This is a genomic window from Sutcliffiella horikoshii (assembly GCF_019931755.1).
Taxonomy (GTDB): domain Bacteria; phylum Bacillota; class Bacilli; order Bacillales; family Bacillaceae_I; genus Sutcliffiella_A; species Sutcliffiella_A horikoshii_E.
Window position 1 is genome coordinate 1,609,390 of record NZ_CP082918.1, and the last position, 115,343, is coordinate 1,724,732.

Annotated in this window: 110 protein-coding genes (2 of these 110 only partly in view); 89 read left to right on the forward strand and 21 right to left on the reverse strand. The window is 40.8% G+C overall.

Features of this window, described 5'->3' with window-relative positions; genetic code table 11:
• On the forward strand, positions 1-1,542 hold the 3' portion of the coding sequence (locus K7887_RS08240) for a sigma-54-dependent Fis family transcriptional regulator (protein ID WP_223493070.1). Its footprint begins 201 nt before the window's first position; 1,542 of the gene's 1,743 nt are visible here — the last part of the coding sequence; the start codon falls outside the window, past its left edge; it ends in the stop codon at positions 1,540-1,542.
• Between the two features lie 53 nt (positions 1,543-1,595).
• On the opposite strand, the gene K7887_RS08245 is transcribed toward K7887_RS08240, so the two are convergent.
• Positions 1,596-2,060 carry a hypothetical protein gene (locus tag K7887_RS08245; protein ID WP_223493071.1) on the reverse strand — a complete coding sequence of 155 codons (465 nt, stop codon included), beginning with the start codon at positions 2,058-2,060 and terminating at the stop codon, positions 1,596-1,598.
• A gap of 195 nt (positions 2,061-2,255) precedes the next feature.
• Here K7887_RS08245 and K7887_RS08250 point away from each other — a divergent pair, with 195 nt between their 5' ends.
• The 13 genes from K7887_RS08250 to K7887_RS08310 all read left to right on the forward strand — a co-directional run bounded on the left by K7887_RS08250 (position 2,256) and on the right by K7887_RS08310 (position 15,563).
• Positions 2,256-3,779, forward strand: a complete 1,524-nt coding sequence (locus tag K7887_RS08250; protein ID WP_223493072.1) for a long-chain-fatty-acid--CoA ligase — start codon at positions 2,256-2,258, stop codon at positions 3,777-3,779.
• A gap of 12 nt (positions 3,780-3,791) precedes the next feature.
• Positions 3,792-4,967: an acyl-CoA dehydrogenase family protein gene (locus K7887_RS08255; RefSeq protein WP_223493073.1), complete on the forward strand. Its 1,176-nt coding sequence runs from the start codon at positions 3,792-3,794 to the stop codon at positions 4,965-4,967.
• Positions 4,968-4,985: 18 nt separating this feature from the next.
• Positions 4,986-6,137, forward strand: a complete 1,152-nt coding sequence (locus tag K7887_RS08260; protein WP_223493074.1) for a thiolase family protein — start codon at positions 4,986-4,988, stop codon at positions 6,135-6,137.
• Between the two features lie 27 nt (positions 6,138-6,164).
• Positions 6,165-7,739 carry a fatty acid--CoA ligase gene (locus K7887_RS08265; protein WP_223493077.1) on the forward strand — a complete coding sequence of 525 codons (1,575 nt, stop codon included), beginning with the start codon at positions 6,165-6,167 and terminating at the stop codon, positions 7,737-7,739.
• Positions 7,736-8,833, forward strand: coding sequence for a CaiB/BaiF CoA transferase family protein (locus K7887_RS08270; protein WP_223493079.1), 1,098 nt, complete (start codon positions 7,736-7,738; stop codon positions 8,831-8,833). Before K7887_RS08265 ends, K7887_RS08270 begins: the two co-directional genes overlap by 4 nt.
• A gap of 39 nt (positions 8,834-8,872) precedes the next feature.
• Positions 8,873-10,495: a long-chain fatty acid--CoA ligase gene (locus K7887_RS08275; RefSeq protein ID WP_223493080.1), complete on the forward strand. Its 1,623-nt coding sequence runs from the start codon at positions 8,873-8,875 to the stop codon at positions 10,493-10,495.
• Positions 10,496-11,096: 601 nt separating this feature from the next.
• A complete protein-coding gene (locus K7887_RS08280; RefSeq protein ID WP_223493081.1) occupies positions 11,097-11,717 on the forward strand; it encodes an NAD(P)-dependent oxidoreductase in 621 nt (206 codons plus the stop codon).
• Between the two features lie 52 nt (positions 11,718-11,769).
• Entirely contained in the window at positions 11,770-12,219 is a 450-nt protein-coding gene (locus tag K7887_RS08285; RefSeq protein WP_223493083.1) for a GNAT family N-acetyltransferase, read from the forward strand.
• Positions 12,220-12,311: 92 nt separating this feature from the next.
• Positions 12,312-12,734, forward strand: a complete 423-nt coding sequence (locus tag K7887_RS08290) for a hypothetical protein (protein WP_223493084.1) — start codon at positions 12,312-12,314, stop codon at positions 12,732-12,734.
• A 120-nt stretch (positions 12,735-12,854) separates the two neighbouring features.
• Positions 12,855-13,367 carry a GNAT family N-acetyltransferase gene (locus K7887_RS08295; protein WP_223493085.1) on the forward strand — a complete coding sequence of 171 codons (513 nt, stop codon included), beginning with the start codon at positions 12,855-12,857 and terminating at the stop codon, positions 13,365-13,367.
• A gap of 45 nt (positions 13,368-13,412) precedes the next feature.
• Positions 13,413-14,297: a TIGR01777 family oxidoreductase gene (locus K7887_RS08300; RefSeq protein ID WP_223493089.1), complete on the forward strand. Its 885-nt coding sequence runs from the start codon at positions 13,413-13,415 to the stop codon at positions 14,295-14,297.
• Positions 14,298-14,364: 67 nt separating this feature from the next.
• On the forward strand, positions 14,365-14,739 hold the full coding sequence (locus tag K7887_RS08305) for a TraR/DksA family transcriptional regulator (RefSeq protein WP_223493090.1): 375 nt from the start codon (positions 14,365-14,367) through the stop codon (positions 14,737-14,739).
• 110 nt (positions 14,740-14,849) lie between these two features.
• On the forward strand, positions 14,850-15,563 hold the full coding sequence (locus tag K7887_RS08310; protein ID WP_223493091.1) for a hypothetical protein: 714 nt from the start codon (positions 14,850-14,852) through the stop codon (positions 15,561-15,563).
• Between the two features lie 54 nt (positions 15,564-15,617).
• On the opposite strand, the gene K7887_RS08315 is transcribed toward K7887_RS08310, so the two are convergent.
• The 3 genes from K7887_RS08315 to K7887_RS08325 form a co-directional block, all read right to left on the reverse strand.
• Positions 15,618-16,892, reverse strand: coding sequence for an ATP-binding protein (locus K7887_RS08315; protein ID WP_223493093.1), 1,275 nt, complete (start codon positions 16,890-16,892; stop codon positions 15,618-15,620).
• 423 nt (positions 16,893-17,315) lie between these two features.
• Positions 17,316-18,677 (reverse strand): MFS transporter, encoded by a 1,362-nt coding sequence (locus tag K7887_RS08320; protein ID WP_223493094.1) that lies wholly within the window; start codon positions 18,675-18,677, stop codon positions 17,316-17,318.
• 20 nt (positions 18,678-18,697) lie between these two features.
• The gene (locus K7887_RS08325) at positions 18,698-19,543 is read right to left on the reverse strand and encodes a patatin-like phospholipase family protein (protein ID WP_223493095.1); all 846 of its coding nucleotides are present in this window, start codon (positions 19,541-19,543) and stop codon (positions 18,698-18,700) included.
• 233 nt (positions 19,544-19,776) lie between these two features.
• Here K7887_RS08325 and K7887_RS08330 point away from each other — a divergent pair, with 233 nt between their 5' ends.
• The 13 genes from K7887_RS08330 (at position 19,777) to K7887_RS08390 (ending at position 35,980) form a co-directional block, all read left to right on the forward strand.
• Entirely contained in the window at positions 19,777-20,769 is a 993-nt protein-coding gene (locus K7887_RS08330; protein WP_223493097.1) for an ABC transporter substrate-binding protein, read from the forward strand.
• A 61-nt stretch (positions 20,770-20,830) separates the two neighbouring features.
• Positions 20,831-21,625 (forward strand): (2Fe-2S)-binding protein, encoded by a 795-nt coding sequence (locus K7887_RS08335; RefSeq protein ID WP_223493098.1) that lies wholly within the window; start codon positions 20,831-20,833, stop codon positions 21,623-21,625.
• 118 nt (positions 21,626-21,743) lie between these two features.
• The gene (ilvA, locus tag K7887_RS08340; RefSeq protein ID WP_223493100.1) at positions 21,744-23,006 is read left to right on the forward strand and encodes a threonine ammonia-lyase IlvA; all 1,263 of its coding nucleotides are present in this window, start codon (positions 21,744-21,746) and stop codon (positions 23,004-23,006) included.
• A gap of 528 nt (positions 23,007-23,534) precedes the next feature.
• Positions 23,535-24,479 (forward strand): branched-chain-amino-acid transaminase, encoded by a 945-nt coding sequence (ilvE, locus tag K7887_RS08345; RefSeq protein WP_010192582.1) that lies wholly within the window; start codon positions 23,535-23,537, stop codon positions 24,477-24,479.
• Positions 24,480-24,611: 132 nt separating this feature from the next.
• Positions 24,612-26,279 (forward strand): dihydroxy-acid dehydratase, encoded by a 1,668-nt coding sequence (ilvD, locus tag K7887_RS08350; RefSeq protein WP_223493101.1) that lies wholly within the window; start codon positions 24,612-24,614, stop codon positions 26,277-26,279.
• Positions 26,280-26,306: 27 nt separating this feature from the next.
• Positions 26,307-28,022, forward strand: coding sequence for a biosynthetic-type acetolactate synthase large subunit (ilvB, locus tag K7887_RS08355; protein WP_223493102.1), 1,716 nt, complete (start codon positions 26,307-26,309; stop codon positions 28,020-28,022).
• Entirely contained in the window at positions 28,019-28,276 is a 258-nt protein-coding gene (ilvN, locus tag K7887_RS08360) for an acetolactate synthase small subunit (protein ID WP_010192589.1), read from the forward strand. Before ilvB ends, ilvN begins: the two co-directional genes overlap by 4 nt.
• 33 nt (positions 28,277-28,309) lie before the next feature.
• Entirely contained in the window at positions 28,310-29,335 is a 1,026-nt protein-coding gene (gene ilvC, locus K7887_RS08365; RefSeq protein ID WP_223493104.1) for a ketol-acid reductoisomerase, read from the forward strand.
• Positions 29,322-30,872: a 2-isopropylmalate synthase gene (locus tag K7887_RS08370; RefSeq protein WP_223493105.1), complete on the forward strand. Its 1,551-nt coding sequence runs from the start codon at positions 29,322-29,324 to the stop codon at positions 30,870-30,872. The genes ilvC and K7887_RS08370 overlap by 14 nt, the downstream gene beginning before the upstream one ends.
• Positions 30,869-31,960 carry a 3-isopropylmalate dehydrogenase gene (gene leuB / locus K7887_RS08375; RefSeq protein ID WP_223493106.1) on the forward strand — a complete coding sequence of 364 codons (1,092 nt, stop codon included), beginning with the start codon at positions 30,869-30,871 and terminating at the stop codon, positions 31,958-31,960. The genes K7887_RS08370 and leuB overlap by 4 nt, the downstream gene beginning before the upstream one ends.
• Positions 31,961-32,155: 195 nt before the next feature.
• The gene (gene leuC, locus K7887_RS08380) at positions 32,156-33,577 is read left to right on the forward strand and encodes a 3-isopropylmalate dehydratase large subunit (protein WP_223493107.1); all 1,422 of its coding nucleotides are present in this window, start codon (positions 32,156-32,158) and stop codon (positions 33,575-33,577) included.
• The gene (leuD, locus tag K7887_RS08385; RefSeq protein ID WP_223493108.1) at positions 33,577-34,167 is read left to right on the forward strand and encodes a 3-isopropylmalate dehydratase small subunit; all 591 of its coding nucleotides are present in this window, start codon (positions 33,577-33,579) and stop codon (positions 34,165-34,167) included. The genes leuC and leuD overlap by 1 nt, the downstream gene beginning before the upstream one ends.
• Before the next feature lie 841 nt (positions 34,168-35,008).
• Positions 35,009-35,980 carry a DUF6612 family protein gene (locus tag K7887_RS08390; protein ID WP_223493109.1) on the forward strand — a complete coding sequence of 324 codons (972 nt, stop codon included), beginning with the start codon at positions 35,009-35,011 and terminating at the stop codon, positions 35,978-35,980.
• A 40-nt stretch (positions 35,981-36,020) separates the two neighbouring features.
• On the opposite strand, the gene K7887_RS08395 is transcribed toward K7887_RS08390, so the two are convergent.
• On the reverse strand, positions 36,021-36,572 hold the full coding sequence (locus K7887_RS08395; RefSeq protein ID WP_223493110.1) for a C40 family peptidase: 552 nt from the start codon (positions 36,570-36,572) through the stop codon (positions 36,021-36,023).
• A 108-nt stretch (positions 36,573-36,680) separates the two neighbouring features.
• On the opposite strand from K7887_RS08395, the gene K7887_RS08400 reads away from it, so the two are divergent.
• The 4 genes from K7887_RS08400 (at position 36,681) to K7887_RS08415 (ending at position 39,750) form a co-directional block, all read left to right on the forward strand.
• Entirely contained in the window at positions 36,681-37,607 is a 927-nt protein-coding gene (locus K7887_RS08400; protein WP_223493112.1) for a phosphatidate cytidylyltransferase, read from the forward strand.
• An 85-nt stretch (positions 37,608-37,692) separates the two neighbouring features.
• Positions 37,693-38,625: a nucleoside hydrolase gene (locus tag K7887_RS08405; RefSeq protein WP_223493116.1), complete on the forward strand. Its 933-nt coding sequence runs from the start codon at positions 37,693-37,695 to the stop codon at positions 38,623-38,625.
• Between the two features lie 35 nt (positions 38,626-38,660).
• On the forward strand, positions 38,661-39,224 hold the full coding sequence (locus K7887_RS08410) for a sugar O-acetyltransferase (protein ID WP_223493117.1): 564 nt from the start codon (positions 38,661-38,663) through the stop codon (positions 39,222-39,224).
• A 133-nt stretch (positions 39,225-39,357) separates the two neighbouring features.
• Entirely contained in the window at positions 39,358-39,750 is a 393-nt protein-coding gene (locus K7887_RS08415) for a hypothetical protein (protein WP_223493119.1), read from the forward strand.
• Positions 39,751-39,765: 15 nt separating this feature from the next.
• On the opposite strand, the gene K7887_RS08420 is transcribed toward K7887_RS08415, so the two are convergent.
• Together K7887_RS08420 and K7887_RS08425 are read right to left on the reverse strand one after the other, a co-directional pair.
• Positions 39,766-40,911, reverse strand: coding sequence for a glycosyltransferase family 2 protein (locus K7887_RS08420; RefSeq protein ID WP_223493120.1), 1,146 nt, complete (start codon positions 40,909-40,911; stop codon positions 39,766-39,768).
• A gap of 76 nt (positions 40,912-40,987) precedes the next feature.
• Complete coding sequence (locus tag K7887_RS08425; protein ID WP_223493610.1) at positions 40,988-42,190, reverse strand: GTP-binding protein; 1,203 nt, start codon at positions 42,188-42,190, stop codon at positions 40,988-40,990.
• A gap of 362 nt (positions 42,191-42,552) precedes the next feature.
• Between K7887_RS08425 and spoIIP the strand changes: the two genes are divergently transcribed.
• From spoIIP to safA, 7 genes are all read left to right on the forward strand, one after another.
• A complete protein-coding gene (gene spoIIP / locus K7887_RS08430; RefSeq protein WP_223493121.1) occupies positions 42,553-43,782 on the forward strand; it encodes a stage II sporulation protein P in 1,230 nt (409 codons plus the stop codon).
• 447 nt (positions 43,783-44,229) lie between these two features.
• The gene (locus tag K7887_RS08435; protein ID WP_223493122.1) at positions 44,230-45,066 is read left to right on the forward strand and encodes a hypothetical protein; all 837 of its coding nucleotides are present in this window, start codon (positions 44,230-44,232) and stop codon (positions 45,064-45,066) included.
• A gap of 131 nt (positions 45,067-45,197) precedes the next feature.
• On the forward strand, positions 45,198-45,842 hold the full coding sequence (locus tag K7887_RS08440) for an SDR family oxidoreductase (protein ID WP_223493123.1): 645 nt from the start codon (positions 45,198-45,200) through the stop codon (positions 45,840-45,842).
• A gap of 342 nt (positions 45,843-46,184) precedes the next feature.
• A complete protein-coding gene (locus tag K7887_RS08445) occupies positions 46,185-46,763 on the forward strand; it encodes a YdcF family protein (protein WP_223493125.1) in 579 nt (192 codons plus the stop codon).
• 286 nt (positions 46,764-47,049) lie between these two features.
• A complete protein-coding gene (locus K7887_RS08450) occupies positions 47,050-47,517 on the forward strand; it encodes a threonine/serine exporter family protein (RefSeq protein WP_223493126.1) in 468 nt (155 codons plus the stop codon).
• Positions 47,518-47,529: 12 nt separating this feature from the next.
• The gene (locus K7887_RS08455) at positions 47,530-48,273 is read left to right on the forward strand and encodes a threonine/serine exporter family protein (RefSeq protein WP_223493127.1); all 744 of its coding nucleotides are present in this window, start codon (positions 47,530-47,532) and stop codon (positions 48,271-48,273) included.
• 136 nt (positions 48,274-48,409) lie between these two features.
• Positions 48,410-49,030, forward strand: a complete 621-nt coding sequence (safA, locus tag K7887_RS08460) for a SafA/ExsA family spore coat assembly protein (protein WP_223493128.1) — start codon at positions 48,410-48,412, stop codon at positions 49,028-49,030.
• Positions 49,031-49,081: 51 nt separating this feature from the next.
• Here safA and K7887_RS08465 read toward each other — a convergent pair whose 3' ends face one another.
• From K7887_RS08465 to nagA, 3 genes are read right to left on the reverse strand one after another with little or no spacing between them, the layout of a single operon-like run.
• Positions 49,082-49,807 (reverse strand): GntR family transcriptional regulator, encoded by a 726-nt coding sequence (locus tag K7887_RS08465; RefSeq protein WP_223493130.1) that lies wholly within the window; start codon positions 49,805-49,807, stop codon positions 49,082-49,084.
• A gap of 19 nt (positions 49,808-49,826) precedes the next feature.
• Positions 49,827-50,564, reverse strand: coding sequence for a glucosamine-6-phosphate deaminase (gene nagB, locus K7887_RS08470; RefSeq protein WP_223493131.1), 738 nt, complete (start codon positions 50,562-50,564; stop codon positions 49,827-49,829).
• A 4-nt stretch (positions 50,565-50,568) separates the two neighbouring features.
• Positions 50,569-51,759 (reverse strand): N-acetylglucosamine-6-phosphate deacetylase, encoded by a 1,191-nt coding sequence (gene nagA / locus K7887_RS08475; RefSeq protein WP_223493132.1) that lies wholly within the window; start codon positions 51,757-51,759, stop codon positions 50,569-50,571.
• Between the two features lie 191 nt (positions 51,760-51,950).
• On the opposite strand from nagA, the gene K7887_RS08480 reads away from it, so the two are divergent.
• The 22 genes from K7887_RS08480 to K7887_RS08585 all read left to right on the forward strand — a co-directional run bounded on the left by K7887_RS08480 (position 51,951) and on the right by K7887_RS08585 (position 77,601).
• A complete protein-coding gene (locus K7887_RS08480) occupies positions 51,951-52,457 on the forward strand; it encodes a GNAT family N-acetyltransferase (RefSeq protein ID WP_223493134.1) in 507 nt (168 codons plus the stop codon).
• Between the two features lie 11 nt (positions 52,458-52,468).
• Positions 52,469-52,807, forward strand: a complete 339-nt coding sequence (locus K7887_RS08485; RefSeq protein ID WP_223493135.1) for a carboxylesterase family protein — start codon at positions 52,469-52,471, stop codon at positions 52,805-52,807.
• Positions 52,808-52,814: 7 nt separating this feature from the next.
• Positions 52,815-53,357 carry a GNAT family N-acetyltransferase gene (locus tag K7887_RS08490; protein ID WP_223493136.1) on the forward strand — a complete coding sequence of 181 codons (543 nt, stop codon included), beginning with the start codon at positions 52,815-52,817 and terminating at the stop codon, positions 53,355-53,357.
• A gap of 550 nt (positions 53,358-53,907) precedes the next feature.
• Positions 53,908-54,804 carry a GNAT family N-acetyltransferase gene (locus K7887_RS08495; RefSeq protein WP_223493138.1) on the forward strand — a complete coding sequence of 299 codons (897 nt, stop codon included), beginning with the start codon at positions 53,908-53,910 and terminating at the stop codon, positions 54,802-54,804.
• Positions 54,805-54,855: 51 nt separating this feature from the next.
• A complete protein-coding gene (locus K7887_RS08500; RefSeq protein WP_223493140.1) occupies positions 54,856-56,448 on the forward strand; it encodes a M2 family metallopeptidase in 1,593 nt (530 codons plus the stop codon).
• Between the two features lie 197 nt (positions 56,449-56,645).
• Positions 56,646-57,890 carry a D-alanyl-D-alanine carboxypeptidase family protein gene (locus tag K7887_RS08505; protein WP_223493141.1) on the forward strand — a complete coding sequence of 415 codons (1,245 nt, stop codon included), beginning with the start codon at positions 56,646-56,648 and terminating at the stop codon, positions 57,888-57,890.
• Between the two features lie 144 nt (positions 57,891-58,034).
• Positions 58,035-58,481 carry a pyridoxamine 5'-phosphate oxidase family protein gene (locus tag K7887_RS08510; protein ID WP_223493142.1) on the forward strand — a complete coding sequence of 149 codons (447 nt, stop codon included), beginning with the start codon at positions 58,035-58,037 and terminating at the stop codon, positions 58,479-58,481.
• A 150-nt stretch (positions 58,482-58,631) separates the two neighbouring features.
• Positions 58,632-59,168 (forward strand): DUF6241 domain-containing protein, encoded by a 537-nt coding sequence (locus K7887_RS08515; RefSeq protein WP_223493143.1) that lies wholly within the window; start codon positions 58,632-58,634, stop codon positions 59,166-59,168.
• 67 nt (positions 59,169-59,235) lie between these two features.
• Positions 59,236-60,402 carry an acyl-CoA dehydrogenase family protein gene (locus tag K7887_RS08520; protein WP_223493144.1) on the forward strand — a complete coding sequence of 389 codons (1,167 nt, stop codon included), beginning with the start codon at positions 59,236-59,238 and terminating at the stop codon, positions 60,400-60,402.
• A gap of 434 nt (positions 60,403-60,836) precedes the next feature.
• Complete coding sequence (locus K7887_RS08525; RefSeq protein ID WP_223493145.1) at positions 60,837-61,130, forward strand: YhdT family protein; 294 nt, start codon at positions 60,837-60,839, stop codon at positions 61,128-61,130.
• Positions 61,127-62,590 carry a sodium/pantothenate symporter gene (gene panF, locus K7887_RS08530; protein ID WP_223493147.1) on the forward strand — a complete coding sequence of 488 codons (1,464 nt, stop codon included), beginning with the start codon at positions 61,127-61,129 and terminating at the stop codon, positions 62,588-62,590. The genes K7887_RS08525 and panF overlap by 4 nt, the downstream gene beginning before the upstream one ends.
• 18 nt (positions 62,591-62,608) lie before the next feature.
• Positions 62,609-64,819 carry an alpha/beta hydrolase family protein gene (locus K7887_RS08535; RefSeq protein ID WP_223493149.1) on the forward strand — a complete coding sequence of 737 codons (2,211 nt, stop codon included), beginning with the start codon at positions 62,609-62,611 and terminating at the stop codon, positions 64,817-64,819.
• A 74-nt stretch (positions 64,820-64,893) separates the two neighbouring features.
• Positions 64,894-66,156, forward strand: a complete 1,263-nt coding sequence (locus tag K7887_RS08540; protein ID WP_223493611.1) for an MBL fold metallo-hydrolase — start codon at positions 64,894-64,896, stop codon at positions 66,154-66,156.
• 78 nt (positions 66,157-66,234) lie between these two features.
• Positions 66,235-66,717, forward strand: a complete 483-nt coding sequence (locus tag K7887_RS08545; protein ID WP_223493150.1) for a hypothetical protein — start codon at positions 66,235-66,237, stop codon at positions 66,715-66,717.
• A gap of 510 nt (positions 66,718-67,227) precedes the next feature.
• Positions 67,228-67,743, forward strand: coding sequence for a CBO0543 family protein (locus tag K7887_RS08550; protein ID WP_223493152.1), 516 nt, complete (start codon positions 67,228-67,230; stop codon positions 67,741-67,743).
• Between the two features lie 140 nt (positions 67,744-67,883).
• Complete coding sequence (locus tag K7887_RS08555; protein WP_223493154.1) at positions 67,884-68,393, forward strand: PTS sugar transporter subunit IIA; 510 nt, start codon at positions 67,884-67,886, stop codon at positions 68,391-68,393.
• A 58-nt stretch (positions 68,394-68,451) separates the two neighbouring features.
• Positions 68,452-69,867 (forward strand): PTS system trehalose-specific EIIBC component, encoded by a 1,416-nt coding sequence (treP, locus tag K7887_RS08560; protein ID WP_223493155.1) that lies wholly within the window; start codon positions 68,452-68,454, stop codon positions 69,865-69,867.
• A gap of 64 nt (positions 69,868-69,931) precedes the next feature.
• On the forward strand, positions 69,932-71,614 hold the full coding sequence (locus K7887_RS08565; RefSeq protein ID WP_223493156.1) for a glycoside hydrolase family 13 protein: 1,683 nt from the start codon (positions 69,932-69,934) through the stop codon (positions 71,612-71,614).
• Between the two features lie 38 nt (positions 71,615-71,652).
• Positions 71,653-73,353, forward strand: a complete 1,701-nt coding sequence (treC, locus tag K7887_RS08570) for an alpha,alpha-phosphotrehalase (RefSeq protein ID WP_223493157.1) — start codon at positions 71,653-71,655, stop codon at positions 73,351-73,353.
• Positions 73,354-73,380: 27 nt separating this feature from the next.
• Positions 73,381-74,088, forward strand: a complete 708-nt coding sequence (gene treR, locus K7887_RS08575; protein WP_223493158.1) for a trehalose operon repressor — start codon at positions 73,381-73,383, stop codon at positions 74,086-74,088.
• 653 nt (positions 74,089-74,741) lie between these two features.
• Positions 74,742-76,553: an oligoendopeptidase F gene (gene pepF / locus K7887_RS08580; RefSeq protein ID WP_223493159.1), complete on the forward strand. Its 1,812-nt coding sequence runs from the start codon at positions 74,742-74,744 to the stop codon at positions 76,551-76,553.
• Positions 76,554-76,698: 145 nt separating this feature from the next.
• Positions 76,699-77,601, forward strand: a complete 903-nt coding sequence (locus K7887_RS08585; RefSeq protein ID WP_223493160.1) for a chemotaxis protein — start codon at positions 76,699-76,701, stop codon at positions 77,599-77,601.
• Between the two features lie 68 nt (positions 77,602-77,669).
• Here the strand turns inward: K7887_RS08585 and K7887_RS08590 are convergent, their stop codons facing one another.
• The 4 genes from K7887_RS08590 to K7887_RS08605 all read right to left on the reverse strand — a co-directional run bounded on the left by K7887_RS08590 (position 77,670) and on the right by K7887_RS08605 (position 81,715).
• Positions 77,670-78,152, reverse strand: coding sequence for a YkyB family protein (locus K7887_RS08590; protein ID WP_223493161.1), 483 nt, complete (start codon positions 78,150-78,152; stop codon positions 77,670-77,672).
• A gap of 73 nt (positions 78,153-78,225) precedes the next feature.
• Complete coding sequence (locus tag K7887_RS08595) at positions 78,226-79,737, reverse strand: HD domain-containing phosphohydrolase (RefSeq protein WP_223493162.1); 1,512 nt, start codon at positions 79,735-79,737, stop codon at positions 78,226-78,228.
• Between the two features lie 95 nt (positions 79,738-79,832).
• Positions 79,833-80,333 (reverse strand): L,D-transpeptidase family protein, encoded by a 501-nt coding sequence (locus tag K7887_RS08600; RefSeq protein WP_223493164.1) that lies wholly within the window; start codon positions 80,331-80,333, stop codon positions 79,833-79,835.
• Positions 80,334-80,854: 521 nt separating this feature from the next.
• Positions 80,855-81,715 (reverse strand): metallophosphoesterase, encoded by an 861-nt coding sequence (locus K7887_RS08605; RefSeq protein WP_223493165.1) that lies wholly within the window; start codon positions 81,713-81,715, stop codon positions 80,855-80,857.
• A gap of 178 nt (positions 81,716-81,893) precedes the next feature.
• On the opposite strand from K7887_RS08605, the gene fadH reads away from it, so the two are divergent.
• The 5 genes from fadH to K7887_RS08630 all read left to right on the forward strand — a co-directional run bounded on the left by fadH (position 81,894) and on the right by K7887_RS08630 (position 85,970).
• Positions 81,894-82,661, forward strand: a complete 768-nt coding sequence (gene fadH, locus K7887_RS08610; protein ID WP_223493166.1) for a 2,4-dienoyl-CoA reductase — start codon at positions 81,894-81,896, stop codon at positions 82,659-82,661.
• Between the two features lie 264 nt (positions 82,662-82,925).
• Positions 82,926-83,498: a LysM peptidoglycan-binding domain-containing protein gene (locus K7887_RS08615; RefSeq protein ID WP_223493167.1), complete on the forward strand. Its 573-nt coding sequence runs from the start codon at positions 82,926-82,928 to the stop codon at positions 83,496-83,498.
• Positions 83,499-83,583: 85 nt separating this feature from the next.
• Positions 83,584-84,801, forward strand: coding sequence for an EAL domain-containing protein (locus K7887_RS08620; RefSeq protein ID WP_223493169.1), 1,218 nt, complete (start codon positions 83,584-83,586; stop codon positions 84,799-84,801).
• A gap of 44 nt (positions 84,802-84,845) precedes the next feature.
• Entirely contained in the window at positions 84,846-85,103 is a 258-nt protein-coding gene (locus K7887_RS08625; protein ID WP_223493170.1) for a hypothetical protein, read from the forward strand.
• 186 nt (positions 85,104-85,289) lie between these two features.
• Complete coding sequence (locus K7887_RS08630; RefSeq protein WP_223493171.1) at positions 85,290-85,970, forward strand: DUF3993 domain-containing protein; 681 nt, start codon at positions 85,290-85,292, stop codon at positions 85,968-85,970.
• Between the two features lie 120 nt (positions 85,971-86,090).
• Here the strand turns inward: K7887_RS08630 and K7887_RS08635 are convergent, their stop codons facing one another.
• On the reverse strand, positions 86,091-86,327 hold the full coding sequence (locus K7887_RS08635; protein ID WP_010192709.1) for a glutaredoxin domain-containing protein: 237 nt from the start codon (positions 86,325-86,327) through the stop codon (positions 86,091-86,093).
• Between the two features lie 217 nt (positions 86,328-86,544).
• Here K7887_RS08635 and K7887_RS08640 point away from each other — a divergent pair, with 217 nt between their 5' ends.
• From K7887_RS08640 to K7887_RS08670, 7 genes are all read left to right on the forward strand, one after another.
• Entirely contained in the window at positions 86,545-86,784 is a 240-nt protein-coding gene (locus tag K7887_RS08640) for a YkuJ family protein (RefSeq protein WP_010192712.1), read from the forward strand.
• A gap of 43 nt (positions 86,785-86,827) precedes the next feature.
• Positions 86,828-87,214: a YueI family protein gene (locus K7887_RS08645; protein ID WP_223493172.1), complete on the forward strand. Its 387-nt coding sequence runs from the start codon at positions 86,828-86,830 to the stop codon at positions 87,212-87,214.
• Positions 87,215-87,228: 14 nt separating this feature from the next.
• Positions 87,229-87,372 (forward strand): hypothetical protein, encoded by a 144-nt coding sequence (locus K7887_RS08650; RefSeq protein WP_168864073.1) that lies wholly within the window; start codon positions 87,229-87,231, stop codon positions 87,370-87,372.
• A gap of 596 nt (positions 87,373-87,968) precedes the next feature.
• Positions 87,969-88,487: a ribonuclease H-like YkuK family protein gene (locus tag K7887_RS08655; protein ID WP_223493173.1), complete on the forward strand. Its 519-nt coding sequence runs from the start codon at positions 87,969-87,971 to the stop codon at positions 88,485-88,487.
• 32 nt (positions 88,488-88,519) lie between these two features.
• Positions 88,520-88,690, forward strand: a complete 171-nt coding sequence (gene abbA, locus K7887_RS08660) for an antirepressor AbbA (protein ID WP_010192724.1) — start codon at positions 88,520-88,522, stop codon at positions 88,688-88,690.
• A gap of 543 nt (positions 88,691-89,233) precedes the next feature.
• Complete coding sequence (cbpB, locus tag K7887_RS08665) at positions 89,234-89,695, forward strand: cyclic-di-AMP-binding protein CbpB (RefSeq protein ID WP_223493174.1); 462 nt, start codon at positions 89,234-89,236, stop codon at positions 89,693-89,695.
• A gap of 387 nt (positions 89,696-90,082) precedes the next feature.
• The gene (locus K7887_RS08670) at positions 90,083-91,609 is read left to right on the forward strand and encodes an MDR family MFS transporter (RefSeq protein ID WP_223493175.1); all 1,527 of its coding nucleotides are present in this window, start codon (positions 90,083-90,085) and stop codon (positions 91,607-91,609) included.
• 35 nt (positions 91,610-91,644) lie between these two features.
• On the opposite strand, the gene K7887_RS08675 is transcribed toward K7887_RS08670, so the two are convergent.
• On the reverse strand, positions 91,645-92,385 hold the full coding sequence (locus K7887_RS08675) for a sulfite exporter TauE/SafE family protein (protein ID WP_223493176.1): 741 nt from the start codon (positions 92,383-92,385) through the stop codon (positions 91,645-91,647).
• Positions 92,386-92,507: 122 nt separating this feature from the next.
• Here K7887_RS08675 and K7887_RS08680 point away from each other — a divergent pair, with 122 nt between their 5' ends.
• The 5 genes from K7887_RS08680 to K7887_RS08700 all read left to right on the forward strand — a co-directional run bounded on the left by K7887_RS08680 (position 92,508) and on the right by K7887_RS08700 (position 96,654).
• Positions 92,508-93,386 carry a transcriptional regulator CcpC gene (locus K7887_RS08680; RefSeq protein ID WP_223493178.1) on the forward strand — a complete coding sequence of 293 codons (879 nt, stop codon included), beginning with the start codon at positions 92,508-92,510 and terminating at the stop codon, positions 93,384-93,386.
• 95 nt (positions 93,387-93,481) lie between these two features.
• Complete coding sequence (locus K7887_RS08685) at positions 93,482-94,318, forward strand: DUF368 domain-containing protein (protein ID WP_223493179.1); 837 nt, start codon at positions 93,482-93,484, stop codon at positions 94,316-94,318.
• Positions 94,319-94,427: 109 nt separating this feature from the next.
• Positions 94,428-95,138 carry a 2,3,4,5-tetrahydropyridine-2,6-dicarboxylate N-acetyltransferase gene (gene dapD, locus K7887_RS08690; RefSeq protein ID WP_223493180.1) on the forward strand — a complete coding sequence of 237 codons (711 nt, stop codon included), beginning with the start codon at positions 94,428-94,430 and terminating at the stop codon, positions 95,136-95,138.
• Positions 95,139-95,206: 68 nt separating this feature from the next.
• Positions 95,207-96,337, forward strand: coding sequence for an N-acetyldiaminopimelate deacetylase (locus K7887_RS08695; protein ID WP_223493181.1), 1,131 nt, complete (start codon positions 95,207-95,209; stop codon positions 96,335-96,337).
• Positions 96,338-96,408: 71 nt separating this feature from the next.
• The gene (locus K7887_RS08700; protein WP_010192741.1) at positions 96,409-96,654 is read left to right on the forward strand and encodes a YkuS family protein; all 246 of its coding nucleotides are present in this window, start codon (positions 96,409-96,411) and stop codon (positions 96,652-96,654) included.
• Between the two features lie 59 nt (positions 96,655-96,713).
• Here the strand turns inward: K7887_RS08700 and K7887_RS08705 are convergent, their stop codons facing one another.
• A complete protein-coding gene (locus K7887_RS08705) occupies positions 96,714-97,553 on the reverse strand; it encodes a mechanosensitive ion channel family protein (protein WP_223493182.1) in 840 nt (279 codons plus the stop codon).
• 369 nt (positions 97,554-97,922) lie between these two features.
• Between K7887_RS08705 and K7887_RS08710 the strand changes: the two genes are divergently transcribed.
• The 4 genes from K7887_RS08710 (at position 97,923) to K7887_RS08725 (ending at position 102,904) form a co-directional block, all read left to right on the forward strand.
• Positions 97,923-98,465: a peroxiredoxin gene (locus tag K7887_RS08710; RefSeq protein ID WP_010192747.1), complete on the forward strand. Its 543-nt coding sequence runs from the start codon at positions 97,923-97,925 to the stop codon at positions 98,463-98,465.
• An 83-nt stretch (positions 98,466-98,548) separates the two neighbouring features.
• A complete protein-coding gene (locus K7887_RS08715) occupies positions 98,549-98,998 on the forward strand; it encodes a redoxin domain-containing protein (RefSeq protein ID WP_223493183.1) in 450 nt (149 codons plus the stop codon).
• Between the two features lie 287 nt (positions 98,999-99,285).
• Positions 99,286-101,040 (forward strand): ABC transporter ATP-binding protein, encoded by a 1,755-nt coding sequence (locus K7887_RS08720; RefSeq protein WP_223493184.1) that lies wholly within the window; start codon positions 99,286-99,288, stop codon positions 101,038-101,040.
• A gap of 16 nt (positions 101,041-101,056) precedes the next feature.
• Positions 101,057-102,904: an ABC transporter ATP-binding protein gene (locus K7887_RS08725; RefSeq protein ID WP_223493186.1), complete on the forward strand. Its 1,848-nt coding sequence runs from the start codon at positions 101,057-101,059 to the stop codon at positions 102,902-102,904.
• Between the two features lie 398 nt (positions 102,905-103,302).
• On the opposite strand, the gene K7887_RS08730 is transcribed toward K7887_RS08725, so the two are convergent.
• Complete coding sequence (locus K7887_RS08730; RefSeq protein ID WP_223493612.1) at positions 103,303-103,767, reverse strand: helix-turn-helix transcriptional regulator; 465 nt, start codon at positions 103,765-103,767, stop codon at positions 103,303-103,305.
• A gap of 160 nt (positions 103,768-103,927) precedes the next feature.
• On the opposite strand from K7887_RS08730, the gene K7887_RS08735 reads away from it, so the two are divergent.
• Complete coding sequence (locus K7887_RS08735; protein ID WP_087942033.1) at positions 103,928-104,608, forward strand: potassium channel family protein; 681 nt, start codon at positions 103,928-103,930, stop codon at positions 104,606-104,608.
• A gap of 329 nt (positions 104,609-104,937) precedes the next feature.
• Here the strand turns inward: K7887_RS08735 and rnjA are convergent, their stop codons facing one another.
• Both rnjA and K7887_RS08745 read right to left on the reverse strand, forming a co-directional pair.
• Positions 104,938-106,605 (reverse strand): ribonuclease J1, encoded by a 1,668-nt coding sequence (rnjA, locus tag K7887_RS08740; RefSeq protein ID WP_223493187.1) that lies wholly within the window; start codon positions 106,603-106,605, stop codon positions 104,938-104,940.
• 6 nt (positions 106,606-106,611) lie between these two features.
• Positions 106,612-106,821: a DNA-dependent RNA polymerase subunit epsilon gene (locus tag K7887_RS08745; protein WP_063561280.1), complete on the reverse strand. Its 210-nt coding sequence runs from the start codon at positions 106,819-106,821 to the stop codon at positions 106,612-106,614.
• A 792-nt stretch (positions 106,822-107,613) separates the two neighbouring features.
• Between K7887_RS08745 and K7887_RS08750 the strand changes: the two genes are divergently transcribed.
• Positions 107,614-108,519: a DMT family transporter gene (locus K7887_RS08750; protein WP_223493188.1), complete on the forward strand. Its 906-nt coding sequence runs from the start codon at positions 107,614-107,616 to the stop codon at positions 108,517-108,519.
• A gap of 19 nt (positions 108,520-108,538) precedes the next feature.
• Complete coding sequence (locus K7887_RS08755; protein ID WP_223493189.1) at positions 108,539-109,327, forward strand: Cof-type HAD-IIB family hydrolase; 789 nt, start codon at positions 108,539-108,541, stop codon at positions 109,325-109,327.
• 233 nt (positions 109,328-109,560) lie between these two features.
• On the opposite strand, the gene def is transcribed toward K7887_RS08755, so the two are convergent.
• Positions 109,561-110,115, reverse strand: a complete 555-nt coding sequence (gene def / locus K7887_RS08760) for a peptide deformylase (RefSeq protein WP_223493190.1) — start codon at positions 110,113-110,115, stop codon at positions 109,561-109,563.
• 217 nt (positions 110,116-110,332) lie between these two features.
• Here def and K7887_RS08765 point away from each other — a divergent pair, with 217 nt between their 5' ends.
• The 5 genes from K7887_RS08765 to lpdA form a co-directional block, all read left to right on the forward strand.
• The gene (locus K7887_RS08765; protein WP_223493191.1) at positions 110,333-110,998 is read left to right on the forward strand and encodes a YkyA family protein; all 666 of its coding nucleotides are present in this window, start codon (positions 110,333-110,335) and stop codon (positions 110,996-110,998) included.
• A gap of 525 nt (positions 110,999-111,523) precedes the next feature.
• Positions 111,524-112,639: a pyruvate dehydrogenase (acetyl-transferring) E1 component subunit alpha gene (gene pdhA, locus K7887_RS08770; protein WP_223493192.1), complete on the forward strand. Its 1,116-nt coding sequence runs from the start codon at positions 111,524-111,526 to the stop codon at positions 112,637-112,639.
• Positions 112,640-112,642: 3 nt separating this feature from the next.
• A complete protein-coding gene (locus tag K7887_RS08775; protein ID WP_088017971.1) occupies positions 112,643-113,620 on the forward strand; it encodes an alpha-ketoacid dehydrogenase subunit beta in 978 nt (325 codons plus the stop codon).
• 122 nt (positions 113,621-113,742) lie between these two features.
• On the forward strand, positions 113,743-115,110 hold the full coding sequence (locus K7887_RS08780) for a dihydrolipoamide acetyltransferase family protein (protein WP_223493193.1): 1,368 nt from the start codon (positions 113,743-113,745) through the stop codon (positions 115,108-115,110).
• Positions 115,111-115,113: 3 nt separating this feature from the next.
• A protein-coding gene (lpdA, locus tag K7887_RS08785; protein WP_223493194.1) for a dihydrolipoyl dehydrogenase crosses the window boundary here: on the forward strand, positions 115,114-115,343 show its 5' end (the start). The gene runs 1,183 nt beyond the window's last position; 230 of the gene's 1,413 nt are visible here — the first part of the coding sequence; the start codon lies at positions 115,114-115,116; its stop codon lies off the right edge, out of view.

The window sequence follows — 115,343 nt, forward strand, 5'->3', positions numbered from 1 at the left end:
ATTAAGGAGTTTGTCAAAAAAGAGGTGTATTCCTTAAAGGAAGACACTCCATTTAAAGAATTGCAGGAAATTGTTCGAAACAGTTCAGTAGGGACGGGTGTCGTTGTTGACGCTGAAAACAGAGTAATTGGTTTGTTTACGAAAGCGGATATGGTGATGGGTCTACTGAATGTAACGAAAACATTAAATCTGAAGCAATCGCTGCAGACCGCAATGGATCATGCTTATGATGGGATTTTGTTGGCAGATGAAACACAAACGATTCAAATGGTTAGCCCCTCCTTATTGGAATTGTTTAACATGGATTATCAAGATGTTCTACATAAAAAAACGAATCAGGTATTTCCGCATTTTCAAATAGCAAAGATTTATGAATCCGAAGAGGCGGATATTAGTGATTTCCATGAAATAAATGGAATCAAGTATATCATTCACCGAATCCCGGTCATACAAGAAGGTCGGGTGGTCGGAGCGATTGTGAAAATAATGTACAGGCAGTTGAATGAAGTCAATGAACTTTTCAAAAGACTGCAGAAGGCAGAAAATAAAGCAAGTTTTTATCATACAGAACTGAAAAAATCCGAAAATGCAAGATTTACTTGGGATCATATCATAACCGAACATCCAGTGATGGAAAAAATAAAAAAGAGTGCTGCGAAAGCGGCAAAAGGACGTTCTACCATATTAATCCGAGGGGAGAGCGGGACTGGCAAGGAACTGTTTGCACATGCCGCTCATAACAGCTCGGCTAGGAAAGATGGGAAGTTCGTTGTAGTAAATTGTGCGGCGATACCAGAAGACCTGTTAGAATCAGAGTTTTTCGGATATGAGGATGGTGCTTTTACAGGTGCCAGATCACGAGGGAAAATCGGAAAGTTCGACCTAGCAAATGGAGGATCCTTATTTTTAGATGAAATAGGGGACATGTCATTGAACCTTCAGGCCAAGCTATTAAGGGTGTTGCAAGAGAGAGAATTCTATCGTGTGGGCGGCACGAAAAGAATTCATGTGGACGTAAGGATAATCGCAGCTACCAATCGCAACTTGGAAGAAATGGTGAAGGAAGGGACATTCCGTGAAGACCTTTACTACCGGTTGAATGTCATTTCTTTATTCATACCGCCTCTTCGTGAAAGAATGATGGACATACAAATCCTTTCCGAAAAAATAATGAGCGAGCTTAACCGCGTTATTGGAACAAGCATTACCGGCTTCGAGCCAAGGGCAAAACAAATACTTATGACCTATCATTGGCCAGGAAATGTCCGTGAATTACGAAATGTGATGGAGCGGGCGATGACTTTTGCAGAACACGGGAAAATTAAAGTGGAGGATCTGCCGGACTATATGCTTGGAAGCGCTCACGTGTTAGTGGAGGAAACGGCGGTAACGCAAGAGGAGTCGATGGTCGAGAGTGCAGAGCGTCATGCGATTGAGGCAGCTTTAACGAGAACAAAAGGCAATAAAGCAAAGGCTGCGAAGATGCTGGGAATAAGCAGGTCGAGTCTTTATGATAAATTGAGGAAATACCAGTTGAATTAGGAGTGAATGGTAAAAGGCGAATTCTTTGAAGAATTCGCCTTTATCATTAATTATCAAGAAAATTCCTCTTTGATCATCGCGCCATCCTGCCATTTTTGATAAAGGTAAATGAGGAGAGCAATGACGGTAGTGAGAAGTAGTACCCCAAATTCATTCATATTTATAAGTTCATAAATGCCAAGGTATTCATACCATTTGCTTAATCCAAAGGAAAGAAAACTATCCACGATTAAGTTTGTTACAAAATATACAATGAATCGCTCATATGTAAAGTAGAGGATGATGACGGTACCCACCAAAAAGACACCATAGACAAATGGTGTAATGTTATCTAAAAGAACGATATTTTGTTTTATCTCCCACCAGTCAAATTTTTCTGCCATTTGAAAGACAAAGGTTAACACTAAAGCCCCAAATAAGCCTGCCGGAAAATAACGTTTAACTTTTGGCTTATCCAGAGGAATCAGCAAGAGCCAGGGAAGTAATAAAAAGGACCACATTACAAGTTGTACGAACACAATAATCACCTTCTAGGTCGACATGAATTTAGTTTGTGCAATCCTACCTACTATATACAGTGTATACATAGAAGTGTCCGAATATTGGACGCTTTTTTTGAACTTTTAAAAGATAGCCCTATATAGGTTGTTTATGTAGTCTTGGCACAGTTCTTGCATAAATATGGATGAATCAAATAAAAGGGAGGAAAGTGTATGAACATTGGAATGTATCTGTCGCAAAATGCCAGAAAGGTGCCGGAAAAGCTTGCCATCGATTGTGAAGGGAGACAGTATAATTACGACCAGTTCAACAGGGAAGTAAATAAACTTGCTCACGGCTTGTTAGACTTAGGTGTCTCGAAGGGTGATAAAGTGGCTTTCATGATGAAAAACTCGGATAGCTTTGTTTTCTCTTATTTTGCAGGTGCGAAGATTGGTGCTGTTATCGTACCGATGAACTTCCGTTTAACCTCCACTGAAATTCAGTATATTTTAGAGCAGTCAGAAGCGAAAGTAATCATCTGTGACGAAGAATTTGAAGGAACTATTGCTAAGGCAACCCCAGGCAGCGATGTAGAAAAAGTGATAGTGGTTGGAACGCCAACCATTGCAGAAAACAGATCATACCAGGAAGTACTATCATCTAACGAAGAGGATCCAAACGTGGAAGTCTTCGAAACCGACGATTTGGAGATCTTATACACTTCCGGAACGACCGGTCGTCCGAAAGGTGCTTTGTTCGATCACAAACGAATCTTCAATGTCGGCCTTTCCATGATGATCAGTATGGGAATCAATCAGCAAGAGCGCTTCCTACATATCGCACCGTTGTTCCATTCTGCACAGCTGAACTTATTCCTTGTATCAGGGACGGTACTTGGAGCGACACATTTCATTCATCGTGATTTTCATCCAGTTCATACACTTCAAGCGATACAGGAACATAAGATTACTCATTTCTTCGGAGTGCCCGCTATGTTCAATTTCCTTTTACAGGTACCGAATGCAGATAGCTACGATCTATCCTCCATTAAGCGCTGTGGTTACGGTGCAGCACCAATGGCACCAGAGCTTGTCAAAAAGAGCATGAACTTATTTAAAAACGACCAATTTTTCAATCTATGCGGTTTAACAGAGGCTGGTCCGAACGGGATTTTATTAGACCCTGAAGGACACAAAAAACACCTCGGAAAAAATGGGAAGCCTTCGTTTTTAACGGAAGCAAGAGTGGTCGATGAAACAGGTCAGGATATTGAAGTCGGCGCGGTGGGGGAATTTGTCTTAAAAGGTGAATCCATCATGAAAGAATATTATAAAAAGCCTGAAGAAACAAAAGCTGCTTTAAAAAATGGCTGGTTATATACAGGAGATTTGGCCACCGTTGACGAAGAAGGTAATATCACCTTGGTGGACCGCAAAAAAGATATGATTATCTCAGGAGGAGAAAATGTCTATTCCATTGAGGTAGAGGAAGTGTTGTACGAGCACCATCAAGTTCTCGAGGCAGCTATTATCGGACTGCCAGATGAGGTATGGGGAGAAGCGGTATGTGCAGTGGTTGTTCCTCACAAAGATCAGGTGGTCAATGAAGAGGAACTAAAACAGTTCTGCCGTCAAAAGCTTGCAGGCTACAAGGTTCCACGAAGAATTTTTGTGGAAGAGATGCTGCCGAGAAATGCATCCGGAAAAATACTAAAATATCAACTGAGACAGCAATTAAATCAAGTAAAAGCATAGGGGTGGAATGATTTGAAATCGCTTTCAACAAAAAGAGAACCAAGAAAACATCCATACTTAACAGAGGACCATCAACAATTCAGGAAGTCTTTGCGCAAGTTTTTGGAAAGGGAAGCAGTTCCATATTATGATGAGTGGGAAAGTGATCGCATCATTCCTCGTTCGTTTTGGACGAAGATGGGAGAACAGGGCTATCTATGTCCCGATATTGATGAAAAATACGGTGGAAGTGAAACGGATTGGGGTTATTCCGTCGTCATTAACGAAGAACTCGAGCGTGTCGGAACAGGCATGATTGGCGTTGCCCTTCACAATGATATAGTCGTTCCATATATTACAAGCTTCGGGACAGAGGAGCAAAAGCAAAGATGGCTGCCTGCTTGTGTGACTGGTAGAACGATTACTGCCATTGCGATGACGGAACCTGGGACAGGTTCGGATCTTGCGAATATCAAAACAACTGCAAGACTTGAAGGGGACCATTACATTGTTAATGGAGCAAAAACGTTCATTACGAATGGAATCCACGCAGATTTAGTGATCGTGGCAGTAAAGACAGATACTGAAATTCGTCCTCAGCATAAAGGAGTCAGCCTGCTTGTTATTGAACGTGGACATCAAGGCTTTTCTAGAGGACGTAAACTGGACAAAGTGGGGTTACACTCACAAGATACTGCCGAGTTATTTTTTGAGGATTGTAGGGTTCCTAAGGAAAACCTACTGGGTGAAGAAGGTAGCGGGTTCTTATACTTAATGGATAAACTGCAGCAGGAAAGGCTGTTGGTTGGAATAGGAGCGCAAATTGCCTCAGAAGAAATGCTGCAATCCACGATTGACTATGTGAAAAGCAGGGAAGCGTTCGGAAGGCCTATTAGTCAATTTCAGAATACTCAGTTTAAGATAGCGGAAATGGCAACAGAAGTAGAGATGGGAAGAGCTTTTCTTGACCAACTGATCGCCGATCATATTGCCGGAGAAGATGTCGTGACAAAGGTATCGATGGCAAAATGGAAGCTAACGGAGATTGCAAGAAACATTGCGACTCAGTGCATGCAGCTTCATGGCGGTTACGGTTATATGGAAGAATACAAGATTGCAAGAAGATATCGTGACATTCCAGTAGCTAGTATCTATGCAGGAACGAATGACATTATGAAAACGATCATTGCCAAAAATTTAGGATTGTAGGAAGGGAGATTTTTCACCATGAGAGAAGTCGTCATTGTTGAAGGAGTACGAACTCCTGTCGGGAGAAGAAAAGGGTTACTGAAGGATTACAGACCGGATGATTTGGCCGGGGAAGTATTGAAGGAGCTTGTAAAGCGTGCCGGGATTGAGGCGGGACTTGTGGAAGACGTCATCCTTGGTTGTGTGACACAGTCAGGAGAACAGGCAGGGGACATTGCAAGGGTGGCTGCTTTGATTGCAGGTTTTCCGATAGAAGTGCCAGGTACTACCCTTGACCGTCAATGCGGCTCCAGTCAACAGGCTGTCCATTTTGCGGCGCAGGCTATCCTTTCAGGTGACATGGATGTTGTCATTGCCGGCGGAGTAGAGAATATGACGAGAGTACCAATGGGATCCAACTATCAAAAGGCGCCATTCAGTGACAGGCTGCAAGAAAAACATGAAATCATCAATCAGGGGCTTTCCGCGGAAAGAATTGCGGAAAAGTTTGGATTTACACGCGAGGAGTTAGACACCTTCTCTTATGAAAGCCATCAAAAAGCATTAAGAGCGCAAGCCGAGGGTTATTTTACAAAAGAAATCATGCCCATTGAAGTGACATTGGAAGATGGCTCAACATTTTTGATGAAGGAAGATTCCGGTCCTCGCAAGGAAACGTCGGTGGAGGCGCTTGGTGGATTAAAAACCGTGTTCAAAGAAGATGGCTTCATCCACGCAGGAAATGCAAGCCAGATCAGTGATGGAGCTGCGGCACTTCTTTTAATGACGAAGGAAAAGGCGTTGGAGCTTGGATTAAAGCCCCGTTTCAAAGTTCATACAAGAGTGGTGGTAGGGTCCGATCCAACCTTGATGCTGACAGGACCGATTCCGGCCACGGAAAAAGTGCTGCAAAAATCAGGCCTCTCCATTGATGACATCGATGTGTTTGAAGTCAATGAAGCCTTTGCTTCGGTTCCGATGGCATGGTTGAAGGAAACAGGGGCTGATCCGGCAAAACTCAATCCGAACGGAGGAGCAATTGCGTTAGGCCATCCACTAGGGGCAAGTGGAGCTAGATTAATGATCAGTATGATGCATGAACTCGAACGTACTGGAGGAAGATACGGCCTCCAAACGATGTGTGAGGGTCATGGAATGGCGAACGCGACCATCATTGAAAGGCTTGACTGATACTTAAACATTAGTAGGAGGATGAAGATGTCAATAACAATTGGAAAAATCTTTGATCTTACAGTACAAAAGTTTCCGGATAAAGAAGCGCTTTATGATGTGAAGAAAAATGTACGGTATACCTACAAAGAATGGAATGTGGAAGTGAACCGGTTAGCCAATGCCCTTATGAAAGAAGGAGTAAAGAAAGGGGACAGGGTCTCCACGCTACTTTTTAACACAGAGGAACTTGCAACGACAATGCTTGCTTGTGCAAAAATCGGAGCCGTCTTCAATCCAATCAATTTCCGCCTGCAGCCTGAAGAAGTGGCGTTCATTCTAAACGACGCAAAGCCGAAAGTCGTGATGTATGAAAAAGCATTGGAGCCTGTAGTTGGTTCCATTGCGGCGCGCTTTGAAGAAACAGGATTCTGGATTATAGATGGGGAAGAAACTAATTATTCTTCTTCCTATCATGAAAAATTGAAGTCTGCTTCAACAGGTGAAGCATCCATTAATGTCCTGGAAAACGACACATATGCCATTATGTACACAAGCGGAACGACAGGAAGGCCAAAAGGAGTCGTTCATCGCCATAGAGACATGGCTGAGCAGAGTTTAATCGTTATTTCCGCCACGAAGCTTGAAGAGGAGGATATTGGACTCGTAACGGCCCCAATGTTTCATTGCGCGGAACTGCACTGTGCTGTCATCCCTAGGATTCATATTGGTGGGAAAAATGTCATCCTTCATCACTTTGAACCAAAAAAGGTACTTCAGCTGATCCAAGAGGAAAAGGTGACAAAGTTTTTTGCCGCACCAACCATGTGGAATATGCTCTTGCAAGAAAACTTTAATGAGTATGACTTGAGCAGCCTGAATCTTGGGTTATACGGAGCTGCCCCAATGGCACCGGCACTTGTCAGGGCGTGTCATGACATGTTAGGAATTTCTCTTGTCCAAGCATATGGTATGACCGAAATGGGACCAGCGATCACCTTTCTATCTGAAAAAGAGCAGCTCAGGAAAGCTGGTTCTGCGGGACAGGCCTGCTTGAATCATGAGATTCGGATTGTGCGTCCGAACGAAGATGGACCAAGTGATCCGGATGATATATTGCCTGCAGGAGAAGCGGGAGAAATACTCGTCCAAGGCCCATGTATCATGAGCGCTTATTTTAACAGGGAAGAAGCGACGGCGGCAGCGATGTATAAAGGCTGGTACCATTCAGGGGACATTGGTTATCTGGATGAAGAAGGCTTTTTATATGTTAAAGACCGGGTGGATGACATGATCATCAGCGGCGGAGAGAACATTTATCCACGGGAAGTCGAGGATGTTCTTTATGAACACCCTGCTGTGTTGGATGTAGCCATTGTCGGTCTGCCTGATGACCGCTGGGGAGAGACGGTAACAGCGTTTGTGGTGAAAAAGAATGATAGTTTGACAGAGGAAGAACTGGATGCTTTCTGTTTGAACAGTTCTGAGCTTGCTCGCTATAAACGCCCTAGAAAGTACATGTTTGTGGATGCTCTGCCTCGAAATGCGAGCGGGAAAATTCAAAAGTTTGTCTTGAGGAAGCAGATGGAAGAGCTGGTGACAGGGGAAACACCATCCCGATGATGGAAAAACTGTTAGAAGGCATCAGAATTCTTGATTTCACTAACTACCTACCAGGTCCATATGCCACGCAACGGCTCGCGGATCTTGGAGCAGAGATTATTAAAGTGGAACCATTGGCAGGAGATCCCGCCCGTCACACTGGGGTGAAACGTGATGGTACGGGTGTGGTGTATCTCGCAAATAATCATGGGAAGATGAGTGTATCCCTCGATTTGAAAAATGAGGGTGACAGGGATAAAGTCATGCGTTTGGTTGAAGGTTGCGATGTAATTATCGAAAGCTTCAGACCAGGTGTCATGTCTAAGTTCGCCCTTGATTATGAAACTGTTAAACTCTATAAACCAGACATCATCTATTGTTCCATTACAGGGTACGGAAACAATGGCAGATGGAGTAAGCTTGGAAGCCATGACATCAACTATATGGCGTTGAGTGGGATGTTGGCACAATTAAAGGATACCTCCGGCCGACCCATTCACCCTTCCATCACCATAGCCGACTACTTTGGCAGTATGGCTGCTTGTGAAATGGTGCTTGCACTTTTATTGAAAAAGGAGCGGTCAGGTCTTGGAGGCTACCATTCTATCAGTCTGACTGACGTTGCAGCTTCTTTTATGGGGACACATCTCATGATTCATCAAGAAAGTGGGGAGGAGCAAGGCATCACGTTACTGAATGGGGAACTTATCAGCTATGGAATCTATGAAACGAAGGATGGGCGTTTTATGGCGCTAGGGGCACTGGAATATAAGTTTTGGCAGAATTTCTGTGAAGCGGTGGACCGGGAAGAATGGCTTGGAGCACACTTTTCCGTTAGAAGAGACAGTAATCCTGTTTCAATGGAGATAGAAAAGTTGTTTACGGGTCGGACTTTTGAAGAGTGGACAACCTTTAGCCAAGAGATCGATTGCTGCTTAACACCGGTGTTGGAAGTAGGGGAACTTTCGAGATATCCATATTTTCAAGAGATTAATAGTATTTTTCATGATGATAAAGGAAATGTGAAGGTTGCCATGCACAGTGGGAGTAACAACGAGTTTAAGCCTGCACCATCTGTGGGGGAACATACAGTGAGATTGCTGGACAAGCTTTAATGTTAGCTAAATTCATTTAATCGAGAGGGGTAATGTCAGATGATGAATGTACCAATGACCGTCAGTTCCATGCTGGAAAGAGCGGAAAGATTTTTCCCGAATAAAGAGGTTGTGTCAAGAACGCTATCAGGCGTGCAGCGTTTGTCCTATCGAAAAATTGGAGAGCGGACACGACGTTTATCAAGTGCACTAGAAAAGCTGGGGGTACAAAAAGGGGATAGAGTTGGAACGTTCGCATGGAATCATCACCGCCATTTAGAAACCTATTTTGGAATTCCAGGAATGGGTGCAGTGCTTCATACGATTAATATCAGGCTTGCTCCCGAGCATGTAACTTATATTGTTAATCATGCTGAAGATGTGGTGCTTTTTGTGGATGAAGACCTGCTGCCTTTAGTGGAACGGGTAAAGGACCAATTGGGAACAGTGAAAGCATTCATCATCATGACAGATAAAGAAGAGCTCCCGTCGACTACCTTACATCCTGTATTCTCCTATGAAGACTTACTTGAAGAAGGGGACCCAAACTTCTCTTTTGTAAAAGATATCGATGAAAACGACGCGGCCGGAATTTGTTACACTTCTGCTACAACGGGTAATCCGAAAGGTGTCGTCTACTCTCACCGTTCATTGGTGCTTCATAGCTATGCGCTAGGCTTGGCGGATACGGCAGGGTTATCGGAATATGATACATGCATGCCGGTAGTGCCGATGTTTCATGCAAATGCCTGGGGATTGCCATTTGCTGCAACCTGGTTCGGTACCACACAGGTGTTGCCTGGACCTCAGTTCACTCCGCAACTTTTGGCAGAATTGATAGAGAGCGAGAACATTACATTGACTGCCGGGGTTCCGACCATCTGGCTTGGTTTGTTAAATGAATTGGAAAAAGGATCATATGACACTTCAAGCCTCCGGGCAATATTGTGTGGTGGATCCGCTGCACCTCGTGGGATGATCAAGGCCTTTGAAACAAAGTACGGCATACCTTTCTTACATGCGTACGGCATGACGGAAACAACGCCACTTGCCACAGTTTCCAGGTTGAAAAGTCATCAAACAGATTTAGATGAAGAAAAAATGCTGGATATCCGTTCGATGCAAGGATTGTTGGTTCCAGGCCTTGAGATGAAAATTGTGGGTGCAGAAGGGGAAGTTGCTTGGAACGGCGTTGAAATGGGAGAGTTATGCTTGCGCGGCCCTTGGATTGCAGACGAGTATTTCAAGGACGAGCGTTCCGCAGATGCCTTCATCGATGGCTGGCTTCACACAGGTGATGTGGTTACAGTGGATGAAGAAGGTGTCGTCAAAATCGTTGACCGTACAAAAGATTTAATAAAAAGCGGTGGTGAATGGATATCCTCTGTTGACCTGGAAAATGCGATCATGGCACATGAGGCAGTTTTCGAAGCAAGCGTAGTGGCCATCCCGCATGACGAGTGGCAGGAAAGACCAGTTGCATGTGTCGTACTGAAAGAAGCCTATGTAGGCAAAGTTTCTAAGCAAGAGATCCTTGATTTCATCACACCTCAGTTCGCCAAATGGTGGCTGCCGGACGAAGTGATTTTTATGGAAGAAATCCCGAAGACATCGGTAGGGAAATTCTTGAAAAGGGCTTTAAGGGATATTGTGGAGAAAGAGATGAAAAGTACGGTGGAGTAAAGGATATTGAGATTGGAGCAGGCCTGACGTATTGCGTGGGCCTGTTTTTTTATGGTTAGAAGATTATAAGATTATCAAATTGTGGAGAAGTGTCTTTATCGCGGTTATGAAGACCTTAGTGACGAGAAAAAAGGATTAGAGGTGTCTTCATCGCGGTTATGAAGACCTCAGTGACGAGAAAAAAGGATTAGAGGTGTCTTCATCGCGGTTATGAAGACCTTGGTGACGAGAAAAAAGGTGGAGAAGTGTCTTCATCGCGGTCGTGAAGACCTTAGTGACGACAAAAAAGGAGGAAAGATGTCTTCATCGCAAATATCAAGACCTTGGTGACAATAAAATTTCATTGAAATGTCATAGATGAGGCGAAAAGTACGATCCGGCCAAGGCCACTATTTTAAAGCTCTGTGAAAAGCGGGAAACGTCCAAAGCAAGATTAGAACCTTCCTTTGGACGTGGAATGGTTTTAGATTGTTCTTGGACTTAATTGTAAAGGGAATGACGACATCCAAATGCTTAAAGTAACCTTATTCATTGGAAAAAAGATATAATAACATTAATAGTATAGCGGATTACTTGTATTTACAAAGGAGGTTCTCAATTCATGAACATTTTAATTTTAGGTGCGACTGGACGAGTTGGAAATCAAATACTTTCACATGCCATTACCGACAATCATCATGTCACTGTATTAGTTCGTAATCCAGATAAGATTCAAATTAATCATGCAAATCTAACTATTATCCAAGGTGATGTTCTAAATAAAGATGATATCGCACGTGTAATGCCTGGAAATAACCTAGTGATTAGTGCACTAAATACTGATGGAACAACCACTTTATCAGAGAGTATGCCACTTATCATCAAGGCAATGGAAAATGAGGGCATACAAAGGATTATCACTATAGGAACTGCAGGCATCCTCCAAAGTAGAATTACCCCAAATTTATTGCGTTATCAATCAAGTGAATCAAAGCGTAAGTCAACCCGTGCAGCAAAAGAACACCATAAGGTTTTTGAAATGCTCAAACAAACAACACTCAAATGGACTATTGTCTGTCCAACGTACTTGCCTGATGGAGAGAGGATAGGTAAATATCGGGTAGAACAAAATTTTCTCCCTGAGGGTGGAGTTGAAATATCTGTGCCGGATACAGCTGAATTTGCATTTAATCAGATAAGAAGTAGCGATTATATAAGATCGCGAGTAGGTATTGCTTATTAATCCACAATTTTAGATAAGTATAGGACCGGAACATTTAAATAGGGGGATACATTTGGAAAAATACGAAGTGCATCAAATTCATAACGTGTTGAATTTTGATTTGAATAAATTAGTAGAACAAAGCAAAGAAGATGGATTTCGGTTTGTTGAAAGATTAATGACGGATTACAAAAGTGGAACTAATACATTTAATCAATCAGGAGAATATTTATTTGGCGTGTTCAATGATGAAGGCGTGCTAATTGCCATTGGTGGTTTAAATAATGACCCATATACTATAGACCAATGCATTGGTAGGATGAGAAGGTTTTATGTTAGTAAAGAGTATAGAAGACATGGAGTGGGTAGCCTCTTGGCTCAAAAGTTAATAGCCGAAGCAAAGAAACATTATAAAATTTTAGTGCTTCATACTGACACGGAACAAGGTAACGATTTTTATACTTCTTTAGGATTCTCAAAGGACAGTTGTTTTCCAAAATCAAGCCACTATATGAAGTTATAAATTATAAATTGTAAAATGAACCAAATAAAAAAAGCATGAATATTTTTATACCTGAAACTAAATATTAAACTAAAAACTAGGAGCAAATGAAGATGAAATTAAAATTGTTATCTTTAGTTATATTAGTCTTAATTTCAGGGACCACCTATGCAAGTGCAGAGAATACAAATTTGTTTGGGAGACCAAAATCAATAACGTTTAAAGGTGAAAATGAAAATTGGTATGTGGTTCATAACATGTATTTAGTTGGTACAGAAATAGAGTATGACACAAAAATTAGATATAAAGGTAACAAAGAGAAAATAGATAATCTTCCTTATTTGCACTATTTCATCACTGATAAAGTGGGGAATCCGGGATTGGGTGGAACGTTTTCACTGGAGAAATCAACTGTGTTTCAGAGTGGGAGAACGGAATGCTCGGGATGTACATATTTAGATAAGAAAAAAGAAGTAATCTTCATTTTTGGGAAATGGGAGGAATATGAAGAAAGTTTAATTTTAGAAAGAGAGTAAGTCCTAATTAAAAAATCACGTTCAAATCGGAACGTGATTTTTTAATTGGAGTGAATCAAAAGATTGAGTTTATCTCTTGGTTTTGAAATAATTGGTATAAAGCATTTAAGGAGAAAATTGATGAATATAAGTACTAATAGATTACTAATCCGTGAGTTTGAAGTCGAAGATTGCAAAGCCGTCTATGATTATACATCAAAAGAAGAAGTGATGAAGTATATTCCTGAGGGAATCCATACCGAGGAAAAAGCGAAACAATTTGTAACCAAGAATAGAGGGACCAATGCGGAGAACTTCCCAGTTATAGTAAAAGAGAGTAATACCTTGATTGGACATATGGTTTTTCATAAATATTTTGGCGATCACACATATGAAATTGGTTGGGTATTTAATCCCTCCTATCAAGGAAAGGGTTATGCGACTGAAGCGGCTAGAGGTGTTTTGGAATATGGTTTTAATGAACTTGGCCTACATAGAATCATTGCAACGTGTCAGCCTGAGAACATCTCATCCTATCGCGTTATGGAGAAAGCAGGAATGAGGAGAGAAGGATTTTTCAAGAAATGCATCCCCCACGGCGAGGATTGGTGGGATGAATATTATTACTCGATCTTGGAGGAAGAATGGGAATAAGAAATACAGTAAGTTTAAAATTCTAGAAAAGAGGTACCATAACCGATGAAAAAAGTTGTGCTTGCAGGTGGAACCGGGTTTATTGGGAGATACCTAGAAAAGCAGTTTATTCAACTGAACTATGAAGTTATCATTATTTCAAGGCAGCCTCAACATATAGCCTGGACAGATACGAAAGGAATTAAAGCCGCGGTCGACAATGCGGAATTAGTCATCAATTTGGCTGGAAAGTCGGTCGATTGCCGCTATAATGAGAAAAATAAAAAAGAAATTTTTGATTCTAGGACGGAGACGACAAGAATTCTCGGAGAAGCAATCGAATCTGCTTCTAATCCTCCTGAACTATGGATCAACTCCAGTACAGCAACGATTTACCGCCATGCGGAGGACAGACCAATGACGGAAACAACTGGTGAAATAGGAGAGGGATTTTCCGTCGAAGTGGCAAAAGCTTGGGAGAAATCATTCTTTGATTTTAACTTGCCACAAACAAGACAGGCTGCATTGCGAATTGCCATTGTCCTTGGAAAAGATGGTGGTGTTATGACTCCATTTAAAAACCTGGTCACATTCGGCCTGGGTGGAATACAGGGGCCAGGAACGCAAATGTTCAGCTGGGTACATATAGAGGATGTTTATAGAATCATGCTTTTCATTAGAGATAGAAAAGACTTGCAGGGAGTGCTCAATTGCTCTGCACCCAATCCAATCTCAAACAAGCAATTCATGGCTGAGATGAGAGAGAAGATGAATAGAAAGATAGGGTTGCCATCACCAAGGTGGATGCTCGAAATTGGCGCTGTAGTAATCAGGACGGAAACAGAGTTAATCTTAAAAAGCAGATGGGTCATTCCTGAAAGGTTGCAGAAAGAGGGCTATCAATTTAAGTATCCCAAGATAGATGAAGCATTAGCAGAGATTTTATACTAGAATCTCGGTTTGTTTTATTCCGTGTTTCAAAGGGTATACCTTCACTAGATGAAGGGAGTAGATAGAAATGACATTAACCAAAGACAAGCAGAAAACACTTCAAACCAAACTGAAAAAGATGAAAGAAAGCATAGAGAAGAAGCAGGAAAGCAGTATATTGGACGAGTCCTTGCGCGAATCTACAGGAGAAATTACTACTGGGATTGGCAACCACTTGGCAGAAGGTAACGCTGAGAGAGTGGAACGAGAACAGGAACAGACTTTTGAACAGATTGATGAAAAATTGCTAGGTGAGATTGAAGAAGCTTTAGCTAGAATAGAAGAAGGAACGTATGGTACATGTGTCGATACAGGGGAAGAGATTCCTTACGAGCGGCTTGAAGCCTTGCCTTATGCAAAGCGGACTGCGCAAGCGCAGGAGAAGTTTGATAAAGGTGAATGATATTGATTAAAGAGCCACCGGTAATCCGGTGGCTTTATTTTTATATGGCAGGATAAATGCCTCCCTTTATCTAATATATAGTTAGAAAATCAAAAAAGAGGTATGCGAATATGAAAATCACAAGCACGAGTCTAATGTACAATCACCAAGTGCCTTGCACGGATGGTACTTTTATTAATAGTTATGACGTTCATGTCACCATCAATTTAAATGACGAAATTCTTAATTTCAGCTATTCGTTAATTGAAGGAGAAACTGCCTGGGGGCATATCTATGCTTATGATCAATCAGGTTATGAAAGACCCGGCCTGCTTTCCCCAAATGATTTCCGGAAGTTATTCGCTAGCCCTGAAGTAAGCCAGCATACAATTCAAGTTGAACGAAAGCTTGGAGTTATAGGAAGGTGCACTCTAACTACATTTCCTGCTGAGGAGTTTAGTACATTTGATTTTGTTTATTTTCATGATTTATGTAAACAAATAGCAGGCGTTTTTCATGTGAAGCCTCATGTTCACGAAGAACTTGGTGTGTGCAGCTATCATGCTGTAAAGTTTGAGTTAAAGGATGGACCAATATTTATTCTATGTAATGATTATCATGTAGCCTTCACCCATGAAGTGGATAGCTACCCAAAGAAATTTATTGATCATCACAAGTTAGCATCCTACTTTCCTCCCCCCTATAAAGTCTACACGGTGGAGGAACTTAACAAGCCTTTCCATAAAGAACAGATAAATCGCACGTTAACTGATTGGGAAATTTATAGTATCAAACATTGGAAACCGGCAACACTTGGGGATTTTCTATTTAATTACTGGGACTAGTCCCGATAAAAAGCAAGAGACCTGCGCTAATCAGCATAGGTCTCCTGCTTTTTATTATCTAATAAAGCCAACTTGTTCAGCATCCGTATCCCATTTAAAGTTTTTCTTCTTCTTATTATCTGCCTGTAAGTCCGCACAAATCTTTTCCACGTCCACTGCCTTTTCATAATGCCACTGCAAGGCGACAGAAGTGTACAATTCATTCAGTTGTGCATAAGAGAATCCATCCGTCAGCTGATTGATTTTCATTAACTCTTCCTCCGAAATGAATTGAAGCATATTCTTCTTTTTCAAATAGCCCATTCTTAATTCCAGAGTAGGAAGTTTAATTTCGTATGCTCTGTCAAAGCGTCCGGAACGGTTGATGAGAGCAGGGTCAATTTTCTCTGGATAGTTGGTGGTGCCGATGAGGAAAATGCCTTCCTTAGAAGTTGCACCATCCAATGTGTTTAAAAAGACGGATCTGACTTCAATCGGCATCGAATCAATATCTTCAATCACCAAAGCCATCGGTGTCATCCTGTTTACGGTGGAAAATACTTCATGGACGGAGTAGCTTGAAGTATGCTCCGTTATCTGCCAGTATGCAACAGGAGCAGTAATGCTGTTGGCAATGGACTTCACCAACGTGGTTTTTCCATTACCCGGCTTTCCGTAAAGTAAGATTCCTCTTTTATAAGGAATGTCATATCTTTTAAAGAAGGAGCCGCTATCTGTAAAAAACTCGTCGATAGAACGATAGATTTCCTTTTTAAGAGATTCTTCTAAGAAAACATCATCACGAGTAACAAAGGTGGTGATTTTCTCTTTTGTGCTTTCAATACCGTTTTCCGTATCGGTAAATACGGTGACATAGTTCTTCGTGTAGTCCCGCTTTCTTTTAATTACATAGTTTAAAAAGGTTAAGAGGCCTTCATTATTTTTGGCCATAATAAAATCATGGATGCTCTCTGTATGAGTTTGAAAAATAGGGCATCTGACCACAGCTACTTCATACTCTTTATAGTAATATAGAGTGTTGGAAAGACGCGGTTTGATTATAAACTCGAGCTGATCATGGTTGTGATTAGAGGAGATTGTTCTTGTTTCTAATCCATCAAATACATGGGTAACAGGTTCTACTTTTTCAGGATGTAACTCTAAGTCCTCTTCAAGTACTTCCCAAATCTCATTGGATGTTTCATCATCCGCGTACAGATGAAAGTCAGTCCCATATTTGTGGTGTAAGGCATTTTTTAGTTTGCTGACCACATAGCCGAAATCATAATAGCTCCCGATCTCTGCGCGGTCTTTTTCATTGAAGTGAATTAAGTAAGGTGTTTTTTGCATGAAAGTCCTTCTTCCATTTTTGGTAGTTATTTCTTAACACTATTTATTTTACTGAGAAAATGTAATGGAGGCAATAAAAAAGACAGTCGTGAGTGGACTGTCGGTTTTATCCTACTTATGAAGACCTCTCTAGCGTGAAAAAAGAAGAGGTAAAGTCTTCATCGGGCTTATGAAGACCTCTGTTGGTGAAAATCGATGTTAGAGAGGTCTTGATAGGAGGTATGAAGACCTCTCTAGACTGAAAAAAGAAGGGGAGAGGTCTTCATCCTCGTAATGAAAACCTCTCTAGCGTGAAAATGGGAAGAGAGAGGTCCTCATTCGAGTCATGAAGACTTCTCTAATATGAAAATCTAAATCTAAAGCAAGAGTTCTTCTTCGCGTTCCAAAGGGGTTAACTGTGCGTGAGTTAGCAGGACTCTTTGATCAAGACTGTCTCCCTTTACTTCTCTTATACTGATAAAACACAATTGAGGTCAGTAACAACAGCCCTGTTACTCCCAAGAAAATATTGCGGTATATCTCTTCTACTGGCAAGTCTCCTTGCCATACAATCAACAACCCAGTCAACGCCACTCCAAACGCACCGCCGAAGAACTGGACAAGCTGGGCGATCCCCATGCCGGCACCAAGCTCCGACTTATCCAGGATCCTTGAAATCTCATTGGAAATGCTTGAAGTGAGTGCTGAAAATCCTGTGCTCATAAACATATAGGTAACCAAAATCACATATGGGGAAAGATTCCCGAGCAGTCCGAATGATAATGTGGAAATGATTAAAAACACCTGACCGAACAAAATCAGTGGCATATTGCCAAAGCGGTCGATGAATCTGCCGATAAATTGAGCAGCGATGGCAGAAAGGATGGCCCCTGGAAAGATAAGCAAGCCAATGGTTGCAGGTTCTTTGTTAAAAATAACCGCCAGCATAATAGGCATTAAAAACAACGCCGAGAAATGCGAAACAAATGCACCAAATCCAATACCCAACAACTTTACAAACTGTTTGTTTTTCAACAGAGCAGGTTGAATAAAAGGAGTAGAAACTCTGTGTATATGACGCCATAGCCATAAGAGTGCTGCAATACTAACCAGTAAAATTGGTACCTTAAAAGTGGAAAGATAAAGTAAAAGTCCTGTAACACCAATACCAATTAACAAACCACCAAGGTAGTCAAATTTAATCTTCTGTGTTTCTTCATGAGGTAAGAGTTTTCGAAACAAGGGCAAGAGCAGTAAGACGAATCCTGTTACGACGAAAAGGTAATGCCAACCCAAGTATTGGGTGATCAGTCCCCCGATTACTGGGCCAAGTCCAAACCCAAGGGAGGCGGCAGAAGAGATAAAGGCCATCGCTTTTCCTCTTCTGGAAATAGGGATATATCGTCCCGCCAACACCATGGCAAGCCCCGGGACAGCCCCGGCCCCTGCAGCTTGCAATAATCTCGCGGCCAATAGCCAGATAAAATCTTGCGAAAAGAAACCGATAATCGAGGAAATGGCCAATAAGCCAAGACCTATGCTCAGCAATTTTCTAATCGGTAAAAAATCCGACAATCTGCTATAGGTCAAGGTTGAAATGGCAAAAACGATAGAATAGCCAGATACAATCCAAGATGCGGTGGAAGAGGATAGGCTCAGCTCGCTCAATACACTTGGCAAGGCAACGTTGAACATAGTCGTATTCATGACAACAAGCCAAACGGTGGCGCTCCATATAAGGATGATTTTGTTTTCTTGGATAACGGGTTGTTCTAGTTCTTTATAATCGGCAGCATGTGATGCCATGTGTCTCACCAGTTTCTATCTTAGTTTTGTAAAAATTCTTGTAGTGCCTTGTAGTTGTTTTTCGCATCCTCATATCCCAGTTCATAAAGGGCTTGAAGACGATCTTTTTTCCGTTCCATTCTGCCTACAGGTAAAGGCTTGCTTGGCTGGAATACAAAAGTGGAACCAGATTCCTTCTCCGCAGCAACATAGTCCAATGTCTCATTATAGAGCTTGTAACGTGTCTGAAGGCGATCTGAAATAATTGGATATTGCTTGTATTTGAAAAGGGAAGAAAATCGGCTTGCTTTCTTTTTGTAGCCAACAGGCTTTGTCAAAATCACGACATTTTTCTCAAAACCATCTTTTTGAGCTTTTTTTAAGGGAATGGGATCAATGATTCCCCCGTCTAAAAGCATTCGGTCGTGATAAGCAACGCTTGGTGCCACAAAGGGAAGGGAACTTGATGCACGTATCAGTTGAAGCATATCTTCCCCGTGATGATCCATGTTGTAATAGATAGGTTCGCCTGTCAGACAATCCGTCGTCACGACCACAAACTGCTCCGTTCTGTTCAAAAATGTTTCATAGTCATAAGGAACAAGTTTATTCGGTATTTCATCAAATAAGAAGTCCATGTCAAACATCTGCCGTTTTTTCCAAAAGTTACGATAGGAAAGATATCTAGGGTCTCCAACAAAGTCGATATTGACCTTTTTGTTCCTACCCGGCTGTCTGGATAGATAGGAAGCCGCCATGCAAGCTCCGGCAGAAACACCAATCACATATGGAAAGTATAAGTCCTTTTCCATAAAATATTCTAAAATTCCGGCAGTATATACTCCGCGCATACCTCCGCCTTCAAGTACTAATCCACTGTTCAACAACGTCTATCCCTCTTTTCATATCTTTAAAAGTTCCATTCTTTTCATAAAGCATATTGTAACAAACGACTACAACCTTTGTCCGAAACGGTGCCTGAAAATATGTGTGTGACAAAAAGTCCATGCAAAATGTTCAAAAAGTGCATAGCTTTCCTAGTCTTCGCGACCTATAATAATAATGAAAATCATTATCAATTACATAGACTGATTTACAGTCCGAAGAAAGGGAGATATAAATGAGAAAGAATAAAGGGTTTATTCAATTACTGCTTACTTTCAGTATATTGGCATTAATTTTAGCTGGATGCGGGGCAAACAATGCAGGAAGCAATTCAGGTGAGAACAGTTCTAAAGACAATGAAGCAACAAAAACAGAAGAGTCCACGGAATACACGGTTCAACATGCGATGGGGGAAACAACGATTGAAGAAACGCCGAAAAAAGTGGTGGTTCTGACAAACGAAGGAACAGAAGCAGTATTGGAACTTGGAGTAACTCCGGTTGGTGCTGCTAGTCCTGGTGTAGGGACAGAGTGGTATGCTCATATCAAAGATGAAATGGAAGGGGTAACAGAGCTAGGGGAAGAAACAGCACCAAACCTTGAAACGATTGCAAGCCTGCAACCTGACTTGATCATTGGAAACAAGATCCGTCATGAAGAAATCTATGAACAATTAGAAGCGATTGCTCCAACTGTATTCTCGGAGGACTTAGCGGGAGATTGGAAACAAAACTTTGAACTATACGCAAAAGCATTGAACAAAGAGGCAGAAGGCAAAGAAGCAATGGCAAACTATGATAAGCATGTGGAAGAAGTAAAAGGAAAATTAGGCGATAAATTGGATATGGAAGTTTCCGTTGTCCGTTTCTTGCCAACAACGGTTCGCATTTATCAAAAAGATACATTTGCAGGAACGATCCTTTCTGACTTAGGATTTGCACGTCCAGAAGCACAAGATAAAGATAATTTCATGGAAGTCATTACAGAAGAACAGATGAGCGGCATGGATGGAGACGTTATGTTCTACTTCAATGCCGATTATGATGAGGAAAAAGGCGGAACAAAAATGCAAGAAGCATGGATGCAGCATCCTCTTTATGAAAAACTGAATGTTGCTCAAACGGATTCTGCATACAAAGTAGATGAAATCATTTGGAACCTGTCTGGTGGAATTAAGGCGGCAAATCTTCTATTAGAAGATATCGTAAAGTATATGGAAGAAATGTAATTTGAAAATAAAGAAGGTTGGCATCTGCTGTCAGCCTTCTTTTTATAGAAGGAGGGAGAAGATGGAGCTTCAAGGACGGGCTTGGACGTGGGAACAGATGGAGAGTTTCTTTTATATGACGAACCAAGAGAAAGCGGATGTTGTCTGGGAATGTCGGATAAGGGAGCTGGCACAACCAAATATTCTACAAAATCTACTAGACCTTTATGGAGAGGGAATTAAGGCAACAACAAAGGATGTAACGGTCATGTATCTTGCAGGCTGGTTTGGATATTTATGTGGAGGTATGCATTTCTTATCTTCCGATGGATGGGAGGCCACCGCTGAAAATATTAAACTTCAACTATATAAAAATCAGCGTGGAACGAAATTGATTTCATTTGTCGTTGATTCGGAAAATTTAGTTGAAAAAGGGGACAGAAAGTGGGTGGAGGAGTTTTATGAAAAAATGATGAAGCCCACATTTTTGCAGATGCAAGCCACCTCAACTAACAACACTCTTCTACAAATGTGGTATCAGGCGACACATAGTCTCTATTGGATCTCAGATCGTATGAAGCATTCATGTCTTTCTGAAAGGTATGTATGGCAATACGAAAAAACTCTGGAAATGTTTAAAGAAGTAACTCCATCTTCTTGCATGGGAGTGATGACCGAAAAACACCCCTATGCAAAAAAATTAATATTTATTGATAATCCATGGGATTTAAATGACCCGATGCCTTTAAAACCTTCATGTTGTCTTGCCTATCAAACAGAAGGAGGACACTTATGTTTTACCTGTCCGAGAATGAAAAAATCAGAGCGACTAGAAAAATTTAATAAGGTTTTAGCAGAGCATTCGACAATGAGTTAAAGGTGTCGAATGCTTTTTTTAAGTGTTCACGTGGAAATTTCATCGTGACTTTTTAAAACAACCTGTTGTACAATAATTCACAATATTCATTTTTCATGAAAGGGAAGGAGCGGTAAAAGTGGCAAAAGCATTACAATCAAGAGTGACAACGGAAGAAGTGGAGCATGCCTATGAGGTACTGAAGAATGTGGTGGTCAGAACCCCGCTTCAGTTGGATACCATTCTCTCAGAACGATATAACTGTAAAGTGTACTTGAAACGGGAAGATCAGCAGATGGTAAGATCGTTTAAAATTAGAGGAGCGTACTATTCGGTCCATAGTTTAACAGAGGAACAACGGGCAAATGGCGTGGTGTGTGCCAGTGCAGGCAACCATGCACAAGGAGTTGCCTATGCGTGCAAAAAGCTTGGAATAAAAGGGAAGATCTTTATGCCGACGACTACCCCACGACAAAAGGTGTCACGTGTAGAGTTTTTTGGCGGCGAGTTTACAGAAGTCGTGCTTACTGGTGACACATACGATGATTCCTATCAGCAGGCAATGGAAGTTTGTGAAAAGGAAGGAATGAAGTTTATTCACCCCTTTGACGATCGGTTGACAATCACCGGCCAGGCAACAGTAGGTTTAGAAATTTCTGAGCAATTGCAAGAGGAATGTTCACATGTGTTCATGAGTATTGGCGGTGGAGGACTGATCTCAGGTGTGGGATCCTATTTGAAAAATAAGCGTCCAGATACTAAATTGATTGGTGTGGAACCGTTCGGTGCTCCAGGTATGAAGCAATCATTGGCTCAAAATGAAGTGGTGCGATTGAATGAGATTGATAGCTTTGTAGATGGAGCGGCTGTTAAACAGGTGGGACAACTGCCGTTTGAACTGACAAAAGACCTCGCAGATGATGTGGTATTGGTTCCAGAAGGAAAAGTCTGTACCACCATCCTGAATTTGTACAACGAAAACGCCATTATTGCCGAGCCGGCAGGAGCGTTGTCCATTGCTGCACTGGATTTTTACAAAGATGAGATTGCCGGGAAGACGGTAGTCTGTATTGTGAGTGGTGGCAATAATGATTTAGACCGCATGCAGGAAATGAAAGAAAGGTCCTTGATCTATGAAGGGCTTAAGCATTATTTTATTGTCAACTTCCCACAGCGTGCCGGAGCATTGCGGGAATTTATGGAGGACGTACTGGGAGAGACAGATGATATCACGCGTTTTGAGTACACGAAGAAAAATAACCGAGACAAAGGTCCGGTGTTGGTTGGCGTCGAATTACGAAAGCCTGACGATTATTTTGCCATTATTGAACGAATGGAAAAGAAAGGCTTTACGTATATTGAGATTAACAAAGATAAGCAGTTGTTTAATTTATTAATATAATTATAGTTTGTCTAGAAAAAGAACGGGGTAACCCGTTCTTTTTTTATGTTTTGAGAGAAAAAAAGAAGGGTATGTAAAAAAATTTAACAAACATTTGTAAGCGTTTTCTTTGTTATTACAACAAAAATGAAAGCGTTTTTATATTATCTGTAAAATTAGAATTATCTGAAATTAGGTGTTGACTGCCTGTATAGACGGTATTAAAATAACATCAACTCAAAGAAACATTGATAAATGAAATAACATTTCTCATATCAGAAGGGTGTCTAGGGTTCCGATGATTTCAGGAAAGTAAAGTGGTAGTGCAAGAAAGAAAAATCTTTGCAGTATCATCCCATTTTCCCATCATGTCTGGTCCGAGCGATACCAGCACGATCTTGACAGATGGTGTACACCGCGGGGAAAAAAGCCTCTACGGATAGGTTCTGATGAACGCTTGACGTTTATTCAACCTGACCAAGGGGCAACTTTTAAACTGTTATATGTCAGAATATTCAAACAATAAAAAGTAGAAAGAGGAGATTAGTTATGTGTAGATACATCTATATGAATGGGCAGCTAGTAGAAAAAGAGAAGGCAGTTGTATCTGTATATGATCATGGATTCCTATATGGCGATGGCGTTTTTGAAGGAATCCGAATGTATAACGGAAATGTATTCCGTCTTCGCGAACATCTTGAAAGATTATATGATTCTGCAAGGTCTGTATTATTGGACGTCCCCTATACGATGTCTGAACTAGAGGATATTATCGTCGAGACTCTCAGAAAGAACAAATTGCATGATACGGCCTATATTCGACTGGTCCTGTCAAGAGGAGTCGGCGATCTCGGTTTAGATCCCACAAAATGCAAAACTCCAAACCTTATTGTCATTGCTGAGCAACTGGCACTATTCCCTAAAGAACTTTACGACGTAGGGATTACGATGGTAACCGTTCCTACTCGAAGAAACCGTCCGGATATTTTAAGTCCGAAAGTAAAATCACTGAACTATTTAAACAACATCATGGTAAAAGCAGAAGCAAATATGGCAGGTGCCAATGAGGCACTTACGCTTAACACAGAAGGTTATGTTGCAGAAGGATCAGGTCAGAACATCTTTATCCTGAAGGGCAACAAACTATTAACGCCGCCAAGCTACGTTGGAGCACTTGAAGGCATTACGCGAAATGCCATCATCGACCTGGCAAACGAAATGGGTTATGACGTTCGAGAAGAACCTTTTACAAGGCACGATGTGTATGTAGCCGACGAAGTATTCTTAACAGGTACCGCCGCAGAAGTAATCCCGGTTATCAGCCTGGACGGCAGAAAAATCGCGGACGGAAAACCAGGCAAAGAAACCCACAAAATCCTAAACCGCTTCCGCCAACTAGTCGTAGAAGACGGCCACAAAGTCTACCCAGAAGAAACCCAAGTAGGCTGGGAAATCAACGGCGGAGTGTTGCTGGGCGAAGCGTTGAATCATTAATGAGTTAAAGAAGTAAAGAGCTAAAGAGGGGTCTGACCCTCACTACACTAAAGCAATAAAGAGGGGTCTGACCCTCACTACACTAAAGCAATAAAGAGGGGTCTGACCCCTCTCTAAGGAGTGAAGCAACCGATGAGAAGTAATACGATCAAGAGAGGTATTGATAGAGCACCACATAGAAGTTTGTTGCGGGCAGCTGGGGTAAAGGAAGAGGATATGGATAAGCCGTTTATCGGTGTTTGTAACTCTTATGTAGATATTATCCCTGGGCATATGCATTTAAATAAATTCGCGGAAGTAGTAAAGGAAGCAATTAGGGAAGCGGGAGGAGTGCCTTTCGAATTTAATACAATTGGAGTAGATGACGGAATTGCGATGGGACACATCGGAATGCGCTATTCCCTTCCAAGTCGGGAGCTGATTGCAGACTCAGCAGAAACGGTTATCAATGCACACTGGTTTGACGGCGTGTTTTACATCCCGAACTGTGACAAGATCACACCAGGGATGCTGATGGCGGCGGCCAGAACCAATGTACCAGCAGTATTCGTGTCCGGAGGGCCAATGGAAGCCGGTCGAACAAAGGATGGCAGGCCATTATCACTTGTATCCGTTTTTGAAGGAGTAGGAAGTGTCCTTTCCGGAAAAATGTCCCGTGAAGAGCTGCTTGAGATTGAATCGAGTGCTTGTCCAACATGCGGATCCTGCTCCGGGATGTTCACGGCAAACTCGATGAACACCTTGATGGAAATGCTAGGAGTGGCACTGCCTGGTAACGGTACCATGGTGGCAACATCGAATGAACGCCACCAACTGATCAAAGATGCAGCCAAGCATCTTATGAGACAAATCGAAGAAGATGTAAGACCAAGAGATATCATCACAAAAGAAGCAATCGACGACGCTTTTGCGCTGGATATGGCAATGGGCGGATCGACCAATACCGTCCTACATACACTTGCCATCGCACATGAAGCTGGAATCGAGTACAAATTAGAAGACATTAATAAAATTGCAGAAAGGGTCCCTTATTTATGCAAAGTAAGTCCCGCATCAGACTACTCCATGGAAGATGTTCATGAGGCAGGTGGGGTAAGTGCCATCATCAAGGAATTATGTCAAATGGAAGGCGCCATTCACCCAGATAGAATCACCATTTCCGGTCAAACCATCAAGGAAGTGGTAGATCACGCACAAATCGTGAACGATCAAGTTATCCGACGTAAAGATAATCCATACAGTCCCGTAGGTGGGCTAAGTATCCTGTTTGGTAACCTTGCTCCAAACGGAGGAGTTATCAAAGTCGGGGCTGTAGATCCATCTATCAAAACGTTTACAGGAGAAGCCATCATTTTTGAATCACAAGATGAGGCCCAGGAAGGCATTAATAGTGGTCAAGTTCGTGAAGGACACGTAGTGGTTATCAGGTACGAGGGTCCAAAAGGCGGACCAGGAATGCCGGAGATGCTTGCACCGACTTCCTCCATCGCAGGAAGGGGATTATCCACGAAAGTAGCACTTATCACAGATGGAAGATTTTCTGGCGCATCAAGGGGTATCTCCATTGGACATATTTCCCCTGAGGCAGCAGAAGGTGGACCAATTGCATTCGTGGAAAACCGAGATATCATCCAAATTGACCTGGAAAAACGCTCTATCCATCTCCTAGTGGAAAGCGAAGTATTGGAAGCAAGAAAACAGAACTGGAAACAACCAGAATCAAAAGTGAAAAGCGGTTACCTTGCAAGATATGCAGCACTGGTGACTTCAGCCAATACAGGTGGAATCTTAAAAGTATAAGTTAAAAACTAAGGAGGTGGAGAACGAATGAGTACAGTGGAAGAGAGCGGAACAAAGGTGGCACAAAAGTTGCTGACAGGTTCACGGATGATTGTCGAAGCGTTAAAAGAAGAGAAAGTGGAAGTGATATTCGGCTATCCCGGTGGCGCTGTACTAAACATTTATGACGCACTATATGACGGTGGAATCCCACATCTTTTGACAAGACATGAACAAGGTGCCATCCATGCAGCGGAAGGGTACGCAAGGGTTACCGGTAGACCGGGAGTGGTTATTGCCACTTCGGGTCCTGGTGCCACCAACATCGTCACAGGTCTTGCGGATGCAATGATTGACTCACTGCCACTTGTTGTCATTACCGGGCAGGTCAACTCACAAGTGCTTGGATCAGACGCCTTTCAAGAAGCACCGATTTTAGGAATTTCAATGCCGATTACCAAGCATAATTTTCAAGTCCAGGATGTAAAAGAACTCCCAAGAATCTTTAAAGAAGCCTTCCATATTGCATCCACAGGGAGACCAGGGCCGGTATTGATTGACATACCTAAAGACATCACGGCCACCTCTGGCATTTACGACTATTCTAAAGATGTGCACCTGCCTGGTTACAAGTTACAGACTGAACCGGATCCACAGGCAGTTAAAAAAGTAGCGCAGGCCTTGAAAAAAGCGGAAAAGCCCGTCATTTTAGCTGGCGCAGGCGTTCTCCACAGTAAAGCGACCAATGAATTAAAAGAACTGGTTGCCAAAACAACGATTCCAGTAGCAAATACATTACTTGGCCTTGGCAGCTTTCCGGCAGACCACCCTCTTTTTCTCGGGATGGCCGGCATGCATGGAACGTATACAGCCAACATGGCCTTATATCAAGCAGACCTGATCATCAATATCGGCGCAAGATTTGATGACAGACTTACAGGTAACCTTGAGGAGTTTGCGAAATTCGCCAAGGTGGTTCATTTTGATATCGATCCTTCCGAAATCGGCAAAAATGTTCCAACAGATTATCCAGTAATCGGGGATGCAGCAAAGTCCCTTCAATTACTATTAAAAGAGTTACCAGAAACGGCGGATACAAGTAGTTGGCTCGAACAACTCTTACAATCTAAAGAAGATTATCCCCTATGGTATGTAGAAGATGGAGAAACATTCAAGCCTCAAAAGCTAGTAGAGCTTGTTCATGAACTAACCAAAGGGGAAGCCATTGTCACAACAGACGTAGGGCAGCATCAAATGTGGGCAGCGCAATTCCACGGATTTCAAAAGCCTGATCGCTGGGTCACGTCAGGAGGCCTCGGTACAATGGGCTTTGGGTTACCTGCAGCAATTGGCGCGCAGGTGGCAGAACCGCCATCTACTGTTGTAGCAGTCCTTGGCGATGCTGGTTTCCAAATGACACTGCAGGAACTGGCTGTCCTGAAAGAATATAAACTTCCTGTAAAAGTAGTGCTCGTAAACAATCAATCTATGGGAATGGTACGACAATGGCAGCAGCTCTTTTATAAGGAAAGATACTCTGAGTCCTTACTTCCGAACCAGCCAGACTATGTCAAACTGTCCGACGCATTCGGGATCAAGGCAGCGGTTGTTGAAAATGAAGCAGAGTTCCGCACGGCATTTGCCGCAGCCCTTGCAACAGATGAGCCCTATCTATTAGATTGCCGAGTGACTCAAAAGGAAAATGTGTATCCGATGATTGCTCCTGGAAAAGGAATTCAACAAATGGAAGGTGTGAAGCCATGAAGCGAACATTGTCGCTCCTAGTAAACAACCAGCTTGGAGTTTTGAACCGATTGACTAATCTGTTCTTGCGAAAGGGATTAAACATTGAAAGCCTGGCAGTAGCGCCTGTCAATGAATCTTCTATTTCCCTCATGACCATTGTCGTTAACGTGGTCGAGGAACAAGAAGTGGAGAAAATAAAGCTCCAATTAGACAAACAAATCGACGTTATCCAAATCACAGACATATCTGAGCAGATTGCTCTAACAAATTAACGGAATATTCGTATAAATAAGGAGGAATTTCAAATGACAGCACATATGTATTATAACGACGACATCTCGCAAGCAGCATTAAACGGGAAAAAGGTAGCAGTAGTAGGATATGGATCCCAAGGCCATGCACATGCACAAAACTTACGTGACAGCGGCGTAGAAGTAGTAGTAGGCGTTCGACCCGGAGGCTCATGGGAAAAAGCAAAAGAAGACGGATTCCAAGTATACTCCGTGGGAGAAGCAGTAGCCCAGGCAGACGTGGTAATGGTATTACTTCCTGACGAAAGGCAACCAGAAGTGTACAAACAGGAAATTGAACCACATCTCACACAAGGAAAAGCATTGGCATTTGCCCATGGCTTCAATGTCCATTTCCATCAGGTGGTTCCTCCGAAAGACGTGGATGTATTCCTGGTCGCTCCTAAAGGACCTGGCCATTTAGTAAGACGTGTATATGAAGAAGGCGGCGGTGTACCTGCGCTTTTCGCAGTCCATCAAAATGCTTCAGGGGAAGCAAAAGAGGTCGCATTGGCCTACAGTAAAGCGGTTGGTGCCGGAAGAGCAGCTGTAATGGAAACAACTTTTAAAGAAGAAACAGAAACAGATCTATTCGGAGAACAAGCAGTACTGTGCGGCGGAACGACGGCCCTAGTGAAAGCTGGATTCGAAACGCTGGTGGAAGCAGGCTACCAACCGGAAGTTGCCTACTTTGAGTGTTTACATGAACTAAAACTAATCGTAGATCTTTTATATGAAAACGGATTAGAAGGAATGCGATATTCTATCTCTGATACAGCACAGTGGGGCGACTTTACAGCCGGACCTCGAGTAGTCAATGACGGAACAAAGCATGAAATGAGAAAAATCCTTTCAGAAATCCAATCTGGACAATTTGCAAAAGGCTGGGTGCTTGAAAACCAAGCAAACCGTCCAATGTTCCACTCTATCAATGAGCAAGAAAAACATCACCCACTCGAAGTGGTAGGAAGGGAGCTCCGCGCGAAAATGCCATTCATCCAATCGAAGAAGAAAGGAGTCGTTGGCAGTGCGAAAGGTTGACATATTTGATACTACCCTACGAGATGGTGAACAGTCAGCCGGAGTGAATCTTCATCCGCATGAAAAATTAGAAATAGCGATTCAGTTAGAAAAATACGGAGTGGATGTCATGGAGGCAGGGTTTCCTGCTTCCTCCTACGGGGACTTTCAAGCAGTCCAGCAAATTGCCAAGACCATCAAAAAGTCAAGAGTGGTTGGCCTTGCACGGTCCGTCAAATCAGATATCGATGCTGTTTATGAAGCAGTGAAGGATGCTGAAAAGAACGGCGTTCATGTATTCTTGGCAACCTCCCCCATTCATATGGAGTATAAGTTAAAGAAAAAGCCGAAAGAAGTAGTAGAGGCAGCCGTTCAGGCAGTCGAATATGCAAAACAATATTTCGACCATGTGCAATGGTCTGCTGAAGACGCAACAAGAAGTGAATGGCCATTTTTAGCTCATATCATTGAAAAGGTTATTGATGCAGGGGCAAATGTCATCAACCTTCCTGATACGGTAGGCTATACAACTCCACTGGAATATGCTCAATTAATCACATATATTCGCGAACATGTTCCCAATATCCATAAAGTCAAACTCTCTGCCCATTGCCACGACGACCTTGGAATGGCCGTTTCTAATTCACTCTCAGCCATCCAAAGCGGTGTCGATCAGATCGAAGGGACCATCAATGGAATCGGAGAACGTGCAGGGAATGCATCATTGGAAGAAATCATCGTAGCCCTTCAAATAAGAAAAGACGTATACGAGGTGGAAACCAATATTGATCTTAAGCAAACGGTCAGAACCAGCAATCTTGTCAGCAAACTGACCGGTATGATAGTCCCGCAAAACAAAGCAGTTGTAGGAGCAAATGCTTTTGCCCATGAATCAGGTATCCACCAGGATGGAGTATTGAAAAACAAGAGCACCTATGAAGTTATCAACCCAGAGATGGTCGGTCTTCATTCGAATAAAATGGTTCTTGGCAAGCACTCCGGCAGCCATGCCTTCAAACAACGATGCGAGGAACTGGGACTATTTTTAAATGAAGAAGAAGGGAAAAAACTGTTTAAAGCGTTCAAAGATCTTACGGTGAAAAAGAAGGAAGTAACCGAGGATGATATTTTTGCATTGATGATGGATTCATCCGTGAAGGGACTATTCCCTCATTACCGAATGGAAACCTTACAAATCTCTTATGGATCCAATATTATTCCAACGACAACCATTGCTATTAAAACAGAGGACGGAGAAGTGCTCCAAGAGTCCGCTACAGGAAAAGGCAGTGTAGAATCTGTATACAATACCATCTCCAGAATTCTTCAAAAAGAAATATCGCTGCTTGACTATCGCATTCAATCTACCACAAACGGAAGTGACGCGCTTGCCGAGGTGTATGTGAAAATAAGTTGTGAAGGCGAAGTTTCAAGCGGAAGAGGAATAGAGCATGATGTACTAGAAGCTTCAGCAAAAGCTTATCTGGATGCAGTTAATCGTTTATCCATAAAAGAAAAATTTGCAAGATACTCAACAAAAGGGGTGGAGGTAGGATGAGTCAGTTTACCATCAGCGTCCTGCCTGGTGACGGCATCGGCCCAGAAGTGGTAAGGGAAGCGATACTTGTACTAGAGCAGGTGGCCAAGAATTTTCAACATACATTCACTTTTAACTACGGCAAGATCGGGGGAGTTGCTGTCGATGAGACAGGAACTCCTCTTCCACAAGAGACAGTGGAAATATGTAAGAACAGCCACGCGGTCCTTTTAGGAGCAGTTGGCGGTCCAAAATGGGATGAGGAAACGTCTGAGAGAAGGCCGGAAGCAGGATTGCTGGGAATCCGTAAAGCGTTGAAACTTTATGCCAACCTCCGTCCTGTCACCCTGTTTGAATCTCTTATCCATGCTTCTCCATTAAAAAGAGAAGTGGTTCTAGATACAGATATTGTAATAGTCAGGGAACTGACAGGCGGCATTTATTTTGGGTCTCCCCGTGAAAGAAGACAGGGAAAGGATGGTCTAGAGGTAATAGATACGCTTCACTATACGGAAAAAGAGATGGAACGAATCCTCCGAAAAGGATTTGAAGTTGCGCAAGGAAGAAAGAAAAAACTTACATCTGTTGATAAAGCAAATGTGTTGGAAAGCAGCAGGCTTTGGAGGGAAACCGCCAACCGGATCGCAAAGGAATATCCTGATGTCCAATTAGATCACATGCTAGTAGATAATGCTGCCATGCAATTGGTCAGAAACCCGCGACAGTTTGACGTCATCGTGACAGAAAACATGTTTGGAGACATTTTAAGCGACGAAGCTTCCATGCTCACTGGCTCTCTTGGGATGTTGCCTTCCGCAAGTCTTGGAGTAGATGGCCCTGGACTGTATGAACCCATTCATGGTTCCGCACCGGACATAGCTGGAAAAAATATTGCCAACCCATTGGCTACTATTCTTTCAGCCGCAATGCTTTTAAGACACTCCCTCGGTTTAGAGGAAGAAGCAGCCTCTGTTGAAAAAGCAGTAGACCTAGCACTAGAAGAAGGCTACCGCACCCAAGACATCGGCTCAGAATGGGAACGCCTCCTCGGCTCCGCCCAAATGGGAGAAACAGTAAGAAGCTACCTAAGAGCGCCAATAAAGAATTAGTAAGTCTTCAAAGTAAAAGAATTTACCTGTAGATTGAAGTGCAAGGTGTGAGACTCCTGCGGGGGATAACGGTTGGTTGAGACCCCGCAACGAAGTGAGGAGGCTCAAGCGTCGTCCCGCGGAAAGCGAACACCTGGAACGGAAATCGAAAGGAGTTAAACAGAGATAATTATGAAAAAACGGAAGGTGAGTGACATGCAGCCAAGAACACTATTCGAGAAAATCTGGGATCGTCATACAGTAGTAAAAGAGGAGAACAAACCAAGCCTGTTGTACATCGACCTCCACTTGGTGCACGAAGTCACCTCTCCTCAAGCATTCGAAGGCCTACGCCTTTCAGGAAGAAAAGTACGACAACCAGACCTGACATTTGCAACCATGGACCACAATGTCCCAACCATCAACCCGTTCCATGTTACAGACGAAATCGCCTCCAAACAAATGACCACCCTGGAAGCAAACTGCAAAGAATTTGGAATCAGACTTGCAGACCTTCACAGTACAGAACAAGGAATTGTCCATGTAATCGGTCCTGAACTCGGGTTGACTCTACCAGGCAAAACCATCGTTTGCGGTGACAGCCATACATCCACACACGGTGCATTTGGTGCATTGGCTTTCGGTATTGGAACAAGTGAAGTGGAGCATGTCCTTGCGACCCAATGCTTGTGGCAGTCAAAGCCAAAGACGTTAAAAGTAGATTTCACAGGACTGAGACCATTAGGTGTATCTGCCAAAGATCTCATCTTGGCTGTGATTGCCAAATACGGGACAGATTTTGGAACAGGGTATGTGCTTGAATTTACCGGTAAGGTGATTGAAGAGATGTCCATGGAAGAACGCATGACCATCTGTAATATGGCCATTGAAGGTGGTGCCCGTGCTGGACTTGTGGCGCCGGATGAAACGACTTTCTCCTATTTAAAAGGAAGAAAATATGCCCCTGTCGGAGAGGAACGTAATAAGGCGGAAGTGGATTGGTACGCGCTTCGTTCAGATGAGGGTGCGGTGTATGATAAAGAAATCCAATTCGACATTACCAATCTTGAACCGCAAGTAACATGGGGAACAAATCCCTCGATGGGAACAAGTATCAGCGGCAGGGTGCCAGACCCTGCAACCATTGAAAATGAAGGGGAAAGGAAATCTGTTGCTCAAGCAATCGACTATATGGGTCTGACCCCTGGTATGAAAATATCTGATATTGCCATTGATTATGTGTTTATCGGATCCTGTACAAATTCACGTATTGAGGATTTACGTAAAGCAGCAGAAGTGGTAAAAGGAAGGTCCGTTTCACCACAAGTTACGGCGCTTGTCGTACCAGGTTCCAAACAGGTGAAAAAACAGGCGGAAGAAGAAGGCCTTCATGAAGTGTTTTTAGAGGCGGGATTTGAATGGAGAGAGGCCGGATGCAGCATGTGTCTCAGCATGAACCCGGATGTTGTCCCAGCAGGGAAAAGATGTGCCTCCACCTCCAACCGAAACTTTGAAGGCAGACAAGGCAGAGGGGCCAGAACACATCTGGTCAGTCCGGCAATGGCCGCCGCTGCTGCGATTAGCGGACGGTTTGTCAATGTCAATGAATGGCGATATGAAAAAGAGGAGGTCGTCTAATGGAAGCACTCATCAATCATATCGGAAATGTAATCCCCTTAGATAAGGCCAACGTCGATACAGATCAAATTATTCCAAAGCAATTTTTGAAAAGAATCGAACGAACAGGATTTGGTCAATTTCTCTTTTATGATTGGCGTTTTGAAGCGAATGGAGAAGAGAATAATACATTCATCATGAATGACCCTAAATTCGAAGGTGCATCTATTCTCTTGGCACGAAAGAATTTCGGTTGTGGATCCTCTAGAGAACACGCACCATGGGCGCTAAAGGATTATGGAATCAAAGTGGTCATTGCACCATCCTTTGCAGATATCTTTTATAACAACTGCTTTAAAAACGGAATTTTACCAGTTGTTTTAAAAGAGGAAGAGGTGGAGGAGCTTTTTCAAAAAACCTCTAATGAGCTAATTGAACTTGAGGTGGATCTTGAGTACCAGGAGGTTTGTGTTGGAGATGACTTGAAGTATCATTTTGAAGCGGATGAATATCGGAAACAGATGCTGTTGAAAGGACTGGATGATATCGGCCTGACCGAAATGTATACGGAAGAGATTTATGAATATGAGCAAACAAGAAGAGTTTACTAGATTTGTGAAGACCATCGCCTTTTGAGTAAAGGCGGTGGTTTTTTGTTGAAAGATAAGAAAGTATATAATTCAGTTGATTTCCGTTCCAGGCGCTTCGCTTGCCTGCGGGCGGTCCGTGAGCCTCCTCTGCGGGGTCTCACCTGTCCCTTCCTCCCGCGGGCGTCTGCGCGCCTTCCACTTCAATCAACAAGGTAACTTCATTTAATTAAGGGTTTGTGAAAAGGTATCAAACTGAGTTGACTGAAAAAGCACTAACATTTCGTTCTCGTAATTTTCAGCTGTGTATTGGAGCTAATGGCGTAGACTCCCACGGGGGAGTAGCGGCAATGTTGAGACCCCGCAGCGAACGCGAGGAGGCTCAAGGTCGCCCCGTGGAAAGCGAAGCCATTAGCGGAAAGCAACAGCGAGGATTAACCAAGTTTTATAAGACTGGGCGAATCTAAACACCCGAAGCTTCGTCTGAAAAGGAGAAAATGTCTAATAAAAGCGTTCTAAATGCCCGAAGCTCTGTCTGAAAAGGAGAAAATGTCTAATAAAAGCGTTCTAAACGCCCGAAGCTCTGTCTGAAGAGGAGGAAATGTCTAATAGAAGCGTTCTAAACGCCCTAAGCTTCGTCCGAAGAGGTAGAAATGTCTAATAGAAGCATTCCTGCTAGGTATATTTTACTAATTACTCCTAATTTTGAAACCAACTCTTAATCCTCCTCGTATCTAAAGATGAGAAACAATGAGTTTACTAGAAAAAATTTACTTATGAACTTTTTGTTAATATTGTTATTTTTATCCTTTATAAGGGTAAAAGAAAATAGTCTATAAAACAAGTGAGAACAGGAGAGGATTATGTGAAATCTTTGAAAATGATGTTGGTGGGTATCCTGGCTGTCATGTTACTTACAGCTTGTGGAAACTCCTCCAATGGGGCGAGTGGCAATACAGAGGGGAATGCAGAAGCAGAAGAGTCAACGAACGAGGAAACAACGAATGCCACTACTGAGGTAGAGGAAGTTGATGCTTCAGAAGAAACAGATACAGAAGAACAAGAAGAAATGACTGCAGATGAAGTGCTACAGAAATCTACAGAAGCAATGGCTGGACTTTCAAGTTATTCCATGGAAATGATCTCTGATCAGGAGATTTCCATGGCAGGGGAAGATACCATTAAAATGGTTACCACCACCACAACAGATATGTCACTAAATCCAATGGCGATGTATCAGGTAACTTCAATTGAAGATGCCGATGGAATGATGGAGGGCATGGAAAATGAATCGTATTTTTCTGAGGACGGTTTCTTCATATACGATTCGATGGCTGGGCAATGGTTTAAAATGCCGGAAGAATTTACAGCACAGTTAAACGCAATGTCTGAAATGCAAACAAATCCAGCAGAACAGTTAGAGATGCTAAAAGACTACACTGATGAGATCACAATGACAGAAGAAGAAGGACACTATGTGTTGAACTTTGAAGGATCTGGTGAACAATTCAATGAAATGGCAGGGATGATTGGCGGTATGATGGGAGACGACATGGGAGAAATGATGCAAGAAATGCTCTCTATGATGACAGTCAATCAATTAAACTATTTGGTTCATATCGATAAAGAAAGCTTCTATCAAACGAAGGTTCTATTAAATATGGATATGGAAATGGATGTTGATGGAGAAAAGGTGTCAAGCATTCAGGTGATGGATTCAACATTGACAAACTTTGATGAAGTAGGGGAAATTACTGTCCCTCAAGAAGTTATTGACAGTGCGCAGGAAATTTCCGAAGAAGATCTTGAACAAATGGAACAGCAAGGCAGCTACTAATAAAAGGGGAGGAGCCATTTTGTAGGTTCCTCCCTTCCTTTTACGTCATTCGTAATCTTACAGGCTGATAGTCATACAGTTTTCCTTCATATACCCATTCCAACCGGTCGCTTTGCCTGAAATCATCAGGTGTGACAAGGGAGGGAAGTTTATCCCATAACTTGATACCGGAGCGGTGAAGAACATCTGAAACAAACTGGGAGCAGAAATAACTGGAATCAATTTCTACAGGTTCATTTATGGAAACCCCGATCACCCCGAGCAAATTATAGAACCATTTGGTTTCTTTTTTTTGAAAAACTCCAATGATTCTCCTCATTTTTTCTACTTCCCGTTTGGAAACGGCCATCCTATATAACACACAAGTCGTGCCTGGATATTTTCTATATGTTCCATTCTCTACATCCTCGCGGACAAAGCCGCCATTAAAAGGATTGCTTGGACGTTTCCTGCCAAAACTGTATAACTCCTTTAACTCACTGTCAAAGGAAAGAGATACATGATTATATGGGGCTTTCGTGTATTTTTTTATGGATTTGGTAAATAAGGTACCTGTATCAGTAAGTAATATGTAAACATATGTATCTTCCATCTTCCCCAACACCTTTTTAAAAATTAATTTCTACTATTATATTATATAATTTCTCTTGACCAAAATTAACCATTAATTTCATAATAATAGGTAGATAGGGGGATTTTTATGTTTATTTTCGAGAAAGAGGCAGTCATAACATTATTAGTTATTGCTTTTGGGTTAAGTGTATTTAGTGTCATTTTTTACATAGTGAAGAGAAATACTACGTCTAAGGATTTCTCGGATTTATCGGTGCGGGTGAAAACGTGGTGGGGGATGCTAGCAGTATTTAGTATTGCGACGTTGTTTCATCCGCTTGTATCGTTATTTGCTCTTATGTGTTTATGTTTTTTTTCTTTAAAAGAGTATTTCTCGATATTACGTACCCGTAAGGTCGACAGACAATTATTTTTGTGGGCGTACCTCTCCATTCCGATTCAGTTTTATTGGATCTATATCGGGTGGTATGGCATGTTCATCGTATTTATCCCGGTTTACGTATTTTTATTCTTGCCTTTGCCGAGGATACTTGGGAAAGGGACGGTCGGATTTCTTCGCTCCGTCAGCTCCACGCAATGGGGACTGATGTTGATGGTTTTCGGGCTTAGTCATCTGGCATTCTATCAAGTAGCAACTCCAGAATATGGTGCAAACCTTGTGTTATATTTGGTTGTCCTGACACAATTGCATGATGTGATTCAATATTTGATTTCACTGTATATAGGAAAAAAGAAGGTCATCCCATCATCCAACCCGAACATCACGTGGGAGGGGTTTCTCATCTCCACGTTCGTAACAACAGGAGTCTCTTATAATCTATTTGCCTACTTAACTCCATTAAATGAATTGTTCGGTTTACTATCGGGTCTCATTATAAGCGTTGCTTGTTTTGGAGGAAGTTTGGCTGTATCTGTGTTGAAACGAGATCTTCTAGTAGGTGATGACGAAAAGGCCTCTGTGCTGAAGAAAAGCTATTTGACAAGAGTGGACAGCCTTGCATATTCTGCCCCGATTTTCTTTCACGTTATCCGTTATTACTTTGATTTCATGTAAGGTAAAACAAATACATCTTTCGAATCACATATTTTTACACCATTCCTAATAATTTACAATAACAGGTTATTAGGAGGAATGATGTATGAAGCTGCTGATTTTTTGTGATCCGGGAATAGATGATGCAATGGCTTTAATTTATGCGCTGCTTCATCCTGAGATAGAAGTTCTTGGTCTTGTGTGCAGTTACGGAAATGTGGATAAGATTACTGCTGCTAATAATGCGGCACATATATTGCAATTAGCCGGCAGGATAGATATCCCGATATTTAATGGTGCAGAGATGCCGGTTTCCGGAGAACTTGCCAACTATTATCCAGAGATACATGGAGAAGATGGTATCGGTCCTATTAAAGTAAAAAAGGGGGCCAACCAGTTTAAAATTCATAACCTTGGTGAGGTATTTGATATTATTAACCGAAATAAAGATGTAGTCATTGCCGACTTAGGCAGATCAACCACTTTGGCTGCATGTTTTTTATTAAACAGGGAAGTGATGGGTAAGGTAAAAGAACTGCATATTATGGGAGGAGCTTTCATGGTACCGGGGAATGTTACCCCTGTAGCGGAAGCGAATTTCTTCGGAGACCCTACCTCAGCCAATCTATTATTAGCTCACGGTAAAAAAGTTTTCCTAACGCCTCTAAATGTCACTCAAAAGGCAATCATCACAAATGATTATGGGGAAGCCCTTGAGTACTATAGTAAAAATACATTTAAAGGTATATACATTCCGATAATAAAATTTTATGCGAAGGCCTATTCAAAACTGGTACCTGGAATGGAGGGCGCCCCTTTTCATGACTTATTAACAATCTATTCTGTCGCCCATCCACAAAGAATGCAGTACTTGGCTAAAAAAGTGCATGTCGTGGTAGAAGGGAAGACAAGGGGCAAATCGTTTGCAGACTTCCGTCATATGGACTCGGATGATGAGAGTAAACATCACATCGCTTTAGGCTTCGATTACGAGCACTTTTTGCAAGAAGTTTTTCAAGTATTAACAAGACCTTTATAATAAGATAAGGTTCGTCAAATGAAGGAGGAAAAAAAGTGGCTACCGAAAAAGAAAAAATGCTCGCTGGAGAGTTGTATAAACCTTGGGACCCAGAGTTAATGGAGGAGAGGGTTAACGCAAGAAGGCTAAGTCGACTAATCAACGAAACCACCGAAACAGAAGGGGACCGAAGAGTGGAACTTCTTAAGGAACTTTTCGGATCTACAGGGGAAAACGTTTATCTTGAACCAAACTTCCGTTGTGACTATGGATACAATATTCATGTAGGAGAAAACTTCTTCGCAAACTTCGACTGTTGCATACTTGATGTATGTAAAGTAGAGTTTGGAGATAACTGTATGCTAGCACCTGGTGTACATATCTACACAGCAACACACCCTATTGATCCTGTGGAAAGAAACAAGGGTCCTGAATACGGGATTCCGGTAAAAATCGGTGATAACGTCTGGATCGGCGGCAGTGCCGTTATTAATCCAGGAGTGACAATCGGTGATAACGTGGTTGTTGCATCCGGTGCTGTTGTGACAAAAGACGTTCCTCCGAATGTAGTGGTTGGAGGAAATCCTGCGCGGGTTATAAAAGAAATCGAAGTAAAATAAAGAATCTATCATTTTTTCTAGTAATCGTTGCATATAATGTAACGATTCTTCTTTTGTTTTTTACATATGAATCATTGTTTCCAATTTAGTTGCGGAACTGTACATACTAGTGTATTTGGTGGGAGGGACGGTTTTGGAAAAAGAAGAGCATTCTTTATTTGATCAACCAATAATAGCCTTTGGCTTGCCGATATTTATTATGCTGTTTGGAGTGTTTTTGCTCGTAGAAGCACACAATTCAGGAAAACTGAAATACATCCCAGTTGTTTTCATTCTGCTTGGTTTATCGGAAATCATCCGAGCTGTCATGAGACGGCATTATCGTCCGACAAAGAGAAAGCGTGCTGAAATTAACCAGAAAAGTGGACATGTTGCTTACATCCTTATGGCTACAAGTGTAGTATGTTCGGTGTTGCTTTTGATTATGGAGCGAATTTCCGTGGAGATGGTTTTATATGTACAGTTGTCGATGGCGATTGTAGTATATCCATTGCTGAAATTAATTTTACTTGTAAGGCATTATTAAGTGACGGGGATTCCGTCACTTTTTTAATTGTTTGATGGAGTAGAAGGTTCCTCTCCAGATGATGCCGCCTCTGTGGAGGGTTAGGATGGTTGCTCGGGCGATACTGTAGATGAAAAGTAAAACAGTTATAGGAAAAACGGTTAGGTAAATATTTGCTCCTTTCGCCATCTTGTTTGCGGTTACGTTGTAGGCAAGAAATAGCATCAAGATGCTTAATAAGAAAATTAGTTGAGTGATTCCAGTCGTCACAAACAAAGCGATAAAAGGAAAGAGTTGAGATAGAAATAAACCAGATATAGCAAACAAAACCATGAAGTAACTGTAAAAGAGTCCTGCAAATGTGTTTTTTTCCAAGCCGATAAGAGCCGAACGCAGGTCAGGATACCATTCTACTTGCAAATGGGTGAGCGCGAGCGCCAAGTGTTGCTTCTTTCCGGCTTCTTTGATCTGTTTGCCCAGCATCAAGTCATCATCTGGCCGCATTTTTATATTTCTATGTGTGCCGATTTCCTCGTAGGCATTTCTTGAAAGAAGATTAAAAGCGCCAATCCCAATGGCAGATTTACTTTTAGGATCATTTGATTTCCAGGGCCTTTTAAAGTAACCAAAACCAAACAGAAAGAAAGAGACGAATGCATTCGTCCAGAAACTGCTTCCTTTTAGGTTGGGCGCAAGTGTTAAATGGTCGAGTTTCTTATTCTGAAAGTAGGTCATTGCTTTTATGACGGTATCCTTTTGGAATATGATGTCTGCGTCGGTAAAAAGGATATACTCGCCTTTGCTTTGAAGGTAGCCTTTATACAAGGCATGATTCTTCCCAAGCCAACCATTTTCAAGTTCTTTAATATGAATACTTTTCATCCTTGGTTCAGTTTTTGCCAATTGATCAATAATGGTGCCAGTCCGGTCAGTGGATCGGTCGTTCACAACAATCCATTCAATATTGGAATAGGTTTGCTGAAATTGAGATTGAAGACTTGCTTCAATATGCTTCTCCTCATCTTTGGCCGCAACGATGATGGAAAGAAGGGGACCTCTACTATATAAACTTTCATCTTCTTTTACAAGTTCTAGTTTTGCAATCTTCTTCATACCAATCTTCGCATCCAGCCAAACAGCAAACCAGAAAAGAAAGGTAAATAAAGCTAAATAGAGCATCATGGACCCTCCAGTAGTTGATTATTGTATTTTACCAGAAGGGTAATAGAAAAAGCACCTGAAGAGGTGCTCTCTGAACTTATACCGTTTGCTTGTTAACTGTCCATGGAAAAGGATCAGGAAGAACAGACCAATCTTGATCGAATTCTTCAGGAGTCAATAGACAGCTGTCCAGCTCTCTGGTCAGCTCCCCGCGGTCCATCTCCACTCCAATTAGCACAAGTTTAGTCATCCTATCGCCAAATTCAGGATCCCATTCTTCTAACAAGTGTGGATTTTCCTTTATCACCGCCTCTTGCTCCAGTTTAGGAAGCGATGCAACCCAATAGGATACCGGCTGCAACTGAACCGATGGACCAGCTTGGGAAAACATCAGTGCCACATTATTTCTCGTCGCACACCAGACAATCCCTTTTGCCCGAACCACCTCTTCAGGAAGAGCCGCATACCATTCACTGAATCTCTCGGAATGAAAAGGCAGTCTGCGATGATAAACAAACGAGGAAATACCATACTCTTCTGTCTCCGGAGTGTGTTGTTGATGACCTGCTTGAAGCTCTTTCAGCCAGCCTGCAGATGCACTCGCTTTGTCGAAATCAAATTTTCCTGTGTTCAAAATGTAGGAAGAAGAAACATTAGAATTGGTAGTTCTAATGATAGTTGCCTCAGGTTGGAGTGTTTTTAAAACTTTCTCCAACTTTTCAAGCTCTTCTTCTGATACAAGATCGCATTTGTTTAAAATAAGGACATCACAAAACTCAATCTGATCAATTAATAAATCAGCTATTTCCCTTGTATCTTCCTCACTCATTGCCTCTTTTCTGTCTAAAAGGCTGTCTCCAGATTCAAAGTCATGCCAGAAACGATACGCATCCACAACAGTCACCATCGTATCCAGTCTGCAAAACTTGGTTAAATCAATGCCAAGCTCTTCATCTATATAGGAAAAAGTTTGAGCAACCGGAACCGGTTCACTTATCCCTGTTGATTCTATCAAAATATAATCAATATCACCTGCAGTAGCCAGTTTTTCCACTTCTACAAGTAAATCTTCACGAAGCGTACAACATATACAACCGTTTGACATCTCCACAAGCTTTTCATCAGTGCGGGACAGGCTCCCACTTTGACGTACCAAGCCAGCATCGATATTAACTTCGCTCATGTCATTCACAATGACCGCTACTTTCAATCCATCTCTATTATGTAGTCCATGATTTAAAAGAGTCGTTTTACCGGCTCCTAAATATCCGCTTAGAACAGTAACAGGTATTTTTCTTATCGTCATTTTTGGAAATCTCCTTTAATTTATAAATAGTAATCATTACGATTTATATACTATCTTAGTATCGTTGTGATGTAAAGAGAATTTATGGTTCTTAGAATTTTGATATGGTAGAATATAGAAAAAGAATTAAAAGGTTGTGTTAGGGATGATTTGGGTATTTTTTATAAGCTTTACTTTACTTGTCGCTGTTTTCTTCTATTTTTTGAATCTATCATTAAAAAAGCACCATGAAATCTATGGCAGCAAATTCGTTCGCCCATCCATGTGTGTGTCATGTGGCAGGGAATATTTTAATAGTGCTTCTAATTTCTGCGATGGTTGCAAGAGTAGGGGATAAGTGAGGGGGATGAGCCAGTATGTGGGTTCATCTTTTTTATTTTCACCTTCTAATTTCTATCAAGAAAGCATACAAATTAGATAGAAAGGAGGGGGGAAAGATAGAGTCTACAAAACGAACAGGTTTTTTTCTATTCATTAATAACACCGTAATATTCATGGTGATCTTATTTATCGTCATTTCCACCATTACTAGCGTCTTATCTACTAAGCTCTCCTCTGAGTATGTTGGGAACATATTAAGGAAGGTGCAGTCAACTGAACTGTATTTGAACATTATTCAGTCACAAAACCACTATATGACTGGAAAGGATGTCGAAGTTCCAAAGCTCCCAATCATGGAGTTAACATTTGAACTGGCAACCAATTTAAAACCTTATGATATAAGAAGTTTTTTGGGAAATGAAATTCCTGGCTTCTTTGCATATGATACACAGTTTTATGTTGCGGGGAAAGGAACCGACTATACGGATATCCCATTTGAATCGGTGGCCCCAATGGAAGTGCTTTTGAAAGAGAGGGAGATTGCAGAGGAAATGCTTTTGGCCGATGAGAAAGAGGAGGAGCCGACCCCTGCCCCAGAAAAATCTATGGATGAGACAATTGTGCATATCTATCAATCTCATAGTTGGGAATCTTACCTTCCGCTTTTAAGGGGAGTCAGTGAACCGGATGATGCGACGAGTAATAACCCTGAGGCTAATGTTATAGCTGTTGGGAAAATGCTTAAGAAAGAACTTGCTGATAAAGGAATAAAAGCGAATCATGATACAAGAAATGTACCGAAGGACCTTGCTGCAAGAGGGTGGAATTACAACCACTCCTATCAATATTCTAGAGAAACAGTGGAAGCTGCCATGACTTTTAACAGTGAAGTGGAATATTTAATCGACATTCATCGTGACGCTTTACGAAAAGAAAAGACAACCGAAGTGATTGATGGAAAAAGCTATGCGAGACTCTTGTTTGTAGTGGGGACAGCTCATAAAGGATATGAAAAGAATCTAGAATTTGCAGAACGAATTCATAATGCTATTGAGAAAAAGTATCCGGGTCTAAGCAGAGGAGTCATTCCTAAAGGAAAGTCTACTGGCAACGGCTTATATAATCAGGATCTTTCCAACCGTGCGATTCTTTTAGAAGTTGGAGGGGTGGACAATAACTTGGAAGAGGCGCGTAATTCCATAAAGGCATTTGCAGATATCTATAGTGAAATTGTTTGGGAAGAAAGGGAAGCAGGAGAGTTCTGATAAAGGAGTGAGTGGGATAAAATATGCATTTTTTTGGTTAGTGGTTATGTTTGTAGCGATTGTCATTTCGTTTAATTATTTTCACTGGATTGCTACCTTGGCTTCATTTCTGGCAGGTGTAATTGTAATTTCTATTTCTTTGTTTGAGGATTTTTATATGGCGAAATGAAGGGGCGGGAAATTATTCTGCTCTTTTTTTAGAATTTAGGATAATTGTAAGGAGGGTTAACGTTAATCTGGTAGCTTCTACAATTTAATCACGACCTTCTACATTTAATTTTTGACCTTCTACATTTCCCGGACTAGCTTCTACATTTCCCAGCCGAGGTTCGACTTTTTGAATTAAATGTTCTACATTTATGCCAATTCTCCCACTCTTTTAAAGGAATTTACATATTTTCGTAGAAGTAAGAAACCTACAACTAATGAGGAGATGGTTTATAATGTGTGGGATTTTTAACTAAACATGAACTAAGAGATGCTTGTTTACCAACAGAAAGGCAGAAGTTAAGAGAGGCGATCTACAAAGACTTAATCCAAGACTCTAACATTCTAGCTTTCTTCTATGGAGGATCTCTTGCTAAAGGAAATGAGGATCACTATTCTGATTTAGACCTTCGTGTTGTAGTGAAAGATGAAGCTTACGAGACATATCGTTCTAAGAAAAAAGAACGAGCAACAAACTGGGGAGATGTTTTATATTTTGAAGATTTTCCAGGTGCCTCCTACTCCATTGCTCACTATCGTTCTTTTATAAAAGTGGATACTTTTTATTATCGTAAATCAGATTTGCAGCCTTCTGTCTATTTAAAACATCTCTTAATTGAGCATGACCCATCTGGATTTGTGCATAAGTTAAGGGACGAGTCACAGTCACTTACTTATCTTTTTTCCGAGCAGGAATTTGAAGTGTGGCGAGGCAAGTTCTTTGCATATCTGCATGAAGTATACCGCCGTGTTCAACGCGGGGAGTATAATTATGCCTTTCAAATGGTCCATTCTCTAAGCTATTCCATTGTTATTGGTTGGTATATGGAAATGGGGGAAGTCCCTAATTCATTTGGGGATTGGTCTAAGGTTGAAGGGACGAGGAGTCCGTTAAGTGAGAAGCAGTTGAATCAATTAGTTTCCTGGGATATTGGAAAGCGTGATGAAGAAATGTTGTTTCATATTGCGAGGAGTCAGGTAGAAGAGTTTATCCGGGTCCACCGTGTTCTTGCTGAGAGAATAGGAGTACCCGTTAATAAAGCTTGGATAAATGAAATAATAGATATCGTTCTATAAATAAAAAGCAGCATGTGCTAAAGCATGTTGCTTTTCATATTTTTTAGGGAATAGTATCCGTGAGCAGTTCATTTGCTATCATTTCAGGCATTTGTCATAATGCACACAAAAGAAAAGGGAGAGTGTTATCAATGAAAGTAACAGTTGTTGGAGCGAACGGCCAAATTGGGAAACAGCTAGTGCATTTCTTAAAAGAAGAGGAAGGCTACACTCCTATCGCAATGGTGCGTAAAGAAGAGCAAGCAGATAGTTTTGCAAAAGATGGAATTGAATCGATCTTGGCTGATTTGGAAGGTTCTGTAGATGATTTAGCGAATGCTTTTAGAGGCAGCGATGCAGTGGTATTCACAGCCGGTTCTGGAGGAAGTACAGGATCAGACATGACGCTATTGATTGATTTGGATGGAGCGGCGAAAACAGTGGAAGCTGCTGAAAAAGCCGGCGTTTCCCGTTATGTGATGGTAAGCGCGTTTCAAGCGGACAATCGCGAAAATTGGAATGACGACCTTCGTCCGTACTATGTAGCGAAACATTATGCGGATAAGGTATTAATGGCTAGCGGCTTGAATTACACGATAGTGCGACCAGGTGGCTTAGTAAATGAATCAGGTACCGGCAAGGTGAAAATCGGGGACAACATTGAACCTGGGTCTATCGCAAGGGAAGATGTAGCGAAAGTATTGATGGCAGTAGTAGGAGCTAAAAATACGTATGGCGCTGCATTTGATGTTGTGGCTGGTGAAGATAGTGTAGAGGATGCTGTGAGTAAGATTTAATTTAGGAAAGTCGAGACTGTCTCAGTAGATGAGGCAGTTTTTTTAATTTATTTTCCAAAATGCAGATTTTATTTTCCGTTACAGAAATATATGAGCAGTTTGAAAAAATCCTCCATATTGGCTAAACTTTCTATTCTACTTTCCCTTTTAATTTTAGGTTCTGCACTTTAGTATCCACCTTCTACCGTTCAAGGAGGACCTTCTACATTTCCCAAGCCCACTTCGACTGTTTACATCATCTGTTCTGCATTTTTATCACCAAAAATAAATATTCTTGAAACTAAACCACCTCCCATTCCGTTATAGTAATAGACAAACAATACTAGATAAGGAAAAATAAAAATGATATCTAAAAAGCGAGTAAAAACGTTGACGAAAATCGCGATTGTTCCGCTGCTAATCTACCTCATCATCGTACACTCTCTCATCTATCAGACTGCCAAACAGGAACCTCCCAAAAATGTGGATTACCTGATAGTCCTTGGAGCACGGGTGAAGGGGGAAGTGATGACGAAGGCACTGTTATTCAGGGTGGAAGCCGCGCTTGAGTACCTTAAGGAGAATCCAAATACTAAAGTCATCGCATCAGGCGGGCAGGGGCCAGGAGAAGATATTACGGAAGCTGAGGCAATGAGAAGATACTTTGTAGAACATGGCATTGATGAGGACAGAATCATTTTGGAAGACCGATCGACTACCACTTTCGAAAATCTCTCCTTTTCAAAAGCTCTAATGGAAGACGGTGCCTCCGTTGCCATTGTGAGCAATGATTTTCACATGTACCGGGCTTCTGTGATTGGGAAGAGACTGGATTTTGCCGAAGTACATACTCTTGCCGGGAAGACTCCAACAATAGCCATCTTCAAGTTATGGTCACGGGAGTATTTTGCTGTGGCAAAGACTTGGTTGGTAGATAAGTAGTAGGCATGGTTATAAGCAATGGAACGCAAAATCAATAAAGTCCCGAGAAAACGCGTTCTATAGAGTCCAAATGAAACGCGAAATCCTAAAGATCCAAAGAAAATACGTGTCATAGAGCCCTAATGAAACACAAAATGCCCTATTTCAAAAAAACGCGTGTCATAGACCCAAATGAATCCTTGCATCCACCACAACCACCACCCCCAAAACCTCCTCCCAAAAAGGAGGTTTTTTCTATCTCCACTTTCCTATATAATAAGCAGTACTAGAAATAAGAGGTGACAGCATGCTATATATTCTTTCACAGTTGGGGTTCAGCTTCATAGCGGCTGCTGGGTTCGGGGTCCTTTTTAATGCACCGAGAAGGGCTTTGATTCATTGCGGTACGGTTGGTATGATAGGCTGGATATTTTACATAGTTTTGGCTGATGCCGGTGTGGATCCGGTGGTGGCTTCGTTTGTTGGGGCATTTATGGTGGCGCTTGTGGGTCATATTATGGCGAAGCGGTTCAGGATGCCGATGATTATATTCAGTGTTGCAGGGATTATTCCGCTTGTACCTGGTGGGTTGGCATATAATACGATGCGGCAAATTGCGGAAAATGATTATCTTGCTGCCATTCCCTTGGCGGCAAAGGCATTTATGATATCAGGTGCCATTGCGATGGGGCTTGTGTTTGCTGAGGTAATTATGCAGGTAGTCATGAATATCATAAAGCGGGCGACTAATAATGTTAAGCGTGAGGTGAGTTAGGTGACAAAGGAAATGACAGAACGGGAAACGGAGAAAATTCTGGAGGTCTGCCTGCTTGCCGGAAGAATTATGATGGAAGGGGGAGCGGAAACGTACCGGGTGGAGGATACGATGACAAGGATTGCTGCATCGTACGGTATCACAGAAACGCACAGTTTCGTTACTCCTACGGGAATCATTGTTTCGCTTCAAGGAGACAATCCTACACGGCTAGTAAGAATCAATTCTAGAACCACTGATTTAGAAAAGGTGGCACAAGTCAATCAGATCTCTCGTAAAATAGCTGCTGGGCAATTGAATGTGCAAGCGGCTCACCAATCATTAATCAAATTAGAAGAATCGCATCTCCTTTTTCCAATAAGCTATCAGATTCTCGCTGCGGCTTTTGTAAGTGGCTCTTTTCTGATTATGTTCAAGGGAGTTTGGACGGATTTCCTTCCTGCGATGATAGCCGGTGGGCTGGGGTATTCCGGTCTATTACTGATACAACATTACACGAGGGTTAAGTTCTTTGCAGAGTTTTTCGCTTCTTTGATAATAGGTCTTGTCTCACTGGCGATGGTTACCTTTGGTTTTGGGTTGGAACTAGACAAAATAATCATTGGGTCTGTTATGCCATTGGTTCCTGGCCTGCTTATCACCAATGCTGTCCGAGACTTGATGGTGGGGCATTTTGTTTCTGGTTTATCTAAAGGAGCGGAGGCGCTGTTTACAGCTTTTGCCATTGGAGCGGGTGTGGCGGTTGTTTTCCTCTGACCTGACAACCACTACACCCGTCAAAGCGTTGGAATATATTTCTCATTACAGTTATGACGGGCAATTAACAGTATATTTCGTTATTTTACAATAATTACTTGTTTTCAATGAGCGGAATTCATATTAGATTAATAGTATGAAAACTTTACAGAAAGTCCTCATAACTTTGTCGGTTGTCGCACTAGTCTTAGGTGGAAATACAGCTGCTCTGGCAGCTACTACTCACACGGTTCAATCCGGTGATACGATGTGGAAGATCGCGGTGAAATATCAGGTTGGAGTATCCGAACTGATCACAGCAAATTCCACACTCAAGAACCCTGACCTAATCTATCCAGGTCAAAGAATTACTATTCCAGAAAAAGGGGAGGGGCAAACACAAGAAGAGCAGGTTGCTAAGTTAGTAAATCAGGAACGTGCTAAGTATGGTTTAAAGCCTTTGAAGCTAAACTGGGAGTTATCCAGAGTTGCAAGATATAAATCTCAGGATATGATTGATAAAAGATATTTCAGCCACACGTCACCAACATATGGATCTCCATTCGATATGATTCGTAACTTTGGTATTTCTTACCGATCAGCAGGTGAAAACATTGCTGCTGGGCAACAAACACCACAAGAGGTCATGAATGCTTGGATGAACAGTGATGGTCATAGAAAGAATATCTTATCCAGCCAATATACGGAAATTGGAGTGGGCTATGCGAAAGGTGGCCAATATGGTCATTACTGGACGCAAATGTTCATCTCCAGATAAACGAAAGGCGGTACCTCACCGAGAGGGTGCCGCCTTTTCCTATGTTCGTTTTTAATTTCTCTCCATTTTAATCTGAAACTTATAACGGTCCCCTCTATAAACGGATTTAACTAGTTCAAGGGGTGTTCCATCATGAAGAAAAGTGTTGCGTTGAATATATAGCATGGGATGGTCTTTCTCGATAAATAATAGTTTTTCGTGTTCCTCTGAAGCTCTTACTGATTCTATCAATTGTTCCGCATGGGTGATACGTAAACCAAGCTTTTCTTCTACATAGGAATAAATAGAGGCCTTGACCTCTTCTTCTGTGAGGCCTTTTACCAAGTTCGCAGAAAGGTAGTTTGTTTCAAGGGCCATCGGTTCGCCATCAGCAAGGCGGATCCTCTTTATTTCATACACAGGGGCATATTCACTGATCTTCAGTTCATTTGCGATAAAACTGTTTGCCGGAATGACTTCAAAGTGGATCAATTTACTTGTTGGTGTCATGCCGCGTTTTTTCATATCTTCTGTAAAGCTTGTCAAACCTTGAAGGGGCTGCTCGATCTTTTTTTCAGAGACAAACGTGCCACTTCCTTTTTTTCTGTATAAAAGCCCTTCATTAACAAGGGAATTGATAGCCTGCCTTACTGTCATCCGGCTGATTCCATAGCTCTCGGCATATTCTCGTTCTGATGGGATGTTTTTACCTGGCAAGATGAATCCTGCTTCGATTTGGTTTTTTATATAAGATTCCAATTGATAGTAAATCGGAATAGGAGAAGTTTTATCAATCATTTAGGCTATTTCGCTCCTTTCAAGCAATAATGCTGGAAGTGTCGAGTACAGATTGGTCTGCCAAGATTTTCACACATGGATGCTTCTTTAAAATAGAAGCGGGAAAGTCCTCGGAAACCTCGCCATACAACAGTTGCTCATATGCCTTTTTCTTGTTGGCTCCGGCTACGAGCAGTAGAATTTCCTTTGCCTCCATAATAGAAGCGATTCCCATTGTGATGGCATGTGTGGGAACATCATCTATGTCTTTGAAGAATCGTGAATTAGCCTTTCTGGTCGAATCCGTCAACTCCACAATATGAGTCCTGCTGGAAAAAGAAGTGCCAGGCTCGTTAAACCCTATATGTCCGTTAGCTCCAAGGCCCAATATTTGAAGATCAATTGGTCCATGCTTCCTTAATTTCTCCTCGTATATGCTACATTCCATTTGTGGGTCCGTGCTCATTCCATCCGGTATAAACGTTAATTCATTTTGAATATCTATGTGCTGAAAAAGATGTTTTTCCATGAATGCATAATAGCTGTTTGGATTTTTTTTGTTCATTCTCACATACTCATCCAGATTAAAGGTGGTTACATTTTGGTAGCTTGTGCCGCTTGTTATATGATCTTTTATTAATTGTTCATACATGCCAGTAGGAGTGCTTCCCGTGGCGAGCCCGAGAACAATGTGAGGATTTTTTTGGACTTTCCTTGAAACATAAGAGGCTGCTTCTTTACTTAAAGCTTCATAAGAAGGGGTAGTGATGATGTCCATACGTTTACTCTCCTTTATACGACAGAATCCCATTACAGAAGGTCATTTTCACTTGCATTTCTTCATCCAAAATAACAATATCTGCATCTTTGCCAATCGAGATGCTACCTTTTCGATCCCACACACGAAGTCGTTTGGCTGGATTGGCTGATGCCATTTGGATCGCTTCCTGTATCGTGCAATCAGTGAATTTTCTCATGTTCCTAACGGCGTCTTTCATTTTCAGTACACTTCCAGCCAGGGTTCCATCTTCAAGAAGCGCCGTATGATTCTCTACCGTCACTTTTTGGCCTCCAAGCTCATACTCTCCATCTTCCAACCATTTTGCTCTCATTGAATCGGTTATCAATAGGATGTTATCCACTCCTTTAGCAAGAAATGTTGCTTTTACCATGGCAGGGTGAACATGGATGCCATCTGCAATCATTTCCAAAAAAAGTTCAGGATGTGCCAAGCCGGCACCTGCAACACCTGGTTCACGGTGATGACTGCCGCGCATTCCATTAAAGAAATGAGTAATATGCTCTGCACCGGCTTCCATTGCTTCCACAACCTCAGTATATAAAGCGTCGGAATGCCCAATGGAGGCGATGACTCCAGTATCAGATAGGTGCTTGACCAGTTCCAAACCATTTTTCCCTTCAGGAGCCAGAGTAACCAATTTAATGTGATTGCCAGACACTGACTGCATATGACGGAAAGTTTCTACTGAAGGCTCTAAAATAAAGGCAGGCGGCTGAGCACCGGCACGTTTTTCATTGATAAAAGGTCCTTCAAGATGCACTCCTAATACTTCGCTACCAATAGGATTCTGATGTTGACTAGAAACAAAGGTATTCACATTTTGTAATGCTCTTTCTAGTTCGGATTTTTCTTGTGTAATGGTGGTCGCTAAAAAACTAGTGGTTCCTTCTTTTGGTAGAGTCGTTGCCATGGTCTTCATACAATCCTTGTTTGCATCCATAACATCGGCCCCATTTAATCCGTGGATGTGTATATCGATAAAGCCGGGTGAAGCAAATAAGTCTTCCGATAAATGGATTTCCGGCAAATTTTCATCTTTAATGTAATTTTCTAAGGGACCAAATTCAGCAATTTTCCCCTCTTTGATAATCAAAAATCCATTTTCAATTACTTCCTCCTCCGTAACAACGTTCATGGAGAGGAGGGAATAACAATTTGATTGAGAAGCCATGTAAAAGTCACCTTTTCCTATTTATTATATGTATAGTTTAGCAAAAATATGTCTAGTTGTATATACCAATTTGAATATTGGTATATACAACTATCATCACGCAAATTCCAAAATTAATCTATCCAATTTTCTTATGAAATAATATACTATTAACAGAATAAAAGCATAGAATACTAGAAAGGTGAATCATCATGAATAACTTATCCATTCATATAAGAGATGCTGCAATAGAAGATCTTCCCGTAATAGTTTCCATCTATAATTCCACAATAGAAAGCAGGATGGTGACTGCTGATACTTCTCCAGTCACGGTGGAAAGTAGAAAGGAATGGTTTGATAAACATAATAAAAAAAGACCATTAAAGGTAGTGGAACTTAATAATCAGATTTGTGCCTGGATCAGTTTTCAAAATTTCTACGGGCGACCGGCCTATCAGGCAACAGCAGAGGTAAGCATTTATCTTAGCGAAGAAATTAGAGGAAAAGGACTAGGGGCAAAAATTTTAGAAAAAGCAATTGCAGAATGTCCAGCTCTTCAGATAGAAAATCTATTGGCATTCATTTTTGCACATAATGTCCCAAGTATACGTTTGTTTGAAAAATACGGATTTGAAAAGTGGGGATACCTCCCTGGTGTCGCGGAACTTGATTCTGTAAAAAGGGATTTGGTGATTATGGGGAGAAGAATAGCAGAGTAGGAGGAAGTAGAATGAAATGGAAATGGGGGCTCGTCATTTTCACAGGCATACTACTAGTAACAGGAACACTACTTGCATTTAATGAAGAGGTAAGGGGAGCGGCAAGGTTGGCCTTGACAGGGTCATCTGTTGTTACACTTTCCTCAGAAGAAGAATCCACAACAGTCATGGCGAAAATGGACGAAGGTGCAGGACTACAGGATGTATTTTCCCATGTTGAAGAAAATGGCTGGGTATTTGAAGAACAACTTGGTTCTACCTTTCTCTTTTCCAAAGGGGATGAGAGCCTTGTCATTATGATGAAAATGTGGACAAACCAATATATTGTTGCAGAGATGACAGAGGGGTAGGGTGAACATGCTAAAGCCGGTACCAATGCTTAGAACAGAAAGACTTCAGTTAAGGAGTTTAACATTAAGAGATTCAGATGCTATATTTTCTTACTTTTCACAACCGGAGATGACAAAATTCTATGGTATGGAACCTTTTCAAACGAAAATAGAGGCGGATAAATTCATAAAAGACTTTATGGATGACTATAATTCCCTGTATAGATGGGGAATCGTGGAGAAGGAAACCCACAGGCTGATAGGTACTTGTGGTTTTCATGCAATATCGGAAAAGCATCAGCGTGCAGAAATCGGGTATGAAATAGATATTCCTTATTGGGGAAAAGGATATGCAACAGAGGCGATAGAGGCACTGGTTCAGTTCGGGTTTGAAGGGATGAATTTCCACCGTATTGGAGCAAATGTTTATCCTGAAAATGTTGGATCGAGAAAGGTTCTGGAAAAAGTGGGATTTACCCATGAGGGTCTTTTAAGAGGATACTTATATCAAGGTGGAAAATTTCATGACGCGAATGTCTTTTCTATACTTAGAGAAGACATCAATAAATAAGGTTATAGAAATACAGGTCGGAAAAACACTTTCCAGCCTGTATTTTTTTTGAAAAGATTTAGAAAGCTTGTTAATCCGTTGATTTCCGTTCCAGGCGCTTCGCTTGCCTGCGGGCGGTCCGTGAGCCTCCTCCGGCTTCGCCTTCCGGGGTCTCACCTGTCCCTTCCTCCCGCGGACGTCTGCGCGCCTTCCACTCCAATCAACAAGGTGACTTCATTCAACTTAAGGACAATAAAGCTATCGAGTTATCGGAAAACCACTAACATTCCTTTAACGTGATTTCTAGCTGTGAATTGGAGCAAATGGCAAAGACTCCAGCGGGGGAGTAACGGTTGGTTGAGACCCCGCAACGAAGTGAGGAGGCTCAAGCACCGTCCCGCGGAAAGCGAAGCCATTTGCGGAAAGGAACAGCGGCGATTAACCAATTAACTAGAATTTTATTTCAGAAAAATCTATTTGTTAGAATATACTGTAAGTTTTTCTGTTATTATTATAAGATAGTAATAAAGTGGTTATGCAATAGGAACAAGGGAGATAAGGGGGCATGGGCATGTATCAAATAAAACGTTTGAGTGAGTGTACATTAGATCAAGCGCTGGAAGCATGGAACAAGGGTTTTGAGGGGTATTTTTTTGATGCAACCATGGATGTGGACCGGTTTGCCGCTAGATTGGGGCAGGAGAATATATCAGCTTCCTTATCCATCATTGCATTTGACGGTGAAACTCCTATAGGGCTCCTATTAAGTGGATTTAAAAAGATAGGGGAAAATCTCGTTGCATGGAATGGAGGCACAGGGGTAGCTGCCACTCACCGCAGAAAAGGAATTGGGAAGCTGTTGGTGGATAAAGCGTGTGAGCTTTATGAAGAAAAAGGGATTCATACCTCTACTCTGGAAGCTATTTCTAAAAACGACCAAGCAATTGCCTTATATGAATCTAAAGGATACAAGGTTGTGGATCATGTGATACACCTTTCCCTTGAAACCTCCGTGGATTTTAATGATTCATTGGAATATTACCCTATATACACATCGGCTCATGATGCTCAGTATTTATCGGGCTATCATCATGACACGCCATGGCAAAGTCAATGGTGGTGTATGAAAGATGGATTAACGTTGCAATTGATGGGCACTGACGGTGAAACTGCTGCTTATGCCATGTTTAAAAGACAATATAGCCCTGATGGCACCTTGAAGGCTATTGTAGTCACCCACTGCTTTATAAATGAAAAACAAAATGACCCGGAAAAAGTATTGGAAGCCTTATTCTTTCAACTTTTCCCGCCGACTGTAGCGCCTTACCAATGTACGGTAGCGTTTTTTCAAACATCCAATAAAATGGTCTATGACTTTCTTACCGAAAAAGGTTTTTCGATGAAGGTGGAACAAGTTTGGATGAAGAAGGCTATAGCAGCAGGTGTGGATATCGGGCACAAAAGATAAAAAACTAGAGTCGAATTACATATACTGCTTTTAATTTTTGGAGGGATCGCCATGATAGTTGAAAAGTTTTTAGAAGAACAAAATGAACAGTTTCAGAAACTATTAAAAAAATCCACCCACGCTGGCTGGATGGCACAAACAACTGGAGAAAAGAAATGGGCAGAGGAAGCCGGTAAAGCTTCTAGTGAATTCAGCCTCTTCTATGCCAATCAAGATCGTTACAACCAGGTCAAGTCCTACTTGCAAGACCCCGAACTTAAGATGGAACAAAAAAGACAGTTAGAAATCCTCGAATCTGGAATGAAAGAAAATCAATTGGATAAAGAAACTATCGAAGAAATGTCTTCTATGTCCTCTGAGCTGAATTATCTTTTCAATACGTACTTACCTGAAGTGAATGGGAAAAAACTTTCCGCGAATGATATCAGAAATATACTGTTGAATAGTACAGACAGCAAAGAAAGGGAAGAAGCTTGGAAGGCAAGCAAAGAAGTGGGGCAGGTAGTGTCGGAAAAGCTATTGACGCTAGTGAAAAAAAGAAATGAAGCGGCACGAAAATTAGGCTATCGAAACTATTATGAAATGTCGTTTGCGAATCAAGAACTAGATTTAGAAGAAGTTTTTTCTATGTTTGAAGATCTTGTTGACCAATCAGACACCACTTATCGTATGTTAAAAGGTGAATTAGATAACGAACTAGCCAAGAAGTTTGGAATAAAAGTGGAAGAATTACGACCTTGGCATTACGTAGATCCTTTCTTCCAGGAAGCGCCGGCAAACGAAAAAACGAATCTTGATCAATATTTCAAAGGGCAAGATCTTGAAAAGTTGACGGCAGAAACGTTTGATTCCATGGATATGCCTATCGAAGGGTTGTATGCTTCTTCCGATTTAAATCCGCGTGAAGGAAAGAACCCTACTGCGTTTTGCATGGATATGAACCGTGAGGGAGATATCCGTGTACTATGCAACAACGTAGATAATACATATTGGATGGGAACGATGCTACATGAGTTTGGCCATGCAGCATACAACAAATATGTAAACCGTGATCTTCCATATTTATTAAGAAGCTTCGCGCATATCTTAACAACAGAGTCCATTGCGATGTTATTCGGGAAAATGACAGAAAATAGAGAATGGCTTTCTAAGTTCTTGAAATTAGACGATGAAAAGCTTGATACATTAATGCCGTCTCTTGAAAAGCATGAACAATTGAAAATGCTGATTTCAGCAAGGTGGATTATTACATTTGTTTTCTTTGAAAGAAAGCTATACGAAAATCCTGATCAGGACCTTAACGCTCTTTGGTGGGAAACGGTGGAAAAGATTCAATTGCTTCATCCTCCAGAAGACCGAAACAATCCGGATTGGGCGGCAAAAATTCATTTCACTCTTGCTCCGGTTTATTATCAGAACTACTTGTTGGGTGAATTGACGGCTGCACAACTCTATCAGCATATTGTAAACAACGTTTCTGATGAGTTCTTCTCCCTTAAGGTAGGGGCATTTATTCGCGATGAATTCTTGGCACCTGGCGCAACTTATCATTGGAATAAAAAAATTGAAAAAGTGACAGGAGAGCCACTAAACCCAGACCACTTTATAAAAGCCTATTGCGACTACCAAAAAGTGAATAACTGATAGTAGTATCGGGTGAGTAGAGATTTCCTCTATTTACCCTTTTTTTGTTAAGTTTTTATGACTTTTCTAACAAATCCTTAATTTTGCATGAAAATACAAGAATAATAATATAAAATAGTTGATAGTGAGATTTTTCGAGTTTTTATGACAGAACACTACACTGACAATAGATATAGTAGAAAGGTATGTCTTCTTTTATGATAAAAAAATTACAACTTTGTGTAATCATCCCACTACTAATTATGGTTTTTGGGAATTCAATAGCAGTACAAGCAGAAGCGCCAGGGGATTTATTTAGTGAGTCCGTTATTTTAATAGATGCAAAATCAGGTAATACTCTTTATGAAAAAGATAGTACGCGTGTGATGTATCCTGCTAGCATCACTAAAATTGTGACAGCGATCATTGCGATTGAAGAGGGCGACCTGCAAGATATCGTAACAGTTAGTAAAAATGCAAGAGATCAAGACGGTTCAAGAGTGTATTTACTTGAAGGGGAAAAAGTAACACTTAAGAAGTTGGTCCAAGGCTTGATGATTAACTCCGGTAATGATGCAGGTACTGCCATTGCAGAACATTTCGACGGCAGTGAAAAAGCATTTGCCAAGAGAATGAATGCGTTTGTGGAAGAAAAGGTTGGGGTGAAGAATACTAATTTCACCAACCCGCATGGACTATATCATCCTGACCATGTCACAACTGCACAGGACATGGCGAAAATTGCCCAGTATGCAATGAAAAATGAAACATTTAGGGAGATTGTCGGAACAAAGGAAATGGAGTGGATAGGTGAAGGGTGGGAGACCACATTGTTTAACCATCACCGCTTGTTATGGGACTATGAAGGGACAACTGGAGTGAAAAACGGGTATGTTCCGGAATCAGGTCACACGCTTGTCACTTCTGCGAAAAGGGATAGAATGGACCTTATTGTAGTAACCATGAAGGCAGCTTCTAAGTATTACATCTATAAAGACACGATGTCCCTTTTAGATTATGGATTTGCGAATTTCATTACAGATGAAATACCAAAAGGTGAAATGGTCACAGATGCAACAGGTAGAGAGTACATGCTTGCGAAAAACGTGCATGTGGCAAAGCAGGAAAAGGAAATTGTTAACCTGCGTGTAAACAAGGACAAGGATTTGGTTGTGAAAATTGGGAATCGGGAACATGTCGAAGAAAACGTGTTGGTAGAGCAAGAGCGGAATGAATTGACACCTGCTCCTACTGCATCTTCATCAGACTCGGCAAATCCATCAGGAGTAAACGGAGATAGTGGAACGAAGAGCAGTTTGGTGCCTACCATTTTTATTTTCATCTCACTATTAATCTTCTTTTTTGTGATGAATGTGCTGCAGAGAAGAAGAAGGAGAAAGAAAATGCAACAACGGTACTCAGACTCTCTCGTTTATTCTAGAAGAAGCAGCTATTATAGGTAGAAATAACAGCGGAGCATCCTATGAGAATATCAGGATGTTCCGCTGTTTTGTATTTAAATAGTGGGGTAGGTTATGAATAAGGGTTTGGCGAGTTGTCCAAAGATTGTATATAATGGAGATATGTAGATAATAGGAGGTAGGAATATGCCGAGAAAAGAGAGTTCACTAAATGAACAGCTGGTTGATTTATTGCAAGGGGAGAAAATCGTATCCCTGATCACAACAGACAAAGACTCGAAAAAACCGAATTTAAGCATCGTTTCATGGTTGGTTGCACATGAAGATGGTAAAACCATTAAGTTTGCTTTAGGTCATAAAGCTGAGAGTGCGTTTAATATTCAAGAAAACCCTGATTTGATTTTAGGAGTTGTGGGAGCCGGAAGCTGTTATTCCATAAATGGTAAAGGTTCCGTATCCGAAGTCATTGATAAAACAATGAAGTACCGTGTAGTAACCGTTGAGGTTGAGTCTGTGGAAGATGTTATTTTCTATGGCGGGAAAATAACGCAGGAACCTGATTATGTGAAGACATATGACGAAGAACTTGCCAAAAAATTAGATGAAGAAGTTTATGCGCTATTGAAAGGCTGATTTAATGCTGAACGGGGCTGTCCAAATAATAAGGGCAGCCTTTTTTATTTGTCTTGAATAATCGCTTCATTTTAATAGAAACATGGAAAAGTCATACATTTCCATATATAATAATAGAATACTAAATTTTTCTAAATGAAAGGGGTTTCTATGAAAAGTTGGTTTAAATCGAACAAGCGAAAACTCCTTCCCTTTGTGGCTGTTTTTCTTTTGGCAGAAGCACTTATTACTTATTATTTGTACACGTCACCATTTCAGGGAACAAGTTTGACAAGTGGACAAGGGGATCATGCTTCTTCTAGTACATTATCAACAACTAGAAATATTCCAGTTGAAAAAGATAATCCGTTCGATCATAAAAACAAATTGAATGAAGTTCATGTTGTTAATTACATTCATTGGATGTCCCATCAAAAAGTTAAAGCAGAAAACAAGTGGACACACTATGAGATGACGCCGGAAAGAATTGATTGGCTACTGGAGAAAGTGCAAGAAGCCGATTATAAACATGAGGAAGTGTATGTGGAAATTCTGACAAAGTGGCAGAAAGGTGACTTTGCAACGGCGCACCTTGATCATAATAGAGTGTGGTCTTTACTTAATGGGACTGTTGGAAAAGCAACGGGCGTAATGACGGAAGAAGAAGAAAAAGAGTACTTGGAAAATCCAAATATCAAGTTTAAATAATGGATACAACATCACCTTGTGGTAAAATGATTGGTAATTCACACAGTACAAAGGTGGTATATGTCAGATGAATGAAATCAGAAGTTTTGCAAGAACAGAAGAGCAAAAACATTTAGTCACTAAAGCATCTTCTTTGGCTTCGGATTTTTATACCCGCGCTGCTCATTATGATCAAAATGCTGCATTTCCTTTTGAGAATTTCGAGGCTCTTAAGAATGCAGGTGTTATGGATCTTACCATCCCAAAGGAATATGGTGGAAAAGGAGCAGGGCTTTATGATTTTGTTTTACTGCAGGAAACCATTGCTCAAGGTGATGGCCCTACTGCGCTGAGTCTTGGTTGGCATTTAGGTATTATGATGAATGAAGGAATTAATAGATCATGGTCTGAGGATATATACGAAAAGGTTTGCCGGGAGATTGTTCAACACAACAAATTGATTAACAGTGCACATAGCGAAAGAAAGACAGGCAGCCCTGCAAGAGGGGGGAAACCTGAAACCGTTGCAAAGAAGCTTACCGGAGGCGGTTGGCAAATTAACGGGAGAAAAAATTTCACTTCCCTTGCCCCAGTCTTGGATTACTTCATCATATCAGCGAGCATTGAAGGGACGGAAGATGTAGGAGAGTTTTTGCTTCCGCGCGAACTGAAGGGAATCTCTATAGAAGAAACGTGGAACACTATGAGCATGAGAGCCACCAGAAGTGACGATTTGGTGCTAACGGATGTAATAGCAAATAAAGAAGCACTTCTATACATAAAAAAGAAAAAAGCACCGAAACCACAAGGGTGGCTACTACATATACCCGCTTGTTACTTAGGCATAGCCATTGCAGCAAGAAATGAAGCCGTCTCATTTGCTGATTCTTATCATCCAAACAGCCTGCCTCATCCTATTAGAGAAGTACCTAAAGTAAGAGAACGGGTAGCAAAGATGGATGTGGAATTGACTGCAGCCCGGCATTTATTGTACAGCGTGGCGAGACTATGGGATGAAGAGCCTGATAAGCGCAATGAACTTGTTGGTGAGCTTGCCACAGCTAAGTTGGTTGCAACAAACAGCGCCATCTCCATTGTTGATGAAGCGATGCGGATCGTCGGCGCTCAAAGCCTGCATGCAGAACATCCTCTACAACGCCATTATCGTGATGTCCGGGCAGGTCTTCACAATCCCCCGGCCGATGAAATCACGCTGGAGTTGCTTGCTAAGCAGGCTTTTTTAAAAGAAAGTTAAGAAAATGTAAATCCGTTGATTTCCGTTCCAGGCGCTTCGCTTGCTGCGGGCGGTCAGTGAGCCTCCTCAGGCTTCGCCTTCCGGGGTCTCACCTGTCCCTTCCTCCCGCGGGCGTCTACGCGCCTTTCACTGCAATCACCAAAGTGGCTACATGAAGGGTTTTAGTACAGCACCTAACCGAGTTACGTGAATAAGCATTAACGTATCGTTTATGTAATTTTTAGCTGTGGATTGGAGCAAATGGCGAAGACTCCAGCGGGGGAGTAACGGTAGGTTGAGACCCCTGAAGCGTTGTGAGGAGGCTCAAGGCACCGTCCCGCGGAAAGCGAAGCCATTTGCGTAAAGGAACAGCGGGGCAATCCAGTAACTGAAGTTTTTTTATAAATAAATGGTTTTTTTAGAAGTACAGACTGAGATAAAAAGAGAGTGATGTTATGCACGAAAATTTTAACAAAGGAAAAGGAGACTGGCGCTATCCCATTGCACATAAAGAAGCATGGATTGGGATTGCGCTTGTTATGTTCCATTTTGCTTGGTGGTACGGTTTTGCTTATGGCTTTGGATCAAAGCCGGTCGAATCATATACATATATTTTAGGTTTTCCCGCATGGTTTTTTTATAGTTGTATACTGGGCTTTATCATCATCATTATACTCGTCATTCTAGTTGTTCGATTCTTGTTTAAAGATCTTCCTTTAGAATCAGATGAAGAAGGAGATCGCCCATGAACTTTCAAGTGATCATTCCTTTGTTGATATTTCTCATTATTATTTTTCTTATTGGAGTTTTTGCCTCCAAAAAATTAGCTAACTCATCTTCATTTGTACAGGATTATTTCCTTGGAGGAAGAGAGCTTGGAGGACTATTGCTGGCAATGACAATGGTCGCGACGTATGGAAGTGCGTCAAGCTTCATTGGCGGACCGGGAATTGCTTACCAGACAGGACTTGGTTGGGTGCTTCTGGCCATGATACAAGTGGTGACAGGGTATTTTGTTTTAACGATTTTAGGGAAGAAATTCGCCATTATGGCACGAAAAATGAAAGCCATCACCCTGATTGATTTTTTAAAAGAAAGATATCAGAGTAAGTGGGTTGTATTATTATCTGCAAGCAGCATCATTCTTTTCCTTTTTTCCGCGATGGCAGCGCAATGGATAGGCGGGGCAAGGCTGATTGAGTCGATAACTGGTCTTTCTTATACTTCTGCATTATTTATATTTGCTGCTTCCGTATTGGTCTATGTGATCATCGGCGGATTCCGTGCGGTCGCCATAACAGATGGAATGCAGGGAATTATCATGGTAGTGGGGACCGTTGTTATATTAGCAGGAACCATCATTGCCGGAGGTGGCATTCCTGCAATTATGAGTGATTTAATGGCGGAAAATCCTAATCTCATCACCCCTTTTGGTGCTGATGGATCTTTGACGCCCTTATATGTTTCTTCTTTTTGGATCCTAGTGGGGGTAGGAGTGGTTGGCCTTCCTCAAGTAGCTGTCAGGGCTATGTCGTATAAAAACTCAAAAGCTATGCATGCAGCGTTGATTATCGGTACCATCGTCGTTGGTTTCATCATGCTAGGCATGCACTTGGCGGGTGTATTCGGAAGAGCGGTATTACCTGGCTTAGATACACCAGATACAGTCATGCCACTATTGGCCTTGCATGTTTTGCCAGGTTGGTTGGCAGGGATTGTCTTGGCAGCACCGATGGCTGCCATTATGTCCACGGTTGACTCCCTTTTGCTAATCGTGAGTTCCTCCATTGTAAAAGACGTTTATTTAAATTATATTCGTCCTGACGCACCGGAAAAGAATATCAAAAGGATAAGCATTGGAGTAACAGCAGTAGTCGGTGTACTTGTGTTTTTTATGGCCATTGACCCGCCAGCATTCCTTATTACCTTAAACCTATTTGCCTTTGGTGGATTGGAAGCGGCCTTTATCTGGCCGGTTGTTTTGGGTCTTTATTGGAAAGGTGGCAATGCAATGGGGGCTTTAGCTTCCATTTTTGTAGGGGTACTTACCTATATAGGAATAACGGTATATTATCCTGATGCATTTGGAATGCATAGTGTCGTAATGCCAGTGATGCTTTCTCTCCTATCATATGTTTTAGGTAGCATTGTAGGCAGAAATCGAAAGAGGCAGGAACACCAAGAAATAATAAACAAGTATTTACTTTAATTAAAAGAGTAGGAGTTTATGATGAACAAGCTAAAACAGCTTTATGATAATAGTAGAGAAAAAGCGAGTAGCTTTATGAGGGAAAGCAAAAGGCATCTTGTGATAAGTCTTCTCTTTTATATATCCGTTTTTGTTATCGTGTTAAGTTATTTCTTCTTTACGGGTGCAGGAAAGTGGTTTGATATGCTTTTGATTGTTGGAACTGGTGCATTGGCTTTAGTTTTAGGGCTAGGTATTACGTTGCTCCTCTTGAAAGTATTAGAGGGATTACCAAAGTTTCTGGTGGCTGTCATCGTTGCTTGTATCGTTGTAATATATAGTGTTGGCGCATTTATGGGTCCATTTTTCCGATTAATGGGTTTTACCATCCTCGTGCTGGCTATATTTTTAGGAATTACCGTTTTTCTATATCGTAACAAGAAAAAAGTACTTTTTCTCTTTTTTGGTTTCATTACGGTTGGCTTGCACATAGCAGCTGTCTATCTAGCTGTTACAGATGGCAAAGAAGGCCCTTGGTCACTTGAAGTAGACGGTAACAAGCCGGCAATATCAAATCCGGCTGACAATGGAAACTCCAAAGTTCAATATTTTACATATGGAAGTGGCAAGGATGAGCGCAGGGAAGAATATAGAGATGTAAAATTTGAATCCCCTACTGTCAATATGTCGTCGTTTGTTGCCCAGCCTAAAGGGTTGAATAAATGGTATCGAGAATGGTTTTGGGGCTTTAATTTATACAATGCCCCGTTGAATGGTCGAGTTTGGATGCCTGAAGAAGAAGCGGAAGGAGGGTATCCTCTCGTATTAATCGTACATGGCAATCATAATATGGCCGATTTTTCGGATGGTGGATATGCATATCTTGGTGAGATGCTTGCAAGTAAAGGGTATGTCGTTGCGTCTGTGGACCAGAACTTCATTAACTCCGGTAAAACAGGTCATATCGGTTGGGATAACGCCGGGAGGGCATGGTTGTTGCTAAAACATTTGGAGTTGTGGCAGTCATGGAACGAAGACAAAACACATGCGCTGTTCAATAAAGTGGACATGGATAATATTGCTCTCATCGGACATTCAAGGGGGGGAGAAGCTGTCAGCATTGCTAAGCTATTCAATGACCTTGACCGGTTTCCAAATAACGCAAAAGTAAGTTTGAACTTTGATTTTTCAATAAAGTCATTGGTGGGGTTATCGCCTGGTGATGGTCGATTTAAACCGGGAGATCAGTCAGTAAATCTCCAAGACGTTAACTACCTTACCCTTCAAGGTGGGAATGATACCGACCATACGAATTACCTTGGTATGAGACAATTTCAGCGTGTTTCTTTTTCAGATAGTTTTGACGGGTTCAAAAGCAGTATTTATATCAATGGCGCCAACCATGCCCAATTCAATTCTGATTGGGAAGTGGATCAGCCGAGCCCATATTGGTGGTTTATGAATCGGAAAGAAATAATGGATCCGGAAATGCAAAGAGAAATCACCAAGCTGTATGTTTCTGCCTTTCTAGACGCCACTTTAAAAGGGAAACGTGAATACCGCGACGTTTTTAATGATAAGGAAATTGCTTCGTCGTGGATTCCAACAGATCCGCTAAGAGTGCGCTATGAGGATCGAGATTTTCAATCTATCGCTTCATTTGAGGAAGATGCGGATGTAACCCAAACTACCCAGGAAGGCGGCCGATTACAAGGATATAACCTCCGTGTCTGGAAAGAAATTAATTTACTTCAAAGAAATAAAGAACAGCAAAATAATCAGGTAGTAAAATTGGGTTGGACGAATAAAAATAGTCGATATACCATTACATTGCCTGAAGGTACTGCCAAAAACTTCTCAGAAGAAACTGTATTGAGGTTTGATGCAGTCCAGGCCCATCCAACAAGGTATGATTTTTATTCTATCGAACCACCTGAAGGGTATGAAGATAAAGCAATTCCAATATCAGTGAGTGTTAAAGCAAAGGGGATAGCGGATTTTGATGGCAGAGTAAGAAAAACCATTTACATCGAACCTACTTATACGACAACATTATACCGTTTTGATTGGTGGAACGAGCGTTACGGCAATCAATATGAACATATGCTTCAAACATACGGTATACCTTTGAAGTATTTAAAAGAGGACTTTCCTGACATAGATTATACTCAGATAGAAGAGGTTACCTTTGAATTCAACCAGACCGATAGCGGTTTGATTTTCTTAGATAACATCGGCTTTAACAACTAATCAATGAATAAAAACACCCACTCTCCCTCATAGTAAAGATAGAATCATCACACAAGGGGGAGAGTAGGTTGAACATGAAAAAAATCATCATACTGCTGCTTCTCTCCATTCTTCTTCAGCCTCTGAATGCTTCTGAGTCAAGTACTCTGACACCACTGTCCATTAATCAAACGGATGCGGCCTCCTTTCTTTATGAAATAGAAAAGCCAAAAGACAGCAACATCGTTTCCCTGCCTTTACTTGTTCATTTTATTGATGTGGGACAAGGGGACGCAATCCTCTTGCAAACCCCCAATGGTTCCAACGTACTTGTAGATACCGGACCAAAAGATTCGTCCAAAAAGCTGCTTGCTTATTTAAAGAAGGTAAACGTGTCATCCATAGATTTATTGGTCATCACTCACCCCGATTTTGATCATATTGGTGGAATTCCATTCTTACTGGAAAAGTTACCTGTAAAGAAAATATTAGACAGCGGCAAGGCCCATACAACCTTAACATTTATTCAATACAAACAATACGTATGGAACAATATCGTCCCTGTTCAATATGCAAAAGAAAAAATGAAGTTGGACATTGATCCGAAGTTGAAAATCAAGGTGTTAAACAGCGGTTCCGAAGAAAAAGAAACAAACAATGCATCTATTGTCCTCCATATTACATATGGTGAAATGAAATTTCTATTAATGGGTGATACAGAAGAACAAGAAGAAAAGAGAATGAGCAGGAAATATAACCTGGAATCGACCATCTTGAAAGTCGCGCATCATGGTTCGAACAGTTCCTCCACCGCTTCGTTTTTAAAGGATGTTCAGCCTAAAATCGCAGTAATATCCGCCGGGAAAGATAATGACTTCCATCACCCGCATTTGCCTGTTTTAAACAGATTGATTGAGAGCGGTGCAGATATTTATAATACTGCGGAGTCCGGGAGCATTGTTTTTTCAACAGATGGGAAGCTGTTATTTGTCAACAATCGTCCCTGGCTTTATGCTAGTCAGCAAAAGCAGGAAACGAAGAAGTCGGTTGTCATCACTGGTTTGGATGTAAAAGAAGAAATGGTGACATTAGAAAATAAAAGCGCTGAAACAGTTGATATGTCCTATTGGAAGCTGGTAAGTAAAAAAGGATATCAAACATTTGATTTCCCTGAAAATTATAAGCTCCAACCAGGCGAATCTATTTACATTGCTTCAGGCGCACATAAGCAACATTTCAAAAAATATATCCATTGGCTCAGTGATCATTTATGGAATAATAATGGAGATAAAGCCCAGCTTTATGACGATCAAGGAGATTTAGTGGATGAATATGAAGCAAGTGCGAAGGACGAATAGGTTTTAAATCTCTCGAATGGTGTTATGTAAGTAGATAAGAACCTTTATCTAAAAGCCAACGCGAGGAGCCTTGAAAAATTGAGAAAACTAAAAAAACCAGTTCGTCTGACACTAGCACTTATCATAAGTCTTTTCTTATTCATGTTGTACATCCATACCACCAAGGAAGAGGTTATTGCATCAGCAATAAAGGAATCAAATCAAAACGGCGTATCATTAAGTCTGCAAAATCCATACGTCATGCCAATCAAAGTTTACAGAGCTGCCATGATTGACGGGAAAGAAAATGAGCTACCCATCACCGCTTACAGTGTTAAACTCAACGGGGTGTATACTGGTGGTGACTCAAGTCTAGATGAGTCATTCATGTCTACCCAAACAGAGGAGTTTGAGGAATTAAAGGAGGTTACGATTCCGAGTGTCACTTCCAAAAAAGAAGAAATCTACAGCATCTACATTACAGACCAAAAAAGGGATGGAAGTGTAGAAGCTGCAGAAAAAGTCAAAATCACCTTTAAAATATTCTCCTTCCTCCCAATAACAACAACAATATCACTCTAAACACTGCATAACCTGCAGTGTTTTTTGTATTTATAAGGCAGTTGATTTCCGTTCCAGGCGCTTCGCTTGCCTGCGGGCGGTCCGTGAGCTTGCGGGGTCTCACCTGTCCCTTCCTCCCGCGGGCGTCTGCGCGCCTTCCACTCCAATCAACAAGGTGACTTCATTCACCTTATGAATTATGAAAATGCATCTAACTGAGTTAACTGAATAAGCAATAACATCCCTTTTTCATAATTTTCAGCTGTTGATTGGAGCAAAAGCCGAAGACTCCTGAGGGAGATAGCGCTAGGTGGAGACCCCACAGGCGTAGCCGAGGAGGCTCCAGCAGGGCCCCTAGGAAAGCGAAGCCATTTGCGGAAATCAACAGCGGCTATTAAGGGGCATTTTGGCCAGTTTTTTTCTTATTGGCCTATCAGACAAAAGAGTAATTTAACTGCATTAGGGGAAAATAAAACAACTTATGAGCGTTAATAAAGGTGTTTAAGGTGATAAAGAGAGGGAATGTACATAATGGAGATTGTCAATTATAACTACCTATACAACTGGATAGTTCTAAGCTCAATTGCCGATCCCCGCTGGTGGCTGCTATTTGCATCCATATTTTGGCCTTGGTTGTTATGGTGGTGGGTAGTAGAAAAATCCAGGATGTTCGAGATTCTGGCCTTTGGTCTCTTTTGGGCTGCAATGGCAACCTGGCTTGATTTACTGGGGACAGAATATGGGAAGTGGAGCTACCCCATTAAATTAAACAATGACATTCAAACGCTGCTTCCAGCAGATACAGCGGTTATTCCTGTCATGTATATGCTCCTTTATCAGTATACGTCTACTTGGAAATCATTTGTCATAGGCAGTGTAATATCTGCAGCGCTACTATCATTTATATTTGAACCACTTTTTCTGATGCTTGATATGCTGGATTTGAAAGAATGGTCCCACACGAAATCATTTTTCTCTTTTCTCTTTTTGGCAATTGCCACGAGAACTCTCTTCTTTTTTATAAAAAAGAAGCAGGCTACTTTTTAGTTGACTAACATGTATATACAAGTTAGACTAGTTTACACCGACATGTATATACAAGTTGTCGTACAAATGTAAGCGTTTTTTGAGTGAATTTGTATTATCTTATAAAGAAAAAATATATTTACTATTTTGGAGGGATTATCATGTTCAAAAAACTTTTCGGAATGAAAGAAACCACCCAAACACCTACGGAGGAAACCGTCCTTGCACCTTTAAGCGGAAGAGTGGCAGAGCTGAGCGAGGTTCCAGATCCGACATTTTCACAGAAAATGATGGGAGATGGGTTGGCAATCGTTCCAACTGAAGGGGAAGTCGTTTCACCTGTTGATGGAGAAATCGTGCAGTTCTTCCATACAAAACATGCAATTGGCATTCGTTCACTCTCAGGAGCGGAAATACTTATCCATGTCGGACTTGAGACGGTGTCCATGAACGGGGAAGGCTTTGAAGGACATGTAAAAGAAGGCGATAAAGTAAAAGCTGGAGACAAATTGATTACTTTTAATATCGATCTTATCAAAGAGAAGGCAGCTGATATTATCACTCCAATCGTTATTACAAATGGGGAAAATGTCGAAAGCCTCGATAAGAAATCCATGGCTGATGCTGTAAAAGGCCAAACGGAATTGTTTCAGCTTAAAATGAAAAATTAAGTTGATTCCAATATAAGAATTGTAAACGAATAGAGAAGGCATACAGGAGGAAACAGAAATGGACATAAGAAAACAGACGGAAGAAATTGTCCAAGCCTTAGGGGGAAAAGAAAACGTCAGCGCAGCCACACATTGTGTGACTCGTCTCCGTTTGGCTTTGCATGATGAAAGTAAGGTAGACCAAAAAGCGTTAGAAAGCATTGATGTGGTGAAGGGTTCTTTCTCCACTAATGGTCAATTCCAAGTTGTAATCGGACAAGGAACTGTTAATAAGGTTTACAAAGAGTTTGTTGATATTACCGGTGTAGGAGAAGCCTCAAAAGATGAAGTGAAAAAGGCTGCCGAATCCAATTTGAATCCACTGCAGCGTGCGATAAAAACATTAGCGGATATTTTTATTCCGATACTGCCAGCCATTGTTACAGCAGGTCTATTAATGGGGATAAACAATTTGTTAACAGGGCCGGGTATCTTTTACGATGAGCAATCTGTTATTGATGTTCATACTGAATGGGCAGATATTGCAAGTATCATTAACCTGATAGCCAATACAGCCTTTGTCTTTTTACCGGGTCTTATTGGTTGGTCCGCAGCGAAACGCTTTGGCGGTAGTGAACTGTTAGGGATTGTGCTTGGACTTATGCTTGTTCATCCAGATTTACTTAATGCATGGGGATATGCAGAAGCACAAGAAGACGGAGCGGTTGAAACTTGGAAATTCTTCGGTTTAGAGATTGAAAAGGTAGGTTATCAAGGACAAGTATTACCTGTTCTTGTTGCGGCATTTGTACTGGCTAAAGTGGAGCAATTTTTATCCAAACGTATAAGTGATGCGTTTCATATGCTTATCGTCCCGCCAATCACTTTATTATTGACAGGATTTGTAACGTTTGTAGCAATCGGACCTGTTACATTCGCTATTGGTAATTTCCTGACGAACGGATTTGTAGGAATTTTCGATGCTGTTCCTGCACTTGGCGGACTTATTTATGGTGGTCTGTATGCACCGTTAGTAATTACAGGGATGCATCATACTTTCCTTGCAGTAGATTTTCAGCTTATTGCGACAATTGGTGGAACATTCTTATGGCCGATGGTTGCCCTGTCTAACATCGCACAAGGGTCAGCTGCATTTGCCATGATGCTTGCGACGAAAGATGAGAAGTTGAAAGGTTTGGCATTAACATCTTCCATTTCAGCTTGGTTGGGGATTACAGAACCAGCAATGTTTGGTGTTAACTTACGTTTTCGCTATCCATTCTTTGCAGCAATGATTGGATCTGCCATTGCAGGAATTATCATAACCATTGCTGGTGTTAAGGCTCCGTCTATCGGGGTGGGTGGAATACCTGCATTCTTCTCCATTATGGCGGAATACTGGCCGATTTTCTTCCTTGGAATGGGGATTGTACTTGTCGTACCATTTGTCATTACTTTCTTAATAGCAAAAGTGAAAATGAGAAAAGAAGCGTAAAGATTGTAAAAAGGGGGTGACCCCTTTTTGCAATTTTTTCAATTATGAAGGGAGAGGTTGATAGATGAAGCATTCTTGGTGGAAGGAAAGTGTCGTATATCAAATTTATCCTCGTAGTTTTATGGATTCCAACGGCGATGGGATTGGTGATATTCAAGGGATTATTATGAAGCTGGATTATCTAAAGGAACTTGGTATCGATACCATATGGCTATCACCAGTATACGAATCGCCAAATGATGATAATGGGTACGACATTAGTAACTATATGGAAATAATGGATGAGTTCGGATCAATGGAAGATTGGGAAGAGCTGTTACAGCAGATACATATGAGAGATATGAAATTGATCATGGACCTTGTGGTCAATCATACTTCTGATGAGCACGAGTGGTTTGTGCAGGCGAAAACATCCAGGGAAAATCCATATAGGGACTATTATATTTGGAGGGACCCAAAAGAAGACGGCAAGGAGCCGAACAACTGGGCATCCAATTTTGGAGGATCTGCTTGGGAATACAATGAAGAAACAAAAGATTATTACTTGCACTTATTCTCCAAAAAGCAGCCAGACCTAAACTGGGAAAACGAAAAGCTGCGTGAAGAAGTATATCAAATGATGAAATGGTGGTTGGATAAAGGTGTTGACGGTTTTAGGATGGATGTCATCAACTTCATTTCTAAAATCGATAATTTGCCTGACGGAGAAATTAAGCCTGGGAAAAAATATGCTTCGGGAAGCAAGTTCTACCGTAACGGACCAAAGATCCATGATTACTTGAAAGAAATGAATGAGAAGGTATTATCGCAATATGATGTCATGACAGTAGGAGAGATGCCTGGGGTTACTCCTGATCAAGCAAAGGACTATACAGGTGAAGAGAGAAATGAACTGAACATGGTTTTCCAATTTGAACATATGGGATTGGATAATGGAATGAATGGTAAATGGGACTTGCAGGAACTGGATTTACTTGATCTCAAACAAAGTTTATCGAGGTGGCAGTATGCTCTAGCAGAAAGTGGCTGGAACAGTCTCTATTTTAACAACCATGATCAACCAAGGTCCGTCTCTAGATTCGGAAACGACGGAAAATACCGAGTGGAATCCGCTAAAATGCTGGCTACGCTTCTTCATATGATGAAAGGTACTCCATATGTTTACCAGGGAGAAGAAATAGGAATGACAAATGTTCGGTTTGATTCTATTGAATCCTACAAAGATATTGAAACACTTCAAGCTTATTCCGACTTAAAAGAGCAGGGGTGGAGTGAGCAGAAAGTAATGGAAAGCCTCTTCCAGAAAAGCAGGGACAATGCCAGAACTCCAATGCAGTGGAGCGATGAGGAGCACGGTGGTTTTTCTACAGGGGAACCTTGGCTGGCCATAAACCCGAATTACAAATCTATCAACGTAGAAGCGGAAAGAAATAATGAACATTCTATTTTTCAATATTACAAACGATTGATTCAATTGAGAAAACAGAATGACCTGATCATTTATGGGGATTATCAATTGATCCTTGAACATGATCCGGAGATTTTCTCCTATGTTAGAAGCTATCAAGACAAAAAGCTGCTTGTGATTTGTAACTTTTATGACAAGGAGCCTACATTCAAACTACCTAAAGATATTAATTTTATGACTAAACAACTATTATTAAGCAACTATACGGTAGAAGAACAAAGTAATATTGCTGAGTTTACCTTGCAGCCATATGAAGCACGAGTATATTTATTGAATTAACATCTACTATCTAAAGAATAGAAAAAGAGGTGCTTGAAATGAGTAAAATAGAACAAGAACCGTGGTGGAAGAGGTCTGTTGTTTATCAGATCTACCCAAAAAGCTTCAATGATACTACCGGAAACGGCGTAGGTGACATTCAAGGTATTATTGAGAAACTTGATTACTTAAAAGAACTTGGAGTGGATGTTATTTGGTTGACTCCTATTTACAAATCACCGCAAAAAGATAATGGCTACGATATCAGTGACTATTTTTCCATTCACGAAGAATATGGAACGATGGAAGACTTCGATCAGCTTTTATCTGAAGCGCATGATAGAGGAATTAAAGTTATCATGGATATTGTCGTGAACCATACATCGACCGAACATGAATGGTTTCAGAAATCAAAAGAGCAGAAAGATAATAACCCATACCGCGACTTTTATATTTGGAAGGACAGCAAAGAAGATGGCAGCGAACCGACAAACTGGGAATCTAAATTTGGCGGGAACGCTTGGCAACATGATGAACAAACCGGTCAATGGTATTTGCATCTATTTGATGTGACGCAAGCAGACTTGAATTGGGAGAATGAAGAAGTTCGCAAACAAGTCTATGATATGATGACTTTTTGGTTTGAAAAGGGAGTGGATGGTTTTAGGTTAGATGTAATAAACCTTATTTCAAAAGACCAGAGTTTCCCGGATGATGATGGATCGGTGCCTCCAGGCGATGGCCGTAAATTTTACACAGACGGACCTCGAGTTCACGAATACATGAATGAAATGTACGAAAAAGTATTTTCTAAATATGACAGCATGACGGTAGGGGAAATGTCCTCAACGACAATTGATCATTGTATTAAATACACTCGACCAGATCGAAACGAGCTCAGCATGACATTTAACTTCCATCATTTAAAAGTGGATTATCCGAATGGAGAAAAATGGTCTGTTGCAGATTTTGATTTCCAACAATTAAAGGATATTTTATCTACATGGCAGATTGAGATGGAAAAAGGCGGCGGTTGGAATGCATTGTTCTGGTGCAACCATGATCAACCACGTGTCGTATCCCGATATGGAGATGATGGCAAATATCACAATAAATCAGCAAAAATGCTTGCTACAAGTATGCATATGATGAGAGGTACTCCTTACATTTATCAAGGGGAAGAGTTCGGAATGACCAACCCGGGATTTGTAAAAATAAGTGACTACCGTGATGTGGAATCTTTAAATATTTTCAACTTAAAGAAGGAAGCTGGAATGAGCGAGGAGGAAATACTAGAGATTCTCCGCCATAAATCCCGTGATAATTCTAGAACGCCGGTTCAGTGGAATCGTGAAGAAAATGCAGGTTTCACGAATGGCACACCTTGGATTGGAGTCGCAAATAACTACAAAGAAATAAACGCAGAGACAGCATTGAATGACGAAAATTCCGTTTTCTATCATTATAAAAAGTTAATTGAATTACGCAAGAACTATGATGTTATCACACATGGAGATTTCCAATTGATTTCAGGAGATGATCCACAAATATTTGCCTATATACGTAATTGTGAAAATGAAAAACTACTTGTAGTAAGCAATTATTATGGCAAGGAAAGTTCCTTTGTCCTACCAGAGGATGTAGATGTGGATGGGTACAAGTCAGAGGTGCTATTAAGCAACTATGAGGATTCTAGCAGTCAGTATAGTGAATTGACTTTGCGTCCATACGAATCCATCGTTTATCACCTGAAAAAGTAATGCTACAATAGCTGTAGGTGGTAGAAAATGAAAAATAATAAATATCAGGCAATTTATCAGCAGTTGGTTATGAAAATAGAAAGACAAGACTTCTTGGCTGGAAATAAGCTTCCGTCCGAGCATGAACTGATGGAGCTTTTCAATACATCTAGAGAAACGGTAAGAAAAGCACTAAATCAACTTGCTCAGAACGGTTATATCCAAAAAGTACGAGGAAAAGGATCGATTGTGCTGGCACGTGATAAATTTGATTTTCCCATTTCTGGCTTGGTCAGCTTTAAGGAACTAGCAGTGAAAATGGGGAAACCATGGAAGACAATTGTACACGAACTTGAAACAGTTGTAGGATCTCCGGATTTACAAGCTAAATTAGGAGAAAAAGAGCTGTGGAAGGTAGTCCGTTCTCGCAGAGTGGATGATGAAAGTATTATCTTGGATAAAGATTACTTCATCAAAAGCCAAGTGCCTTATTTAGACACAGAAATTTGCACAAACTCCATCTATGATTACTTGGAATCGGAAAAAGGAATGCAAATAGCCTTTGCCGATAAAGAGGTGACAGTAGAGGAAGCAACGGATGAGGACAGGCAGCTGTTGGACTTAAATGGTTTAACTCATGTTGTGGTGGTAAAAAGCATTGTCCATCTTGACGATGCAAGTCCCTTTCAATTTACGGAATCGCGCCACCGTTTGGACAAATTCCGATTTGTTGATTTTGCAAGAAGAATGAAATAAGTGTGAGGAAAGGCACTCTCGTTAATGGGAGTGTCTTTATTATTTCTTAGCGTCCTCATCATCCTTATGAAGACCTCAGTGACAAGAAATAAGGAGGAGAGAGGTCCTCATCACCGTTATGAAGACCTCAGTGACGAAGAAAAAGGAGGAGAGAGGTCCTCATCATCGTTATGAAGACCTCAATGACAAGAAAAAAGGAGGAGAGAGGTCCTCATCATCGTTATGAAGACCTCAATGACAAGAAAAAAGGAGGAGAGAGGTCCTCATCACCGTTATGAAGACCTCAGTGACAAGAAAAAAGGAGGAGAGAGGTCCTCACCGCCCGAATGAAGACCTCAGTAACAAGAAAAAAGGAGGAGAGAGGTCCTCATCGCCCGTATGACGACCAGGGTGACAATGAAAATTCATAGGAATGCTCAAAGTTGAAGCGCAAAGGCAAGATTGGGCTAAGGTTATCCGATATATTCCATAAGCGGTAAGCTGCGTTCAAAGAAATTTGTACCTCATTTGGGCCTCTGGTTTATGCTGCATTAGCGATTTTGTTTTTTCTATAAATATTTTAATTTTCAAATATATCATTTAAATTACCCTTATCTTCTTATATAATAGTTATATTAAAGATTCGATTATCGAAATAAATGGAGGGGAAGTAAATGGCGCAAGTATTAAATAAAGCATTAAAAAGAGAGGAAGTCCCGTTAGAGCAAACTTGGAACCTTGAGGATTTGTTTGTTTCCACAGAAGAGTGGGAGAAGGAGTTGCAAGCGGTCCAAGCGGAACTATCGACTGTCACTCGTTACAAGGGGAAAGTTGTGAAAGATGCGAAAACACTACTTATGTGTTTGAAGGACAAGGATTCATTGACAGAGAGAGTAGTGAGAGTGATGACTTTTGCTTCCCTGAAACAATCCGAAGATGGAACGAATCCTGAAAATCAAGCTAATTCGACTCGTGTAGGCGGCATGCTTTCCAATTTCAGCGCCAGTATTTCATTTGTTCAATCTGAAATCCTGCAATTAGATGAGGAAACTTTGAATGCATACATAGCAGAAGAACCGGAGTTGGGAGAATATAAGAAATCCTTGATGGATGTTTTGGAAACAAAGCCACATAAACTTTCTCCTGAAGCTGAAGAAGTACTTTCTGCTTTTGGAGAAGTGCATAATGCACCATATACCATCTATCAAAGGAGTTTAATATCAGATATGAGATTTCCGTCATTCTTTACTGATGATGGACAGGAGCATCCGCTATCTTTTAACTCTTTTTCTAATTACGAAGGGTCTTCTAATACAGAATTACGTAGAAAAGCCTACCAAACATATATTGATACACTAAAACAATACAAGCATACGTATGCGGCAACTTATGCAACAGAAGTAAAAAAGCAGGTGGTAGAAGCACGTCTGCGAAACTATGATTCTGTAACGGATATGCTTCTTCACGACCAACAAGTAACGAAAGTGATGTACCATAATCAATTGGATACGATCTTAAATGAGTTGGCACCACATATGCGTAGATATGCAAAATTGAAAAAGCGTGTGCTAGGTTTAGAGACGATGCATTTTAGTGACTTAAAAGCTCCACTAGATCCAGATTTCAACCCGGAGATTACCTATGAGGAAGCATCTAAATTAATTTTAGAGTCATTAGAAGTGATGGGACCTGAATATATGGAAATAATGGAAGAAGGGCTGAACAATCGATGGGTTGATCTGGCTGATAACGTAGGGAAGGGTTCAGGTGCTTTCTGTTCCAGTCCTTATGGTGTCCATCCCTACATCCTGATGACTTGGAGTGACTCCATGAGGAATGCCTATACACTGGCCCATGAATTAGGTCATGCAGGACACTTCCGCTTAGCAGGCAGATACCAGAAGCTTTCTAACACACGTCCATCTAGGTATTTTGTAGAAGCTCCATCCACGATGAATGAAATGCTCTTGAGTCAGCACATTCTATCACAGCCAAATGATGAAAGAATGCGCAGATGGGTAATCTTACAATCATTAGGGACGTATTATCATAACTTTGTTACACATATTCTTGAAGGGGAGCTTCAACGTCGCGTTTACAACCTAGCGGATAAAGGGACTCCTATTACCGCCAATGTCCTATGTGAACAAAAGACAGCATTGCTTTCTGAATTCTGGGGAGATGCAGTGGAAATGGATGAAGGAGCGGGATTAACCTGGATGCGTCAGCCTCACTATTATATGGGACTTTATCCATACACCTACTCTGCCGGACTTACTGCTTCTACAGCTGCAGCTAAACAGATCCAAGAAGAAGGCCAGCCGGCTGTGGATCGTTGGCTATCCGCATTAAAAGCAGGAGGCACATTGAAACCGTTGGAACTGATGCAATTGGGTGGAGTTGATATGACAACACCTCAACCAATTAAAACAGCTGTCGCTTATGTCGGCTCATTAATAGACGAGCTAGAAAAAAGCTTTTCCTAAACCACCCCAACACCTTATCTGAACACAGATAAGGTGTTTTTAGTCTTTTGCGAAATGAAACAGCGTAGTCTATCAACATTCCCGTTTTAAACCCGATAAAAAAAGGAGAGAACCAAATAGTCAAGAACGGAAGGGCGTATTAAGTATGGAAAAGACAAGTGGAATACTACTAGACTCCGGTACAAATGAAGTGGAATTTCTTGAGTTTCTAATAGGAAGTACCAGCTTTGGCATAAATGTCTTAAAAGTAAGAGAAATCATCAAGCCTGTCGCAGTCACCAAAATCCCACATTCCCACAAAAATGTGGAAGGAATCATGGAACTAAGGGGAGAAGTCCTGCCAATCATTAACCTCAGAAAGGCATTAAATATAGAAGAGAAAAACGAGTTTTTGGAAGAAAAATTCATTGTTACGGAATTCAATGGCATGAAGGTCATTTTACGAGTAGATCATGTAACGCAGATTCATCGTCTATCATGGGCTGAGATGGAAAAACCAGCTTCCTTGCAGCATGGATTTGAAGATCATATAACGGGAATCATCAAACAACCTTCCCAGATGATTCTTCTATTGGACGTAGAGAAGATTATGTTTGATATATACCCTAACCTTGACAAAGAAGCGTCCCGTCTCAATGAAAACCTAAATCCTGCCCGGAGTGAAAAACGGATTATGATTGCAGAAGATTCCCCAATGCTAAGAAAACTTCTAGAAGAGACGTTGCTCGGAGCAGGATTTGAACATATTCAGTTCTTTGAAAATGGGAAAAGTGCATGGGAGTTCATGGAGACCGCAGTGAAAAACGGAAAGCAAAATGTAGATTTGTTAATTACGGATATCGAGATGCCCCAAATGGATGGGCATCATCTCACAAAGAAGATCAAGGAAGATAGCTTTCTATCAAAGATACCTGTTATCATATTCTCTTCTCTGATAACCGATCATCTTAGACATAAAGGGGATCAAGTAGGAGCGAATGCTCAAATCAGCAAACCACAATTGACAAAATTAGTTGAATTATTAGATGAGCAACTAGGTATTCATTGACATTCATAAAGAACGACGAAAGCCCAATCTTTTACTAGATTGGGCTTTCGTCATATCGTGCTCATAAATCATAAATAGCTCTCACCGAGTTTTTTAAATACAGGCTTTTGATATTGTCTTTTTGGATGGGTTTTTTGCCCATCTGTCGGTTGGAAATTTGTGTACCGTTGAAGTAAACTTTTCGCTACAGATAAAGACATATTAGCTTTTGGATTGCGGTAATGATCATTTAGCTCTCCAAGATGCGGCAATTCTGTAAAGTCTTCTTTTGTAGGTGGGAGGTGAAAGTAATAATCCCCTGCCAATACAAGAACGTCAGACTGTTGACGGCTGTTCTTGGGGTTTCTTGAAAAATGCAATCCTTTTTTTGTAGCTTTGCCTTCGGTGATAAGTTTCTCTAAGGCTTTTCTTTTTAACGTATAGAGAAACTTTGGATCCGGCGCGGTTTTTGCATGCCGATTTACAGTAAAGATGGCACGAGAGAGGTTTTCAATAGAAGATTCAATAGGGGAATCGGTTTTTCTTTGGTTTGAATAACTTTTATTATGCATAATAGGCTCCTTTCCTTTCCCTTATTATACTGTGCCTTCACTGAAAATGGAAGGGTGGCTCCAACTTCATCCATTATTGGGCTGAAGCTAGAGCATGTTCCGTGTTCTTTTCCATAAGTGAGATGAAAATATCAACATACTCGGGGTCCCATTGGGTGCCGCTTCCGCTTTGCAGAATAGCCAGTGCCTTTTCCTTTTTCATCCCTAACCGATATGGACGATCAGATGTCATGGCGTCATAGGCATCCGCAACAGCGATGATTCTGCCGAAAAGAGGAATCTCATGACCAATTAATCTATCAGGGTATCCTTTTCCATCAAAGCGTTCATGATGGTTTCTGACACCAGGTATTAATGGAGACATTGCTTCTTTCGGCTGTACTTGATCTAAAATAGTGGCGCCAAGCATTGGGTGTCGTTTTATTTCTTCAAACTCTAACTCTGAAAGCTTACCGTCCTTTAATAAAACCTCATCCTTCACTCCAATTTTGCCGATGTCATGAAGAAGGGCGGAGTTCTTTAGCAGCTCAAGCTGATGAGGGGGCAGTCCAGCTTTTTGGCCAATTAATACGGAGTACCTGCTCACCCTTAATGAATGTCCTGCTGTATATGGGTCACGCGCATCAAGGGTGGTGGAGAGGGTTTGATAAAAACTTTCCATCAACAGCCTATTGGTTTCATTTCTCTCCTCAAGTCCTTGCACCATGGAGTTAAACCCTTGAATTACTTGAGAAAATTCATCAGAATACAATTCTTTAGCGGGTGATAGTTTGTTATTTTCTACATTGTGCATCCCTTTTAACAATTGCGTGATGGGTTGGATGATGTCTTTAAATAACAAAAATGCCCCAAAAGAAGAAAACGCGGCAGCAATGAATAGAATCAATACTCCCCAATTCCAGAAATCCACTTCCAGAGAAATCGTTTCAAAGCGAACTTCGGTTGCCAGGCTGAATAAAAGAACGGGGAAAATTCCGATGAACAACGCGCTTACTAGAAACTTAGTGCGTAAAGACACGATAATATCGCCATGTATAGACAAAGATAAGCGATAGATGTTCTGTGCAGCTTCCTGTAGACAATCCAAAACAGGCCTTATTGCTTTGACTGTAAGGAAGTACTCGATGAACGCATGCATTCCCGCAATTAGCAGAGCACCAAGAGATGCAAGAAATACATATCGAAATGGCATGTTTAAAAGCCCGAGTCGTATGCAGATGATCGCGAGGATGATGGCGGGAACAGAGAGCCCAAGCAGGTGGGGACCTATTATTCTTTTCACTGTTAAAACGGGAAAACGTTGAATATGTAAAAAAGCTTTCTGATAGTCAGCATATGTATTCTCTGTTTTTGTAAGTATCGCTTTGATCGGTTGCAGTTGTTTGTGGAAAGCATAGAATTCACAAAGTACCATGATAAAAGCAGAGGTTAGTAAAATGCTGATCATTACATTTATTTCAGAAAGGGATAGGTTCAAAGTAGAGAAGATAAGGATGCCGCCTACCCCGAGAACTGCTATGGAAGAACCAAGTATATAATTTATAACAAGCTGTTTCACAAAACGACTATATGTTTGCTGGTGCAAGAAATCCCTTCCTTTATCACTAAATATTTCTAGTACAATTATAATCAATCTTAACGGTATGTTCTAGTAAATTTGTTGGATATGGAAAGTAAATGTTATTGAGGGCGAATTTGAACACGAGTCCCATTAGGTACTATTGATGCAAGTTGAAGGACATCTTGGTTATACATACGGACACATCCGCGAGAGACAGCATTTCCAATAGAGCTTGGATCATTCGTTCCGTGAATTCCATAAGATAATTTAGAGAGGGAGAGCCACATTGCGCCAAATGGACCACCAGGGTTAGGTTGTCGGTTTACGATAATATAATTTCCTACAGGTGTCTCAAAGAGCATCCTGCCTACTGCGATGGGATATGTTTTAATGATGGTCCCGTTTTCCTTTAGGACCAACTTTCTGTTTGCAATGGATATTTCGATGGAATAGGGGATGGTATTTGCATCAGGCAGACCGGGAATGATGATTTGCTGACCAGGATATATTACATTAGGGTTTGATATGGAATTTACCGCCAAAATCTCCGCTAATGGCCGCCGATAATCCAACGAAATAGAACTAAGCGTTTCCCCACGCCTCACAACATGTACAGCCACCACACTCACCTCTTTCATAATAAATATGTTAACAAGCATTTTAGAGTTTTATAGCTGTTGATTGGAGCAAAAGGCGAAGACTCCAGCGGGGGAGTAGCGACAATGTTGAGACCCCGCAGGGCGCAGCCCGAGGAGGCTCAAGGTCGCCCCGTGGAAAGCGAAGCCGTTTGCGGAAATCAACAGCGGTGTGTAACAGTTATCTTAAAAAAGCCGATGCATAGTGAGCAGCGGCTTTAAGTTACAATCAATCCATTATCTATAATAAGGATAAGGTGGATACGGTCTTGGGTACGGTCCTGGATATGGTCCATAATAAGGGTATGGTGGGTAAAAAGGTCTAGGAGCTAAAAGAGAACCTACTGCCAATCCCCCTAAAAACGGAAAAAAAGGAAACCCGAAACCTAATCCTCCAATAAATCTGTTATTCGGGTAGTTTCGATACATAGACATATGCCTCCTTTATAGGGTCTCTATAAGGTATGGCAATGTTAAATGGGTTGCGCTTGTACCGAGTAGCCCATTTATCGGCGTTCTAAAGTAAAAAATGCAATTTCAGGCGGGGCCAAAAAGCGATAAGGTTCTCTAGTAGTACCCAGACCTTTATTCACATATAAGGTTAAATCATCCAAATGATAAAAACCTTCATAAAACTTGGATCCTAAAGGAGGAGTAATGAGCGGACCGAAAAACGGAATCTGCACTTGTCCTCCATGGGAGTGACCAGAAAGTTGCAGATTTACATGAAACTGCTCTGCTATTGAGTCAGCTGCATCCCCTTCATGAGCCAATAATATTGTATAAGCGTCTTCAGGAATAGCACGCAGAGTTTCATTGAAATCAGGTCTCCCTAGCATCAAATCATCCACACCAGCAATGTATATTATGCTTTTGTCTATTAATTCTATTGTCGTATTCTCGTTTTTTAACACGGTGAAACCGGAAGTCTCCATTATTTCCTCATACGTCTCTGTTCCATATCCTCCATGATCGTGGTTTCCATAAATCGCAAATTTTCCAAGTGGAGCCTTGATTTGTTTCAAAATATTTATAAGGTTGTAGGAGCCATCGTACTCTAACGGGTTGTCCATTAAATCTCCTGTAAAAAAGACAATATCCGGTTCCTCTTCATTAATCAGACGTACTACTTTTTCTAACTCTGCTTGCCCGAAATGATGGCCAACATGCGTATCAGAAAATTGAGCAATCTTTATTCCGGAAAAACTTTTAGGGATATTAGGGTGCTTAATCGTATGTTTTAATTTGTTCATTTGCTTTGGTTCTATATATCTAGCATAAAAATAGCCTGCACCAGTTGTCAGTAAAACGGTGAATACTATTGTAAAGATTCGTTTAAAAAAGCCTCGTCTCGTTATTTTACTCATATATATACCAACCTTACCTATCATAATATCAACCATTATAGCACCTTTTAGAGGTGAATTTCTCTTTCTATCTTTCTACTTTTATATGGAAACTTTTTGTATAAATTTTATAAAACATTTTAATTATTTTGAATATTAGGTTAGAATAGTATAGAGACATAGGATTGGGGGAGATTTTATGGGAGAAAAGAAAGTTGTCATCGTTACTGGTGGCTCTAGCGGTATGGGGAAATATATGGCTTTGAAGTTCGCTCAAGAAGGTTACAATGTGGTGATTACCGGTCGTGATCTTGATCGACTTGCGCAAGCCAAAGCGGAGATTGAGGGACATGATGGCGAAGTCTTGACCGTTCAGATGGATGTAAGGGAGCCTGAGCATGTGGAGAGAATGGTTAAGTTGACGGACGAAGCATTTGGTAGAATCGATGTGCTTGTCAACAATGCAGCTGGAAACTTTATCTGCCCGGCCGAAAAATTATCTGTTAATGGGTGGAAATCTGTCATTGACATCGTCTTGAATGGAACGTTTTATTGTAGCTCTGCAGTGGGTAATTATTGGATGCAACGGAATGTTAAAGGCAGCATGATTAACATGGTAGCCACTTATGCCTGGAATGCAGGAGCAGGTGTGGTGCATTCTGCTGCAGCCAAAGCAGGAGTCCTTTCCCTTACAAGAACCCTTGCGGTTGAGTGGGGAACCAAATACGGAATCCGAGTGAACGCAATTGCTCCAGGACCAATCGAAAGAACTGGCGGGGCAGACAAATTGATGCAATCGGAGGAAGAGGCTAAAAAAGTTGCGGAAAGTGTCCCGTTGAAACGTTTTGGAACACCTGAAGAAATCGCAGAATTAGCATTCTTCCTTAGCTCCGAAAAAGCCGCCTACATAAATGGAGAATGCGTAACCATGGACGGCGGACAATGGCTACAACCATTTCCGTTTTAAGTCATAGTGATTTATAGCTGTTAATTGGAGCAAAAGGCGAAGACTCCTGCGGGGGAGTAGCGGCAATGTTGAGACCCCTGAAGCGTTGTGAGGAGGCTCAAGGTCGCCCCGCGGAAAGCGAAGCCATTTGCGGAAATTAACAGCGGTTGTAAGAAAGGTAATAGCTCGAGTAAAGCAATTTTTTATATTGCTTTACCGGGCTTTTTTTCATACTTGTATACCGGTTTTGCTCATACTAAGCAAAAGCAACAAGGAGGAAACACAATGAGCATCTATTACAAATATGATTGGGATGAAGAAAATAAAGAACTGACCGTCTATATAAACCCAACAGAAGCATTCTATGAGTTTTCCGTCGAATACGCCAGCAACCATGAAAAACTATCAAAAAGAAAAAATCTACTGGATTCAGCAAGAAAATTGGCATCAGAAGTGTTGCCCAAAGGGACGGTTGTCAATAGCTATCGAGTGAAATTTCAACAATTTCTGATCGCTGTACTGGATGAAAAGAATGGAGCCACAAGAGAATTTTTGGAAGGTCCGGCTTGCGGTAATTACAAAGTGAAACAAAATGACACGTTAAGAGACATAGCGGCAAAATTTTCAATGGACGAAAAAACCTTAAGACAAGTAAATAATATGGAAGATGACTCTTTATTTATAGGTATGAATCTTAAGGTACCGTGCTATCTCCACACAGTGGTAACTTCAGATAGTTTGCTGAAAATTGCCCAAAGATATGACATTTCACGTGATTCAATTAGGCAATTAAACAAATTGGAAACGGACTGCTTGAAAATCGGACAAGAACTAAAGATCCCAAAAAGGTTGAAATAAAATAGCGTCACCTTTTTATTTTCGCGTCATAAATTGCGCTGTATCATGATATAATCGTTCCAAACAAGACAAAGGGGAGAACGAGATGGATCCACTTGATATTATGACAAATATCGAAAAGGTCACCCCTTATTATCAAGCAATTTTCAGTGCCGATGCCCAAGAAATAATTGGGTATGAAGTGCTTGGAAGATTTGAGATGGAGAACGGTGATGTGAAAAGTTTAGGGGCATTTTTTCGCGACAATTCAGTGCCTGGGGAATACCAGCTCGAAGTGGATAAAGTTATCATAAATAAAGCTTTAACCTATTATACCGAGCAAGATTGCACGTTAAAGTTATTTTTTAATCAAAATGCAGAACTTCTTTTGGAGGATCAGGGTGAATCCTTGCTTGAACTCCTTTTGACATATGTTCCAAAAGGGTTAAAGCTTGAGAATATTGTAATTGAAGTAGATGAACGTTCTTCTAAGGAAGGGGAAGAATTTCTTCAGCATCTTTTCAATTACTATAGGACTTACGGTATCCAACTTTCTGTAGCAAACATCGGGGATGACGGTGCAAATATGGATCGAATTGGACGCTTGAACCCTAACATACTAAAGGTTAACTTAGAAATCCTGCGTCAATCATATGAAGTTGCAGCTCATCAAGATATCTTGCATTCATTGTCCATCCTATCTAGAAAAATAGGAGCTGCGTTGATGTATGAGAATATGGAAGCATCGTTTCAATTACAGTATGCTTGGAGAAATGGTGGAAGGTACTATCAGGGTTACTATTTGCATAAACCTGGACCGTTCTTTATTGACATTAACCATGCAAAGGAAGTTCTTGTAGAAAAGTTCCAGCAGTTTATTCGATATGAAAAAAGGAAATTACATGCCATACACCAATTTACCGGAATGCTTCAAACTAGACTTCAGCCACTTATTTTGAAAGGGCATAACCTAGAAGAATATGATGAATGGTTGCAATCTATCGCAGACGAACTTACAAACATTAGCTTTCGTATGTATGTTTGTGATGAAAATGGATTCCAACTCTCCTCCAATCTCTTGAAAGATAATGGAAAGTGGAAAGCAAACAGGACTTATAAAGGGAAAAACTGGAGTTGGAGACCTTATTTTCTTGAACATGTCATGAAAATGAGCATGGAGAAAAAAGGAATATTATCGGACTTGTACAGTGATATTGAGTCAGGTGAAAGTGTTCGCACCTATTCTTGTCTTATTACACAAAATCGGTTCCTCTATGTGGATATTTCTTATGAGTATTTATATGAAAACCAGGATCTTTTATAAGCAATGAATAGAATTTATCCGTTTGTTTACCTTAAGAGTATAGTATGCTCGGTGAGGTGATTGAAATGGGATCTTTTGATTTTATTCTGGCAATTCTAGCATTAATTATTGTTGCTGGTGCGATGGTCTATACGTATAAAATTGGACGTCAAGCAGATACACAGGCAACAACCCAAGATTCTTCCATTAGTGAAAAAGTTCAAGATCATCATGTGCTTAGGAATCCGGTTTTTTTGGCCTATTTAGTAGCAGCTGTATTAATATTGATGTATATCGTCTATGCTGCTTTACGTACTAACTGAGTATAATAAAGTAAGCCCCTTGCAGAAATTGTAAGGGGTTTTTGTGTTTGGAGTTGAGTCAGAAGGGTAGTGGTAAAGAGAGTGAATAATTTGTCAGTTTTCAACGTAATTTTACGAACGGTTTCGAACCCTTGTCCGCTCTGTTCTTGATACAATTAGAACACATCATCTGAGGAGGAGAATGGATTGCTTAAAAATATGTCAGGAATTATTGCCATTATAACCATTATATTTTTCGGATCAAGTTATGCCAGTGCTGAACAATCCCCTGGAGACCAAGAAGTATATTCCTTTTTGAAAGATGCGTTTCAATCACAGCTTTCCCTGGGAGAAAAACATCATTCGTTAGAGGAAATTGATCAGATATTAGATCCGTATTTTACAAAAGAGTATCAACAATCTTTCCAGAAAGAACATCTATTTAAAGAAGAAGCAGGCTATATAACCTACGGAACCGACTTTCCCGCATATTACATTCCATTCTTTAGCTATGATGAAGAAACGAAAGTGGTGAAAGGCAAAGATGGTGAGATAATTGTTTATGAATTCTTCGCTTCCGATGAGGATATGCCTAGTCTTTATGATGACCACTATGAGTATGTAAAGCTACAAGAAACATCCACAGGCTGGATCGTGAAAGACTATGGGTTTGAATATGAAATGCCTGATTTTGTGAAAAGCAATGAAAATGAACGAGAAGTCTCTATAGTCAACACATTCTCCAAGACAGATGTTAGTTTAAATAGAATTTATCCATTTGGAATGTTTGCATATCCCTTTTTTCATTCCTTACCAGTAACAATCCCGATGATGGCTTCTCATTTACTTCAAGATTTTAATCAGAAGAGCTTTCTTGTGACAAGATAATACCACTAAAAAAAGAGCGTGAAAGAGGTGCTCTTTTTTTTAGTGGGAATTAATAAAATGCTTTCTTCTACCATCCTATTAGTGGTATGATGTATTCTCTTGCGAAATTAGAACAATTACTTATTCCTCTATGCCTAATAAATTTTGCAGTTTTGACAGGTCAAATCCTTTTACAACCTGCTCATCGACTGTTACAGTAGGAGTGGAATAAGACTGTAATTCATGTACTAAATAATCTCTAGCTTCTAGGTTCTCAGAGATGTCAATCACCTTATAGGAGATATTATGGTGTGTTAAGAATTGTTTTACCACCTGACACGGGGGACAATCAGGTTGAGTATAGACGGTTATATTCATGAATACAGCTCCTCGTAAGAAAAAATTCACAACTTCGCATGTTTTATTCGTCATTTTAGACTACAATAAAAGGGAAGTTATGTTCGAACACTATTATAAATTTGTATTCCTAACTTTTATTTTACCGGATATTGAAAGGTTTTGTACAAAAAAACGAATGGCCTTACAAAACAAGGTGAATGATATAGGTAGGAAGGAATAGAAGGAGAGTTGTTACATGTCACTATTAGTAGGGATTGTAAAAAGATTGAATGATTTAAAGGAAACATCAGAAGCAGGAAATGAACCGGCACAGCGCTTTTTTGAAGTAAATGGAGAAAAAGTGTGCAGCGTGAAATTCTTCGACAAGACCAATACATATGAATTGGAAGTATTTCTAAAAGGGGAAAACCCTAAAACATATCAATTTGACAATATTGATATGATTGCCATTGAAATATTCGACCTGATCCACTAAGAATTCCAGGGAAACCCGGTATTTCAAAATGGAGGGAAGTTACATGGGTAAAAACATTGATGATTATATAGATAGAGGGCTAAAAGGAACACCGGAAACAAAGCCTAGTGAGAGAAGAGAATATCTTTCACAGCTTCGTGAGCGAATTATTCTTGCGTTGACAAACGGCCAAGTGATCCAGCAAAAACCTTATAAGCCCATTGCAGAGTTAATGAAAAGATACCCTTCTTCCAAGCTGTATCTTGATGGGGATTTGGATTATATGCATCTTTCCAAATATATTCGTATTGCTAATGAAAACAATATCCCCTTTACCATTGTCGACGATAAAGCGTCCTCTACCAATATTGGGCTAGTCCTTTCTAGTCCTACAGCAATTGATAAAGAAGATATCTTTGTTACAAAGGAAGAGTTTCAACGACATTTATAGTAGGAGTGGTTTACATGATGCCAACGGTTCACTGTCCAAAGTGCAATCGCGAAGAAGAAATGGATAAAGTACTTACTGCCCATTCAAATCAAAATGTCATGTATCGATGCCCACATTGTGCGTATTCGAAGTCACAAATCCAAACGAGTAAAGGTTAACCAGGCTGGGTCTCCGCAGCCTGGTTTTTTTATGTCTTTAAAAGGATAAGAAAGTATACCATTGATTTCCGTTCCAGGCGCTTCGCTTGCCTGCGGGCGGTCCGTGAGCCTCCTCACTCCGTTGCGGGGTCTCAACTGTCCCTTCCTCCCGCGGGCGTCTGCGCGCCTTCCACTCCAATCAACAAGGTTAATCCATTCACCGTAAGTTTAGAAAGCAGTCTAATCTAAATAACGTAAAAGCTTAACCTTTTGCTCATGTAATTCCTAGCTGTGGAATGGAGCAAATGGCGAAGACTCCTGCGGGGGAGTAGCGGCAATGTTGAGACCCCGCAGCGAATGCGAGGAGGCTCAAGGTCGCCCCGCGGAAAGCGCAGCCATTTGCGGAAAGGAACAGCGGATTAATCAATCACCTAATGAATGATTTTAGATTAAAAAGGACCTGAAAAATCATTGGAAGTTACGTATAAATTTTTGATTATCGCGACAATAATGTAGATATATTTGTCATCCAAACAGCTTGAACGAAGAAAACACTACTTTTTTGGGAGAAAGGAACATATAAGTATAAGGGAAAGTACGGAAAAGGAAGTGGATAAATGGATAACCCCAGCAAGTTTATTAATATTACCCACGGCTACCTTACTTTTGAACAAGCTTATGAAAAGCTCCTTTTGTTTATCCAAAAAGACGTGAGGGCCCCATACTTACTATCTATCGGTACAGATTCACATGTACATCAACAGGAAACCAAATTCATGACTGCAGTGCATCTGCATCGTGTTGGTAAGGGTGCTTGGGGTTGTGTAAGGCCATACATCGTAAATAGAGCCATTAGAAGCCTACATGAAAAAATTTCGCTTGAGACTGCTTTAAGTCAAGAAATCGCGATGTTATTTACAATGGAAAAATTGGAAAAGATACAAGATCTATTACTGCCGCATTTGGAGCATGGTGCGGATTTCCATTTTGAAATTCATCTCGATATTGGGCAAAAAGGTGCTACAAAAGATTTCATACAGGAAATGACAGGTCGGATTACGGCCATGGGCTTGGATGCCAAGATAAAGCCGGATGCATATACAGCCTTTTGTTATGCAAACCGCTATACAAAGTAAAACCAATCATGTAAAGGAGTGAAAATGGTGCAATGGTGACTTTAACTCAAGAGGAAAAGGATCTGCTGGTAACCTTATTGATATCAACTGACGTGGCCAAAGAATTGGTAATCAGTGAAATAAATGATATAGAGGTAGGGGAAAAGGAACTTGAGACTAGAACCTATCAAAAACTGATTGAATTGTATGATAAAATCTCTTAGCGGGATATCTTCCTGTAGCTGCCTTATGAAGGGCAGTTTTTTTGTTGTTTAGTTTTCGGTAATCAGAGGAAGATCTTCATCGCTGTTATGAGGATCTTAGTGGGGAGGAATAAGGTAGAGAGAAGTCTTCATCGCTGTTATGAGGACCTCAGTGGGTAAAATTTAGGTAGAGAGAAGTCTTCATCGCTGTTATGAGGACCTCAGTGGGTTAAATTTAGGTAGAGAGAAGTCTTCATAACCGTTATGAAGACCTTAGTGGGGAGAAAATAGGTAGAGAGAAGTCTTCATAACCGTTATGAGGACCTTAGCGGGTAGAAATCAGGTAGAGAGAGGTCTTCATCGCTGTGTCTCGTCCAATATGCAACGCGAACCCCAAAAACTATCTATACTTGTATATGCCTAAATTAGCAGTGTCGAAGAAAGGCGAATATTTTCTATCGGTTAAAATTCGAGTCCAAGTCATATTTGTGCTACAATGATATTGGTCAATTACACAAAGCGGCATATAGTATTAGAGAGTAAATAAAGAGAGGAAGAACATTTATGATCAGCCTCCAAAGTAGTAAAGTATTAGGAGCAACCATTAAAGATTTAATTATTCCAGCCGAACGGGTGGCACATGTACAAGTAAAGAATAATTTGGAACACGCCTTACTGGTTCTTACTAAAACAGGATATACAGCTGTTCCTGTTCTAGATCCTAAATATAGGTTACATGGTCTTGTCAGCACTACCCACATTATGGATTCTATACTTGGATTAGAGCGAATTGAATTTGATAAACTTGAGCATATGATTGTCGAAGATGTGATGAATAAAGAACTTCCTTGTTTAAATGTAACAGCTACAGTGGAAAAGGGATTGGAACTTTTAGTAGACCATCCTTTTGTCTGTGTTCAAGATGAAAACGATGTATTTGAAGGTATACTGACCCGTCGTACAATCTTAGATAGATTGAATACACATTTTCAAACGAATGAAACGAAAAAAGACCCGGAAGCATAGGGTCTTTTTTTGTTACAGGAGTTTTTTTGTCTTCGAACGAAGAGAACGATGCCAAAGTAGCTCGATAAAATAGAGTTTTGTCATCGAACGAGGAGAACGATGCCAAAGTAGCTCGATAAAATAGAGTTTTGTCATCGAACGAGGAGAACGATGCCAAAGTAGCTCAATAAAATCGAGTTTTGTCATCAAACGAGGAGAACGATGCCAAAGTAGCTCAATAAAATAGAGTTTTGTCATCGAACGAGGAGAACGATGCCAAAGTAGCTCAATAAAAAGTTGAAGGTTGCATTAATTCCGTTAAAAGGTACAATTTACATAGAGTCACGAAATATAAGCAAGCACACCAAGAATTTTTACAGTTAAACAATAGAGAGAGAAGGGAAAGATATGGGAACTGCTACGCTCGAGAGGCAAGAAGTGAAACAAGCCTCACAAAACAAAACGAAGAAGCCATTGGTGTTAGCTGCAATCATGCTTGCAATGTTCATGGCGGCTATAGAAGCGACGATTGTATCCACAGCCATGCCGGCGATTGCTGCAGATCTTGGGGGATTCTCTTTATACAGTTGGGTATTTTCTTCCTATTTATTGATGAATGCTGTGACGGTTTTGATATATGGCAAACTGTCGGACCTGTTTGGTAGAAAACCTATCCTTACATTTGGAATCATTGTCTTTTTAATTGGATCTTTATTATGCGGAATGGCTACTTCCATTGAAATGTTAATCGTGTTTCGATTTATTCAAGGTTTCGGTGCAGGAGCTGTTATGCCGATTGCCTCCACTATAGTGGGAGATATGTACACAAAAGAGGAACGTGCAAAAATACAAGGGTATTTATCGAGTGTATGGGGAATTTCTGCAATCTTGGGACCTGCTATAGGCGGATTGCTTGTTCAGTATGTAAGCTGGAGATTTGTATTCTGGGTAAATATCCCTTTAGGCATATTAGCCATTATCGGTCTGTATCTCTTTCTGCATGAGGGAGTGGAAAAGAAGAAACACTCCATCGACTATGCAGGAGCAGGCTTGTTATTTGTATCTGTAAGTTCATTCATGCTTGTCATGGTGGAAGGCGGTGTAAGGTGGGAGTGGATTTCAGCTCCTGTATTTAACCTTATTGCCTTAGCCGTTATAACTTTTATATTCTTTATTCTGCAAGAAAAGAGAGCGAAAGATCCGATGATGCCGTTTGATATTTGGCAGGAACGGTCTATCCTAATTGCCAATACCACATCATTGACAACGGGTGTCATGTTAATAGGTATTTCTAGTTTCTTACCGGCATTTGTACAAGGTGTCATGGAGAGGCCTCCCATTGTTGCGGGTTTCACCTTGACTACCATGTCCATTGGGTGGCCGATCGCTGCAATGATAGCAGGAAGGCTTTTGTTAAAAATAGGTTTCAGGACGACTTCCATTATTGGGGGAGTTGCACTGATACTTGGAAGCATCATTTTCATGACGTTAAGCCCTGATGATGGTCCAGTCTGGGCAGCATTTGGCTCGTTCATGATTGGAGTCGGAATGGGTTTTTCAACAACTGCCTTCATCGTCTCTATACAAAGTACCGTTCCTTGGCAAAAACGAGGAGTCGCAACAGCATCCAATATGTTTATGCGAACACTGGGAAGCACCATTGGAGCAGCACTGTTAGGTGGAATTTTGAACTCGAGAATCCAGGAGCATTTGCGGGAAAATGGTGCTTTAGATCAATTTTCTTTAGATTCAACGACGCTCCTTCTTAATGAGGAGCAGCGCAATCAACTTTCAGAATCCATGAGGGTATTGCTTCAGGATGGATTAACATCCGCACTTCAGACAGTTTACCTAGTAGTTGCAGGATTTGCGGTCATCAGCTTTTTATTAATTTTGCTCTTGCCTAAGAAAAATGAAGAAAGCGGCAACTCTTAAGGATAATAACTTAAGAGTTGCCGTTTTTTCTTTTATTACAGAATAATTTTTATAGACAAATAGACTATGAGAAAAATAGAAAATGCACTAAGTATCTTCTGCCAAGGAAGAATAGCCAGCCTGTTAGCCAGTTTAATTGCAGTTTGAGCACCTACAAAAGAGCCTAACCCCAAGGCCACTCCGACCCTCCAATCGAAATACCCCATGGAGAAGTAAACCCAAAATGAGACCGTGCAGCTTGCAAAAGTTTGGAGCCTTGTGAGTCCAATGCTGGTAAGAAAAGAATGTCCAGCATTTAAAAAGGAATGCATAAGCAGAGTGGCTTGCCCCGGACCGAATAAACCATCAAAGGCGCCAATACCTATATAAGTTGGATAAAAAAGCGGGGTAGGAGTTCCTGTTTTTTCTGTTTTTCTTAAATTCGATTTTACGATATTTAGAATGGTGGCAATGATCAACAACACCAAAGCAACTTTCAGCAAAACTTCCTCTGTAAGAAAGGAGGCCAGCAATGCACCACTGATGCCTCCAATGATAGTAAAAGGCACAATGGATAAACCAAGCTTCAATTGAACTTGTTGCTTTTTCCATATCGTGTAAAAGCTAGTAAATGAACTAAAAGAATTTGAAAACTTGTTTGCGGCAATCGCGGTGTGAATAGGTACTCCCAAAAGTAGCATAGAAGGCAAATTAATAAGGCCGCCGCCTCCTCCAAGGGTACCCACGAATGTTGCGATAAAACCAATCAATGTAAGGTAGTAGTATGGTGTTTCCATTGATGTCGCCTTCTTTCAACATTACTTTATGTTGCTACTTCATTGTATGCTTTTAAAAGTCATAATGAAATGACATTAAAATTAAGATATACTATAAGAAAAACTTATATTGAGGGTAGTTTATGAACACATCAGAATTTCAAATTTTATCGGTATTGGCAAAAGAAAAAAATATGAGAAAAGCATCTGAACGCTTATTTGTTTCCCAACCTGCTTTATCACAAAGACTGCAATCCATTGAAAAAAATTGGAATACGAAAATATTTATCAGAACGCAAAAAGGATTACTAATTACACCAGCTGGAGAAAAAATTGTGGAATTTGCCGAAGAGGTACTGACAAAAGAAGCGAAGGTAAGAGAAGATATTACTTCTTTGGATAAAGAAATTTACGGGACCCTGAAAATTGCAGTGGCCACCATCATAGGGCAATATTGGCTGCCTAAAGTATTGAAGAGATTTATTCAAAAATATCCAAATGCGAAAGTCTCTCTCGTTACAGGTTGGAGTAGTGATATTGTCAAAAGTTTATATGAAGATGAAGTTCACCTGGGGATTATCCGCGGAAATCCTGAATGGAAAGGGGTAAAGAAACATCTGCTCAGAGATAAACTTTACCTCGTAGATACGGAAATAAAAGAGCTTTCTGAACTTGAACTTACAGAGCGCCCGTTTATCCAATTCAAGAGTGATTCGACCTATTATCAAGAAATCCAAGTATGGTGGCATAAGAAATTTCAGGCACCTCCAAAGCGCACAATTGTAGTAGATCAAATTGAGACATGCAAACAGATGGCGTTGAATGGAATCGGCTATGCAATCTTGCCGTCCATTACCTTGCAGGATGATTATGATAACATCAAAAAAATTCCGCTTGAAGAAGATGAAGTGTCCAACTTGCACAGGGATACTTGGTTAATAGGATATGAGTCTTCCTTCAATCTAAAACAAGTAGAGGCATTTCTAGAAGTACTAGAAGAATATCATCATGGAGGAATTTAATAAAACGATTGAGATAATATTGGATTATCTTTATAAGAAATAGTAATATAAAACTTTGAGATACTAGACTGAACTTTAAGGTGGAACGAATTTATATGGAATGGAAAAATATTTTTCGCGGCATGTTGATGGGTATCAGTGATGTGATACCTGGTGTAAGTGGAGGAACGATTGCATTTATCCTAGGGATTTACGACCGCCTTATCGAGGCGATAAGCGGGATTTTCAGCAGAGATTGGTTAAAACATCTAAAGTTCCTAATTCCTTTAGGTATTGGTATTGTAGGTGCATTGTTAATTTTCAGTCATCTACTCGATTACTTGTTACATACCTATCCACAACCGACCATGTTCTTGTTTTTAGGATTAATTATTGGAGTTTTACCTTTACTAGCTAAAGAATCTAATATGTTACAGACATTTAAAGCACAACATTATTTTGCACTTTTACTCTCCCTCGTTTTGGTAGGATCTATGGCATTTTTGCAGGAATCCACAAGACCGGTTATCGAAACGTTAACTGTTGGATCTGCAATCAGTCTATTTTTTGCCGGCTGGATTGCCAGTATGACGATGCTTTTACCTGGTATCAGCGGGTCGATGGTATTATTGATTCTTGGTTTCTACACCACAGCGATCGCGGCACTGAAAGATATCAATATCCCTATCATTCTTACTATCGGTGCGGGAGTTGCTGTTGGATTTATCATTTCAAGTAAACTGATTAAATATGTTCTAGAGCATTTTCCAAAAATAACTTTTGCAGCTATCATTGGACTTGTGATGGGTTCGACGCTAATCGTTTTCCCAGGCTTCTCCCAAAGCATGCTTGCAAATGTAATTAGCATCATTACCTTCATCATTGGGTTGATAGTGGTTCAATTTATCGCACGCACAAACGAAAAAATGGTTGCCAAAAGAGAGACGGAATAAGTCTCTCTTTCTTTTTGCGAAAAATTGTATAATTTTTTTACTTGTCACACTTTTCGTTGTTTGATAGAGTAAAGGGATAAAGACTTATTGTTTTAGGAGGAACTACATAATGAAAATGATGGATGCAAACGAGATTATTTCTTTTATTCAAAACAGTACTAAATCTACACCTGTAAAGGTTTATGTGAAAGGTGACGTTGAAGGGATCAACTTTGGTGCTTCTTCAAAAACTTTCTTAAATGGCAATAGCGGAGTTGTATTCGGCGAGTGGGCTGAAATCGAAGTGGCTCTTAAAGAGAATGAAGCGAAAATTGAAGACTATGTGGTGGAGAACGACCGTCGCAACTCTGCCATTCCTCTTCTTGATATGAAGGGTGTAAAAGCTCGTATTGAGCCAGGCGCAATTATCCGTGACCAAGTGGAAATCGGAGACAATGCTGTCATCATGATGGGTGCTTCCATCAATATCGGATCCGTAGTTGGAGAAGGTACGATGATTGATATGAATGTGGTACTTGGTGGACGCGCTACTGTCGGGAAAAACTGTCACATCGGTGCGGGTACAGTTCTTGCTGGTGTAATCGAGCCACCTTCCGCTAAGCCTGTTGTCATCGAAGACGATGTAGTAATTGGCGCTAATGCAGTAGTATTAGAAGGCGTAACCGTTGGAAAAGGTGCAGTTGTAGCTGCTGGAGCCATCGTTATTGATGATGTGGCACCATACACGGTGGTTGCTGGAACGCCTGCAAGAAAAATTAAAGACATTGATGAAAAAACGAAGTCCAAAACGGAAATTAAACAAGAACTTCGTCAGTTATAATAAAGAAGAAAAGAAAAAGGCGTGGGTGCTTAACTCCACGTCTTTTTCTTAGAAAGAGAGGAATTGTCGTGTCAAATCTAATCAATCCCTTTATACAGATAAGAAGAGACCTACATCAAATTCCGGAAAAGGGATTTCAAGAAACAAAAACACAAGGATATTTGCTGAGTTATATTCAGAACCTTCCTCAGGATCATATAGAAATTAAAACATGGGAAACTGGGATTTTTGTAAAAGTCCAGGGGACCAATCCCACTAAAACGATTGGTTACAGAGCAGACATTGATGGCTTGCCAATCCAAGAGGAAACGGGTTTACCTTTCCCTTCTTTACATGAAGGAATGATGCATGCATGCGGTCATGATATGCATATGAGTATCGCTCTCGGGATCCTTACGCACTTTTCTCAATATCCTGCAACAGATAACATACTATTCATGTTTCAACCAGCTGAAGAGGGTCCAGGTGGTGCATTGCCAATGATTCAATCTGATATTTTTAAAGCCTGGAAACCGGATATGATCGTGGCTCTCCACATCGCTCCTGAATATCCAGTCGGTACGATTGCTACCAAGCAGGGACTTCTATTTGCAAATACATCAGAACTCTTTATCGACTTAAAAGGCAGGGGCGGGCATGCTGCATATCCCCACCAAACAAATGATATGGTGGTTGCCGCGTGTTCACTCGTAACCCAATTGCAGACAGTCATCGCCCGGAATGTAGATCCACTGGACAGTGCTGTTATTACAGTTGGAAAAATAACAGGAGGAACCGTTCAAAACATCATTGCGGAGCGCGCCAGATTAGAAGGAACTATCCGTACGCTTTCAGTTGAAAGTATGAAAAAGGTCAAAGAACGCATTGAAGCGCTTGTCCATGGTGTGGAAGTCGGGTATAACTGCCAAACAACCATTGATTACGGCAGTATGTATCATCAGGTGGATAATGATCCGGCACTTACCGAAGAGTTCATGCAATATGTATCGGAGAACACCAATGTTCGTGTAGTGGAATGTAAAGAGGCAATGACAGGTGAAGATTATGGATACATGATTGAGAACATCCCAGGGTTTATGTTCTGGCTTGGCGCAGAATCCCCATATGGACTGCATCATTCAAAATTGAATCCGAACGAAGATGCTATCGGTGTGGCTATCAGTATCATCATTTCTTACTTCAATTTTAAAGCCAACTGACATATTTATTTTCCTCCCTTGTATAATTTGGCGCTTAGAAGCCAAATTAACAAAGAGGAGGTGGATTACATATGCCAAAAATCGGTGTAGAACAATCCTTAACAGATGTTCAACAAGCGTTGCAACAAAAAGGTTACGATGTTGTTCAATTAACGAATGAAAACGACGCAAAGGGCTGTGACTGCTGCGTTGTGACGGGAATCGACAATAATGTAATGGGTATCTCCAATAGTGTCACTGCTGGTTCTGTAATTGAAGCTAGCGGAATGACAGCTGATCAGATTTGCCAACAGGTGGAAAGCAGAATCAACCATTAAAAAAAGAGCCGAGATGGCTCTTTTTTTGATGGAGAAACTGTTGATTTCCTTTAAGTAGTTTAATCCTTTTTCTCAATATACACTTGATGAGGAAACGGGATTTCAATGCCATTTGCATCAAGTGCTTCTTTAAGGGTTTTTCGTAACTTACGCTCTACCGCCCACTGTTGCATGTTCTCCGTTTTCGCGATGATTCGAATGACCACATCAGAAGCGCCAAGACCTTGAACACCTACTACATTTGGACCTTCAATAATTGTTTCGTCTTCTGCTGCAACCTGTTCACAGACGTGCTGCATCACTTCGATTGCTTGGTCGATATTATCATCATAGGAGATGCCGATATCAACCAATGCTCTCATGTTGCCTCTTGAGTGGTTGGTCAGATTGGAAATTTCGCGGTTTGGCACATAATGCAAGGAACCATCGAAATCCCTGATTTTAGTTGTGCGGAGCCCAACTTCTTCTACAATTCCTGAAAAACCGGCAGTTGTCACATAATCATCTACATCGACTTGTTTTTCTAATAGAAGAAAGAAGCCAGTAACAACATCGCTGACAATTCCCTGGGCACCGAATCCAATGGCAAGACCTACAACCCCTGCACCTGCTAGAATAGCAGTTGTTTCAACGGCAAATACATTTTCAAGTACCATAATGACAAGGAAAAAGATTAAAGCATATGTAAAAATATTAACAGTCAGCTTCTCCAATGTTTTTGCCCTGCCAGGCGAAATCCCCTGTTTTTGAGTCGCTCTAGCAAATGCACGCGTAATAATTTTGGTTCCAATGGATTTTACAATCGCATAAACGATGAGGATCACAATAAGCTTCAGAAAAAGAATACCTAATGCTGTTAATATTGCATAGAAATCAATATCTGATAAGTCAAATACCATTTAAATATTACTCCCTTCCAATTAAATTATGTGTGCTCTAATAAGGCATTATAAAGGATTCGTTTACGAAAACCAAATGATTTAAGGAAAACGGATGATTAAGCTTATTATTTTGTTCTCCAAGGAAAGAATGGTAGTATTAGAAGTGAGAAAAAATTCCCATTTATCATCACTCTTTATAAAGGGAATACCAACAAGGTGAAATTGGATAAAAGAACATTTTTATCTAATTCCTTAATTAAATTAATTATCATTTAACATTGACTAAAAATAAAGAGTGGTTTATAATAGTTGATGTTGATTAAAAAACTAAATGAGAATTAATTATTAATATTCTCATTTGAAATTACAACTTGGAGGGATTTACAAATGGCAGAACGCATGGTAGGTAAACAAGCTCCACGTTTTGAAATGGACGCTGTATTACCAAACAAAGAATTTGGAAAAGTAAGCTTAGAAGAAAATATGAAAAACGATAAGTGGACAGTACTTTTCTTCTATCCAATGGATTTCACGTTCGTTTGCCCGACTGAAATCACTGCAATGTCTGATCGTTACGAAGAGTTCGAAGACTTAGATGCAGAAATCATTGGAGTATCTACTGATACTATCCACACTCACTTAGCATGGATCAATACAGATCGCAAAGACAACGGTCTTGGCGAATTAAGATATCCTTTAGCTGCTGACACTAACCATGTTGTATCTCGCGACTACGGTGTTCTTATTGAAGACGAAGGTATCGCGCTACGTGGATTATACATCATCAGCCCAGAAGGCGAACTACAATACCAAACAGTATTCCACAACAACATCGGCCGTGATGTAGAAGAAACACTTCGTGTACTTCAAGCATTACAAACTGGCGGACTTTGCCCAGCTAACTGGAAGCCTGGACAAGCTACATTATAATTTGATGCAACCTAGAATAAGGTCTAACGTTTTCGTTAGGCCTTTTCTTTGCACTACATAGATATTAATAGGAGGTTATTAGGATGAAATTACGCTCCCCAATGCCTGAATTGACAGGCGCAACTGAATGGTTGAACGGACAGGTGACAAGAGAAGACCTAATTGGAGATAAGCCAACTCTAATCCATTTCTGGTCTGTTAGCTGCCATTTATGTAAAGAAGCGATGCCGCAAGTGAATGAGTTCCGCGACAACTACAAAGATAAATTGAATGTAATAGCTGTTCATATGCCACGCTCTGAGGACGATTTGAATCTTGACTCTATTAAGAAAACGGCTAGTGAACATGATATCACACAGCCCATTTTCGTGGACAGCGAACATAAATTGACAGATGTATTTGAAAATCAGTATGTTCCGGCATACTATGTATTTGATGCAGAAGGTAATCTTCGTCACTTCCAAGCTGGAGGCAGCGGAATGAAGATGCTAGAAAAACGTGTAAACCGTGTATTAGGTGAAATGGAAAAATAAGAAAACATGACAAAGGGTTGCCTTGATGGGCGACCCTTTTCTTTTTGTGCGCAGATTCTATTCGCATTTCCTCTTTCATATACTCTAAAGTTGTTCACTTATCTCCGACTAAAGATGTAGAAAACATCCGTCTTCCTGTCACTTACCATGTCTTACGTAACCTAATAAAATAATAGTATAAATAATTTAAATTTTTCCAAAAAAGACTGGATAAATATTTCGAAACTCGATATATTAGATACTATCTTATATTTTCCAGCATGAGTTAACAAAGGGAGGGAATACATGTGGAGACTTTTAAGAAGCTTAAAGAGTTTTACTGGCCTTATCGCAAAAATTTCTATATATCATTGATATTTTTGCTTTTAGTAACGGTCATCACTGTCATCTATCCTGTTATTTTACAGGTGACCATTGATGAAGTTATTGAAAAACAACAATTCCAATACGTACCATATATTGCACTTGGATTCATTGGAATCATGGCATTAAAGGGGTTATTTACGTATTTCAATCAGTTTTTAGGTGACCTGTTCGGAATCCGATCGGTATACCGCTTAAGAAATGAACTGTACGAAAAACTGCAATTCCTGCCGTTTCGCTATTATGATAATGCGAAGACTGGGGACTTGATGTCAAGACTGACAGCGGATGTTGAAGGATTCAGGTTTTTCTTATCATTTGGATTTGCCGAATTGATCCGATTCGTGTTGTTAGTAACCATTAGTTTGGGCTTAATGTTCTATTATTCAGTAGCTTTAACTTTTGTCACATTACTGGCTATGCCTTTTCTGGCATTTGTCACGTACCGTTTCGATAAAAGGGTTCACCCGGCATTCCGTGGGATTCGTAAGTCATTCGGTAAACTGAACACGAATGTACAAGAGAATATCAGCGGAATCAATACGGTCAAATCTTTATCTCGTGAAGATTATCAAATTAATAAGTTCAATGATTCCAATGTGGACTACAAAGATAAATATATTTCCACTTCGAATGTTTGGGCAAAGTTCTTCCCGCTGATGGAGTTCATTGGAAATGCCTGTGTGGTGGGGCTTCTTGGGTTTGGAGGTTACTTAGTAATTACTGGTCAATTATCAGAGGGGGCTCTCGTAGCGTTTTTCAGCTTGGTCTGGTATATTGTTTGGCCGATTGCAAACTTAGGATTTGTCATCAATCAGTTCTCACAAGCAAAAGCTTCCGGAGAACGTTTATTGGAGATTTTAGAAGCAGAAGAGGACATTCAAGATGCACCAGATGCAAAAGATGTACCGAACTTAAAGGGGCATGTAACGTTTGAGGATGTTACATTCAGTTATCCAAATGAGGATAAAACCGCGCTTGAAAATGTATCGTTTGACGCGACTCCAGGAAAGCAGATCGGGTTAATCGGTGCAACAGGGTCCGGGAAAACAAGTATCACTCAGCTTATCACAAGATTTTATGAGCCGCAGTCCGGCCGCATTTTAATTGATGGGGAAGAAGTAAATAAATACTCGTTGTACTCACTTCGAAATCAAATCGGATTTGTGCTTCAGGAATCCTTCTTATTTTCTTCCACTATTAAATCTAATATTGCATACGGCCGACCGAATGCTTCCATGGACGATATCGTTCGAGCTGCAAAAATGGCGCAGGCGCATGAATTTATCATGGAACTTCCTGACGGCTATGACACGATGCTTGGTGAACGTGGAATGGGGCTTTCTGGCGGTCAGAAACAACGTATTGCGATCGCTCGTGCGTTGATTCTTGATCCAAGTATCTTAGTGTTGGATGATGCAACAAGTGCAGTGGATATGCAAACCGAGTTTAATATACAAAGAGAATTAAAGGCTGCATTGGCTGGCAGAACAACATTTATCATTGCGCACCGTATTTCCTCACTTAAACATGCCGATGAAATCATCGTGTTAGAAGAAGGAAAAGTAGTGGAGCGCGGTACACATGACGAGCTTGTCCAAAAGAACGGGGCATATCGAAGAATTTATGATATCCAGTACAAGGACCAAAAAACGGTTTTGGAAGCTCAGACTAACTGAAGGCAGGTGAAACAGAATGCGCAAAAAACAGAAAATTGAATTGAACGATAATGTGAAGAAGAGATTCTATTATTCTACTGATAATGCAATTGAAAAGCCCTTTAACTGGCAACAGATGTGGCGGCTTTTCTCTTATATGAAACCTTATTCAAAAACATTGCTGCCATTAGCTATTATAACCATGTTAATAGCAACAGCGGTAAGGTTAGCAATTCCAATCATCATAGGTAAATACTTATATGATGTTGCCATTAAGCAAAAAGACATGGATATGCTAGTACAACTGGCGGTGATTGTATCTGTTTTATATCTGGTGTCTTATGTGGCGAATGCCTTGAGGATACGATGGATGAACATGCTAGGGCAGAACGTCATTTATGATTTAAGGAAGCATCTTTTCACACATGTACAAGGACTGTCCCATCGCTTTTTCGATCAACGTTCGGCCGGGTCCATCCTTGTCCGAATTATGAATGATATTAACTCCTTGCAAGAATTGTTCACAAACGGTGTTATCAACTTGCTAATGGACTTTATCCTTTTAATCGGTATCGTAGTGATCTTATTTACATTAAGTCCTGAATTGGCTACTGCCATTTTAATTATCTTGCCGATCATGTTCTTCATTTCCACTAGCTTGCGCAGGAAAATAAGAAGAGCATGGCAGGATGTACGTATCAAGCAATCCATGCTAAACTCTCACTTAAATGAAAGTATCCAAGGTGTTCGTGTAACACAATCCTTTACGCAAGAAAGAGAAAACATGGGATTCTTCGACCGCATCAATACCGAAAACTTTGAGTCATGGAAAAATGCGACCAGACAGAATGCCATTTTCCGTCCATTTGTTGAGATGACAAATGCTGTTGGTACCGCCATTCTTATCTGGTATGGAGCCTACCTTATTCAACAGTCTCTTACAGGTGGCACGAGTACATTAACTGTCGGTGTGTTCATTTCCTTTGCATTTTACTTAGGGATGTTCTGGGAACCGATTTCAAGACTAGGTCAGTTATATAATATGCTGCTTGTTGGGATGGCTTCTTCTGAACGTATCTTTGAATTTTTGGATGAAAAGCCAATTGTGGATGAGAAGGACAATGCCATCCAATTGGATACCATTCGCGGGGAAATCGAGTTTAAGGATGTCGAGTTCTCCTATGACAGTAAACGTACCGCACTGAACCGAATTTCATTGAAAATGGAGGCAGGTCAGACAGTGGCATTGGTTGGTCATACCGGATCTGGGAAAACGACGATAGCCAACTTGATTTCACGTTTCTATGATGCTACAGGAGGAGAAGTGAAGATTGACGGACATAATATCCGTGACATCTCTCTTCAAAGTCTTCGTTCTCAAATCAGTGTTGTATTGCAGGATACCTTTATTTTCTCTGGAACAATCAATGATAACATCCGTTTCGGCAGACCTACTGCCACTGATGAAGAAGTAAGAGCCGCTGCTGAGGCAGTCGGTGCGAATGAGTTTATCGAACGTCTGAAAAATGGATATGAAACAGAAGTAGAGGAGAGAGGTAATGTCCTTTCTGTCGGGGAAAGACAATTGATTTCCTTTGCCCGCGCTTTGTTAGCAGACCCTAGCATCATCATTCTAGATGAAGCGACTGCCAGCATTGATACTGAAACGGAAGTGAAGATCCAGACTGCTCTTAAACAGCTGTTAAAAGGCCGTACAGCGATTATAATCGCTCACCGACTATCTACTATTCGGGAAGCAGATAACATCATAGTCCTTGATCATGGGAATATCATGGAGCAAGGCAATCATGACAAGCTGATGGAACACGGCGGTATTTATTATCACTTGGTGAAAGCGCAGTTTACGATGCAGGATGTAAGCTGAGAATAAGAAAAGACATCGGTTCTTGGGACCGGTGTCTTTTTGTGTTTTAAGTAATGTACGAAATTGATTAATAGTGGACGCCAAAATGCTCAAAATAGGAATTAGTCAATAAACGGGGTGAATTAGTCAATAAAGAGGTCAAAGTATGCAAAAAAGCTCTCCAATTATACAATAAATCACTTCAAATTATCGAGAATCCATATATTTCCACAATAACCCTCTTGTTTCTGGAAGTATATGTAATAAAAATGGCTTTTTAATGAGATTAATGCAATTACCAGAGTCGTCGCGATAGATATTTTGATCAATGATACTCAATCTTTTCCGTAATATAGCAAGCAGCCAGAAAAATAGGGGCAAGGACAGCAATCAGGAAGACAATATTAACATCCATTTACTCATTCTCCTTTCTGTTGTGCTGATAACTCGTTCAATCTAGCTAACGCATCTTCTTTTTCAAAAGAGCTGTACCAGCGGAAGTCCATTTCATCAAGGATTCGATAATGTTGACTGATGACATTTTGCTGCAGGCGGAATGTGCCTTTCATTTTTATCTCTTTCCACCAGACTTTTCCACCCATAGTCTTATCCTTAGGTGCATCAATCTTCTCGTGTGCAATTGTTTCCATAACCTCTAGAGGGTCAGCACCAAGCACAGAGGATAATACTTGGCTTTCACGGAACAACGCACATGTTGCAGCGCAGACAGTCCAGCCGGCTGTAGTGCGGCCTTTTTCAATTTGCACTAGTGTCTTTTTGGAAATACCCAGAACTTCCGCCATTCTGTCTTGTGTGTAGTTATGTTCCGTTCGGATGAGTTTGAGTTTATTTGAAATTAGATTGATAGCTTCGTTTTGATTCATCATAGGGTGCTGAATGCTCCTTTTTATATCATATGTGTAATTTTACACTTTATTAGCGGAGAGTTCAATAATTTTCTGAAAACTTTTTCAGAGGGAAATCATATTCACCTCAAGAAAAGATGGGATTATGGTACAATAGTATCTATACATAACAGAGTAAATGGGGGAAGCAGCGTTGAAGAAAAAAGAGTTTGCCGTTATCGGATTAGGACGTTTTGGGGGAAGCATGGTTCAGGCATTAAGCGATGAGGGAGTAGAGGTTCTCGCTATTGATAATGATGAAGAGAAGGTGAACCAGTTCGCTAATATAGCTTCACATGCTGTTGTTGGCGATACGACGGATGAGGCTGTTCTCAAAAGTATCGGGATCCGTAATTTCGATCATGTAATCGTTGCCATCGGTGATAATATTCAGGCAAGTATTTTAACAACCTTGATTCTGAAGGAACTGGGTGTGAAACATATAACGGTCAAGGCGACCAATGATTATCATGAAAAGGTATTGAGTCGTATTGGCGCCGATCAGGTAGTGCATCCAGAGAGGGATATGGGAAGACGTATTGCCCATAATATTGTATCCAATAACGTTCTAGATTATCTGGAGCTTTCGGATGAGCATAGTATTGTGGAGATTGTAGCGAGCAGGCGTCTTGATGGGAACACATTGATTGATTTGGACATTCGTGCCAAGTACGGTATTAACATAGTTGCGATCAAGCGTGGAAGAGATATCATTGTCTCTCCTCAGGCAACTGATGCCATCAGGCAAGGTGATATCCTGATTGTTATTGGAGCGGATACTGATATTACGCGTTTTGAGAAGAATGTGGTGGAAGAATAAGAGTAGTGGGGACCAGTGAGGAGGAGAGACCTTGCTGGTTTTTTTATGGTTTGATTTTAGAGAATGTATTTCGATTTCTGAAATGTTACAATAACCCTTTAAAAAGTCACAATAACGTTCAAAAAAGTCAGAATAAACACGTGAAAAGTCACAATGAACCTCTGAAAAGTTACAATCACCTCAAATTTTCCAGAAAAGCGCACCATCAGATTAAAAAAATCCACAAAGTTAGCCCTATGCCGACCCTGAATACCGATATCCAACAAAAAAAACTCCCCCAAACCACAAAGTCAGGGGGAGTCCATACTATTTCACATTTCACCTTAAAATCAAACTTCCATGATGATAGGAAGAATCATTGGACGGCGTTTTGTTTTTTCGTATAAGAACGGAGCAAGTGTGTCCGTAATTTCATTCTTAATTTCAGACCATTGTGTTGTGCGGCGTTCCATGATTTTATTCAAGTGCTTGGAAATCAAGGACTGTGCGTCATTGATTAAGTCACCTGATTCTCTCATATAAACGAAACCGCGTGAGATGATGTCTGGGCCGGAAGCAATGCGGAAGTCTTTCATGTTAATGCTTACTACGACAACCACTAGACCTTCTTCTGAAAGGATGCGGCGGTCACGTAGGACGATGTTTCCGATATCGCCGATACCATTTCCGTCAATGTAAACATTACCGGATGGGATCTTACCAGCTACAGAAACCTCATCTTCGCTAAGTGCTAGAACTTCACCGTTGTCCATGATAAAGCAGTTTTCTTCAGGTACTCCACAATCAATCGCAAGCTGTTTGTGCGTGATCTGCATGCGGTATTCACCGTGAATAGGCATGAAGTATTTTGGTTTGATTAAGCGAAGCATAAGCTTTTGTTCTTGCTGTCCACCATGACCGGAAGTATGGATGTCGCTTAATGAACCGTGGATAACGTCAGCTCCTGCACGGAACAACATGTTGATTGTACGGTTTACACTTAACGTGTTTCCTGGGATAGGGGAAGATGAGAATACAACCGTGTCTCCAGGAATGATTTGAATCTGGCGGTGAGTACCGTTGGCGATTCTGGAAAGAGCGGCCATTGGTTCACCTTGGCTTCCGGTACAAAGGATAGTGACTTTGTTTGCCGGCATGCGGTTAATTTGGTTCGTTTCGATAAATGTATCTTTAGGCGCTTGGATATAACCAAGATCCTGACCGATATTGATTGCTGCTTCCATGCTGCGACCGAAGACAGCGACTTTTCTGCCGTGAGCTACTGCAGCTTCCACTACTTGTTGCAGACGGTGGATGTTAGAAGCGAATGTAGCGAAAATTACACGACCATCTACTTTACGGAAGATGTCCTGAATGCTCTCTCCAACGCGGCGCTCTGACATCGTGAAGTCAGGGATTTCGCTGTTTGTGCTGTCAGATAATAGGCAAAGGACGCCTTCTTTTCCGATCTCGGCCATTTTCGTTAAGTTTGCAGGCTCTCCAACTGGAGTGAAGTCAAACTTGAAGTCACCAGTGTGAACAATATTCCCTTGAGGTGTTTTTACAACAACTCCGTATGAGTCTGGGATACTGTGAGTGGTGCGGAAGAATGTTACCGAAGTTTTACGGAACTTGATGATATCATCTTCTTGGATTTCAATTAGTTTTGCTTTGCGAAGAAGACCATGCTCTTCTAGTTTGTTTTTGATTAGGCCAAGTGCAAGCTTGCCGCCGTATACAGGAATATCTACTTCACGAAGCAGGTAAGGGATTCCACCGATGTGGTCTTCGTGACCGTGAGTGACGAAAAGGCCTTTAATTTTCTCTTGGTTCTTTACTAAATACGTGTAATCTGGAATAACATAATCGATTCCTAGTAATTCGTCTTCAGGAAATTTAATACCGGCATCAATTAAGATGATTTCATCTTGAAATTGGACTGCATAGGTGTTTTTCCCGATCTCACCTAGCCCGCCTAAAGCGAAAACCGCTGCTTGATTGTTTTTTACAAATTTCATTGTCTATCATATCTCCAATACTTTAAAGTTTTCGGATTGCTTCTCATACTCATAGAAATCCCCTGATACAGGCTGGATAAATTCTATGTTATATGGCTTGTCCTTTAATTTTCTGCGGACTTCAAACACTGCAGATGCTTCCACAAAAAGAGATTCCGTCTTTTCTCTTACAGGTGCTTCAGCTACATCTTCTTGATAATACACTTTAAATAACATTGCTATCTCTCCTTAAAAAAATCTGTCTAGCCCTTCACCTCTCCTTAGGCAGTAAGGGAAGGAACCAGTATATATAGTTATTTTATGTAAGGGAAAAATGCGGAAGTGTCCGTCGACCCACTATCTTGCGTCAAGCTACAATGCTTTTTTCCTTACAAAAAGACAACGCGAATTTTAATAATGCTTCCTAGTAATATCCATATAGCATAACCGGTCATTGGCCAAAAAGCCATTATTACCCTATATTATATACGATACATCATGAAATTTCATGTTTTTCCCTAAAAGAAGTTCTTTTCTATTTTCTCCAATAGAAAAGGATTAAAAACAGAGGGGAATAAATTCATGGTTAATTAATATGTAAGAGTCCTCCAGAAATGAAGGACTCATTAATAGCAAGGACTAGGCAATTGTTTTTCGTTTAAGAATATTGTTCATTCTACGCAGTATTTTTTTTCTTAGCCTTCTTAGCATAAGCGTTTCACTCCTTGTACTTAAGGTACGTTCTGTTTGTTAGTAGTTAATATGCTTCAAACAGAGTAAATAGTTGCTGGTAAATATACGAAATTTCAGTACATGAGGAAATGGCTTTCACTTCTGAACAATATACGTAGAATTTAGTATGGTTATCATCAGAGTAACATATAAATGGTCTATTGGGAATAAGGCCTTTGGTTGACTTTTCTCACATCTGAATGGAAGATTAAAATTTCATTGACAGCAAACGTTTTCTTCGTGTAGGTTAAAATAAATATTTATTTCGTTACCCTAAAAGTTAAGGTGGTAAGTTGAATGAAGCGACTCTATGCAGCATTAATTACATTAAGTTTGATTTGGGGCATGTCCTTTCTATTTATAAAGTTGCTTGTAGTGGATTTAGGTGTTTGGGGAGTTGTTTTTTGGAGATGTATGTTTGGGGCAGGCACGCTTTTAATCTTGCTTCTGATTCAGAATAAACTAAAGTTACTCCGGAACCTCCCATTACTGCCTATTGTTTTGATAGCGGTATTAAATAATGCTCTTCCATGGGCGCTAATTGCAGTTAGTGAAACATCGATCAGCAGTAGTCTTGCCTCGGTTGTGAATGCTACGACACCAATTTGGACAATTTTGATCGGCTTTTCCATCTTTTCAAGCAAAATGGAAAAAATGCAATGGATTGGTGTAAGTGTCGGTTTTCTGGGGATTATTGTATTACTGGAACTAAATATCCTTCAATTGTTTCAAGATAATCTTCTCGGAGTGGGAACGATGTTGGGGGCTACCATTTGCTATGGTTTCGGTGCCCACCTTAGTAAAAGACATTTACAAAACATCCCGATCACGGTTATTTCTTTTAGTACGTTAGCAGTCGCTGGGATTTTGTCAGGGATTATGATGGCGTTTGTGCAACCTTCTGGGTTTTTAGCGGTAGGAAGTGTTTCCGTTGTGGTATCTTTGATTGGTTTAGGGGTCTTTGGATCGGGTGTTGCGTATCTCCTTTATTATTATATGGTAAAGGAAGGGAGTGCGGAATTCGCTTCCCTTGTCACGTATCTCGTGCCGATAACAGCCATGTTATGGGGAAGCCTATTGTTGGGTGAAAAAATAACTCCTCACATGCTTTTCGGTTTGATTCTTATCTTTAGTGGTGTATATTTATCTTCGTATAAAACTAAGGCGAAAAAACAAAAAGTGATAAAAAATGTCACAGTCTAAAGAAGTAAGGTGATTAAAAATGGAAAAGAAAATAGTGTTTTTTGATATAGACGGAACGTTGCTGAATCATCAAAAGGAACTGCCTGCCTCTACCAAAAAGGCGGTAAAAGAACTGCAGGAACAAGGAGTTTATGTAGCGATTGCAACAGGAAGGGCTCCATTCATGTTTGAAGATTTACGCAAGGAATTGGAGATAGATACCTTTGTGAGCTTTAACGGGCAATATGTAGTTTTTGAAGGGGAAGTTATTTATAAAAATCCTTTAAATGCTGAAAAGTTGCATTTGCTTCGTGAAGCTTCCGAAAAGGTGTCACATCCACTTGTTTATTTAAACCATGAAACAATGAAGGCAAATGTGGAAAATCATCCGTTCATTAATGAAAGTATGGGAAGCCTGAAGTTTGTCCATCCGGCTTATGGTCCAAGCTTTCTAGATGAAACGGAAATCTATCAGGCATTATTGTTTATAGAAGACACAGATCAACAAAGTTATGTGGAAACTTATAAGGATTTTGATTTCATCCGCTGGCATCAATACTCTACAGATATCCTTCCAAAAGGCGGCTCTAAAGCAATCGGGATTCAAAGGATGCTGGAAAGATTGCCATTTAAGAAAGAGAATGTATTCGCTTTTGGAGACGGATTAAATGATATAGAAATGATTGACTTTGTTGGAACAGGGGTTGCGATGGGAAATGCACATCCTGAATTACTAAAAGTAGCCAACCATGTTACTAAAGATGTGGGGGAAGATGGAATTCTTCATGGGCTCGAGCAAGTTGGGTTACTAAAACAGAAAATTCGTTAAGGGAATAAAAGAAAGCCTGATCGACACTCATTCGATCAGGCTTTCTTTATATATAAATATTATTAGATCCGGTTGATTTGCGTTCCAGGCGCTTCGCTTGCCTGCGGGCGGTCCGTGAGCCTCCTCACTTCGTTGCGGGGTCTCACCTGTCCCTTCCTCCCGCGGGCGTCTGCGCGCCTTCCACTCCAATCAACAAGATGACTTCATTTAATAATGGTTTTTAAAGTAAAAAATCATCTCTCTATCGGTATCGCTCCATCTGGAGGTTGGAACGGATTCTCTTGGTTTATGTGATCATAGAACATTACGCCATTTAAATGGTCAATTTCATGTTGAAATACGATGGCCACTAATCCTTTTAACCGCAGTTTAACTTCTTCGCCTTGCAAGGTGGTAGCTTTGACTGTTACGCGAGCATATCGCGGTACAAGACCTGGTACGTCCCTTTCTACAGATAGACAACCTTCACCAGATGTTAGAAAGCTTTTTTCAACAGAATGGCTAACAATCCTCGGATTGAAAAGTGCGTAGCTATGTAGTGTCCCGTTTTCATCTCTGATATGAACGGCAATCATCTTTTTAGGAACATTAATTTGGGGAGCTGCAAGCCCGACTCCAGGACGTAAATTGTATTGTTGAGAAATATCAGGATTTTGACTGTTCTGAAGGTATTCCATCATCTTTTGCAGAGTAGTGGAATCTTCCTGAGATGGGGGAAGGGATACGTCACTTGCCACTGCACGTAATGTGGGATGCCCTTCTTTTATGATGTCTTTCGCTGTAAGCATGATTTCACTCCTATCTAATATACTTTTATACTATACTCCAATTTAGCTTATAAATGGTAGCTCCAAACTATCTCATTATATATTACCAAAAGCCGGATGTTACTTGAAACAATTCGTTTTGCCTTATTTAATTTTATGCTTAACATATGAATTTAATATTGTAAAAATTAGCAATAAAATTTATAGTTAAAGAGAAGATATGTTAGGGGGATTTAAATTGCGTTTTTGGAAAAGGACTGTATATACGGGTACTCTGGCTTTTTCCCTATTACTGACAGGTTGTGTAAATGGAGAATCAGCTGAACAAGAGATATTTCAAACATTAGAGGAAGTTGTAGAACTTGAAGCAAGCTTTGAAGAGCAACAAGGACCTTTATTGGAATTAGAAAAAGAAGAATCTGCTATTTATGATGAAATTCTTACCCTTGGGATGAAAGAGTTTGATCAGATTGTTAAACTTTCTCAAGAAGGGCTTGCTTTGGTGGAACAAAAAGAAGCTGCCATGAAAAGTGAAAAAGAGAGCATAGAAGCAGCGCGTAAGCAATTTGAAGAAGTTAAAACTTCTATTGAATCATTGGAAGACGAAGAACTTAAAAAAGAGGCACAAGCGTTATACCAACTAATGGAGCAACGTTATGAAGCCTATATGACTTTATCGAATCATTATATGAAGTCAATGGAAGTCGAAAAAGAAATGTACGAGCTATTTCAAACGGAAGATTTGACATTGGAGCAACTCCAAGTGCAGATAAATGATTTAAATGAGAAGTATGAAAAAATTAATGAAGCAAACCAATCTTTCAATGAATATACTGATCAGTATAATAAAGCAAAATTGGAGTTCTATAAAAAAGCCGGACTTAACGTCAGCTATGATAATTAAGTGGAAAAAGACACGTTGGAGCTAGCCTCCCCGGGTCTTTTTTGTTGTGGAAATATGTATTTATCTTATCTCAAAATAATCAATGTTTAGCTAATGGTTAAGATTGAGTTATATCGGGAATGGAAATTATAGCGCTTTTTATTATTATGACATAACATGAATTGGACCTGTTCTGCATTGTAATACAGTTTTAAAAGTTGTATTAGTACAGTTAAGGGTTCAGAATAAACTTTTTACTTTTTTTGGTTTTAAAAAGCAAAGCAAGCAAAGAGATTGACGGGATTGCGAAGTGTGTTGTAAACTTGACCTTGGTGAAAAGTTGTATTAATATTTTCTTCGGAAAGATTAATACAGTATAAATTTGAGTGTTTATCATGCGTATTGCTGTAGACACGAAAAGAGGAAAGATACGTTTTTGCATCACAAACAGAAAAATGTCTTTTAAAACACGTTTTTGGGTAACCTATTTTTGTATGTAATGATGTATTAAATAGTTCTCTTAATAGAAAGGAAGAGGTGACGTAGATGGCTGCAAAAACTAAAAATGCTAAATTTGATCCAAAGCAGCAGAAAGCGAAAGTGGAAGAACAATTCCAAACGTTCCAAATCTTAAATGAAGAAGGCGAAGTAGTAAACGAAGCTGCAATGCCTGAGCTTAGCGATGACCAATTAAAAGAATTAATGCGCCGTATGGTATATACTCGCGTACTTGATCAACGTTCCATCAGCTTGAACAGACAAGGACGCCTAGGTTTCTATGCTCCAACAGCTGGTCAGGAAGCTTCCCAATTAGCTTCTCAGTTTGCACTGGAAGCAGATGATTTCATTTTACCAGGATACCGTGATGTGCCACAGATGATCTGGCATGGTCTTCCTTTATATCAAGCATTCTTATTCTCTCGTGGTCACTTCCACGGCAACCAGATGCCAGAGGGTGTTAACTTATTGCCGCCTCAAATCATCATTGGTGCACAAATCATCCAAACTGCAGGTGTTGCACTTGGACTGAAGAAAAAAGGGAAAAAGACGGTAGCAATTACATACACTGGAGACGGTGGAGCTTCTCAAGGTGACTTCTACGAGGGTATTAACTTCGCAGGGGCTTACCAAGCACCAGCAATCTTTGTTGTACAAAACAACCGTTTTGCTATTTCTACGCCTGTGGAAAAGCAATCTGCAGCAGGTACAATTGCTCAAAAAGCAGTAGCAGCAGGTATTCCTGGAATCCAGGTAGACGGAATGGACGCACTAGCAGTTTACGCGGCAACTCGTGATGCTCGTGAGCGTGCAGTGAATGGTGAAGGTCCTACTTTAATTGAGACATTAACTTATCGTTATGGTCCACATACAATGGCTGGAGATGATCCAACTCGTTACCGTACTTCTGAGCTTGATGATGAGTGGGAAAAGAAAGATCCATTAGTGCGTTTCCGCAAATTCCTTGAAAACAAAGGAATCTGGAGCGAAGACCAAGAGAACAAGGTAATTGAAGAAGCGAAAGAAGATATCAAGGTTGCTATCAAAAAAGCAGATGATCAACCTAAACAGAAAGTCACAGACTTAATCTCTTTCATGTACGAAGAGCTTCCTAACAACCTTAAAGAGCAAAACGAAATCTACAAAGAGAAGGAGTCGAAGTAAGCCATGGCGCAAATGACAATGATTCAAGCGATCACTGATGCGTTACGCACAGAATTGAAAAATGACGAAAACGTCTTACTTTTCGGTGAAGACGTTGGTCAAAACGGTGGGGTTTTCCGTGCAACTGAAGGCCTTCAAGCTGAGTTCGGGGAAGACCGCGTGTTTGATACACCACTTGCAGAATCAGGAATCGGTGGACTTGCTGTTGGCTTCGGTGTAACCGGCTTCCGTCCTGTAATGGAAATCCAATTCTTCGGTTTCGTATACGAAGTAATGGACTCTGTTAGTGGACAACTTGCTCGTATGCGTTACCGTACTGGTGGACGTTGGTCTGCACCAGTTACGATCCGTTCTCCATTCGGTGGAGGAGTTCACACACCTGAACTTCATGCAGACAGCTTAGAAGGACTTATGGCACAACAGCCGGGTCTTAAAGTGGTAATTCCTGCAACTCCATATGATGCAAAAGGACTTTTAATTTCTGCAATCCGTGATAACGATCCGGTTATCTTCTTGGAGCACATGAAATTATACCGCTCTTTCCGTCAAGAAGTACCAGAAGAAGAGTACACCATTGAAATCGGTAAAGCTGACGTTAAACGTGAAGGTTCTGATATCACGATGGTTACTTACGGAGCAATGGTACATGAGTGCTTAAAAGCAGCTGACCAACTTGAAAAAGACGGAGTATCTGCTGAAGTAATCGACTTGCGTACAATCAGCCCATTGGATATCGAAACAATCATTGCATCTGTTGAGAAAACAGGCCGTGCGATTGTTGTCCAAGAAGCACAAAAACAAGCTGGTATCGGCGCTAACATCGTAGCAGAAATCAACGACCGTGCTATTCTTAGCCTAGAGGCACCGGTTTTACGTGTAGCTGCACCTGATACGGTATTCCCATTCTCTCAAGCAGAGAGCGTTTGGTTGCCAAATCATAAAGATGTTCTAGAAACAGCGAAAAAAGTTCTGAACTTCTAATATATAATAGTTCCCCAACAGAACTACCATACGGAAGTCCATTCTTCGCCTAGCCAAGAGTGGGCTCTCCATTTTATAAGCAAAAAGAAAATCAGGCTATCTATCATAGGAGGTTGAATACTGTGGCATTCGAATTTAAACTGCCAGATATCGGTGAAGGTATCCATGAAGGTGAAATCGTAAAGTGGTTCGTTAAACCAGGTGACGAAATCGAAGAAGATGACGTACTTTGTGAAGTACAAAACGATAAAGCAGTCGTAGAAATTCCATCTCCTGTTAAAGGGAAAGTAACGGAATTAAAAGTGGAAGAAGGTACTGTCTGTACTGTTGGACAAACCATCATCACACTAGACGCTCCAGGTTATGAAGACCTTAAATTTAAAGGTGACGACCACGGAAGCGACGACGAAAAAGCAGAAGAAAAAACAGAAGGTCAAGTTCAAGCAACAGCTGAAGCTGGTCAAGATGTGAAAAAAGAAGAAGCTCCTAAAGAAGAGCCAAAAGCTGAAACTGGCGCTGGCGCTCAAGAGCAAGCAGAAGTAGATCCAAACAGACGCGTAATCGCTATGCCTTCCGTACGCAAATATGCTCGTGAAAAAGGCGTTGAAATCCGTCAAGTTGCCGGATCTGGAGACAATGGCCGTGTTCTTAAGAGCGATATCGATGCATTCTTAAGCGGAGACAGTGCAAAAGCACAAGAAACTACTGCTACTGAAGCGGCTCCTGCAGCTAAAGAAGAAACAAAAGCGGAAGCAAAACAAGAAAAACAAGCAATTCCTGCTGGTCAATACCCAGAGACTCGTGAGAAAATGAGTGGTATGCGCCGTGCAATCGCAAAAGCGATGGTTAACTCCAAGCACACTGCGCCACACGTAACATTGATGGACGAGATCGATGTGACAGAGCTTGTTGCACACCGTAAGAAATTCAAATCAGTTGCAGCAGACAAAGGTATTAAGTTAACATTCTTACCATACGTAGTTAAAGCACTTACATCTGCGTTACGTGAGTATCCTGTACTTAACACATCTCTTGATGATGCAACAGATGAAATTGTTCACAAGCACTATTACAACATCGGTATCGCTGCTGATACAGAAAAAGGCTTACTAGTTCCTGTTGTGAAAGATGCAGACAGAAAGTCTATCTTCTCTATCTCCAACGAAATCAACGAACTTGCTGGAAAAGCGCGTGACGGTAAATTGGCATCCGATGAAATGAAAGGTGCATCTTGCACAATCACAAACATCGGTTCTGCTGGTGGACAATGGTTCACACCGGTTATTAACCATCCAGAGGTTGCGATTCTAGGTATCGGCCGTATCGCAGAAAAACCTGTAGTGAAAGACGGAGAAATTGTAGTGGCTCCAGTTCTTGCATTATCACTAAGCTTTGACCATCGTATGATTGATGGCGCTACTGCTCAAAATGCGCTTAACCATATCAAGCGTCTATTGAACGATCCACAATTATTGTTAATGGAGGGTTAATAAATGGTAGTAGGAGATTTCGCAATTGATGTAGATACGCTTGTCATCGGTTCGGGCCCTGGCGGATATGTTGCTGCAATCCGCGCGGCTCAACTGGGACAAAAGGTAACAATCGTAGAAAAAAACACACTTGGTGGAGTATGTCTAAACGTTGGATGTATCCCTTCCAAAGCGTTAATTTCTGCAGGTCACCGCTTTGAAACAGCTCAACATTCTGAAGACATGGGAATTAA

What these genes read in the sequence shown, in the direction of transcription:
- K7887_RS08700 (WP_010192741.1), top strand. Translation starts at nt 96,409, where the DNA reads ATGCCAAAAATCGGTGTAGAACAATCCTTAACAGATGTTCAACAAGCG.
- K7887_RS08745 (WP_063561280.1), bottom strand. Translation starts at nt 106,821, where the DNA reads ATGTTATTTAAAGTGTATTATCAAGAAGATGTAGCTGAAGCACCTGTA.
- leuC (WP_223493107.1), top strand. Translation starts at nt 32,156, where the DNA reads ATGCAGCCAAGAACACTATTCGAGAAAATCTGGGATCGTCATACAGTA.
- K7887_RS08500 (WP_223493140.1), top strand. Translation starts at nt 54,856, where the DNA reads ATGATAGTTGAAAAGTTTTTAGAAGAACAAAATGAACAGTTTCAGAAA.
- K7887_RS08725 (WP_223493186.1), top strand. Translation starts at nt 101,057, where the DNA reads ATGCGCAAAAAACAGAAAATTGAATTGAACGATAATGTGAAGAAGAGA.
- ilvN (WP_010192589.1), top strand. Translation starts at nt 28,019, where the DNA reads ATGAAGCGAACATTGTCGCTCCTAGTAAACAACCAGCTTGGAGTTTTG.
- K7887_RS08640 (WP_010192712.1), top strand. Translation starts at nt 86,545, where the DNA reads ATGTCACTATTAGTAGGGATTGTAAAAAGATTGAATGATTTAAAGGAA.
- K7887_RS08670 (WP_223493175.1), top strand. Translation starts at nt 90,083, where the DNA reads ATGGGAACTGCTACGCTCGAGAGGCAAGAAGTGAAACAAGCCTCACAA.
- fadH (WP_223493166.1), top strand. Translation starts at nt 81,894, where the DNA reads ATGGGAGAAAAGAAAGTTGTCATCGTTACTGGTGGCTCTAGCGGTATG.
- K7887_RS08675 (WP_223493176.1), bottom strand. Translation starts at nt 92,385, where the DNA reads ATGGAAACACCATACTACTACCTTACATTGATTGGTTTTATCGCAACA.
- K7887_RS08260 (WP_223493074.1), top strand. Translation starts at nt 4,986, where the DNA reads ATGAGAGAAGTCGTCATTGTTGAAGGAGTACGAACTCCTGTCGGGAGA.
- K7887_RS08555 (WP_223493154.1), top strand. Translation starts at nt 67,884, where the DNA reads ATGTTCAAAAAACTTTTCGGAATGAAAGAAACCACCCAAACACCTACG.
- treR (WP_223493158.1), top strand. Translation starts at nt 73,381, where the DNA reads ATGAAAAATAATAAATATCAGGCAATTTATCAGCAGTTGGTTATGAAA.
- def (WP_223493190.1), bottom strand. Translation starts at nt 110,115, where the DNA reads ATGCTTACAGCGAAAGACATCATAAAAGAAGGGCATCCCACATTACGT.
- K7887_RS08750 (WP_223493188.1), top strand. Translation starts at nt 107,614, where the DNA reads ATGAAGCGACTCTATGCAGCATTAATTACATTAAGTTTGATTTGGGGC.
- K7887_RS08585 (WP_223493160.1), top strand. Translation starts at nt 76,699, where the DNA reads ATGGAAAAGACAAGTGGAATACTACTAGACTCCGGTACAAATGAAGTG.
- K7887_RS08540 (WP_223493611.1), top strand. Translation starts at nt 64,894, where the DNA reads ATGAAAAAAATCATCATACTGCTGCTTCTCTCCATTCTTCTTCAGCCT.
- K7887_RS08420 (WP_223493120.1), bottom strand. Translation starts at nt 40,911, where the DNA reads ATGATGCTCTATTTAGCTTTATTTACCTTTCTTTTCTGGTTTGCTGTT.
- K7887_RS08680 (WP_223493178.1), top strand. Translation starts at nt 92,508, where the DNA reads ATGAACACATCAGAATTTCAAATTTTATCGGTATTGGCAAAAGAAAAA.
- K7887_RS08565 (WP_223493156.1), top strand. Translation starts at nt 69,932, where the DNA reads ATGAAGCATTCTTGGTGGAAGGAAAGTGTCGTATATCAAATTTATCCT.
- leuB (WP_223493106.1), top strand. Translation starts at nt 30,869, where the DNA reads ATGAGTCAGTTTACCATCAGCGTCCTGCCTGGTGACGGCATCGGCCCA.
- K7887_RS08490 (WP_223493136.1), top strand. Translation starts at nt 52,815, where the DNA reads ATGCTAAAGCCGGTACCAATGCTTAGAACAGAAAGACTTCAGTTAAGG.
- K7887_RS08455 (WP_223493127.1), top strand. Translation starts at nt 47,530, where the DNA reads ATGACAGAACGGGAAACGGAGAAAATTCTGGAGGTCTGCCTGCTTGCC.
- K7887_RS08310 (WP_223493091.1), top strand. Translation starts at nt 14,850, where the DNA reads ATGAAAATCACAAGCACGAGTCTAATGTACAATCACCAAGTGCCTTGC.
- ilvB (WP_223493102.1), top strand. Translation starts at nt 26,307, where the DNA reads ATGAGTACAGTGGAAGAGAGCGGAACAAAGGTGGCACAAAAGTTGCTG.
- K7887_RS08315 (WP_223493093.1), bottom strand. Translation starts at nt 16,892, where the DNA reads ATGCAAAAAACACCTTACTTAATTCACTTCAATGAAAAAGACCGCGCA.
- K7887_RS08715 (WP_223493183.1), top strand. Translation starts at nt 98,549, where the DNA reads ATGAAATTACGCTCCCCAATGCCTGAATTGACAGGCGCAACTGAATGG.
- K7887_RS08320 (WP_223493094.1), bottom strand. Translation starts at nt 18,677, where the DNA reads ATGGCATCACATGCTGCCGATTATAAAGAACTAGAACAACCCGTTATC.
- K7887_RS08505 (WP_223493141.1), top strand. Translation starts at nt 56,646, where the DNA reads ATGATAAAAAAATTACAACTTTGTGTAATCATCCCACTACTAATTATG.
- nagA (WP_223493132.1), bottom strand. Translation starts at nt 51,759, where the DNA reads ATGGCTTCTCAATCAAATTGTTATTCCCTCCTCTCCATGAACGTTGTT.
- K7887_RS08275 (WP_223493080.1), top strand. Translation starts at nt 8,873, where the DNA reads ATGATGAATGTACCAATGACCGTCAGTTCCATGCTGGAAAGAGCGGAA.
- K7887_RS08615 (WP_223493167.1), top strand. Translation starts at nt 82,926, where the DNA reads ATGAGCATCTATTACAAATATGATTGGGATGAAGAAAATAAAGAACTG.
- K7887_RS08465 (WP_223493130.1), bottom strand. Translation starts at nt 49,807, where the DNA reads ATGATTGATAAAACTTCTCCTATTCCGATTTACTATCAATTGGAATCT.
- K7887_RS08755 (WP_223493189.1), top strand. Translation starts at nt 108,539, where the DNA reads ATGGAAAAGAAAATAGTGTTTTTTGATATAGACGGAACGTTGCTGAAT.
- K7887_RS08250 (WP_223493072.1), top strand. Translation starts at nt 2,256, where the DNA reads ATGAACATTGGAATGTATCTGTCGCAAAATGCCAGAAAGGTGCCGGAA.
- K7887_RS08280 (WP_223493081.1), top strand. Translation starts at nt 11,097, where the DNA reads ATGAACATTTTAATTTTAGGTGCGACTGGACGAGTTGGAAATCAAATA.
- pepF (WP_223493159.1), top strand. Translation starts at nt 74,742, where the DNA reads ATGGCGCAAGTATTAAATAAAGCATTAAAAAGAGAGGAAGTCCCGTTA.
- ilvC (WP_223493104.1), top strand. Translation starts at nt 28,310, where the DNA reads ATGACAGCACATATGTATTATAACGACGACATCTCGCAAGCAGCATTA.
- K7887_RS08620 (WP_223493169.1), top strand. Translation starts at nt 83,584, where the DNA reads ATGGATCCACTTGATATTATGACAAATATCGAAAAGGTCACCCCTTAT.
- K7887_RS08710 (WP_010192747.1), top strand. Translation starts at nt 97,923, where the DNA reads ATGGCAGAACGCATGGTAGGTAAACAAGCTCCACGTTTTGAAATGGAC.
- K7887_RS08645 (WP_223493172.1), top strand. Translation starts at nt 86,828, where the DNA reads ATGGGTAAAAACATTGATGATTATATAGATAGAGGGCTAAAAGGAACA.
- K7887_RS08305 (WP_223493090.1), top strand. Translation starts at nt 14,365, where the DNA reads ATGACATTAACCAAAGACAAGCAGAAAACACTTCAAACCAAACTGAAA.
- K7887_RS08300 (WP_223493089.1), top strand. Translation starts at nt 13,413, where the DNA reads ATGAAAAAAGTTGTGCTTGCAGGTGGAACCGGGTTTATTGGGAGATAC.
- cbpB (WP_223493174.1), top strand. Translation starts at nt 89,234, where the DNA reads ATGATCAGCCTCCAAAGTAGTAAAGTATTAGGAGCAACCATTAAAGAT.
- ilvE (WP_010192582.1), top strand. Translation starts at nt 23,535, where the DNA reads ATGTGTAGATACATCTATATGAATGGGCAGCTAGTAGAAAAAGAGAAG.
- K7887_RS08590 (WP_223493161.1), bottom strand. Translation starts at nt 78,152, where the DNA reads ATGCATAATAAAAGTTATTCAAACCAAAGAAAAACCGATTCCCCTATT.
- pdhA (WP_223493192.1), top strand. Translation starts at nt 111,524, where the DNA reads ATGGCTGCAAAAACTAAAAATGCTAAATTTGATCCAAAGCAGCAGAAA.
- ilvD (WP_223493101.1), top strand. Translation starts at nt 24,612, where the DNA reads ATGAGAAGTAATACGATCAAGAGAGGTATTGATAGAGCACCACATAGA.
- rnjA (WP_223493187.1), bottom strand. Translation starts at nt 106,605, where the DNA reads ATGAAATTTGTAAAAAACAATCAAGCAGCGGTTTTCGCTTTAGGCGGG.
- K7887_RS08270 (WP_223493079.1), top strand. Translation starts at nt 7,736, where the DNA reads ATGATGGAAAAACTGTTAGAAGGCATCAGAATTCTTGATTTCACTAAC.
- K7887_RS08775 (WP_088017971.1), top strand. Translation starts at nt 112,643, where the DNA reads ATGGCGCAAATGACAATGATTCAAGCGATCACTGATGCGTTACGCACA.
- K7887_RS08480 (WP_223493134.1), top strand. Translation starts at nt 51,951, where the DNA reads ATGAATAACTTATCCATTCATATAAGAGATGCTGCAATAGAAGATCTT.
- K7887_RS08335 (WP_223493098.1), top strand. Translation starts at nt 20,831, where the DNA reads ATGGAGCTTCAAGGACGGGCTTGGACGTGGGAACAGATGGAGAGTTTC.
- K7887_RS08450 (WP_223493126.1), top strand. Translation starts at nt 47,050, where the DNA reads ATGCTATATATTCTTTCACAGTTGGGGTTCAGCTTCATAGCGGCTGCT.
- K7887_RS08550 (WP_223493152.1), top strand. Translation starts at nt 67,228, where the DNA reads ATGGAGATTGTCAATTATAACTACCTATACAACTGGATAGTTCTAAGC.
- K7887_RS08510 (WP_223493142.1), top strand. Translation starts at nt 58,035, where the DNA reads ATGCCGAGAAAAGAGAGTTCACTAAATGAACAGCTGGTTGATTTATTG.
- K7887_RS08650 (WP_168864073.1), top strand. Translation starts at nt 87,229, where the DNA reads ATGATGCCAACGGTTCACTGTCCAAAGTGCAATCGCGAAGAAGAAATG.
- K7887_RS08330 (WP_223493097.1), top strand. Translation starts at nt 19,777, where the DNA reads ATGAGAAAGAATAAAGGGTTTATTCAATTACTGCTTACTTTCAGTATA.
- K7887_RS08730 (WP_223493612.1), bottom strand. Translation starts at nt 103,767, where the DNA reads ATGAATCAAAACGAAGCTATCAATCTAATTTCAAATAAACTCAAACTC.
- K7887_RS08405 (WP_223493116.1), top strand. Translation starts at nt 37,693, where the DNA reads ATGAAGCTGCTGATTTTTTGTGATCCGGGAATAGATGATGCAATGGCT.
- K7887_RS08735 (WP_087942033.1), top strand. Translation starts at nt 103,928, where the DNA reads ATGGGGGAAGCAGCGTTGAAGAAAAAAGAGTTTGCCGTTATCGGATTA.
- K7887_RS08400 (WP_223493112.1), top strand. Translation starts at nt 36,681, where the DNA reads ATGTTTATTTTCGAGAAAGAGGCAGTCATAACATTATTAGTTATTGCT.
- K7887_RS08605 (WP_223493165.1), bottom strand. Translation starts at nt 81,715, where the DNA reads ATGAGTAAAATAACGAGACGAGGCTTTTTTAAACGAATCTTTACAATA.
- treP (WP_223493155.1), top strand. Translation starts at nt 68,452, where the DNA reads ATGGACATAAGAAAACAGACGGAAGAAATTGTCCAAGCCTTAGGGGGA.
- nagB (WP_223493131.1), bottom strand. Translation starts at nt 50,564, where the DNA reads ATGGACATCATCACTACCCCTTCTTATGAAGCTTTAAGTAAAGAAGCA.
- K7887_RS08440 (WP_223493123.1), top strand. Translation starts at nt 45,198, where the DNA reads ATGAAAGTAACAGTTGTTGGAGCGAACGGCCAAATTGGGAAACAGCTA.
- leuD (WP_223493108.1), top strand. Translation starts at nt 33,577, where the DNA reads ATGGAAGCACTCATCAATCATATCGGAAATGTAATCCCCTTAGATAAG.
- K7887_RS08525 (WP_223493145.1), top strand. Translation starts at nt 60,837, where the DNA reads ATGCACGAAAATTTTAACAAAGGAAAAGGAGACTGGCGCTATCCCATT.
- K7887_RS08685 (WP_223493179.1), top strand. Translation starts at nt 93,482, where the DNA reads ATGGAATGGAAAAATATTTTTCGCGGCATGTTGATGGGTATCAGTGAT.
- K7887_RS08445 (WP_223493125.1), top strand. Translation starts at nt 46,185, where the DNA reads ATGATATCTAAAAAGCGAGTAAAAACGTTGACGAAAATCGCGATTGTT.
- spoIIP (WP_223493121.1), top strand. Translation starts at nt 42,553, where the DNA reads ATGTGGGTTCATCTTTTTTATTTTCACCTTCTAATTTCTATCAAGAAA.
- K7887_RS08625 (WP_223493170.1), top strand. Translation starts at nt 84,846, where the DNA reads ATGCTCGGTGAGGTGATTGAAATGGGATCTTTTGATTTTATTCTGGCA.
- treC (WP_223493157.1), top strand. Translation starts at nt 71,653, where the DNA reads ATGAGTAAAATAGAACAAGAACCGTGGTGGAAGAGGTCTGTTGTTTAT.
- panF (WP_223493147.1), top strand. Translation starts at nt 61,127, where the DNA reads ATGAACTTTCAAGTGATCATTCCTTTGTTGATATTTCTCATTATTATT.
- K7887_RS08265 (WP_223493077.1), top strand. Translation starts at nt 6,165, where the DNA reads ATGTCAATAACAATTGGAAAAATCTTTGATCTTACAGTACAAAAGTTT.
- K7887_RS08395 (WP_223493110.1), bottom strand. Translation starts at nt 36,572, where the DNA reads ATGGAAGATACATATGTTTACATATTACTTACTGATACAGGTACCTTA.
- safA (WP_223493128.1), top strand. Translation starts at nt 48,410, where the DNA reads ATGAAAACTTTACAGAAAGTCCTCATAACTTTGTCGGTTGTCGCACTA.
- K7887_RS08655 (WP_223493173.1), top strand. Translation starts at nt 87,969, where the DNA reads ATGGATAACCCCAGCAAGTTTATTAATATTACCCACGGCTACCTTACT.
- K7887_RS08705 (WP_223493182.1), bottom strand. Translation starts at nt 97,553, where the DNA reads ATGGTATTTGACTTATCAGATATTGATTTCTATGCAATATTAACAGCA.
- K7887_RS08485 (WP_223493135.1), top strand. Translation starts at nt 52,469, where the DNA reads ATGAAATGGAAATGGGGGCTCGTCATTTTCACAGGCATACTACTAGTA.
- K7887_RS08290 (WP_223493084.1), top strand. Translation starts at nt 12,312, where the DNA reads ATGAAATTAAAATTGTTATCTTTAGTTATATTAGTCTTAATTTCAGGG.
- K7887_RS08295 (WP_223493085.1), top strand. Translation starts at nt 12,855, where the DNA reads ATGAATATAAGTACTAATAGATTACTAATCCGTGAGTTTGAAGTCGAA.
- dapD (WP_223493180.1), top strand. Translation starts at nt 94,428, where the DNA reads ATGAAAATGATGGATGCAAACGAGATTATTTCTTTTATTCAAAACAGT.
- K7887_RS08635 (WP_010192709.1), bottom strand. Translation starts at nt 86,327, where the DNA reads ATGAATATAACCGTCTATACTCAACCTGATTGTCCCCCGTGTCAGGTG.
- K7887_RS08515 (WP_223493143.1), top strand. Translation starts at nt 58,632, where the DNA reads ATGAAAAGTTGGTTTAAATCGAACAAGCGAAAACTCCTTCCCTTTGTG.
- abbA (WP_010192724.1), top strand. Translation starts at nt 88,520, where the DNA reads ATGGTGACTTTAACTCAAGAGGAAAAGGATCTGCTGGTAACCTTATTG.
- K7887_RS08520 (WP_223493144.1), top strand. Translation starts at nt 59,236, where the DNA reads ATGAATGAAATCAGAAGTTTTGCAAGAACAGAAGAGCAAAAACATTTA.
- K7887_RS08495 (WP_223493138.1), top strand. Translation starts at nt 53,908, where the DNA reads ATGTATCAAATAAAACGTTTGAGTGAGTGTACATTAGATCAAGCGCTG.
- K7887_RS08535 (WP_223493149.1), top strand. Translation starts at nt 62,609, where the DNA reads ATGATGAACAAGCTAAAACAGCTTTATGATAATAGTAGAGAAAAAGCG.